We start from the raw sequence: 110658 nt of genomic DNA, 5'->3' as shown, positions 1-110658 counted from the left end.
GGCGAGCGCGACCCGGGTCGCGACGGCACCGACGAAGTCACGGTCGAAGGCGTCGTAGTGCGGGCTGCGCCGGTCGGTCAGGTTGGACAGGCCGAGGTACATCAGCCCGAGGACCTCACCGCGCACGCACAGCGGCGCCACGATGGCCGAGGTCATCCCGATCTCGGCGGCGAGGCGGGTGCTGGCCTCTCCGGGGCTGGGGTAGTTGGTCTGGGAGAAGTCCTCGACGAGGATCGTCTCCTGGCGCCGCAGCGCGATCTCGGCGTAGTGCCCTGTCGGGTAGTTGATGTCGGCGCCGATGGGGGCCCAGGTGTTGGGCGGCGGGCTCCAGCCCGGGACGTGGCTGGAGACCTTCCTGGTCAGCCTGCCGTTGTCCATGAGTTCGATGAAGCAGTGGTCGGCGAACTGCGGGACGAGCATCTCGGCGACGCGGTTGAGCGTCTCCTCGACGTACAGCGAGCCCGCGAGGCGCTCGCCGATCCGTTCGAGCAGGCCGTAGCGGTCCTTCTCGCGTTCGTTGCTGCGCATCGCCTCCCTGGCGGTGATGACGATGCCGGTGACCGAGCCCGACTGGTGCCGCAGCGGCACGGCCTGGGCCCGGACGTAGATGATCGTGCCGTCGCCGCGCTTGACGTCGAAGGTGCCCTCCCACACCCCGCCCTTGAGCACGTGCTTGGCGAGCTCGACGGCGAGGGGGTGGTCCTTCTCCATGATGCCCAGGGAACGTGACTGGTCGCGGGCCGCCGGGCCCGGCCTGCCGAACAGCCGTTCCGCGAAGGGGTTCCAGTAGACGACGTTGCTGAAGCGGTCGGTGACGACCACCGCCATCTCGGCATGGTCGAGGACCGAATGCGCCGAAAGGTGGTCGGCGGTGTCCTGTGAGAGATCCCCCCACCGTTTCATCCAGCGACCACCCCTTGGGGACGGCTTTGCGCAAAGCGAACCACGGTTGCTCCTGCTGCGGTCTCGGCAGGGGAGTGGAGGGTCTCCCGGGGGGATTTCAACCAAGCAGATGGATCTTGGTCATCGGGTGGAGACGAAGACATGCGCGGCGATGTCTCGCGGGAGGTCCGCCAGAGTATTCTCCGCCTTGTCGTCACCTGTCACCCGCACACCGTCGTCGCTTGCCGCGAGCGTTACCTCGCGTCCGGGTTGTATCCCAACTTGCTTGAGTTTAAGCATCACAGCCGGATCACTTTGCACTTGTTCGCTAATTCGGCGGACGACAACGGGTATATCCCTGGGTCCGGCCAGCGCCGCCATCGACGGCAGTGACTGCCAGGCCGCGCCGTCCTGGGCCGCGACGCCCAACTCCTCAAGGCCCGGGATGGGGTTGCCGTGCGGGTCCTCCTTCGGGTGGTTCAGCAGCGTGACCAGCCTGGCCTCGACGGACTCGGACATGACGTGCTCCCAGCGGCAGGCCTCGACGTGCACCTCCTCCCATGGCAGGCCGATCACCTGGGTGAGCAGGCACTCGGCGAGGCGGTGCTTGCGCATGACGCGCGTGGCGAGCGTGCGTCCCAGGTCGGTCATCGTCAGGTGCCGGTCTCCCTCAACCCTGACCAGGCCATCGCGCTCCATCCGGGCCACCGTCTGGCTGACGGTGGGACCGCTCTGCTGAAGCCGCTCGGCGATGCGCGCACGGAGAGGGGTGATTCCCTCCTCCTCCAACTCGAAGATCGTGCGGAGGTACATCTCCGTGGTGTCGATCAGGCCGTGTGCGGTCAAGGCTCCTCCCGTCCTTATCTCGTTCCAAGGCCGGTCGCGGCGTCCTCCCCTGGGGACAGCGACAGACCTGAAGTCCTCGGACTCTGACCCTATTGCGAGATCCGCCCACAGCGGCCAACGATGGCAACATCGGGGGCAGGTAAATCCTTCCCAACCTGCCCAAACACTCTGATCACTTGGACCCCGCGGCGGCGGAACGGTAACGCCTGAACGCCGGTACGGCCAGCCCGACCGCGAGCACCACCACGGCGCACGCGATCCCCCCGCCGACCCAGGAGGCCGTGGCGCCGAACCACACGGCCGTCGCGCCCGCCCTGAGGTCGCCGAGCCTGGGGCCTCCGGCGACCACGACCGTGAACACGCCCTGCATGCGCCCGCGCATGTCGTCGGGCGCGTGGGTCTGCAGGATCGTCTGCCGCCAGACGGCCGAGACCAGGTCGGCGGCGCCGCCCAGGGCCAGCAGGGCGATCATCAGCCACAGCTGGCCGACCAGTCCCGCCAGGGCGACGCTGACGCCCCAGGCGGCGATCACGAACGTCAGGGCGAGCCCCTGGCGGCTGATCCGGCCGACCCAGCCGGACAGCAGGCCGCCGAGGACCGCGCCGATCGAGATGCTCGCCGAGAGCCAGCCGAACGCGAGCGGGTCACCGCCGAAGCGTTCGGCGACGATCTCGGGGAACAGCGCCCTGGGCAGCGCGAACGCCATGGCGATGATGTCCACGACGAACGACATCATCACCACGGGGTGGCCGGAGATGTAGCGCAGGCCGTCCACGACGGAGCGCAGGCCGGGGCTGGTCACCGCGCCGACCGGTTCGAGGCGCGGCAGCCGTACGGCGGCGTAGAAGCCGGCGCCGAACAGCAGGGCGTCGATCAGGTAGGCGACGGCGACGCCGCTCTGGGCGAGCACGAAGCCCGCGATCAGCGGGCCGATCACGGTCCCGAGGTTGCCGACCAGGAAGTTGAGGGTGTTGGCGGCGGGGACGAGCTCGGTGGAGACGAGCCTGGGGATGATCGCCCCCCGGGTCGGGCCGGTGATGGCGAACCCGGTGGCGTGGACGGCGACGGTGGCCAGCAGCAGGCCGATGCTCGACACCTGCAGGAGCGCCTGGGCGAGCAGGGCCAGCGTCGCGCTCCAGGCGATCAGGGAGCCGACCAGCAGTAGTTTGCGCCGGTCGACGGCGTCGGCGACGGCCCCGCCCCACAGGCCGAAGGCGACCAGCGGGATCAGGTTGGTCGGGCCGAGCATGCCGACCCAGAAGGAGGAGCCGGTCATGCCGTAGATCTGGGCGCTGACCGCTACCGAGGTGAGCTGGAAGCCGATGAACGAGACGCCCTGACCCATCCAGAGCCGCCGGTAGGCCGGGACCCGCAGTGGACGGGTGTCCACCGCGAGTCTCCTGACGAGATTCCTGACCGCCACGTATCCCCCTCAGCCCTTAGGACATATGGGGATATATCAGTAATGGCCAGGTAACAAGTCACGGGGCCAGGCGTTCGACGGTCCACGAGGCGCCCGTACGGCGGTAGCGGAGACGGTCGTGCATGCGGTCGAGCTGACCCTGCCAGAACTCCACCTCCGACGGCACGACCCGGAAACCGCCCCAGAAGTCGGGCACCGGCGGGTCCTCCGGCCAGCGCTCGGCCAGCTCCGCGTAGCGCTCGTCGAGCTCCCGCCTGGACTGCACGACGGCCGACTGCCGCGAGGCCCACGCCCCGATGCGCGAGCCGTAGGGACGGGACCTGAAGTAGGCGGCCGACTCCTCCCGCGGCAGCCGTACCACGTGGCCCTCGATCCTCACCTGGCGGCGGATGGAGTGCCAGGGGAACAGCAGGCTGGCCCTGGGGTTCTCGGTGAGGTCGCGGCCCTTGCGTGACTCGTAGTTGGTGTAGAAGACGAATCCGTCCTCGTCGTAGCCCTTCAGCAGGACGGTCCTTGCCGTCGGCCTGCCGCCGGCCGAACTGGTCGCGACGACCATCGCGTTCGGCTCGGGAAGCTCGGCCGCCACGGCGTCGTCGAACCATCGGGCGAACTGGCTGACGGGGTCGGGGGCGAGATCTTCCTCAAGCAGAGGGAGACCTTCGTAGGTGCGGCGAAGCCCGGCAAGCGAAGGCGGGCGCGAGGTGGCATCCACGGGACGGTATTCTCCCGTGCTTGACGGAGAGCATGCGCACCGCCCCCACCTGGGACGATCGCGTTCCGGCGGGTCCGGCGGCACACCACCGCGCCCTAGGGGGTTGAATATGACCCGCCGGTATCTCGACATCAAGGCTTTGACTTCAAGAAAGGGAGGCGGCCGAGAATGTCCGACTTCAAACCCGGGCTCGAAGGCGTGGTGGCCTTCGAGACGGAGATCGCGGAACCGGACAAAGAAGGGGGCGCCCTTCGTTACCGGGGCGTCGACATCGAGGAGCTTGTCGGTCGCGTTTCCTTTGGACACGTGTGGGGCCTGCTCGTCGACAACACGTTCCAGCCGGGCCTCGCCCCGGCCGAGCCGTACCCCATCCCTGTCCACTCCGGTGACATCCGCGTCGACGTACAGAGCGCGCTGGCCATGCTGGCCCCCGCGTACGGCTTCAACCAGGTGCTCGACATCGACGCCGAGCAGGTACGCGCCGACCTGGCGCGCGCCAGTGTGACCGCCCTCAGCTTCGTCGCCCAGTCGGCGCGCGGCCTCGGCCTGCCGATGGTCCCGCAGAGCGAGGTCGACAAGGCCGAGAGCATCGTCGAGCGGTTCATGATCCGCTGGCGGGGCGAGGCCGACCCCAAGCACGTCAAGGCGATCGACGCCTACTGGACGTCCGCCGCCGAGCACGGCATGAACGCCTCCACCTTCACCGCCCGGGTGATCGCCTCGACCGGTGCCGACGTCGCGGCGGCGCTGAGCGGAGCGGTCGGCGCCATGTCCGGTCCGCTGCACGGGGGCGCCCCCGCCCGCGTGCTGCACATGATCGAGGGCGTCGAGAAGCTGGGCGACGCCAAGAAGTGGGTCCAGCAGGAGCTGGACAACGGCCAGCGGCTCATGGGCTTCGGTCACCGGGTCTACCGGGCCGAGGACCCCAGGGCCCGCGTGCTGCGCCGTACGGCCAAGGAGCTCAACGCGCCTCGCTACGAGGTCGCCGCGGCGCTTGAGCAGGCCGCCCTCGAAGAACTGCACGCCCGTAAGCCCGACCGGGTGCTCGCCACCAACGTCGAGTACTGGGCCGCGGTCATCCTGGACTTCGCCGAGGTCCCCGCCAACATGTTCACCTCCATGTTCACCTGCGCACGCACCGCGGGCTGGGCGGCTCACATCCTGGAGCAGAAGCGCACGGGCAGGCTGGTCCGCCCCAGCGCCAAGTACGTGGGCCCACCGCAGCGTTCGATCAACGACGTCCCCGGCGCCGCCGAGGTCCTCGCCTCCTTCTGACCCCCCGATCAGTCTCGTACGGCTGTCGCGCGACGCACTCTCGCGCGGCAGCCGTCTCGTGTTTATCGGGTGATTTCAGTCTCATTCCGGACACCACGCACGTCTCGAAATACGGACCCCGAGCGGGATCGCGCGGCGGGCTCAGTACGCTGTTCAGGTGGCTGACATCGTGATTCCCTCTGACATCAAGCCCGCCGACGGCCGTTTCGGCTGCGGGCCCTCGAAGGTACGACCTGAGCAGCTGGCGGCTCTGGCCGCCTCCGGTTCCACCCTGATGGGCACCTCCCACCGGCAGAAGCCCGTCAAGTCGCTCGTCGGGCGCGTGCGTGCGGGCCTGCGGGAGCTGTTCTCCCTCCCCGAGGGGTACGAGGTCGTCCTCGGCAACGGCGGCACCACCGCGTTCTGGGACATCGCCGCCTTCGGGCTCGTCCGTGAGAGGTCGCAGCACCTGCACTTCGGCGAGTTCTCCTCCAAGTTCGCCTCCGTCGTGGCGAAGGCCCCGTGGCTGGGCGACCCGACCGTGATCAAGTCCGAGGTGGGCAGCCACCCCGAGGCCCGTCTCGAAGAGGGCGTGGACGTCTACGCGCTCACCCACAACGAGACCTCGACCGGCGTCGCGATGCCGATCAAGCGGGTCGGCGAGGAGGGCTCGCTGGTCCTGGTCGACGCCACCTCCGGCGCGGGCGGCCTGCCCGTCGAGGCGAGCGAGTTCGACGTCTACTACTTCGCCCCGCAGAAGAGCTTCGCCTCCGACGGCGGTCTGTGGCTCGCCCTGATGTCCCCGGCCGCGCTGGCCAGGGTCGAGGAGATCTCCGGCAGCGGCCGGTACGTCCCCGAGTTCTTCAGCCTGCCGACGGCGATCGACAACTCCGTCAAGGACCAGACCTACAACACCCCGGCGGTGGCCACGCTGTTCCTGCTGGCCGACCAGCTTGAGTGGATGAACGGCAACGGCGGCCTGGCCTGGACCACCGCCCGCACCGCCGACTCGGCCCAGCGGCTCTACACGTGGGCGGAGAAGACCTCCTACACCTCGCCGTTCGCCGCTCCCGAGTTCCGCTCGAACGTGGTGGGCACCATCGACTTCTCCGCCGAGGTCGACGCCGCCGAGGTCGCCAAGGTCCTGCGCGCCAACGGCATCGTGGACACCGAGCCCTACCGCAAGCTCGGCCGCAACCAGCTGCGCATCGCGATGTTCCCGGCCATCGACCCCGACGACGTCGAGGCGCTGACCAAGTGCATCGACCACGTGGTCGAGCGGCTCTAGCCCTTCTCTGAGCCTGTCCGGTGAGGGAAGGGCGACGTCCTTCCCTCACCGGAGGCCCTGGTGACCACGCGGACACCCGTGGAGCCCGGAGGCCGGGCCCCTTTCGGGGCGCGCCGGGAAACGGGCTCCCAGCGCCCTCTCAGCTCCGTCCCGGGCCCTCAGGTTCCGGCGGCTCGGGAATCCTGTGAAAGGCGCGGCCGGAGGCCGGATCCGGCGGGCGACAGCGTCACGCTGACCTCCAGGCCTCCGCCTGAGCGGGCGCGGGCGACGACCACGCCGCGGTGGGCGGCGACGATGGAACGGACGATCGACAGCCCCAGACCGGCTCCCTCCCTGGGGCCGGACCTCGCCTCGCCGAACCGGACGAAAGGCTCGAACAGCTCGTTGACCTTGTCCGGGGGGATGTCCTGGCCGGTGTTGCCGACCGTCAGGTCGCCCGACGCCGTGACGCTCACCTCGACCACACCGCCGGGACGGTTGTAGCGGATCGCGTTCTGCACCAGGTTCATGAGGAGCTGCGTGATGAGGACCCGGTCGCCGGAGATCTCGACCGGCGCGGCCCTCAGCTCCGTGCGCACACCGGCCGCGGCGGCGACGTCGGTGTACTGGGCCAGGACCTCCCCCGCGACCTCGTGGAGCGGGATGGGCTCTCTGCGTGCCAGGCCCCGGTCGCTCTGCGCCATGAGCAGCAGTCCCTCGATCAGCCGCTCGCTGCGTTCGTTGATGGTCAGCAGTTCCCGTCTGGCCCGGACCACCTTCTCCGACATCGGCCCGGCCAGCCCCAGCTGGAGCACCGTGCGCTGGACGGCCAGCGGGGTCCTCAGCTCGTGGGAGGCGTTGGCGACGAAACGACGCTGACTGTCGGCGGCCTGTTCGATCCTGGCGAGCATGTCGTCGAAGGTGTCGGCGAGCCTCTTGAGCTCGTCGTCCGGTCCCCTGAGTTCGATGCGCTCGTGCAGGTTGTCCAGGCAGAGGCGCCGCGCGGTCTCCGCGATCTGGTTGAGCGGCCTGAGCATCCTGCCCGCCAGCCACCAGCCGATGAGCGCGGCCATGACGACCAGTACGGCCAGGCAGGCGGCGGACGTGGTGAACAGCTGGTGCAGCAGTTCGTGGCGGGCCTGCGCCAGCCGCCTGTCGACGGCCTCGGTCGTGTAGGACCTGGCCATGGAGACGATGACGTCCACCGACTCGCCCGGCGACCTCGCGGTCGGCTTGTTGGTGAAGGAGATCACCTTGACCTTGGAGTCGACGCTCCGTGCCAGCAGGAAGTAGACGACGAGGACGACGACCGTCCCCGCGGCGAGGATGAGCCCGCCCTGTACCGCGGCGAGCCTGACCCTGACCGGCAGGCCGCGCCACCGCGCGGGCGCCCGGCGCGAGGCCGCCACGGCTCAGATCCGGTATCCGATGCCCAGCACGGTCTCGATCACCGGCGGGTCTCCCAGCTTGGCCCTGAGCTTGGCCATCACGACGCGGACGGCGCTGGTGAAGGGGTCGGCGTTCTCGTCCCACGCCCGTTCGAGCAGCTCCTCGGCGCTGACGACCCGTCCCTGAGCCGACATCAGCACCTCCAGGACGGCGAACTCCTTGGGGGACAGCGCCAGCGGGACCCCGTCACGGGAGGCCCGCAGCCGTGAGGTGTCCAGCGTGAGACCGCCGCACCGCAGCACCGGGGGCAGCGCCGTACCGGTCCGCCTGCCGAGCGCCGACACCCTGGCGAGCAGCTCGGAGTAGTCGAACGGCTTGGGCAGGTAGTCGTCGGCGCCCAGGCTGAAACCCTGGAGCCGGTCGCGGACACCGCCCGCCGCGGTGAGCATCAGCACCCTGGTCCTGCCGCCCTCCCTGGTGAGCTCCTCGCACACCTGGTCACCGGAGACCCCCGGAAGGCCCCGGTCGAGGATCACCACGTCGTAGTCGGAACGGGCGAGCCTTCTCAGCGCGTCGGTCCCGTCGTAGGCGACGTCGACCGTCATGTTCTCTCCGCGCAGCCCGTCGGCGACGTAGTCGGCCAGCACACGCTCGTCCTCGACCATCAGCACGCGCATGGCACGCCTCTCCTCAGGTGGGTGTGTCGCCACAGTAGGGCGACGTGGATAAAGCCGATGTTTCCGATGACGGAAACGTCAGCCGAACACCCCCGTCTGTAGACCTGTGGAGCACGGCGCCGCCGTTCACGGCCGCGCCGTACCACGGAAGACGGAAGGTCGAAAAAGCCATGAGAACTCCCCGGCTCGGCGGAGCCGTGACGATCGCCGCCGCACTGGTCCTGACGGGCTGCGGCACCACAGACTCCGGCCGGAACGCGCAGACCGGTACGAGCACGCCGAACGCCCAGGACCAGGGGGTCGCCTACGCGCGATGCATGCGGGAGAACGGGGTGAAGATGCCCGACCCCGACCCCGACCGGCCCGGGGCCGTCATCATCCCCAAACCGGGGAACACCGCCGCCCTGCAGGCCGCGATGAAGGCGTGCCGGCAGTACCTGCCCGTCAAGGCACAGGAGAAGATGGGCGGTTCCGAGGACATGGACCGGATGGTCGCGATCGCCCGGTGCCTGCGGGGCAAGGGCGTCGACGCGCCGGATCCCCAGCCAGGTCAGGGGCTCACCATCCGCGACCGGCTCAACGACCCCGAGGTACAGCAGGCGCTGCTGGCCTGCCGGAAGTCGTCCTCCGGCGGCGCGGGATGAGGGACCCCTCCTCCGACGACTCCCCCGGCGACGGCACCGCGCCCGGACCCGCCGCGAAGCGGCACCCCCGGCGCCGTCGCCGCCTGCTGTGGGCCGCCGCCGGTCTCGCGGTCGCCGTGGCCGCGACCGTCGTGGTCGTGACGCGGCCGCCGTCCCCCACCCCGGCGCCACGGGAGGCGGCCGTGACCACCGCCCCGGTGGTCCGCACCGACCTCGCCGACCACGAGGAGATCGACGGGACGCTGGGCTACTCCGGCACCTACCTCGTCTCGGCCAGTGGAGGCACCCTCACCTGGCTGCCCCCCACCGGACGGACCGTACGCCGGGGGCAGCGGGTGTACGGCGTGAACGGGCACTCCGTGCCGCTCTTCTACGGGGCGACACCGCTGTGGCGCCCGCTGCGGCAGGGGATGCGCGACGGGCAGGACATCGCCGTCCTGGAGAGAAACCTGGTGGCGCTGGGCCACGGGCAGGACGTCACGGTCGACAGGCACTTCGGCTACGCCACCTGGCGTGCCGTCCGGCGCTGGCAGCGTCACCTCGGCGTCGAACAGACCGGGGTGGTCAACCCCGGCGACGCCGTCGTCGCCCCGGAGGCCCTGCGGATCGCCGCCGTGCCCGGCGTCTCGGGCGGCACCGCCGGCGGGGTCGTCGTCAGGGCCACCGGAACCCGGCAGGTCGTCAACGTCGATCTCCCGGTGAACCGGCGGCAGCTGGCCGTCAGGAACGCCAAGGTGAGCGTCGACCTGCCGGACGGGCGGACCGTGCCGGGACGCGTCCGGCGGGTGAGCGCGGTGGCCACCGCCCCGCCGGGCTCCGCCCAGGACCGACAGCCCGGTCAGGCCACTGGCGACGCGACCGTCCCCGTCGAGGTGGTCCTCACCGGGCGTAAGGCCACCGGCGGGCTGGACGGCGCCCCGGTGACCGTGAGCTTCACCAGCCGGGTGGACCGGAACGTGCTCGCCGTACCCGTGGCCGCGCTGCTCGCCCGGAGCAAGGACTCCTACGCGGTCCGCGTCGTCGACGCGTCCGGCGCCGGACACGACGTCCCGGTACGGCTCGGCTCCTTCGCCCTCGGGCTGGTCGAGGTCAGCGGCCCCGGGATCGCCGAGGGCGCGCGCGTCGAGGTGCCGTCGTCATGACCGCCGTGATCACCGCTGAGAGGGTGTCCAAAACCTACCCGGGCGGGGTGGCGGCGGTGCGTGAGGTGTCGCTGTCGGTGCGTCGCGGGGAGCTGCTGGCCGTCGTCGGCCCTTCGGGTTCCGGCAAGTCGAGCCTGCTGCACATCCTGGGGGCACTCGAACTGCCCGACAGCGGAACCGTCCGGATGTTCGGGCACGACCTGGCGACCCTCCGCGACCGGCAGATCTCCGCGGTCAGGGCGAGCTGGATCGGCTTCGTCTTCCAGCGGTTCTTCCTCACACCGCACCTCAGCGCGGTCGACAACGTGGCCACCGGACTGCTCTACCAGGGCGTGTCCGCCGGGACCCGCGCCCGGCGCGCCACCGCGGCCCTTGAGCGCGTCGGCCTGGGCCACCGGCTCGGCCACCGGCCGCACGAGCTGTCCGGCGGTGAACGGCAGCGGGTCGCGGTCGCCCGCGCCCTCGTCGCCGGTCCCGCGGTCGTCTTCGCCGACGAACCGACCGGCAACCTCGACTCCGCCTCGGGCGCGGGCGTGCTGAGCCTGCTCCGCGAACTGCACGCCGACGGCACCACGATCGTCATCGTCACCCACGACCTGGAGATCGCCCGCAGCCTGCCGCGCCGGGTGGAGATCCTCGACGGCCGGATCAACTACGACGGGAAGGGCTCATGAGCTCCGTACCGCTTCCTCCTTCGGCTCGGCTCTCCGCCGCCGTCGTCTTGCGGGTGTCGCTGGTGGGGTTGCGCGGACGGCCGTTGCGGGCGGCCCTCTCCGCGCTCGGCATCGCCATCGGCGTCGCCGCCATGGTCGCCGTGCTGGGCATCGGCGCGGCCAGCAGGCAGCAGTTGCTGGACCAGATCCGGACGCTGGGGACCGACATGCTCACCGTCCACCCCGGCCAGAGCCTGTTCGGGGAGAACGCCAGGCTGCCGGTGGAGTCGGTGGGCATGGTCGCCCGCGTCCCCTCGGTCCGGTCGGTCACCGCGGTCGGCGCCGTGGAGAACGGCACGGTGCGCCGTACCGACAAGATCCCGGAAGCCGACACCGGCGGGATCGCGGTGGCCGCGACCAGGCTCAACCTGCTCACCACGCTGGGGGGATCCGTACGTTCGGGAGTCTTCCTCAACTCCGCGACCGAGATGTATCCGGCCACGGTGCTGGGCTCGGTCGCCGCAGGCAGGCTCGGGGTAGGACAACCCGGCGCCCAGGTCTATCTCGCCGGGCACTGGTTCACCGTCATCGGCGTCCTGGACTCCCTGCCGCTCAACCCCGAGATCGACCGGTCGGCCCTGGTCGGCTGGCCGGTCGCCGAGGGACTCCTGGGGTTCGACGGCCACCCGACCACCCTGTACGAGCGCTCCGACGAGGAGGCCGTCACGGCGGTCAGGGAGGTGCTCGCCTCCGCGGTGAACCCGCGCGACCCCGAGGAGGTCCAGGTCAGCCGCCCCTCGGACGCCCTGACCGCCCAGCTCGCCGCCGCCTCGACCTTCAACTCGCTGTTTCTCGGCCTGGGCGCGGTCGCCCTGCTGGTCGGTGGCGTCGGGGTGGCCAACACCATGGTCATCTCCGTGCTCGAACGCCGTCAGGAGATCGGGCTCCGCCGCGCCCTCGGCGCCAACCGGGGTCAGATCCGGTTGCAGTTCCTGGCCGAGTCGGTCGTGCTGTCCCTCCTCGGCGGTCTGTCCGGCGTCCTGCTCGGCGTCCTCGTCACGCTGGGTTACGCGGCGTCCCGTGGCTGGCCGCTGGTCCTGCCCGTCCAGGCCCTGGCGGGCGGGGTCGTCGCCTCGACGCTGATCGGCGCGGTCGCGGGCCTCTATCCGGCGCGCAGGGCGGCCCGGCTCACCCCGACCCAGGCGCTCGCCACCGGATGACCCGGCTTGAGACCAGTGCCCGGGAAAGGGGCCCCGGTCAGAACTCGTCGGCGCCGGTGACCTGGGCGACGACGAAGACGTGCCGGGAGGCGGCGCAGATCGTCTCCAGCACGTGGACCGGGGTGTCGTCGTCTCCGTAGCTCGCGCGCAGCACCTGCACGATCCACTCGCCGGGGTCGAGTTCCAGGGTCACGGCCTCGAAGCCGCTCGGCGGGCGGGCCACCAGGTGCTCCTCCGCGTGGCCGAAGCGGTGGCCGAGGGCCTCGATGCCCGCCTGGAGCGTGGGCCGTACGAAGTCGGGGTCGCACAGCGGGGTGCCGCCGAACAGGTCGAGCCTGAAGTAGCTCGTGGCGATCCGCACCGGGACGTCACCGGCCAGCAGCAGCTTCCTGCGGGCCAGGACGTCGGTGCCCGGCTCGACGCGCAGCGCCGCCGCGACGTCACCGGAGGCCGGTTCCTCAGCGACGCCCAGCATGCGGCGACCCGGGGTGATCCCCTGCGCGGCGGCCTCGGTCATGAAGAGCGAGGCCGAGCCGCGTACGGCGGGCTGGGTCGGCAGCGAGCGCCGCACCACCACGCGGGGCGTCCTGTGGCCCGTGGCGCCGCTTTCCCGGCTCGGGTCCGCTGTCTCCTGAGATCCCACTGAAAGCTCCTCCACGGCGTTCCTGGCACCGGCTGAGGCCGTCCCCCGACCCTAGTGGAGTGTCAGTAGGCGGGCAGCGTCCGCCGTCTGCGGCGCAGTGCCCAGGCCGCCAGGACGCCGCCGACCAGCCCGAACAGGTGCCCCTGCCAGGAGATGCCCGCCTCCCCCGGCAGCACGCCCCAGATGATCGAGTAGTACGCCACGGCGACGCCGACCGCGATGACGATGTCGAGGACGCTCCGGTCGAACAGGCCCCTGGCCACCACGAAGCCGAAGTAGCCGAAGACGAGCCCGCTCGCCCCGACCGTGACCACGTACGGCGAGCTGGTGAACCAGACGCCGAGGCCGCTGACCACGATGATGATCAGGCTGGCGAGCAGGAACCTGCCGATCCCGCGCAGCGCGGCGAGGAAGCCGAGGATCAGCAGGGGCAGCGAGTTGGCCATGAGGTGGCCGAACCCCGCGTGCAGGAACGGCGCCAGGAGGATGCCGCCCAGTCCCTCGACGTCCCACGACCTGATGCCGTAGGCGTCGAACTCCCCGGGCAGGACGTAGTCGGCGACCTCGATCGCCCACATGCCGCCGACCAGGAGGATGACGAGGATCGCGGCTCCGGCCGCGCCCGCCGCCAGCTCACCCGCCCCGCGTCTGAGCCGCTCACCGGCCGGGCGTTCCGCCGGGGGAAATCGGTCGTCCATGCACTCTCCTGGCCTTCGGGAGCGGTCGCCACGCCCTTCCACCGTACGCACTCCAGGCGGGAAGTGCGCCGGGCGCGACGTACGGCCGTGCCCGGCGTCTCGAACGGGACTACTCGCCCTTCCAGACCGGGGCGCGCTTCTCGGCGAAGGCCGCCGCGCCCTCCTGCGCGTCCTTCGACGCGAACACCGGGTCGATGATCTCCGCCTGCCTGGCGAACATCTCCCCCGCGCTCCAGTCGGCGGACTCGACGATCACCCGCTTGGTCGCGGCGAGCGACAGCGGGGCGTTGGCCGCGATCCGCCCGGCCAGCTCGACCGCCCTGGTCAGCGCCTCGCCCTCGGGCGTGACGTGGTTGACCAGGCCGACCTCGCTCAGCCGTGCGGCGGGGAAGTGGTCGCCGGTCAGGGCGATCTCCATCGCGACGTGGTAGGGGATGCGCCGCGGCAGCCGCATCACGCCCCCGGCCGCCGCGACCAGGCCACGCTTGGGCTCGGGCAGGCCGAAGACGGCCTTCTCCGAGGCCACGATGATGTCGCAGGCCAGCGCGAGCTCGAAGCCTCCGGCCAGGGCGTAGCCCTCGACGGCGGCGACGATCGGCTTCCTCGGCGGCGCCTCGACGATGCCGCCGAAGCCCCTGCCCTCAAGGAAGGGCAGGTCTCCCTTGAGGAAGCCCTTCAGGTCCATGCCCGCGCAGAAGGTGCCGCCCGCCCCGGTCAGCACGTAGACCGAGACGTCCGCGCGTTCCTCGAACTCGTCGAGCACCGCGGCGATCCCCCTGGCGACCGCGCCGTTGATCGCGTTCCTGGCCTGGGGGCGGTTGATCGTGATGACCGCGACGCCGTCGCCGACCTCGGCGAGTACCTCATCAGACACCGGTTGACTCCTCTGGGCCGGGAACTACTTGGGCTGGAAACGGATGCCGCCGTCGAACCGGACGGTCTCGGCGTTCATGTAGTCGTTCTCGATCAGGGAGCGCACCAGGTGGGCGAACTCCTCCGGCCTGCCCATGCGCTTGGGGAAGACGACGGGGGCCACGAGCCTGGCCTTGAACTCCTCGGCGTTGTCGTTGAAGGCGTAGATCGGGGTGTCGATGATGCCGGGGCAGATCGTGTTGACGCGGATGCCGACGGGCGACAGGTCTCGCGCGGCGGGCAGGGTCATGCCGACGATGCCGCCCTTGGAGGCCGAGTAGGCCACCTGGCCCGTCTGGCCTTCGAGGGCCGCGACGGAGGCGGTGTTGACGATCACGCCGCGCTGGCCGTCCTCGTCGACCGGGTCGGTCTTGGCGATGGCGGCGGCGCCGATGCGCAGGAGGTTGAAGGTGCCGATCAGGTTGACCTCGATGACCTTGCGGTAGGAGGCCAGGTCGTGCGGTGAGCCGTCCCGGTTGACCGTACGGCCCGCCCAGCCGATGCCCGCGCTGTTGACCACGACGCGCAGCGGCCTGCCGGTCGCGACCGCCGCGTCGACCGCCGCCTGCACCTGCTGCTCGTCGGAGACGTCGGTCTTGACGAAGACTCCGCCGATCTCCTCGGCGGCGAGCTTGCCGCGCTCCTCGTTGAGGTCGGCGACGACCACGGTGGCGCCGTGCGCGGCGAGATGACGGGCCGTGGCCTCACCGAGGCCGCTGGCACCGCCTGAGATGACTGCTGCTGCTCCGTTCAGGTCCATGAGCGGACTCTAACGCGGATACCGAATGAAGTTCTATCAGGGGTGCCCGTTGGATCTCAGCCCTCGCCGACCGCGGTGACCACGTCGGGATAGACCTTGATGCGGCGGTCGAGGCCGGTGGTGCGCAGAATCCTGGCCACCGGCGCCTGCGGGGCCGCGAGGCTGACGCCGCCCCCCTCGCCCGTGGCCAGCCGCCAGGCCTCGATGAGCACGGACAGGCCGCTTGAGTCCATGAACGACAGCGCGGTGAGGTCGAGGATCAGCCGGGACCCGTCGAGCTTGATCGCATCGCGAACCTCGTCTCGCAGAAAGGGGGCGGTGAACAGATCGAGTTCGCCCTCGACGGCCACCACCACGGCGTCACCGACGGCGCGGCGAGCCAGCCGTAGCTTCATCAGTCCTCCTCGCCCATGAGGCAGACCCACTTTACTTCGCCATCACCGTATGTGAGGTCCCGCGACTCTATGATCATTCGCACCGGGCGGAGGAAGAACCGCAAACGCCACACATCACCCTCACCCCGTTCCGCTTCCCCGTCAATGGAGCCACGGCCCAGCCACGGCGCCCCCGCCGATTTATACCGGAAAAATCACGAATAACGTGGGACAAAGATCATATAAACCGCTATCACAGCGAATCGATACACATGTCGACGATCATGGAGAATGCTCCGCTCGCGGGAGGGCGAAGCCGTACGGCAGTTCGAGACGGTGGGCGGCGAGCAGGTCGGAGTCGGCGAGGATCTTCGCGGTCGGCCCGTCGGCGGCGATCACGCCGCCGGACAGGACGAGCGCCCGTTCACACAGCTCCAGGGCGTACGGCAGGTCGTGGGTGACCATCAGCACGGTCACGTCCAGCCCCCTGAGGATCTCGGCCAGCTCGCGCCTTGAGGCCGGGTCCAGGTTCGACGACGGCTCGTCCAGCACCAGGATCTCCGGCTCCATCGCGAGCACGGTCGCCACCGCGACCCGGCGGCGCTGACCGAAGGACAGGTGGTGCGGCGGCCTGTCGATCGCCTCCAGCATGCCGACGCGGTCGAGGGCCTCCTCGACCCGGCGCCGTAGCTCCGGCCCCCTGAGGCCGAGATTGGCCGGGCCGAAGGCGACGTCCTCCCGCACCGTCGGCATGAACAGCTGGTCGTCGGGGTCCTGGAAGACGAGCCCGACCCGCCTGCGGATCTCCTTGAGCGACTCCTTGCCGACCGGCAGCCCGGCGACCGTCACCGTGCCGTGCCCCGGGGTCAGGATGCCGTTGAGGTGCATCACCAGCGTGGTCTTGCCCGCGCCGTTCGGGCCGAGCAACGCGACCCGCTCCCCGCGCGCGATCTCGAAGTCGACGCCGAACAACGCCTGGGTGCCGTCCGGATAGGCGTACGCCAGGCGGCGCACCTCCAGCGAGGCGGTCATCACAGGCCTCCGTTCACGAGTGTCGTGCCGAGCAGCACCACGAGCGCCGCGCCCGGCAACATACCCGCCGTGAGCCACTGACGCGAGGAGGCGGACAGGTCCTGGATGACCGGCATCGAACCGGTGTAGCCCCGGCTGAGCATCGCCAGGTGCACCCGTTCCCCGCGCTCGTAGGAGCGGATGAACAGCGCCCCCGCCGATTTGGCGACCGCCGGGATGTGCCGGACGTCCCTGGCCGTGAAGCCCCGCGACTCCCTGGCCACCCGCATCCGGCGCATCTCGTCCACGATCACGTCCATGTAGCGGAGCATGAACATGGCGATCTGCACCAGCAGCGGCGGCAGCCGCAGCCGCTGGGCGCCGAGCAGCATCAGTCTCGGTTCGGTCGTCGCCGCCAGCAGCACGCTGGCGACCACCCCGAGCGTGGCCTTGGCCAGGATGTTCCAGGCCGCCCAGAGCCCCTCGACGCTGAGTGTGACCCCCAGGAACGGCACCCGTTCGCCGAACCCGATGAACGGCAGCGCCACCGCGAACACCACGAACGGCAGCTCGATCATCATCCGCCGCAGCACGAAGCCCGGCGGGACCCGGGCGGCGGACGCGACCACGCCGAGCAGGACCGCGTAGATCCCGAAGGCCCACAGCCACTCACGCGGGGTCGCCACGACCACCAGCGCGAAGGACGCGACCGCCGCCAGCTTGCACTGGGGTGGCAGCCGGTGGACGAGGGTGTCCCCCGGCCGGTAGAGCTGGTGGCTGTGGCCCGCCCCCACTACGCGGTGACCTCGTCCTTCGCCGAGTCGTCGCGGGTCTCGCCCTGGTTGCGGCGCCGTACCGCGAAGAACAGGCCGCCGCCGACGGCGAGGGTCACCCCGACGCCGACCAGGCCGGCGACGCCGACCGGGATGCCGCCGACCTCGCCGTAGTCGGCCAGCGGCTGGTCACCGAGGGCGTGGTCCCCGGCCTGGCCGCTGAAGCCCTTGTCCTCGGCGACCCGCTCAAGGCCGTCGGGCGAGGAGGAGGCGTAGAAGCTGACGATCCCCGCCAGCAGCGCCGCGACCAGGACGCCCGCGGGCAGGAACCAGCCGATGCGGCGCGGGGCCGCCGCCCTGGGGGCCGTGTCCACCGTGGTGGCCGCGCCGTCGGCGCCCCTGAGCACCAGGGGCGCGGCCAGCCCGCGCGCGCCGTGGACCAGGTCGGGCCTGACCGCGAGCACGGTGCTGACGGTGACCGCGGTGATCAGACCCTCGCCGATGCCGATGAGCACGTGCACGCCGCCCATGGCCATGGCGACCGTGCCGACCTCGATGGGCGCGGTGCCGCCGATCCAGAACAGCAGCGCGAAGGAGACCGCCGAGACCGGCACCGAGACCAGCGCCGCGACGAAGGCGCCCGCGACCACCGTGCCCTTCCCGCGCGCCCTGCTCGTGACCAGGCGGAAGACGGCCCAGCCCGCCAGGACGGCGACGATGCCCATGAGGGTGATGTTCACCCCGAGCGCGGTCAGGCCGCCGTCGGCGAAGAAGAAACCCTGTACCAGCAGGACGACGGCCACGCACAACACCGCCGTGTACGGCCCGACGAGTATCGCCGCGAGCGTGCCGCCGAGCAGGTGCCCGCTGGTGCCCGCCGCGACCGGGAAGTTGAGCATCTGGACGGCGAAGATGAAGGCGGCGACCAGACCCGCCATGGGCGCGGTCTTGTCGTCGAGCTCCTTACGGGCCCCCCGCAGACAGATCCCCACACCGGCGGCCGCGACGGCCCCGGCCGAAATCGACACGGCTGCGTTGAAGAAGCCATCGGGTACGTGCACGGCAAGCCTCCGGGGATGCGAAATCCTCCTTACTTTAAGCCATGGGCTTGCACTTGCAAGAGAGTGGCATTAGCGGAGGACGCGGCGGGCGAACGACCTCGGGGTGAACGTCCGCACGACCGCGCTCAGCCGCCCCTTGCCCGTGGTCGCGTAGGGCCTGACGCTGCGTCTGACCAGCCCGCGCCACCAGGTGCGCGGCGGCGCGACGATCTCGGCGGGCGCCTCGACCCTGAACCGCGCGGGCGGTCCGCCCAGGTCGAGTTCCAGGTAGGCGTCCCAGGTGCCGGGTCCCAGTCTGCCGAGTGCCTGCCGCATGGCGAACGTCCCCCCCTCCTCGACCTCGACCGGCTCGCGCCACTCCTTCCCCGACCACCGCTCCCGCCACACCAGGTGCCGTACGGCCCGCGTCCCCGGCGCCGCCGAGCCGACGCTGACCCGCCCGTCGAGCGCCAGCCGGTTCCCGGCCGTCCAGCGGGTCCCGGTCAGCCGGACGCGGCCCGGCACCCGCACCACGTGTCCGCCGACGTCGAGGCTGAGGTTGCCGTGCGACCTGGTGAAGTACGGCAGGGCGACGACACCGCCGATCATCCGGGGGGCGGGCCGGGTGACCGGCTCGTCCCGGTCGGCGCCGAGCCGTACCAGACGGGTGACGCCCTCGCACTCGACGTTCAGATAGACGTCCCAGACCCCGGAGGACAGCGTGGTGACGTCCACGACGGCGCTGAAGCCCTCGTGGTCGCCGCCGACCGGGAACACCCGCTCGACCGGACGCCCCCGGTCACCCTCCACCGCGCCGCCGCGCAGCCGCAGCACCAGGTCGAGGCCGCCCGCGACGAGGTCGGGGCCCCCGTCCCGTTCGAGGGCGTCCAGCGCGACCCGGCCCGTGACGACCAGCCCGTCCCGCGGGTCCCAGTCCAGGCCGGTCAGCCGCCTGCGAACCACGGCCGACTCGATGTGCGCGAGCCGTACCAGGCGGTCGACGTCCTGGAGGGCGGCGACGCGGCCCCGGTCGATGGGGTTGAGGCGTTCGCGGACGCCGTCGGTCAGCCACCGCTCGCACATGTCGGCGACCTCGGCGGCGATCTGCCTGCGCGTCTCCTCCCCGGCGTCGAGGAAGGGCCTGCCGAGGTTGCTCAGCGCGTCCATCCTGAAGTGCCGCCCGAGCAGGTGGTCGCGCAGCGCCCCGGGACGCACGTGGCCGACCATCAACTCGACCGACTTCTTGATCATCCGAATCCAGGCGACCGGGTCGCGGCTGCCCGGCTGCTGCATGATGCTGCTGCCGTCCGGCCTGGCGACCAGGTGGTAGCAGTCGTAGTCGGCGACGACGGAGATCACCTCCGCGTGGCAGTAGGCGTGGGTGGTGAAGAACACGTCCTCCCCGACCAGCAGCGTCTCGTCGAAGCGGATGCCGTACCGCTCGATCATCTCCCTGCGGAAGAGCTTGAAGCAGCTCAGGCTGTTGTAGACGCGGCTCTCCTCCAGCGTGACCCGCTCGGCGTTCTCCCGGAACATCGAGACGGGGGCCCTGCGGTCGTGCCCGACGATCTTTCCGAGCACCATGTCCGAGCCGTTGCGCTCGGCCATCGCGAGCATCCGTTCGAGCGCCTCGGGGCCGAGGTAGTCGTCGGCGTCGCAGAAGAACACGTACTTGCCCCTGGCCAGGGCCAGGCCGACGTTGCGGGGACGGCCCGCGCCGCCGGAGCGCTCCACGCGGACGACCCGCACGACCCCCCGGTGGTGGGCGGCGTAGAGGTCGAGCAGTTCGGCGCCGCCGTCGGTCGAGCCGTCGTCGACGACGATGATCTCCCTGTTGACCCGCTGCACCAGCAGCGAGGTCAGGCACCTGTCGAGATAGGGGCGGCAGTTGTGGACCGGGACGATGACGCTGACGTCGATGTCGGGGTGCTGCGTCTCCTCCCGCGCGGCCCAGCGCCCGGGCCCCGCGGCCTCGTCTCCGGCCGCCCGCTCACCGCTTCCCGCACGGACCGCTCGAATGATCGTCCCCGTCACCGCTGTGCCCCCCGTCGGTTACTCAACGTCACGCAGCGTTCCAGTATGTGACGATGGGCCGCGCGTGTGGGGCGGATCCGGTTTCTTGGCCCTCTCCGCCTTCGCCCGGCCTCGCCGTGCCTGGTGAAAACCCCCTTTTTCTTACGGCTTCGCACGGCTTGGCGTTTCGCGCGTCTTGTCGTCTTGTCGCCCTTTGGTACCTCCGGCCCGTCACCCTGTGTCGTCGCGCCGGAGCCTCCCGAGTTCCTCGACCGCCGCCAGCGCCGTCCGCCACGGCTTGGAACCGTTCCAGGCCTCGTTCGCCGGGTCGAGGAGCACGCGCACCCCCTCGGCGCGCAGCGTCTCGACACCGCGCAGGAACGGCAGGCGGGAGGCGAGGGCCGCGTTGACGAAGGGCACGACGACCACCGGGACGCCCAGGCCGGGGGCCTCGGCGAGCAGGCCGAGCGCGTAGGTGTCGGCGATCCCCTGGGCGAACTTGTTGACGGTGTTGTAGGTGGCCGGGGCCACGACGATCGCGTCGGCCCTGGGCGGCTTGGGCTCGTCCGGCCTGCGGTAGCGACTTTTGACGGGACGCCCGGTCAGCTCCTCGAAGGCGGCGACGTCGAAGAAGCCCAGCGCCGAGGGGGTGGCGACGACCTGGACCTCCCATCCCTCATCGAGGGCCGCCGCGACCAGGTCCTGTGCCGTGGGGGCCGCTCCGGCCGCGCAGACGATCACGTAGAGGACGCCCTTGGGCGCCGGGGGACGGTTCATGGAACAAGTCTCGGACACCCGGAAACAGCCTTGGAGCCGGGACGGCTATCGACATCTCACCCAAAATCACGAAAAATCCGTATGTTTCCGTGTGACTTGCCCGGGAATTTCCATGCCGTTCCGTTATGAGAAGAAACCCGTGTGACCCGTGGGACGTCTTTTCCAACAGGAGGGCACATGGCAGCACTCGACGATCTTGTGGACGCGGACCTCCTTCTGGAGCTGCTCCTCGTCGAGGCGTTGCACGTCGAGGCCGAGCGCCTCGCGGCCGGCCGAAGGACCGGCCCCGACTCCGGCGAGGGGAGCCGGGGCCTCGGGTCCACGCCGCGCCGCCCGCGGGGTCAGTGAAGGTGGATCATCCCCCGGGCGGCCATCTCCTCGATGTACCTCGCCCAGTCACGTGTGATCTTGTTCTCGAAGTCGGCGTGCACCGCCTCACGCTCCCGCGCGGTCAGGTGCTCCCGCTCTCCTCCGGGGTAGGTCACCGTCGCCCCCTCCGGTGAGCCGTCCAGCAGGAACAGGTAGCCGCGCCTGCTGACCTCCAGGAACATGCCGAACGTCGGCAGCTCCTGGATCTCGCGCAGCGCCGCCTCCCAGTCCACCTCGACCCCCTGCCAGCTGTTGTCCCGTTCGGCCAGCCACCGGGTGAGGTCGCTGAACCAGACACCTCTGCGGCCGGGGTTCTCCTTGACGTGGAAGTGGGCCACCGCGAAGACCCCTTCCGCGTTCTCCGAGACCTGGCTCCTGGGGACGAGCGGCGGCGCGACGACGTAGGCGGCCTCCGCGGTCGCGGCGTCCTGCCGGGAGTCGGGCCAGGGCAACGCGAAGATGAGCCAGTACGCGGGTTCCTGGAGCTTTCTCAGTTCCTGCGAGGTTGGAGAGGTCATATGCGGTTTCTCCTTTGGGGGCTGAGATCACCGTACTGATCGAACCCTCAGTAACCCGGAGAACCACCAAAAAACCACCGTGTTAACGGGTGAGGGCCGCCAATTCCCTCAGGACAACCGGCCAAGCCTCGCTTTCCGGGTCAATAACCACAAAATGCCCGGCGCCGGGAATCCGTACCAGCGAGGCCTCGGGGTGGACGGCGATGTAGGACTCGGAGACCTCGACGGGCACGCGCTCGTCGTCGGTGCCGTGCACGAGCGTCACCCGCCCGGCGCCGGGGCGCAGCCGTACCGGATCGAGGTCGGGGCGCTCGTCCGGCGGACGGCCGAGGAAGTCGGCGACCGCGCCCTCGTCGAGGTCGAGCCGGTGCGCGAGCCGCAGGTCGGCCACCGGGGCCAGGGCGAGGACCGCGGCCTCCCCCGGGCTCGCGAGCAGGGCCAGGTGGCCGCCTGCCGAGTGACCGGCGACCACCATGGGACCGGACGCGGGACCGAGCGCGGCGAGCGCGGCACGGACGTCCTCGACCGCCGCGTCCGGACGGCCCGGCTCGCGGCGGTACTCGACCGCGGCGACGTTCCAGCCCGCCTCGCGCAGCGCGTTCGCCATCGGACGCAGGTGGACCCGGTCGTACTCGGGACGCCAGAACCCGCCGTGGACCAGCACGACCGTCGGCCCCGGCCCGTGCCACAGGTCGCTCACCTGGTCGGGGGCCGGGCCGTACGCGACGGTCTCGTCAGGACCGGGCGCGTGCCTCCCGAAGACCGACCTGTCCTCGCTCACGACGACCTCACGACGGCCTCATGACGGCCTCACGACCTGCGCCTGAGCCCGGCCAGGCCCGCGACGACCGCCCCGGCCAGTACGGCCGCCGCCCCGGCGAGCAGCCGCTGCTGGGCGCGCACCCGGCGCCTGACCTGGGCGTAGGGCACCGTGGAGAAGGAGACCAGCTCGTACCGGGACACGTAGCGGCCGGGCAGCGCCCGCTCCAGCCGGTGCTCGACCCCCTTGACCAGCCGGAACACCGGAGAGGCGACCTTGTCGCGCATCTCGATGAAGTTGTCCAGGGCCATCTCGGCGATCGCGTCGGCGTTCTCCTTGCGCCGCCGCTCGAACAGCGGCAGGGCACTGGACCAGGAACCGCCGGTCTCGTCGAGACACTGGTCGAGCACGACCACGTCCTCGAAGCCGCAGTTGGCTCCCTGGCCGTAGAACGGCACGATCGCGTGCGCCGCGTCACCGATCAGGCCGACCCTGCCGTCCGACTGCCAGGGCGCGCAGCGGACCGTGCCGAGCAGGCCGACCGGGTTGTGCGTGTAGTCGTCGACCAGGGTCGGCGCCAGCGGCACCACGTCCGGGTAGTTGGCGCGGAAGTGACGTTCGACGGCCGCCGGGCTGCTCAGCGAGGCGAAGCTCCCGGTGCCGCCGGTCGGCCAGAACATCGTGCAGGTGAAGGACCGGTCGGGGTTGGGCAGCGCGATCATCATGGACGTGCCGCGCGGCCAGATGTGCAGCGCGCCCGGGTCCAGCGCGAACTCCCCGTCGACCGCGGGGATCGTCAGCTCCTTGTAGCCGTAGTCGAGGAAGTCCAGGCTCTCCTCGATGTCCCGGTGCGCGAGCAGCTGCCCCCGTACGGCGGAGCCCGCCCCGTCCGCGCCGAGCACGACGTCGGCGACCGTCTCGACCGGCCCGTCGGCCGTCTCGAAGGTCATCGCCCCGGTCGCCGGGTCGAGCCCGGTCAGCCGGTGGCCGAAGAAGACCTTCACCCCGGGGGCGGCCTCCGCGGCGTCCAGCAGCGTGTTGTTGAGCGCTCCCCGGCTGATCGAGTTGATCGCCATCTCGCCGTCGTGGCTGTAGGGCTGGAAGTCGAGCGGGCCGCTCACCGGGTGGATCATCCGGCCGCGCATCGGCAGCGCGTCGGCCATGACCCGCTCCTCAAGGCCGATCCTGCGCAGGGCGTCCCGGCCGCGCTCGGAGATGGCCAGGTTGATCGACCGGCCGCGCTCCGGCTTACCGGTACGCGGGTCGGGGCGGCGCTCGTAGACGGTCACGTCGAGGCCGCGACGGGCCAGATAACAGGCGAGCAGGCAGCCGGTGAGTCCGGCGCCGACGACGGCAACGGTCACGACTCCTCCTGGACACAGTCGGCCAGCGCGACGGCGGCGCGCCAGCAGTCGTGGTAGGTCGAGTAGAGCGGGGTCGGCGCCATCCGGACGATGTCCGGCTCACGGGCGTCGGTGACGACCCCGTGCTCCCGGCGCAGCCGCCAGGCCAGCTCCGCGGCGCTGCCGCTCCCGATCCGCAGGGAGAGCTGGCAGCCCCGGCGCCCCGGCTCGCGCGGGGTGACCACGCTGAGCGGCCGGGAGGGGACGACCACGTCGAGCAGGCTCTCCAGGTATCCGGTGAGCCGCACGCTCCGGGCCCGCAGCTCGGCCATCCCGACCTGGTCGAACAGTTCGAGCGAGGTGCGCACCGGGCCCATGGCGTAGATCGGCGGGTTGGAGATCTGCCAGGCGTCGGCGGTCGCGGGCGGCCGGGAGACCGGGGCCATCTGGAATCGGGTCTCCTGCTCGGTGCTCCACCAGCCCTCGAAGCGCGGCAGCGTGGGGTCGCCCAGGTGCCGCTGGTGGACGAAGACGCCGCCGAGGGCGCCGGGCCCGGAGTTGAGGTACTTGTAGGAGCACCAGGCGGCGAAGTCCGGCCCCCACTCGTGCAGGCTCAGCGGAACGTTCCCTGCGGCGTGCGCCAGGTCCCAGCCCACGACCGCCCCGGCCGCGTGCCCGGCCGCGGTGATCGCGGGGATGTCCATCAGCTCGCCGGTCAGGTAGTTCACCCCGCCGAGCATCACCAGCGCGACCGTCTCGCCCTCCCTGGCCAGGAAGTCGAGGACCTGCCGCCCGTCGCGGAGCCGTACCACCGTGGTCTCCGGGTCGAGGCCGTGGAAACGGGCCTGGCTGCGCACCGCGTAACTGTCCGAGGGGAAGGCCGTGTCCTCGATGACGATCTTGGTGCGTCGCCCCCCGGGCCGGTAGAACGACACCATCAGCAGGTGCAGGTTGACCGTCAGCGAGTTCATCACCACGGTCTCCTCGGGCAGCGCGCCGACCAGACGGGCGGCGGGCTCGGTGAGCAGCTCGTGGTAGGGCAGCCAGGGGCGCTCGGCCTCCATGTGACCCTCGACGCCGAGTCTCGCCCAGGCCTCCAGGTCGGCGAGCAGCTCCGTCCTGGTCGCCCTCGGCTGCAGGCCGAGTGAGTTGCCCGCCAGGTAGGCGCTCTCCGGGTAGTCCCCGCCCTCCGCCGGCGGGACGAGGAAGAGGTCCCGGTTGCCGGGATCCTCCGCGTCGCGCCGCAGCGCCTCCTCCTGCATCTCCTGGATCGACAGGCCGGTTCTCAACGAGTGGGTCATACGTCTCTCTCTTCACACGTGGGCTGCGAACCGGCCGCGGCGAGGTGCGGGCCGCTGGTTCCCCCATGATGACGGCGTACAGCGGGGCAAAGGAATGCCATATCAACGGGTGTATCTGGATATAGGTGCTGATTGGTGCTTACATTGCGGCTTTCACCTTCCGAATGGAAGGGCACCGTACGAGATGGCATCCTGATGCGGTGATCCGCCCAAGGCCGTCCCTCCCTCCGCCCCCTCCCACGGCCTCCTCCGGGATCACCCCCGCGACCGTCTCCGGAACCGATCTCCCGACGGCCTCCGGGGTCTCGCCCGTGGCTCCCTCGCCCCTCACCGAGCTGTGCGACCCCCGCCTCGCCGGGGCCGGTGTACGGCTGCTCCTCAAACGTGATGATCTAATCCACCCCGATCTTCCGGGCAACAAGTGGCGCAAGCTCCGATACAACCTGACACGGGCCGCCGAACTGGGGCACGACACGCTGCTGACCTTCGGGGGCGCCTACTCCAACCACCTGCGGGCCGTCGCCGCGGCCGGTGCCCGCTTCGGGTTCCGGACCGTCGGGGTCGTGCGCGGGGAGGAGCACCTGCCGCTCAACGAGGTCCTGGCCTTCGCCGTCGGGCGCGGGATGCGGCTGACCTACCTCGACCGCACCACCTACCGGGTCAAGCACACCGCCCCCGTCGTCGAGGCGTTGCGGGAACGGTTCGGCCGGTTCTACCTGCTGCCCGAGGGCGGCAGCAACGCGCAGGCCGTACACGGCTGTGCCGAACTGCCCGGGGAGATCGCCGTGCCGTACGACGTCGTCTGCTGCCCGGTCGGCACCGGCGGCACGCTCGCGGGCATCGCCGCAGGCCTGGAGCCCGGACGGCGGGCGCTCGGCGTCTCGGTGCTGCGCGGCGGAGGGTTCCTCACCGAGGAGGTCACCCGCCTGCAGACCGAGGCGTACGGCCATGCCTCCGGCAACTGGTCGATCGCCCTCGACTTCCACTCGGGCGGCTACGCCAGGAGCGACGCCGCCCTCGACGCGTTCGTCACCGACTTCACCGCCCGGCACGGCCTGCGCCTGGACCGGATATACGTGGCCAAGATGATGCGGGCGATCTTCACGATGACCGAGGACGGCGTCTTCCCGCCCGGCACGGTGCTCGTCGCCGTCATCACCGGCCCCATGACCCCTCCCCCCGGCTGACCCGGCTCAGCTCCGGGCGGCGCGTTCGATCGCCACCCCCACCCCGTCGAGCAGGTGGTCCAGGCCGGCGCGGAAGTCGTCGTCAGGACCGGCCCCCGGGTTGGGGGCGAACACCCCGGCTCGCACGGCGCCGGCCAGCGCGGGGAACCGGACGGGGTCGACCAGCTCGGTGAGCAGGGCGGCGTACGCCTCGTCGGCCCCCTCCCCCGGTTCTGCGGCCATGGACGTCAGGAGCTGGGCCGCGCCACGCACGTAGTGCGTCACCAGCATGACCACCGAGATCCGGGTCCGCAGGTCCAGCGGTGTGCCGCCGAGGGTGCGCAGTGCGGCGTCCAGCCAGGCGAGCTGGCCGGGATCGGCAGGCGGGGAGTTCACCAGCTGGACGATCCACGGATGCCGCGCGTAGACGCCGAACAGCTCGACGGCCCACCGGGTGAGTGAGCCGCGCCAGTCGGCCGGTGCCGTTTCGAACTCCGGCGGCGGGCCGGGGGCGGCGTCCAGCATGAACAGCCGCAGGTCGTCCTTGCCCGCCACATGCCGGTACAGCGACATGGGCGCGCAGCCGAGCCGTTCGGCGAGCCGGGCCATGGACAGCGCGGCCAGCCCCTCCTCGTCGGCGAGGGCGACGGCCGCCGCCACGATCCGCTCCAGGCTGAGCGCGGGCGCGCGTCCCCGCCCCTTCGGCTTGGCCCGCCCCCACAACACGTTCAGCGCGTGCGGCAGCTCGTTTCCGGTGTCGTCCCGCATTCCAGGAGCCTATCAGTTTGCGTATGACATACGCCTTGCGTAGGTCATACTCCTTGCGTATAAGGTACGCAATGAGCGTATGTCATACGCATCCCACTCAACCCCTTGGAGTCGTCATGCACACGACGATCGACAGCCCCCAACCGGCACCGGCCCGCCGCCGTCCGTGGTGGAGACGCCCCTGGACGGCGCCCCTCGGTCTGGTCATGGCCGGGTTCCTCGCGTTCTCACTGCCGCCGTACCTGACCGGCGACCCGTCGCAGTCCCGGGTGCCGCAGCCGGAGGGGTTCGGCCTGCACTACCCGCTGCTCGTGGCGCACGTGCTGTTCGCCACGATCGCCATGGTCACCGCGTTCTTCCAGGTGTGGCCGTGGTTTCGCAGGCGACACCCGGTGTGGCACCGGCGCGCCGGACGGGCCTACGTGTTCGCCGGAGTGTTACCGGCCGGGCTGACCGGCCTGGTCATCGGGGCGCGCTCCCCGTTCGGGCTGTTCCTCGCGGTCAGCGACGTGATCCTCGCCCTGCTGTGGCTCGCCTTCACCGTGGCGGGCTGGCGCGCCGCCCGCGCCCGCCGGTACGCCGGTCACCGGCGCTGGATGCTGCGCAGCACCGTGCTGACCTACTCCATCATCACCAACCGGGTGTGGACCGCGATTCTGATCATCGTCCTGCCCCCGCTTCAGGACACCGTCTTCCACGGCGACCCCGACCTGATGGCGTGGACGATCTCCGGCCTGTCCGGCTGGCTCGGCTGGACGGTCCCGCTGCTGATCGTGGAGTGGTATCTGGAGCGCGAGGTGGCCCGCCGTGGCCGCCGCACCGCACTCGCGACCTGACCCCGAACCCCGGAACCACCGCAGCCGGTTCCGGGGCGTTCGCCTCACGACTACCCCGAACCCCAAAACCGCATATTTCCCGCTATTCGCGGGCATGCCATCCGGCGTCGAGTACGCCTCCATCCGACCACGACACGAGGACGACGGACATGCGGCTCACCCTCGCCACCGACCCCGCCTCCCCGGACCGCCCCAACGAGGACTTCGTCGGGGTCACCTCCGGCGCGGTGGTTCTCCTGGACGGGGCGGGCGTCCCGAGCGGCATGGAGTCCGGCTGCTCACACGGGGTCGCCTGGTACGCCCGCACGCTCGGCTCCACCCTGCTGGCCGAGGTGACCCAGAGCGCCGCTCCCCTGGCCGAACTGCTCACCAGGTCGATCAAGACCGTCGTCTCGCTGCACGACTTCACCTGCGATCTGTCCCACCCCGGCACCCCCTCGGCCACGGTCGCGATGCTGCGCCGTACGGACGACACCCTGGAATGGCTGGTGCTGGCCGACTCCGTGATCATCATCGACACCGGTACGGCGGAGCCGACCGTGCTCAGCGACGACCGGCTCGAACGGACCGGCGTGCTCCACCGGACCGAACTGGACGCCCTGACGAACGGAACCCCCGAACACTCCGAGGCGCTACGCCGCTACATCGAGATCATGCGCGGCCACCGCAACCGTGAGGGCGGCTTCTGGGTCGCCTCGGCCGACCCCCTCGCCGCCGCACGCTCCCTGACCGGATCCGTCCCCGCCGAACGGGTACGGTCCGCGGCCCTGCTCAGCGACGGCGCCTCCCGCCTGACCGACCTCTTCGGCCTGGCCACCTGGCGGCAGCTCCTCGACCTCCTCACCCGCGACGGCCCGCAAGGACTGATCGCCCAGGTCCGCGCCGCCGAACACGACGACCCGTACGGCTCGCACCGGCCCCGCCACAAAACCCACGACGACGCCACCGCCGCCCTCTGGACGTTCCGGTGAGCCCTCCCCTTCGGCCGGATCGCGGCTCGATCGGGACGTCCCGGTGTCCTCGGCCCTTCGCCCACGACGGCCCGCGGCCGCGCCGTTCCGACACGGTGGCGGTGACCCCATGTCCGTGCGAAGTGCCTGCCCGACCGGGGACACTGGAACGGTGTCTGAGACCTCCCGTCCCGCGCCGCCCGTGACCAACGTCTCGATCGTGGTCCTGACGTTGGCGCACCAGGTCGAGGCGGAGCTGAACAGGGCTCTGGCGCCGTTGGATCTGACGGTGAGCAGGCTGGGGCTGCTGGCGCACATCAAGGCCGTGCCCGGGGTGTCGTTCAGCGACCTGGCACGCATGTCGGGGATCACCGTGCAGAGCGTGCACACGGCGGTGAAGACGCTGGAACGAGCGGGACTGGTGCGCGACAGCAGTGCCCGTGCCGGCTCCGCGTCGGTCATCGAGGTGACAGCCGAGGGCGCGCGCCTGCTACGAGCGGCACAGGAAGCGGCAGACCAGGTGGACGAGCACCTGTTCGGCCCGGACTCCGACCCGACGCGCCGACGGGTGGGCGAGACCATCCGGGCCGCCTTCCGTACCGCCGGCTGATCCCTCCTCGGCGGCCTGACCGCCGTACGTCTGCGAACCTCATCTTTCAGGCTGGCTGAAGCATGGTCTAGGCTTCAGTTAACCTGAAGGCTGAAGGGAGACATCCGTGCTGGAAGACGTCCTGCTGGTGGTACATGTCCTGGCCGCCATCGTGTTCGTCGGCGGCTCCGCCGTCGCGACGAGCCTGTTCCCCCGCTACGCGCCTCTCGCCGCGGCCGTTCCCCCAGACGCCCCATCCGACCAGGGAGAACGCAGTCCCGCTGTCGCGACCGCGATGCACCGCATCACCCGGGGCTACGCCGTGGCCGCTCTCGCCGTTCCCGTGGCCGGTCTCGTCCTCGCGGCCGTGCAGGGCCGGACGGGAGAGATCTGGATCACCCTGTCGATGGTCCTCACCGCAGGAGCGGCGGGCCTGCTGGTCACCCAGATCGTCCCGCGCCAACGTGCGGCACTCGACACCCCCGGCCCGGCAGCACCACTGCGCAGACTGTCCATGCTCGCCGGGCTGTACAACCTGATCTGGGCGGTCGTCGTGATCATGATGATCGTCCGCCCCGGATCCGAAGCATGAGCCGTGCGTCTCTCGGCATCCCGCGTCGGGCAGGAAGGAGCGATCCTGACGAGTCCCTCCCCAGGCCAGGCGTGACCGGAGCCTCCGCCCCCGAGCCGAAGGCTCCGGAAGTGGAACCGGTGTGGTTCCCGCCGACCGGGCCTGGCCGTCCCGCACGCTGACCGAACGGCGGCTACGGCACGCGTCACCGACTCCCGGCTACTGGATGGAGACGCTGCCGATGAACTCCCACGTGTTGCGCTGCTCGGGCCCGAGAGCGCCCAGTATCCGGCTGTTGCACCTGTCTCCTCTGTAGAGGATGGCCGCCGTGTTGGTCCGGTTGGTCGCCGAGAGCCGCCCCATGACGGTGTAGCAGCCGCTGGGGTTGTGGTGGCGACGGCCGTTGATCCACAGCGTGCCCTTCGCCGCCCAGGCCGAGCCGGACGGAACCACGACCACGGCCGTGGCGGCGACGACGGTGACCAGGGCGGTGGTGAACAGAGGGCGGGTCAGGCGCACGAGATGGTCCTTCCGTGAGGTGGATGACCTCACGGAACATAACCAGCCATGATCAAAAGTAGTCGATCGATCGCCCAGTGTTTCGGTAAGGGCACCGCCACCTCCGCCCACACGATCCTTCAGGCCACCCCCGCCTCCTCCACTCGGCCCGGTCCACAACCGGTGTGGGCGGGCCCCTTCATCGGCGCGGACGAGTAACCCCGCGCATCCCCATCACGACGGTTTCGGGAAAAAGAAAGAGCCTCGGATACCTGGGGGCCTACAAGGGAACCGAACCCTGACTGAGGTTACAAAGTCTTGGTACGCGGCCTGCCGAGGTCACGTATGACCCCGGCTTGGGTAGCGTGATCATTACAAGGCAGGTTCTCTGTCGGAGACAGAAAAGGCTGAACATGCAGGGCGGGCAGGCACCCTTATGGCGGGTAGGCCTTCGTGGCCTCTTGCAAGGAGCCGTGGGAGGTTTCCTCGCAAGCCTCCTCGCTCTTTGGTTCCACAACCACGACCTTTGGCCCCTGGACACGGTCTTCAACTGGCAGAGCGTCATCGGCTACACGGTGCTGTTGGGTTGGATCAGCGGCTTCGGCGCGGTCCTCACCGAGCGCAGACGTCGAAAGGCCGTGGCCAAGGAGACAGGCGAAGCAGCAACTAAGTCAAACACGTGACACGGCGGTGAAGGACGAGCCGATCCACAGAATCCGTACCAGGTCAAAGGCGCCGGACACTCCGGAACGACAGGTGGTCCCCTCGCCAAGACCGTCGGGATCCTGGACCATGTTCACGATCCTCCTGTATTGGACCGGTCGTCGCATGGGCGCTTCCCTCCGGCTTCGGAGCTCGCCGAGCCGTACGAGAACAGGTGAGACGGAAAACGAAGATCGAGAGCTAGGGGCACGTAGGTGACACACGGCCGAGGGAAGAACCAGAAATGACAAAGGCCCAGGTCAGGGACATGTCCCTGACCTGGGCCTTTGCTTCACGAGCCGACGAGGGGAATCGAACCCCTGACCTACAGTTTACAAGACTGTTGCTCTGCCGATTGAGCTACGTCGGCATGGTCAACTGATGAGTGTAGTCGGCCCGCACCGTGGACGTCACCGACGGAGCCCCCGAAACGCCGATTTCCGTACAGCCGGGCCGCCGCGAGACTGCGACGGCCAAGAGACAGCCGGAGCGGTACAGGACGGGCGGACGCCACCCCCGCCGGGAAAGGTCAGCGGCGGCGGTGGCGGGCCACCTCGTACAGGGCGATGCCCGCGGCGACACCCGCGTTGAGCGACTCGGCGGCGGCGTGCATGGGGATGCGCACCACCAGGTCGCAGGACTCGGCGACCAGGCGGGACAGGCCCTTGCCCTCCGAGCCGACCACGACGACCAGGGGACCGTCGAGGAGGTTGGCCTTCTCCAGGTCAACGCTGCCCTCGCCGTCGAGGCCGACGACGAACAGGCCCGCCTCGCGGTACTCCCGCAGGGCGGAGGTCAGGTTGGAGGCCCGGGCGACGGTCAGGGTGGCCAGCGTGCCCGCCGAGGTCTTCCAGGCCCCTCCGGTGACCCCGGCCGAGCGGCGGGAGGGAACCAGCAGGCCGTGGGCGCCGAAGGCGGTGGCCGAACGGGCGATGGCGCCGAGGTTACGCGGGTCGGTGACACCGTCGAGCGCGACGATCAGCGGCACCTCCCCGGCCTCCTGGGCGATGCGCACGAGGTCGTCGGGGTGGGCGTACTCGTACGGCGGGATCTGCAGGGCGACGCCCTGGTGGATGCCGCCTTCGGTGAGCCGGTCCAGCTTCTCCCTGCCGACCTCAAGCAGCGCGATGCCCCGCTCGGCGGCGAGCCGTACGGCCTCCTTGACGCGGTCGTCGTTGTCGATGCGCAGGGCGACATACATGGCGGAGGCGGGCACACCAGCGCGTAGCGCCTCCAGGACGGGGTTGCGCCCGCCGATGTACTCGGGGGCGTCCTCGCTGCGCCTGGCACGCGTCTGCGGGCGCTGGGAGGTGGTCCTGCCGGTGCGCTCCTCCCGCTCGACCCGCTCGGCCCTGGCCTTGTCCTTGTGCCAGTGCCTCATGTGCGCCGGCGGGGTCGCCCCCTTGCCCTCAAGGCTTCGGCGCTTGTTACCGCCCGTGCCCTTGGTCGGACTCTTCTTCTTCGCGGGTCGTCCGGACCCTCTACCGCCAGCAGCCATGGTGTCTAGGGTATGGCCTGCGCCTACCGGGAAAGTTCCCAGCGCGGTCCCTGGGGGGTGTCCTCGACGAGGATGCCCGCCTGGGCCAACTGGTCACGGATGCCGTCGGCCGCCACGAAGTCCTTACGGGCCCTGGCCGCCTGACGCTGCTCAAGAGCCACCCTGACCAGCGCGTCCACGGTCGTACGCAGGCCGGAGTCGTCGCCGGAGGAGCGCCACTGCTCGGAGCGCGGGTCGAGACCGAGCACGTCGAGCATGTTCTGCGTCTCGGCCAGGAGCCTGGCCACCTGCTCCTTGTTGCCCTGGGCCAGGGCGACGTTGCCCTCCTTGACCACCTCGTGCACGACCGCCAGCGCCTGCGGGGTGCCCAGGTCGTCGTCGAGCGCGTCAGCGAACGCCTGGGGCAGCGGCGCGTGGGCGTCCACGTCGTGGATCACCTCGGCCGCCCTGGTGACGAACCCCTCGATGCGCTGGTAGGCGGCGGCGGCCTCGGCCAGCGCCTCCTCGGAGTATTCGATCGCGGAGCGGTAGTGCGGGGCGGCCAGGTAGTAACGCAGCTCGACCGGGCGGACCTTCTTGGTCACCTCGGGGATCAGCAGGGAGTTGCCGAGCGACTTGCTCATCTTCTCCGCGCCGATCTTGAGCATCCCGTTGTGCATCCAGTAGCGGGCGAAGCCGTCCCCGGCCGCCTGCGACTGGGTCAGCTCGTTCTCGTGGTGCGGGAAGATCAGGTCGACGCCGCCGCCGTGGATGTCGAAGGTCGGGCCGAGATACTTGGTCGCCATGGCGGAGCACTCCAGGTGCCAGCCGGGACGGCCGCGCCCCCAGGGGGTCGGCCAGGTCGGCTCGCCGGGCTTCTCGCCCTTCCACAGCGCGAAGTCGCGCGGGTCGCGCTTGGCGGAGTCGGTGTCGGTGTCACCGGCCGCCCACATGTTCTCCAGGCGCTGGTTGGACAGCGAGCCGTACCGGTCGGCGTAGGAGACGACGTCGAAGTAGACGTCTCCGTTCGAGGCGTAGGCGTGGCCGGCGGCGATGAGCCGCTCCATCAGCTCGATCATCTCGGGCACGTGGCCGGTCGCCCTGGGCTCGACGGTCGGCGGCAGGCAGCCGAGCACCTGGTAGGCCCAGGTGAAGGCGCGCTGGTTGCGCTCGGCGACGACGAACCACGGCACGCCCTCGGCCGCCGCGACTCTGATGATCTTGTCATCGATGTCGGTGACGTTGCGGCAGAACGTGACGTCGTATCCCGACCGGATCATCCACCGGCGCAGCACGTCGAAGTTGACGCCGGAGCGGATGTGCCCGATGTGCGGAGGAGCCTGCACGGTGGCACCACACAGGTAGATCGACGCCCGGCCGGATTCGACCGGAACGAACTCGCGGACCGTACGTGCGCTGGTGTCGTATAGGTGCAGGCTCACGGAGGAAAGGCTAACGCCTTACCTCACCTCACAAGCCGTGTTACGAGACGTTGGGGCTTAGCGACGGCACTTTTTATGGCAACGAGGGCGAATGTCGCCCCAGGCATTCCCCGGTCACCCGTGCAGATGCACCTTTTCCGGGATCACTCGGACGATCAGCCGCTGCGTGTCAGGACGAGATTCCTCCCAGGCCTTGCCGGTGTATTTGTGCGCCAACTCCTGGATGAGAGAGCCCGTCGGGTCCTCCGTCACCGTGACCCTCCCGCGCACCTCCGCGTAGCGGTAGGGGTTGGCGTGGTCGATCACCACGACGGCGGTCCTGGGGTCGCGGGCGAAGTTACGGTCCTTGCGCCGCCCCCTGACCGTGGAGAACACGATGTCGTCACCGTCGGTCTTCACCCAGATCACGCTGGCCTGCGGGCTGCCGTCCTCGTTCAGACTCGTCACGGTGGCGAAGTTCGCCGCGTCGAAGAGCGCCCGCACGCCATCGGATAGTTCGGACAACTTTCCTCCTTGTCGTGCTTCGATGCACAGATCATGCCAGGTGTCGATTCTGTAGGCTCGGAGCGCCATGGACGTGAAATCCCCCGCGGCGGCAGGCCCCGCCTCCCGCCCGTCCTCGATCCCGCCCGCCCAGCCGAGCAGGACCGCCGTCGCGCTGCGCCGTACCGGGATCGCCCTGGTCGGTGTCGGTGTCGCCGCGCTCGCCGCGGCGGCGTGTGTGCTCTCCTTCGAGGACCTGCGGGCCCTCGCGATCACCGGTGAGGCCCCCGCGGACCTCGCCTACCTCTATCCCGCCGCCTTCGACGCGCTGCTGGCCGTCGCGCTGATCGCCCTGCCCCTGCTGCGGGGCGCGCGCTGGCCGATCCGGCTGCAGGCGGGCGCGGTCCTGGTCCTGCTCTTCGCGGGCGCGGTTGCGGCCGAGACGGCCACCGCCGTACGGGCCACGGTCGACGTACGGCGTGCCGCGGTGGTCGTGGCCGTCTTCCCCTGGGTGGCGCTGTTGCTCGCCCTGTGGCTCTGGCTGCTGCTGATCAACCACGCGGCGGCCAGACGGGCGGCGGCGAACGCCGTGGACACGACGCCGGAGAGCGGTGCCGGCGACATCGTGCCCTTCCCCGACGGAGACCTGCCGACCGCCGAGTACCCCGTCCCACTCGCCCGGCCGGAGCATCGGGACCACCCGGGGTGGCACGAGGAGCCGGTGCACCACCGGCCCTCCGAGGTGGTGCTCGACCCGCAGGCCGCTCCCCCTCTTGATCCGGCGCCGCACCACGCCCCGTCCGCCGCGCCTCCCGCCTCCGACCCGGTCGTCGGCCCGACGGCCGCCCCGGAGACTCCCGAGGTCCCCACCATGCCGGAGACCCCCGATCCGGTCCCCGCCCCCCGCGCGGAGGCCGACCCGGACAGGCCGCTCCGCTGGGGCGATCTGGTACGGCCTCACCCCGGCGACCAGCTCGTCCACCCGCCGCGCTCCGCCGTACAGGAGGAGCCCGGAGGGCGGGTCAGCGAGCGGGTCGAGACCTGGGAGGCCGAGCACCCCGGCCAGGCCCCGGAGAAGGCCTCCGAGAAGTCTCCGGAGGAGACCACGGGGAAGGCCACAGAGGAGGACGAGCGGCCCGGCGACGAGGATCCGGGCGAGGACACCCAGCCGATGGCCGCGGCGACCGACGAACCGGATGAGCCCGGCGGTGCCAGGAGGCGGCGTGCGACCGTCGTCGATGACGACGACCTGGACACCACGATGCCCGACCTGGAGGTCGTGCCCGGCGAGGAGAGCGCCGCGCCGCCCTCCGGGCGGATGCGCAGCACTCCCGTCCCGCCGCAGGAATAGCTTCGGGAACAGGCGAATCGGGCCGGCTCCGGGGCCTTGGAGGAGCCGGCCCGGTCTGGGGGCCGCGTTGACGCGGACGGTGTCGTCCCCGCGCGGGTCAGACCCTGGATCGCCTCATGCTCGCGACCAGGCCGACGCCTACGGCGGCGAGGACGACCTGCATGACGAGTTCGATCCAGTCGATCCCGTTCGTGGTCGCCACCCCGAGCACCTGGGCGATGGCTGTGCCGATCAGCGCGGCGACGATGCCGACCACGACGGTCAGGACCCATCCGATCGGCTGTCTACCGGGAAGCAGGAGACGACCCAGGGCGCCGACGACGGCGCCGATGACGATGGCCCCGAGAATGGATGCGATGGTCATATCGTGAACCTCCCAGTGAGGTGACCTTCACGCTCACGGGAGATCGGCTACCCCCTACGTCACGGATATTCCTGGGAACGGCAAAATTCCGGCTCAGTGCGTCTTCCTCGCCTGCATCTGAACCACCAGCAGCACTCCGATCACCGCGAGCGCGAGCTGGATGATGTGCTCCCACCAGTTGATGCCCCTGGTGTGGGTCAGTCCGAGCGCCGCCGCGATGGCGGTGCCGATGAGTGCCGCGACGATACCCACGATGAGCGTCAGACCTATCGACAGGTTCTGCCGCCCGGGAACTATCAGACGGGCGAGGGCACCGATGATGGCACCAATGACGATCGCGGCGATGATCGAGCCAATCATGTCCGGCTCCCCCCGATGACGAGACATGGTTAATAAGGGGTTACCCAGGACATTCGCCGATCATTCCGGAAAAGAAGGTGGCCCGTACCGCGCCAGTAAACGGGCCACCTCGAATGCGGCGACGGGTCTTCACGCGCCACCCGCCGGAACGCTTTCGCGCTCCGTATCAGGAGACGCCCGGCTCCGGAGAGTGGTTGACCACTATCGCGGTCGCGATGGCCGCGACGCCCTCGCCACGCCCCGTCAGCCCGAGACCGTCGGTGGTGGTGGCGCTGACGCTCACCGGTGCCCCCACGGCGGCGCTGAGCGCCCTCTCAGCCTCCGTACGGCGTGGCGCCAGCTTGGGACGGTTCCCCACGATCTGGACGGCCACGTTGCCGATCTCGAAGCCCGCCGCGCGCACCTGCCTCGCGGTCTCCTGAAGGAGGACGACGCCGGAGGCGCCCGCCCAGCGAGGATCCGCGGTGCCGAAGAGACCGCCGATGTCGCCCAGGCCCGCGGCCGACAGCAACGCGTCGCAGGCTGCGTGAGCCGCGGCGTCGCCGTCCGAGTGCCCGGCCAGACCGGTTTCGCCCGGCCAGTGAAGTCCCGCGAGGTGCAACTCGCGGCCCGATGCGAACGGGTGGACGTCGACCCCGACGCCCACCCGTGGAAATGTTGTGTTCAGGAGTTGAGAACCTCGTCGAGCAGGGCCTCGGCCTTGTCTTCGTTGGTCTTCTCGGCGAGCGCGAGCTCGCTTACCAGGATCTGCCTCGCCTTGGCGAGCATACGCTTCTCTCCTGCGGAGAGCCCGCGCTCCTTGTCACGCCGCCACAGGTCGCGAACGACCTCGGCCACCTTGTTGACGTCACCGGACGCCAACTTCTCCAGGTTGGCCTTGTAGCGGCGGGACCAGTTGGTGGGCTCTTCGGTGTGAGGCATGCGAAGCACGTCGAAGACGCGCTCAAGGCCCTCCTGGCCGACGACATCGCGAACACCGACGAGTTCGGCGTTGTCAGCCGGCACCTGGACGGTAAGGTCGCCCTTGTCGACCTTGAGAACCAGGTAGGTCCTTTCCTCACCCTTGATGGTTCGGGTCGTGATGGCCTCGATCCGAGCAGCCCCGTGGTGGGGGTAGACGACAGTGTCGCCGACCTGGAAAGTCATGTGACAAGTACCCCTTCCGCTGTACTCAAGAGTACCACGTATCCACAGCCTCCCGGAACAGTGAAATCACCATAACTGCAGGTCAAAGCCGCATATTAAGGCTTGACAAGTGTTCGACTCTGTGAATCAGCGCTGTGAAAGGCCTCCGCGACCTGCGGACCACACCTCCCCACGATGGGGCGGGTCGGCGGAAAACCTGGCGAAGTCCACGGATAGGGTTGGCTCTGCCATAGCCTCGTGTTTGACAAGGAGTACCCGCACCGTGACCCGCAACAGCCGTCACTGGGCGATCGCCGCCGCCGCGTTCCTCGCTGCCGCCCCGGTCCTGGCCGGCTGCGGTGCCGGGTCGGACGCGATCACCAGCATGCCCTACACCCCGACCGAGGCCCTCAGCGTCCAGGTCAAGGGCATCGCCGTCTCCCAGGCGTTCTTCCTGGGCCCCGACTCCGGCTCGAAGCTGGCCGAGGGCGGCGCCACGCCGCTCTACCTGTCGCTGCTGAACACCACCAAGGAGGCCGACCAGCTCATGGGCCTCGGCGTCGACCCCGCCTTCGGCACCGCCAAGGTCGTCTCCCCGGTGAACCTGCCCGTCCAGCAGCGCGTCAACGTCGGCAAGCCGACCCCGACGATCATGATCGAGGGCCTCAAGAAGCCGCTCAGCGGCGGCGAGAGCATCCCGGTGCAGCTGCAGTTCGCCAGAGCGGGCGTCATCACCCTGACGGTCCCGGTCATCACCCGCAGCCGCGAGTTCGCCGACCTGCCGCAGGCGCCCGCCTCGACCGCCGGCGCGAGCCCCTCAGCCAGTGCGAGCCCCTCGCCGAGCACGAGTCCCTCGGCCGGCGCGACCGACGCCGCGCCCGCGGACCCCAGCGATCCTGCCGAGCCTACGGCTCCGGCCACCAGCGCTCCCTGACTCTTTGCGACGCCTTCGGCGTCGCGGGGCTGTGTCTCTTTGCGCCGCCTTCGGCGTCGCGGGTTCGGGCGCTTCGAGCCAACGCTTTCCCTCGTCACTCCGTCGCTGCGCTCCTGCGTTCCTCAGTCCAAGCGTCGGCGCGCCCGAACCTGTCTCTTTGCTCCGCCTGACGGCGTCGTGGGCTTGGGCGCCTCGGGTCGGTGCTTTCCCTCGCCGCTGCGCTCCTGCGTTCCTCAGTCCAAGCGTCGGCGCGCCCGAACCGTGTCTCTTCGCGCTGCCTTCGGCGTCGTGGGCTTGGGCGCCTCGGGTCGGTGCTTTCCCTCGTCGCTGCGCTCCTGCGTTCCTCAGTCCAAGCGTCGGCGCGCCCGAACCGGGTTTCCCTGCTCCGCCTTCGGCGTCGCGTGCTTGGGCGCCGTCGGCGCCCAAGCTGAAACTTCTCACGCTGAGGGCCGGTAAAGCACAAGAGTGAAACTCTTCTGTTTGGCGCCGGTAAAGCACGGGGTGGAAAACGCTCAGCGTTCGAGGCCTGGGAATATAACGATAAATCCGGAAAGGGGCACAACCCGTTTGGGTTGTGCCCCTTTCCGGATTTTTGGTTAATCCTCGGCGGGGTCGAACTTGTAGCCGAGGCCCCGTACGGTGAGGATGCAGCGGGGGTTGGAGGGGTCGGCCTCCACCTTGGCGCGCAGGCGCTTCACGTGTACGTCCAGGGTCTTGGTGTCACCGACGTAGTCGGCGCCCCAGACGCGGTCGATGAGCTGACCTCTGGTGAGCACCCGGCCCGCGTTGCGCAGCAGGACCTCCAGCAGTTCGAACTCCTTCAGCGGGAGCTGCACCTGGTCGCCGCGGACGGCGACGATGTGGCGGTCCACGTCCATCCTGACGGGACCGGCCGACAGGACGGCCGATTCGAGCTCCTCGACGTCGCCCTGGCGGCGCAGTACCGCGCGGATGCGGGCGACCAGCTCCCTTGAGGAGAACGGCTTGGTCACGTAGTCGTCGGCGCCGAGTTCCAGCCCGACGACCTTGTCGATCTCACTGTCCTTGGCGGTGAGCATGATCACCGGGACGTTGGAACGCTGACGGAGGGAACGGCAGACCTCCGTACCGGGCAGTCCCGGCAGCATCAGGTCGAGCAGCACCAGGTCCGCGCCGTTGCGGTCGAAGGTGTCCAGCGCCTCGGGGCCCGTGGCCGCGACCGCGACCTCGAAGCCCTCCTTGCGCAGCATGTACGACAGGGCGTCCGAGAAGGACTCCTCGTCCTCGACAACAAGCACGCGAGTCACTGCGCGGCCTCCAAGGGGATGGTGGTGTTACCGGGTACGGCAGCCGCCGCGCCGCCGAAGGCGGGCAGGCGAAGTGTGAAGGTGGAGCCCGACCCTTCCTTGCTCCACACCGTCACCGTGCCGTTGTGGGCGGCGGCGACGTGTTTGACGATGGCCAGGCCCAGGCCCGTGCCTCCGGTCGCGCGTGAACGGGCGGCGTCCACGCGGAAGAACCGCTCGAAGATCCGCTCCTGGGCGCTCTCCGGGATGCCGATGCCCTGGTCGCTGACGCTTATCTCGATCGAGTCGCTGTGCGGCCCGGCGGTCCGCGCGCTGACCACGACGCGGGTGTGCTCGGGGCTGTAGGCGACGGCGTTGTCGATGAGGTTGCGCAGCGCGGTGACGAGGAGGTCGTCGTCGCCCCATATGCGCAGCCCCTCCGCGCCTCCCGCGACGAGGGTGATGTCCTTGGCCGCGGCCGTGGTGTTGCAGCGGTCGATGGCCTCGTGCACGACCTCGTCCACGGGGACGGGGCCCGGGGTGGGGATGGGTTCGGCCCCCTGGATGCGGGACAGGGTAATGAGGTCCTGGACGAGGTAGGTGAGCCGGGCGGCCTCGTGCTGCATGCGCCCGGCGAACCGGGTGACGGCCTCGGGGTCGTCCGCGGCGTCCTGGATGGTCTCCGCGAGCAGCGAGAGCGCGCCGACCGGCGTCTTGAGCTCGTGGCTGACGTTGGCGACGAAGTCACGCCGTACGGCCTCGACCCTGCGGTGCTCGGTCTGGTCCTCGGCCAGCACCAGCACCTGCCCGTGCGACCCGAGCGGGGCCACCCGTACGGCGAAGCTCGTCGAGTCCTGGCCGAACTTGTGGCCGGCGACCTCGATCTCGCTCTCGCGGATCTCGCCGTCCCTGCGCACCTGCCTGGCCAGCGCGAGCAGTTCGGCCGCCATCAGGTTCTCGCCCCTCACCAGGCCGAACGCCCGCGCGGCGGAACTGGCCCGCAGCACCCGGTCCTCCTTGTCGAGCACGACCGCCGACGACGGCAGGACAGCCAGCACCGAGGCGACGCCCTGCGGCAGCGTGGCGGGCTCGGGTGAGTCCGACGCCGTGGGAGCTCCCCGTCCCACGTTCTGACGGACGACCATCACGGCCAGCGCCCCCACGACGAACCCGGCCAGGGCGGCCAGACTCGCCATCAGTTCACTCACATGCTCCTCCTGTCCGCTTCAACGTCCTTGATGGTAGGCGGGGCTTTCCCCATTGGGGCAGCTCATGGGGGCATGACCAAGGCCTTTCCCGCAAAGTTCACTTTACGGTCGAGGTTCGTTCACTGTTACACACATACGGTGAGGGCCATGCGCGACGCCTACCATGATGAGCTCGACGCCCTCACGGGCCGGCTGGTGGAGATGACCCGACTCGTGAGGTCGGCGATCTCCCGGGCCACCACCGCACTCCTGGACTCCGATCTTCAACTCGCCGAGAGCGTGATCTCCCAAGACGAGGAGGTCGACCGGATCTTCTCCGAGATCGAGGCCTCGATCTTCGGCCTGATGGCCACCCAGCAACCGGTGGCCGTCGACCTGCGGGTGGTCATCGCGGCGCTGCGTATGGGTACCGACCTCGAACGGATGGGCGACCTGGCCGAGCACGTGGCCAAGGTGGCGCGGCTGCGGCACCCCGAGTCGGCGATCCCGGCGGAGGTTCGCGCCACGATCGTTGAGATGGGCCAGATCGCCGAGCGCCTGGTCACCAAGGCCGGCAGCTGCATCGCCTCCCGCGATGTGGACGCCGCCCTTGAGCTTGAGGACGACGACGACGCGATGGACAAACTGCACCGCAGGCTGTTCAAGGTCCTGATGGCCCCCGACTGGAAGCACGGCGTCGAGCCCGCCATCGACGTGACGTTGATCGGGCGTTACTACGAGCGTTACGCCGACCACGCGGTGCGCGTCGCCCGCGACGTGGTGTACCTGGTGACCGGCACCCGCTCGCCCGACGCCGCCGACCTCGCAGACCTCGCCTAGACCCCGTTCAGGCCCGTCCAAGGCCGCAGGCAACGCGAAAGGGGCCCGCCGACCGGCGGGCCCCTTCGACGTGTCCGAGGTTGTCCGGGGGTTACCTGCCCTGGTTGGCCACGGCCTCGATCGCCGCCTTCGCGGCATCGGGGTCGAGGTAGCGGCCTCCCCTGGTCACCGGGGTGAAGTTCTCGTCCAGGTCGTAGACGAGCGGGATGCCGGTGGGGATGTTGAGTCCCGCGATCTCGTCGTCGCCGATCTTGTCCAGGTGCTTGACCAGCGCCCTGAGCGAGTTGCCGTGCGCCACGACGAGGACGGTCCTTCCCGAGGCCAGGTCGGGCACGATCGCGTCGTACCAGTACGGCAGCATGCGCTCGACGACGTCCTTGAGGCACTCGGTCTTCGGCAGCAGTTCACCGGGAAGCAGCGCGTACCGGTCGTCGCCCGCCTGGGAGAACTCGTCGTCGTCGGCGATCGGGGGCGGCGGGGTGTCGTAGGAGCGGCGCCAGAGCATGAACTGCTCGTCGCCGAACTCGGCGCGGGTCTGCGCCTTGTCCTTGCCCTGCAGCGCGCCGTAGTGACGCTCGTTGAGCCGCCAGGACCTGACGACCGGCAGCCACAGCAGGTCGGCGGCGCCGAGCGCGAAGTTGGCCGTCTGGATCGCGCGGGTCAGCACCGAGGTGTGGACCACGTCCGGCCGCACTCCCGCGTCGTTCAGCAGCCGCCCGCCGCGCCGTGCCTCCTCCTCGCCCTTGGCGGAGAGCCCGGCGTCCACCCATCCGGTGAACAGGCCCTTAGCGTTCCACTCACTCTCACCATGCCGAAGCAGCACCAATGTCGCCATGCGGCCAAGCTTAGTGGGGCCCCTCGGCGCCTCCCCGGGGACGCTCAACAGGCGAGACACCCGGCACGGCCCGGTACGGCGGGTCAGCGGGCGGGGTCGGCGAACCTGGCGAAGGCCTGGAGGTTGGCGAGCGACTCGCCGCGTTTGGCCCGCCACTCCCACTCCCTGCGGATGGAGGAGGCGAAGCCGAGTTCGAGCGCCCGGTCGAAGCCCTCGTCGGCGTAGGTGAGCACGCAGCCGAGCACCCGGTCGATCTCCTCGTCGGAGACCGCGGCCAGCGGGACGCGGCCGACGAGGTAGACGTCGCCGACCGGGTCCAGGGCGAAGTGCACGCCGTACGTCGAGCCGTTCTTGGTCAGCAGCCAGCGGTAGAACTCGGCGTGGTTCTCGTCGGGCTGACGGCAGAAGAACGCCTCCACGTGCAGGACGTGGTCGCCGACGATGAGCCAGGTCATGGTCGCGAGTTTGTGCTGGCCTGGGAGCCGTACCAGGAAGGCGCCCGGCCTGGGCTCCTCGAAGGACGCCTCGGCGGCCCGCAGCGCCGCCTCGATCACCTCACGCATGCGCCCACCCTACGAGCCCGCCGCGACCGGCACCTCGCTCAGGTGCGTCATGGCCCGCGCGTAGACGTCGGCGAGCCTTGAGGCGGTCGCCGACCAGCCGAAGGAGGCCGCCTGGGTCACCGCCCCCGCGGCCAGGGCGTCGCGCCAGGCGGGCTGGTGCACGAACCGGCTGAGCACCCTGGCCCAGTCGTGCGGGTCGTGCCCCTCGACGAGCACCCCGGAGACCCCGTCCCGTACGGCGGTGCGCAACCCGCCGACCGAGGCGGCGGCGACCGGTGTCCCGCACGCCTGGGACTCCAGGGCGACGAGCCCGAAGGACTCGCTGTGCGAGGGGACCACGGTCACGTCGGCGGCGCGGTACCAGTCGGCCAGTTCGTGCTGCGGAGCGGGCGGCACGATCCTGACCACGTCGGAGATGCCCAGCGAGGCGGCCACCTCGGTCAGGTAGGACGGCCGGGCGAGCCCGTTGCCGCTGGGACCGCCGACGCAGGCGACGACCAGCCGCGACCTGAGAGCCGGGTCCTCGGCGAGCATCAGGGCGGCGGCGCGCAGCAGCACGTCGGGGGCCTTGAGCGGCTGCACCCTGCCGACGAAGAGCAGCACGTGCGCGTCGTCCGGCAGCCCGAGGCGGTGCCTGGCCGCGCTCTGGGAGGCGGGCTGGAAGACGGTGAGGTTCACCCCGGGGCTGACGACCTCGACGCGGCCGGGGGCGGCGCCGTACAGCTCGACCAGTTCCCTGGCCTCGGTGGGGGTGTTGGCGACCAGGCGGTCGGCGATGTCCACGACCTGCTGCTCACCGGCGACCCGGATCTGGGGTTCCGGGTTGTCGTCGTCGGCGAGCAGGAGGTTCTTCACCTTGGCCATGGTGTGCATGGTGTGCACCAGGGGGACGCCCCAGCGCTCCTTGGCCAGCCAGCCCACCTGCCCGGACAGCCAGTAGTGGGAGTGGATGACGTCGTAACGGCCCGGCTCGTACATCGCCTCGGTGCGCAGCACGCCGGACAGGAAGCCGCAGAGCTGGCCGGGCAGGTCGCCCTTGTCCAGTTCCTCGTACGGCCCCGCCGTGATGTGACGGACCGATACCCCCGGGACGATCTCGGCGACCGGAGGCAGGTCACGCGCGGTCTGCCTGGTGAAGATCTCCACTTCGACGCCCAGTCCCGCCAGGCGTTTGGCCACTTCGACGACGTAGACGTTCATGCCGCCCGCGTCCCCGGTCCCCGGCTGGTCAAGCGGGGACGTGTGCATGCTGATCGTCGCGACCCGGCTGACCCGTCGTCTACCCCGCCGCATCACCGGCACCACCTCCGAGAGGGATATAACCACCCAATAGTTCGCGTCATTCCCGCCCCCCGGGGGCTTGGGAGGCGGTGCCGTCGTGGCCCGGTGTCCTGGCAGGATGGGGGGTCATGGACAGGACAGCAGTGGTTACGGGCGCCAGCAGCGGGATCGGCGAGGCGACCGCCCGCCGGCTGGCCGCCGAGGGATTCGACGTGGTGGCCGCGGCGCGGCGCCGGGACCGGCTCGACAAACTGGCCGCCGAGGTGCCCGGCGTCCGCGCCGTGACCCTCGACGTCACCTCCCAGGAGTCGGTAGACGCCCTGGCGGCCTCGTTGGAGCGCTGTGACGTGCTGGTCAACAACGCGGGCGGGGCGATCGGCCTTGAGACCGTGGCGAACGGCGACGTGGCCGACTGGCAGCGGATGTACGACACGAACGTGCTCGGCTCGCTGCGGCTCACCAAGGCCCTGCTGCCCCGGCTGGTCGCCTCTGGCGACGGCGTGCTGGTCATGTTGACCTCGGTCGCCGGGCTGGTCTCCTACGAGGGCGGTGGCGGCTACAACGCGGCCAAGCACGCGCAGACCGCGATGACCGAGGTGCTCAGGCTCGAACTGTGCGGCGAACCGGTCAGGGTCGTCGAGGTCGCCCCCGGCATGGTGCACACCGAGGAGTTCTCCCTCAACCGCTTCCGCGGTGACTCCGCCGCGGCGGACCGCGTCTACCAGGGCGTTCCCGACCCGCTGACGGCCGACGACGTGGCCGACGCCATCGCCTGGTGCGTGACCAGGCCCGCGCACGTGAACGTGGACCGCCTGGTCATCCGTCCCCGCGCGCAGGCCGCCCAGCACAAGATCCACCGCGTCTGAGCCGTGCCGAAGCCGATCGGGGAGATCACCAGGGGCACGACGGGCCACAACCGGCTCAGGCGGGCCGACCGCTGGGTGGTCGCCGTGCACGGCCGCCTGCTGCGCTCGGTGGAACGTCCCCTGGTGGTCGACCTGGGCTACGGCGCCTCGCACACCACGACCCTCGAACTGTTCTCGCGGCTGCGGAGGGTCTGTCCCTCGGTCGAGGTCGTCGGCGTCGAGATCGACCCGGCCAGGGTCGCGGCGGCCAGGCCGTACGGGCGGGAGGGGTTGTCCTTCGTGCTCGGCGGCTTCGAGCTGCCTGTGGGCAGGCCGCCGACCCTGGTCAGGGCCTTCAACGTGCTCAGACAGTACGGCGAGGCCGAGGCGTGGGAGTACTGGGCGATGCTCCGCCGACGGATCGCCCCCGACGGGGTGATCGTCGAGGGCACCTGCTCGGAGGTCGGCCACCGGGCCGTGTGGGCCGGTCTCGACGCCACGGGCCCCAGGACGCTGACCTTCTCGGCCCGGTTCGGCGGGTTCGAACGCCCCTCCGACCTGGCCGAGCGGCTGCCCAAGACGCTGATCCACCGCAACGTCCCCGGCGAGCCGATCCACGCCTTCCTGCGTGATTTCGACCACGCCTGGGCGGTCAACGCCCCCCTGGGGGCCTACGGCTTCCGCCAGCGGTGGATCGCCACGGCACGGACGCTGGCGCGGACCTGGCCGGTCGCGACGCGCCCTCCGCTGGGCGGCCGGGCCCGCTGGCGGCTCGGCGAACTCACTCTCCCCTGGTCCGCCGTGGACCGCTGACCCCGCGCGCCCGGGGCCCCGAAGCGGCGGTTAGGGTCGTCGGCATGTCCCCTCGTTTCGTGACAGATCCCGAACTGACCGGGGAACTCGTCGACGAACTGATCGAGTGCTGGACCGAGGTGAGCAACGCGGGCGGGGCGGTCGGCTTCGTGCCGCCGGTCACCGCCGCCGAGGTCCGCGAGCTGGCCCTGCCGACCTTCGCCCGCTGCGGCGCGGACGGCCCCGACCATCTTCTCGCCGGTTTCGACGAGGACGGGCGGTTGGCGTGCTGGCTGGTCCTGGCCGACGCCGGATCCCGGCTGCGCGCGCACTGGCGCTGGGTGCTGCGCGTGATGGTCCACCCCAAGCACCAGGGCCGCGGGTACGGCGCGCTGCTCATGCGCGCGGCCGAGGAGGCGGCCCGTGGTCTGGAGGCCGAGGCGCTGCACCTGACGGTGCGCGGCGGCACCGGGACCGAGTCCTTCTACGCGCGGTTCGGCTACACGGAGGTCGGCCGGGTCCCCGGCGCCATCCGGCTGTCCGACGGGGACGACCGCGACGAGATCTACATGGTTCTTCAGCTGTGACGGAAATCACTCGACAACCCGTAGTACTACCCCTCGTGGTGCGGGAGTTAGGCTTGGTTGTGTGAAGGGTCTGGGCGAGCTTGAACGCAGCATCATGGACATCATCTGGGCGCAGTCATCCCCCGTGACGGCGCGGGAGGTAGGGCGTCTGATCGCCGATCGCGACCTCGCGCCGACCACGGTGATGACCGTGCTCGACCGGCTGACCCGCAAAGGGTTCCTGCAGCGGACCCGGGACGGGCGGGCCTGGCGCTACGAACCGGCCGAGAGCCGTGACGCGTACGTCGCTGAGCTTATGCTTGAGGCGTTGGACCTGACCGGAGACCGGTCCGCCGCCCTCACCCGGTTCGCCCAGGCCGTCTCGGGCAGCGAGGCCGAGATCCTGCTCAAAGCGTTGACGGAGCTGGAGGACGAGTGATCACCGCGGCAGCCCTGGCGACCCTCGCCCTGGTCTGCGCGGTCGGAGCCTGGCGGTTCACGCGGGCACGGTGGACCTACCGCGCCCCGCACGTGGCCATCGTCCTGTGGCAGGCACTCGGGGTCACCTGGGGTCTGGCCGGGACGGGAGCGCTTCTCTCCTACGCCCTCGAACCCTACGGGCAGGGCGTGCTCCAGGGGCTGGGCGCCTTCGTCGTCTCGGCGACGAACGGGGGCTACGGCCCCGCCGAGTCCTTCACGCTGCCGAGAATCCTCGCCCTCATCGCCGGTCTGACCGCGTTGACCATCCTGGTCGTCGTGCTGCTCACCGCGGGCGCGCAGACGCTCCGCGCCCGGCGCAGGCACCGCACGCTGCTGGCCCTGGTCGCCCGTGAGGACCCCGAGGTCCCCGGGGTCAGGGTCGTCGACCACCCGGGCCCGGCCGCCTACTGCGTCCCCGGACTGCGCTCCGAGGTCGTGGTCAGCGAGGGGACACTCAGGCTGCTGTCCCCCGCCGAGCTGACCGCGGTGCTCGCCCACGAGGCCGCGCACGTCCGCGAGCGCCACGACCTGGTGCTGCTGCCGTTCGCCGCGCTGCACAGGGCGCTGCCCTGGTCACGGGTCGTCGGCAGGGTGCAGAGCGAGGTCGGCCTGCTGGTCGAGATGGCCGCCGACGACGTCGCCCGCCGCTACTGCTCGCCACGCCGCCTGGCCACCGCCCTGCTCCGTTTCGGTACGGCGGGCGCCGCCCCGACCCCGCAGGGCGCCCTCGGCGTCTCGGAGACGGCGGGATCCGCGGTGATGGCCCGGGTCGAACGCCTGGTCAGCCCCGGCCCCGACCTTCCCAGGCAGATCCGTTACGCCATCGTCGCCTTCTCCGTCACCCTGACGGCCTCGGCTCCGTTGCTCTGGCTGATCCCCCACTGACGCTTGCAACTGTTAGCCACCGCGTTTGCAATTGCAAGCATCGGGGGTAGACTGCCGGCATGGCACTACCGAAGGTCGGCTCGATCGGCGAGTACATCCGGGAGCAGCGCACCCACGCGAAGATCTCGCTGCGCCAGCTCGCGGCGGCGGCGGGGGTCTCCAACCCCTATCTCAGCCAGATCGAGCGAGGACTGCGCAAACCGAGTGCGGAGATCCTCAACCAGATCGCCAAGGGACTGCACATCTCCTCGCAGGCCCTGTACGTCCAGGCCGGTCTCATCGAGGAGCGCGAGCCGGACAGCGACGTGCTTGCCGCGATCAGGGCAGACCATCTCATCACCGAACGTCAGCGCCAGGTGCTGATCGACATCTACGAGTCGTTCCGCCGGGAGAACCGGGTCGGGGCCCCGGATGAGGAAGCGCAGACCTCCCAGAACGCGCCTTCCGCACCGGAGCCCCAAGGGGGCGACGCGCATCCGCTGCCCGAGGGGTATCTCGCCGCGTTGAAGCCCTACGCGGCCCCCGTGGACAGCCAGAACGTCACACCGGAATCCAAGGAAGGTTAACATCCATGACTCTTGCCACCGAAGTGAAGAAACTGGCCGAGACCAAGCCGTTCTACGCCGTCGCGGGCGCGGGCGACTACGCGGTCGAGAAGCTCCGCGAACTGCCCGAGCACCTGCAGCGCATCCAGGGCCGCCAGGAGGACATCCGCGAGGCCGCCAGGGAGGCCGCCAAGGACCTGCCGGAGAAGGCGAGGGAGCTGGCCGACAGGGCCGAGGTCTACGCCAGGGAGTTCCCCGGCCGGGCCCGCGGCTACGCCGACCAGGTCAGCGACAGGGCCGCCAGGCTGTACGAGGAGTTCGCCTCCCGTGGCCGCAAGGTCGTCTCCAAGGCGAGCGGCGAGGCCTCCCGCGAGCTTGAGCAGGTCTCCACGGCCGCCAAGCCCGCCAGGAAGAGCAGGAACGGCTCGTCGGCGAAGTCCTGACCTCGGGGTCTTCCCTGGAACCCCACGAGGGGCCGCCCCGGCGCACCGGGGCGGCCCCTCGGTTCCGGTGCGGGGTCCTCGGTGCGGGGTCTCTCGGTGCGGGCCTGCGGGTGCGAGGCCGTACGAAAAGGCCCCGGGCCGTTTCCGGCTGCGGGGCCGTACGAGGTTTCCGGGTGTGCGGGGCCGTGCGAAAAGGCCTCGGCCGGTTCGCCCGGAAGGAGGCCCGCCGCGGGAAGACTTCCGGCATTAGGGTGGTTGCTGTCAGCAGGGCGAGCACGGTGGAGTGACGACGATGATTTCCGTAGGGCTGGACCTCATCTTCTGGGTTCTCAGCATCATCGCCTTCGGCATGTCCGCCTGGGCGCTGTTCCACGCGACGCGCACCCCCGTCCGCGCGTTCGCCGTGACCGGCAAGCAGTCCAAGAGGTTCTGGCTGATCGTCCTGGGGCTGGCGGCGCTGTTCTCCTTCGCCTCCGCCGTCGGTTACTTCGGGATCGGCCTCGGACAGCTCAACATCTTCGCCATCGCGTCGGTCGTCGCCTCCGGGATCTACCTGGCCGACGTGAAGCCCGCGGTGAGCGAGATCGGCAAGGGCGGCAACCAGGGCCCCTACGGCCCCTGGTGAAACCTGTTGCCCCCGGTCGTACGGACCGGGTAGACAACCTCGGGTGACGTTGTTCGCGAGGAAACCCACCCTGTACGGCAGCCGCGTGACCCTCAGGCCGGTCGGCCCCGAGCACGCCGACGGCCTCTGGGGGTTGGTCAACGACCCGGAGACCACCCGCCTCACCGGTTCGCACGGCGTCATGGACCGCGCGGCGATCGACCTGTGGTGCCGCACGCGCGCGGACCAGGACGACCGTCTCGACCTGGCGATCTGCGCCGTGGACGACGACGCCTACGTGGGCGAGGTCGTGCTCAACGACCTGGACACGCACAACCTCTCGTGCAACCTGCGCATCGCCCTGTCCGGCCCCCGGGTGTACGGCAGGGGCTACGGCACCGAGGCGATCCGGCTGGTGCTCGACCACGCCTTCGCCACCACCGACCTGCACCGGATCGAGCTTGAGGTCTTCGCCTTCAACGATCGCGCCGCCCACGTCTACCGCAAGGTCGGCTTCGTCGAGGAGGGCGTGCGCCGTGACGCCCTTCTGTGGGACGGCCGCTGGCACGACGCCGTCGTGATGTCCGTCCTGGCCCTCGAGCGGCCCGCCACCGGGATGTGACCCGGCCAGGCGGGTAGGGGGTGAGAGTGCCCGGTCTGATGCGGGGGGCATCGGCCGGGCACCCAGGAAGACCACTTCCTCCAGACCCACACGGATCGGGTGAGAATCAGGGAGACGTCGTGGGCTGTTCTGGAGGTTTGGGTTGGGTGACATCGAGCGGCTTTCCAGCACCGTGGTGCACGAGACGCGTTACATGCGGTTGCGTCATGACGAGATCCGGCGTGCCGACGGGTCTCTGGGGGTGTACTCCTACGTCGACAAGCCGGACTTCGCACTGGTCATCCCGATGGAGAACGACGGCTTCCACCTGGTGGAGCAGTACCGCTATCCGATCGGGCGGAGGTCGTGGGAGTTCCCGCAGGGCACGATGCCCGACCTGGCGACCGCCGACCCCGAGCACCTCGCCCGGGAGGAACTGCGCCAGGAGACGGGCCTGACGGCGGCCTCCATGCGCCACCTCGGGCATCTGCACTGCGCGCCCGGGATGACCGTCCAGGGCTACGACGTGTTCGTGGCGACCGGGTTGCGGCAGGGGCAGGCCGAGCGGGAGGTCGAGGAGCAGGACCTGCGGCAGCGGTGGTTCCCCCGGCGGGAGGTGGAGAGCATGATCCGTGAGGGAGTGATCGTGGAGAGTTGCAGCCTCGCCGCCTACAGCCTGCTGCTGCTCAACCAGGGCTGAGGGTCACAAACCAGGCGAGATTGGATCTCCCATCTTCCATCGGAGGGTGATGGATCCTATTCTGACCGTTATCGGGGTTCGTGAAGCCTTCTGTCGCCTCTCATGGCCCCTGGCGTGTTCCGTCCGCGCCCCGGCACCACCTCCGCAAGGCGACCCGGCCTTCCGGCGGCCCCGGGGCCGTCGGCGACTCCCCCATCGAGGTAGGTCATGAGAACACGACGCGCGAGGCTCGCCACGCTCCTGCCGGTCTTCCTGGTGCTGGTCACCCTTCCCGCGACGCCCGCGCGCGCCGCCGCCTCCACGGCCTCCCCGGCTCCCACGGCCGCCTCCGCCCTGCCGTACCGATGAGTCCGGGACCTTCGGCCCTGGCGGCAGGTGGTTAGCAGTTGCTAACTTCGTGGTGTGACAGGGGTCGAGGTGTTCCTGGTGGACGACCGGGATCCGCCGTCGAAGCGGCGGATGCTGGTCGAGGCGTTGCGGTTGTTCGTCGAGCGGGGCGTGGACGGCACGACCGTGCGCGACATCGCCGCGGCCAGCGGTTACAGCAATCCCGCGCTGTTCAAGTTCTTCGCCTCGAAGGAGGAACTCGCACTGCACCTGTTCGCCAGGTGCTACACCCGGCTCGGTGAGCGGGCCGCGTCGGCCACCGCGCCGGGGCGGCCGTTCGGTGAGCGGCTCGACGCGCTGATGCGGGCCTTCGGCGAACTCCTCGACGAGGAGCCCGAGGTCCTGCTCTTCACACAGGACAACCTCCGGCTCTACCTGCCCAGGTTCTCCGCCGAGGAACGCGGGCCGTCCCTGCTCGGTCTACTGCGCGGGCTGATCGGCGACGGGGTCGCCTCGGGCGAGGTCACCGCGGAGATCCCGGTCGATCTGCTGGTGGCCGCACTCTCCGGCACCGTGGCGCAGTACGCCAGGATGCGTCACTTCGACGAACTGCCCAGGGGGGCGGCGCTGGCCGCCCTGCGTCCCCTGGTCACCCGCATGGTCACCCCGTAGAACCCGGCCCCGGCTCCCGGGGCCTTTTTCACACCCATTGAGTTAGCAAATGCTAACCAGATCATTCCTGGAGGGATCATGAAACTGCTCGTTCTCGGCGCCGGAGGCTTCATCGGGCGCACCGCGGTCCGCGAGGCCGTCGTCGCAGGCTGGGATGTCGTCGGCCTGGTCAGGAACGACGAGGCCGCCCAGCGCGTACGGCGGGCGGGCGGCACACCCCGCCACTTCTCCGTCGGTGACCCCGCCACCTGGGCCGAGACCGCCAAGGGGGCGCACGCCGTCCTCGACCTCATCCAGCCGAGCCTGCCGGGGCGGCTGACGAGGCGGGCCATCGACCGGATCGCCGCCGTCCGCAGGGAGACCACCGAGGGGGTGCTGCGGACTCTGCTCTCCCTGCCCGCCGAGGAACGGCCCCTGCTGGTCTCGGTCAGCGGGATGGACGACCTCGCCCCCGGGCCCGGCCGTACGGTCTCGCACCTGTCGCCTCCGCGTTCCGTCCCGGTGGGGTTCGCCCACGTGGGGCTGCCGGTGCGGCGGATGGTCGAGGCGTCGGGAACGCCCGCCGTACACGTCTGCCTGGGGAACATGGTGTACGGCCCCGGCAAGGGGTTCGGCGACATGATCGTGCCCGGCCTGGCCAGGGGCCGGATGCCGGTTCCCGGGACGGGGCGCAACCGGCTGCCGATCATCCACGTGGAGGACGCGGCTCGGGCGCTGGTGCACGTGGCGGGGCTGCCCGGCGTCGCGGGACGGAGCTTCGTGGCGACCGACGGCACGGTCACGACGCTGGGCGAGCTGTTCGACGAGACGGCCGGGATGCTCGGCGCGGCCAGGCCCCGCAGGCTGCCCAGGTGGCTGACGGCGGCGTTCGCGGGCGGGGTCGCCGTGCGGACGCTCACGCTCGACGTCGTCGCCGACGTCTCGGCGCTGACGGAGACGGGCTTCGAGCCGCGTTACCCGTCCTACCGGGAGGGGGTGGCCGCGACGCTGGCCGAACTCAGCCGTCCGGCTCGGCGCCGTGCTCGCGCAGTGCCGTGACCAGCCAGTTCGCCAGCCTCCTGTGCCCCAGGAAGGTGGGATGGACACCGTCGGGCAGGATCGCCCCCCGCCCCCAGGGGTGATCGAGCGGGTCGAGGAAGACGGTCGCCTCCTCGTCGGCGGCGACCGCGATCGCGTCCCTGACCGCGGGGACCCAGCGGGGCTCCCGGCCCATCCAGATGGGGCCGATCACCACGACCCTGGTCCGTGGCCAGCGGGTCCTGGCCGTCACGAGCAGGCGTCTGGCGGCGCCGTACACCCTGCCGGGGGTGGTGTGGTCGTTGTGCCCACCGGAGAGAATCAGCAGGTCGGGGGCGGGACGCCAGGAGAGTTCCGCGTCGAAGGACTGCTGGAACGTCCTGCGCACCCGGCCGGGGTTGACGAAGCCCGTCCCCGCGGCGCCCGCCGTGACGAGCTGCCAGCCGAGCGTACGGGCGGCCCGCGCCGCGTAGCTCTCCCAGCGGGGGACCGGTCCCGACCCGGCGGTGAAGCTGTCGCCGAGCACCATGACCACCGGGGCCCTGACCGGGCTGTCCTGCTGCGGGTTCTCCTGCGCGGTGGGTGGGTTGAGGACCGGGATCGGCCCGGCCGCGTCCCCGCTGGCACATCCCGAAATAAGACAGAAAATCACCACAGAAGCTGCGAGCACGGATGCTCGGGAACGTCGGCGCACAGGCCCGCGCATGCCACTCCGGGGAGATTCGGACTGCCGATATGAGAGTCGATCCCCCAGACGAGCACGGCGAAATCACCGTCCGGGGAGATCGTCTTGAGCAGGTCGGCATTCTATCCGTGTGGGAAGGGACGACCCGGAGATCGTCCCAAGCCCCCGGCGTCGGCTCACGGTCAGCTCACGTAGGAGGCGGGCACGCTCCAGGTGTTGCAGTAGGCGAGCCTGGAGTACTTCCAGCCCTGGTTGAGCCAGCCCGCGTAGTGGTCGCCGTTGCCGTGGTCACGCTTGCCCAGGCCGTTCTGGTCGTCGCCCCGGCCGTAGTCCGTACGCAGCAGCGACTGCCAGCGGTCGGCGGTGACGGCCAGGGGAGTCCGGACGGCGCGGACGAAGATCCCGGACAGGCACTGGGCCTGGAGCTCCGCGCGGCGGGAGTGCGCGTCCTGGGCGCTCTTCGAGCGGTTGGCGACCTCCCACCACCAGGCTCCGCCGATGCCCGCCATGGACTGCACGTGATGACCGTATTCGTGGGCGAGAACGGCCAGGTAGGGGACGTGGTTCTCCGCCGGGTCGACGTCGCCGCTCTGCCTGATGACGTGGGTCAGGCCGATGTACATGCCGCGGTTGGACGGGCAGTAGTAGGCGGCGGCCCCGGACGACGGGTAGGTGCCGCACGGCCCCCGCCCCGGACGGCTCCAGTAGACCCGGCGCGGGGCCAGGAAGGTCGCCCGGGCCTGGGCGAACTTGCCCGCCCACGCCCGGTCCAGGCAGCCGGTGACGGCGTTGAGATAGCTGTACATGGCGGCGGGCTGGGTCGAGGGCCGCGGAGCGCGGCAGGCGACCGATCCCATGACGCCGGCACCGTACAGGGGGTTGCGCTTGAGCCTGGCGGTGGTGTCCGAACGCCGCATGTTACGCAGGTCGAAGCTCGTGCCCGACTGGGCGGAGGCCAGGGTGATCGCGGTGCCGCCCGCGCCGTTCTCGTCGCCGAGCTTGATCGGCGACGGAGGCTTCACCTCGGGCGGGGCCACCTCGGTACCGCCGGACGGCATGGACCTGCCGCCTCCGGTCGCCACGGGACCCGTCTCCGGCCCGGCCGGAACCCCTGTTTCGTTCCCCTTGACCAGACCGGCGATCACGACGACCACCGCGAAGGTCAGGGCGAGGACCCCGAAAACGCCAAAGGCCAGAGGGCTTGACCTCCGCGGACGCATGCGACCACCTCTCCGAACTGCTGATCTCCGGGCGGCAATCTAGCGGATTTCGGCACATAAACGTGATTGTCCGAAAAACCTGAAAGGGTCGCTGCAGTCATGTGTGGGTGGTTATCGGTAGGCTCCCGGGCCATGTCGGCATCCCTATTGCACCGAACGGCCGCGAACGTGTGCCGGGCGGTCGGAAGCGTGGCCACGATCGCCACCTGCGCGTTGGCCCTCAGCGCCTCCCCCGCCCTCGCGGCCGGTACGGCGCACACGTCACCGGGTAAGGCCGCCACTTCGGCAGGCAAGATCAAGAGTGACGCGCTCGAAATCGAACTGCGACAGGACGGCGTACTGCACGTCAAGGAGACGGTCACGTTCGACGGCACCGCGCCGACGAGGAAGCTGGTCGACCGGACGCGCTACGACGACGGCAACGACCGGCTCTACCAGGTCGTCAACCTCAAGGGCGACGCCACCCTGACCGGTTCCACGATCACGTTGAAGGGCTCGGGAACCGCCAAGTTCGAATACGACGTCAAGGGGACCATCACCCCGCTCGGCGACGTCCAGGAGCTGCGCTGGTACGCCGCGGGCGGCTGGTCGGCGCCCGTCGAGCTGGCCAAGGCCAAGGTGACCGGCCCCGCGCAGCTGCAGAGCCTGTCCTGCTTCGCCGGGGCGCTGACCTCGGCGATCGGCTGCACCACCGCCTCGCCGGACCACACCGGGGTCGAGGCCGAGTTCGAGCAGCAGGGCCTGGGGGTCGACGAGGTCCTCACGGTGGTCATCGGCTACCCGAGCGGCGTGACCAAGGGCGAGCCCATCCTGGAGCGCCGCTTCGAGCTGTCCAACGCCTTCACCCTGAACACGGTCACCGGCGGCGCCCTGGCCGGCCTGCTGGTCCTGCTGCTGGGCGGCGTCGGCCTGCTGTACTGGACCCGGGGTCGTGACGCCCGGGTGGTCGGCCACGAGTCGGGCGCGGTCAGCGGGGTCAGCAACGGCCACTTCTCCCCGCCCGACGGCGTACGGCCCGGCCAGATCGGCACGCTCATCGACGAGCAGGCCGACGTGATCGACGTGACCGCCACGATCGTCGACCTCGCGGTGCGGGGCTACCTCAGGATCGACGAGCAGCCCAGGCAGACCTACGACACACCCGACTGGGTCCTGGTGCGGATGCCCAACGCCGACCTCAAGGCGCTGCAGTCCTACGAGCGCGCCCTCTACGACGCGATCTTCGACGGCCGCGACGCGATCCCGCTCTCGCACCTGAAGGGCTCCTTCACCTCCAAGCTCAGCAAGGTCCGCGACGCCCTCTACCGGGACGTGGTCGCGCAGGGCTGGTTCGCCCGGCGCCCGGACACCGTGCGAACCCGCTGGACGACCCTCGGCGTGCTCCTCACCGTCGCCGGCGTCATCGGCACCGTCGCGCTGGCCTGGTTCACCACGTACGGCCTGCTCGGCCTGGCCGTGATCATCGCCGGGGCCGCACTGGCCGTCGGCGGACAGTACATGCCCGCCAAGACCGCGAAGGGCGCCGCGGCCCTGGCCCACACGCTGGGCTTCCGTGAGTATCTGGCCTCCGGCGACGCCGGTGGCGACATCCCTCCCGCCCAGCGGGTCGAGCTGTTCTCCCGTTATCTGCCCTATGCCGTGATCTTCGACAGCGTGGACCGCTGGGCCCGTGTCGTCTCCTCGATCACCGGCAACGGCAGGCAGGCCGACCACCTGTACTGGTACCAGGGCCCCGCCGAGTGGGACCTGTCGAAGTTCGCCGACTCGATGCGGACCTTCACCATGACGACGTCGGGAGCCATCTCCTCGACCCGGCAGTTCCGCTCCCTGTAGACACCTCGCGCGCTTCCCGTCTCCCCTGCTCCGGGGAGGCGGGAAAACCGTTTGTGCCGCTCACCCGGGCTCTCCTAGGGTGAGCCGCATGTGTCGTATTCCTTCGTACTACATCCGTATGCGCCGCGGCCCGATCCAGGGCCGCTAGAGAATCTCACTTCTCCGCGCGTGCCCCGGATCTTCCGAGACCACTTCATCTCGGACCCGAAGGGGCAAGACTGTGGCGCGTTCTTTCGCACACGGAGATCATTCACACACCCAGAAGAAGGTCGCGAACAGGGGCGGCAGGACCGCCCGCGACCAGGCCAGGCGCACCCTCTCGCAGAACCTCATGGTGGACCGCCAGGCCGTACGGCTCGTCGCCGAGGCGGCGGGGGCGCACGGGCTGGTCGTCGAGCCGGGGGCGGGCGAGGGCGTCCTGACCCTGGCGCTGGCCGAGACCTGCGACCAGGTCGTCGCCTACGAGATCGACCCGCTGCTGGCGGGCAGGCTGACCGTCCGCACCCGCGACGACGCCCGCGTCCGGGTCGTCAGGGGGGACTTCCTGACCGCCCGCGCGCCGCGTGAGCCGTTCGCGGTCGTCGGGAACATCCCGTACTCGATCACCTCGAAGATCGTCGACTGGTGCCTGGAGGCACCCGGGCTGACCTCGGCGACGCTCGTCGCCCAGCTTGAGTACGTCCGCAAGCGCACCGGCGACTTCGGCCGCTGGAGCGCGCTGACCGTGCGGACCTGGCCGTGGTTCCGCTGGGAGATGCTCGGGCACATCGGCCGGGAGGCGTTCCGGCCGGTACCCTCGGTCGACTCGGCGATCCTGCGGATCGAACGCCGGGCCGAGACGCCCGACCTGCCGGGTTACGAGGCCTTCGTCGACTACGGCTTCACCGGCCTGGGCGGTTCCCTGGACGCGACCATGCGGCTGAGGCACCCGGCCACCCTGGTCGGGGCCGCCTTCGCCGCCGCGGGCGTCCCGGAGGGGACGGTCGTCGCGCACGTCCACCCCGACCGGTGGCGTGTCCTGTACGACCGTCTCGGTCGCCTCTGAGACACCGGTCCGGCCGGGATCCCCTGCGACGGGGTCCCGGCCGGAGAGGGACTACCGGCTGCACAGCACCCGGTCGACGACCTCGCCCGCGACCTTCTCCTGGCGCTCGGAACGTTCGTCGCCGAACTGCGTGGTCAGCGAGATCGTGACGCTGCGCCTGCCGTCCGCGCTGACGCCCGTCCTCGTCTTGTACCCGTAGTCGTCGCCGCCGTGATGCCAGTAGACCCCGCCGCAGGACAGCGGACGGGAGCTGAGGCCCAGGCCGTAGCGGGCCCCCGGCCAGGTCTGCTGCCACAGCGGGGCCACGACGGTCTTCCGCATCTGCGCGAGCTGCTCGGCGGGCAGCAGCCTGCCGCCGAGCAGCGCCATGAAGAAGCGGTTGACGTCCCTGGTCGTGGACAGCAGGCCACCGGCGGCGTCCCCGTCGAAGTGCCGGGTGGCGTCGACCGGCTTGCGGGGCGGCAGCACCAGGTAGCCCTTGGCGTGCGGGTTCGGCACGTCGAGGGAACGGCCCGACCACAGCGTACGGCTGAGCCCCAGCGGCCTGCTGATGCGCCGGTCGACCTCCTCGTGCCAGGGACGCCCGGTCACCTTCTCGATGATCATGCTGATCAGCACGTATCCGGTGTTGGAGTACATCCACTTCTTGCCCGGCTCGAAGTTCGGCGCGTGCTTGACGGCCTCTGCCACGATCTGCTCGCTGGTGAACGGCTCGTCGCGGTGCTTGAGGAACTCCTCGACGGAGGTGTGGGCCGGGTAGCCCTCGTGGATGCCGCTGGTGTGCTGCAGGAGCTGCCTGACCGTGATCTTGTTGCCGTCGTTGCCGTTGCCCTTGACCACGCCGGGCAGTCTGCTCTCCACGGTGTCGTCCAGGGAGAGCTTGCCCTCCGCGACGAGCTGGAGGGCCACCGTGGCCACGAACGACTTGGTGGTGCTGGCGATCCTGACGTAGCCGTTCGCCGGGACCGGGCGCCTGCTCCCGAGTGCGGCGACCCCGCTCGTCGCGACCAGCTGACGGCCGTCGGAGGTGGTCACGCGCGCCTGGACGCCGCTGGTGCCGATCGCGCGCAGGGCGTCCACGTCACGTTGCAGGTCGGCCTTGCCGTACGTCGAGACCCGCGCCGGAGCGTCCGCAGGGCTCGCCGCGGCGGCAGGGGAGGCCACAGTCGTGGTGGCCAGGGCCGCGACCACGGCCAGCAGCGCCGCACGTCGTACAGGGGCACCGAAGGGACGCATAAATCCTCCTAAAAGGTGACAGACCGGGATGTTCCGGCGCACATTTCAACCCTAGAAATCGGAGCCCGCCGGGACATCGGCCATTGGCCCGGCTCCGCGATGCCCCCTGGGGAGGAATCCGCCCCGGACGGCGCAACTTTGGTTGTCTCCGGCTCCGTGCAGGTCACGGCCGCGCCTACCCTTGGGCGGAGGAGACGGGGGCGGTGCGACGGTGCGGGATCACATCGACGGGATGAGACGGTGGCTCGCCGCCAGGCCCCGGATCGCCGACGTCCTGTTCGCCCTGGCGCTGACGGTCGCGGCGCTGATGCTCAGGCTGAGCGAGGGTGTTCCCGACGACCCGGCGACCGCCGTCCTGGTGACGGCCCTGCTGCTCACGCAGGCCGTACCGCTGGCCTGGCGCAGGACGCACCCGTGGCCGGTCATGGTGGCGGTGAGCGTCACCTACGTGGTCTACGAGCTGGTCGACCCCATGGTCGCGCTCAGGGACGGCCTGTACGTCATGTTCGCCGCCTACGCCGTGGCCCGCTACGCCCGGCCACCGGCGAGCGTCGTGGCCGTCGTCGTGGCCGGGGTGACGGTGGTGGCCCCCGACCTGCTGCGTTCGCCACTCGGCCTGCCGTTCCCCGCCGAGTTCCGGCCCACCCTCTTCGAGATGATCATGATCGCCGGTCTGTCGCTGGCGCCGTGGCTGCTGGGCGTCTCCCAGCGGCACATCCACGCCGACGCCGCCCGGCTGCGTGACCTGACCGCCCGGCTGCGCGCCGAGCAGGAGGTCAGCGCCCGGCGGGCGGTCACGGCCGAGCGGGCCAGGATCGCCCGTGACCTGCACGACCTGGTCGCCCACCACGTCAGCGCGATCGCCATGCAGGCGCGGGCGACCGCGGAGGTGATGGCGGAGGACCCACATCTGGCCCGGCGGGGGGTGACCGGGATCGGCACGGCCGCCGACGCCGCCCTGGTCGAGATGCGCCGGCTGCTCGGGCTGCTCGCCGACGACGCCCCAGCCGGTCCCGGCGACCCGGAGCCGTCACTGCGCCATCTCGACCGGCTCGCCACGACCGCCCGCGCCGCCGGGTGCCGGGTCGAGGTCAGCACGGGACCGGGCCCCGAGGTCCCGGCGGCGGTACAGGTCTCCGCCTACCGGGTCGTCCAGGAGGCGCTCACCAACGTCCTGCGGCACGCGGGCGCGACCGACGTCAGGATCGCCGTACGGCGGGCCGCCGAGCGGCTCGTCGTCACGGTGGAGAACGGCCCTGCCGCGCCGGGCCACCGGCCCCTCGCCGGCTCCGGGCTCGGGCTGGTCGGCATGCGTGAGCGGGCCGCGCTGTTCGGCGGCAGCCTGCGGGCCGGTCCCCGCGACCAGGACGGCGGCTGGCTGGTCGAGGCCGTCTTCCGCTACGGGGAGGCCGGGTGAACCCCGTCCGCGTGCTGATCGCCGACGACCAGGAGCTGGTGCGCGCCGCGCTGCGGATCATGCTCGACCGGCGCGCCGACCTGCTTGTCGTCGGGGAGGCCGCGGACGGCGAGGAGGCCGTCGCCCTCGCCCTCGACCTGCGCCCGGACGTGGTGCTGATGGACGTGCGCATGCCCGGTATGACCGGCGTCGAGGCGACCCGGCACATCGTCGGGCGGTGGCCGCACGAACAGCCGCACCCCCGGGTGCTGGTGCTGACCACCTTCGACCTCGACGAGTACGTGCACGCCTGCCTGCGGGCCGGGGCCGCCGGGTTCATCCTGAAGAACGTCTCCCCCGACCAGCTCGCCGACGCCATCCGGGTGGTCTCCTCGGGAGAGGCCATGCTCGCGCCGAGCGTGACCAGCCGTCTCATCGGCGCCTTCACCGCGCTGCCGCCCGCGCTGGTCGAACCGTCCCCCTCCCTCCGCGCCGGGGCGCTCGGTGAGCTGACCCGGCGTGAGCTCGAAGTGCTCGTGCTGGTCGCCAGGGGCCTGTCGAACGCCAGGATCGCCCGTGACCTCGGGCTCTCCGAGGCGGGGGTGAAGAGCCGCGTCAACCGCATCCTCACCCGGCTCGGCCTGGAGAACCGGGTACAGGCGGCGATCGCCGCCCGCGAGGCGGGCCTGCTCGGCGAGTGACCAGGCCTGGGACCTGGGAGGACGTGAGGTTGCAGTGACGCGCAAGTCATCTCTCAGTGCGGATGGAGAACATGTCCCCCTTTGATCATCCGTGTAGGAGAGGGGTGCGCGTTGAGAAGACCCATGTCTCTGCTGGGCTTCTGCATGGCCACCGTCATGACGGCGGGGCTGCTCGCCGGGCCCGCCCAGGCGGCGCCCGCCGCGGCCACCAAGGCCACCGCGACCGCCAAGACCACCGCGTCCACCAAGGCCACCGCAGCCGCCAAGGCGTCGGGAACGGCGGTCAAGACGGCCGTCGGCAAGGTGCGGGCGAATCCGGCCCGGTACTCCGGCGCGTGTCCCACGACGGTCGGGTTCTCGGCCACCGTCGCCGCCCGCGGCAAGGGCGTGGTCCGCTACCGCTGGGTTCGGGGGGACGGCAGCAAGAGCGCCGTCAGGAGCATCGTGGTCCGCGGTGCCAGGAAGGTCGTCGTGCGCGACCGCCAGTCGTTCGACTGGGAGGTCCGGGGCTGGCAGGCCGTGGAGATCATCGGCAGGAAGGGCCTGTCGCCGAAGGCCCGCTTCTCGGTCGTGTGCTCCGGCAAGGAGCCCATCGTCTACGACCGGACGCACCCGCTGCCGCCCGCGCCGGACGGCCCCGGCAAGCCAGGTGACCCCGGCAAGCCCGGCGGCCCGGGAAACCCCGGCACCCCCGGCCAGCCCGGTGACCCCGGGCAGCCCCAGGAGCCGACCCGCGCCGCCGCCTCGGTCACCGTGACCCCGGAGAACTACAAGGGCGCCTGTCCCACGGCGGGCCAGCCGCTGACCTTCACCGGGCTCATCCAGGTCTCCCGGGTCCCGGCCAGGGTCGCCTACCGCTGGATCGACAGCGCCACCGGTGAGGGTGAGCAGCGCTACCTGGACTTCCCCGCGAACGGCGAGCGAAGCCGTACGGTGACCCTCACCCACCTGGTGAAGGCCACCTCGGCCGGGTGGAAGTCCATCCAGATCGTCAGCCCCGGCGGCGTCGGCTCGCTGCGCGCGAACTACACCGTCACCTGTGACACCCCCGAGCCGGAGCTCGTGGTGACACCGGCCGCCACGGTCGACGCCCCGGACTACTCCGGCAGGTGCCCCATGACCCTGACGTTCACCGGGAAGGTCTCCGTCAGCCGGGTGCCCACCGAGGTGAAGTACGAGTGGACCGACAACGACGGCGGCAGGAGCCAGGTCGGCACGCTCACCTTCACCGGCCAGCCCGGCACGAAGGACGTCACCCCCTACACCGTGCCGATCAGCGGCAACGGCGACGCCGTCACCGTCAAGGGCTGGGGTGCCCTGCGGATCATCTCCCCCAAGGCGACGCCGGAGAGCGCCAAGGCCGACTTCACGGTGAAGTGCGACGCCACCCCGCCCGCCGACCCGGTCGTCTCGGTGACCGCCGCCGTCACGCCTCCGTCCTACGAGGGCTCGTGCGCCACGGCGCCGACCTTCGACGCCGTCGGGAAGATCACCGCGGACAGGGCAGGGGACGTCAGGTACCGCTGGCGGATCAACGGCAAGGCCCCGGACACCTGGCAGACGCTCAAGGTCGAACCGCAGGTGACGGCGGAGGTCTCCGCCGGTAAGTGGCAGGACGGCAAGACCAGGACGGACGGCGAGGTGATCCTGGAGATCGGGAACCACAACCGCCCCCAGGCCCGCGCCACCTACAAGGTCACGTGCTCGCCGCCCGAGGCGGTCGCCTCCGAGATGAAGATCACGCCCACCTCCTACGCGGGTCCCTGCGCCAAGCCGTACGGCGTCCGGCACTCCATCTCCGCGAAGATCACCGTGACCAGGCCGATGACCGTCCAGTACCACTGGATCGACGAGGGGGGACGGCCCTGGCCCTCGCCGGATCCGTTCTCGGTGAAGTTCGACCAGGCGGGCAGCAAGGTCGTCGGCAACGCCTTCGGCGTCTCGACGTCCGCCAAGGGCTCGATGCGACTCAGGATCGTCAGCCCCGGGGACGGCGGTGAGACCCAGAACGTCTCCTACGACGCCGTCTGCGCCGACGCCACGGTCACCGAAGTGGCCCAGCGGCGCACCGACGACAACGAGGAGTGCGGGATCACCAGGCCCGCCCAGTTCGGGCTGACCGGGAAGATCGTGGTGACCGACGGCCCCGTCACCGTCCGCTACCGCTGGTCTCGCAAGAGCGACGCGACCCGCAACCAGTGGCTGACGGTCAGCGACTGGAAGTCCGTCACGTTCACCGGCACCGGGAGGCAGGAGCAGACGGTGACCGGCGCGTACAGCACCCGCAGCAAGGAGGCGGGTCACTTCAAGCTGCAACTCGACTCTCCCTACACGTCGTGGAAGCAGGTCGAGTTCGGGGCGGACTGCCGTCCGCCGAAGGGCGAGCGCTGATCCCGGTGAGATGAGCCGAGGGGCCCGTCCACGGGGTCCCTCGGCGGGTCACAGGGGGATCGGGTAGTGTTACCGGCCCCAGTGGTGAACGCGTCGAGGAGGTGAGTCCGATTCCCACACCAGGTCGGGCGCTCTCCCTCGCGACCGCTCGGTCCATCTGACGCAGGTGGCCCAGGGAGCGCCCGTCGGCATCCCGAAAGGCTCCTAGTGTCTCCTGCTGCCTCCCTTTCCACCGTCGCCGCCACCCTGCGGGCGGCGGGCTGTGTCTTCGCCGAGGACGAGGCCGAACTCCTCGTCTCGGCCGCGCGCGCCCCTGAGGAACTGGCCCTCATGGTCGAACGACGCGCCCACGGGCTGCCTCTCGAACACGTCCTCGGCTGGGCCGAGTTCTGCGGCCTGCGGATAGACGTCGATCCCGGGGTCTTCGTCCCGCGGCGCCGTACCGAGTTCCTTGTCCGGCAGGCGATCGGCCTGGCCCGGGGCGGACCGGCCGTCGTGGTCGACCTGTGCTGCGGCTCGGGCGCGCTGGGCGCCGCACTGGCCACCGCGCTGGGCACTGCGCCGACCACTGTGTCGGGCACTGTGTCGGGTACGGCCCTCGGCGTGGCCGTGGAACTGCACGCGGTGGACATCGACCCCGCCGCGGTGCGGTGCGCCCGCCGCAACCTCGCCGCCGTCGGCGGGCGGGTCCACGAGGGCGATCTGTACGACCCGCTGCCGGCCGGGCTCCGGGGCAGGGTCGGCCTGCTGGTGGCCAGCCCGCCGTACGTGCCGACCGAGGCGATCAGGCTGTTGCCCGCCGAGGCCCGTGTCCACGAGCCGATGGTGGCGCTCGACGGCGGCGTGGACGGCCTCGACGTGGTGCGGCGGGTGGCGCGGACGGCGCCCCGGTGGCTGGCGCCCGGCGGCCACCTCCTGGTGGAGACGAGCCTGCGGCAGGCTCCCGGGACCGTCGAGACCATGGAACGGGCGGGATTGGCGGCGAGAGTGGCCGACTGCGAGGAACTGGGGGCGAACGTCGTCATCGGTACGATGCCCGGCGCACCGGTCGCGGGGCCTAAAGTCTGAGTCGGCACGGCGGAAGGGATGTTCGATCATGCTTGAGGGACTCTCCCAGCACTGCGCGCAGGCGCTCGCCACCCATGGCTGCGCCTCGGTCTCCGTCGCGGTCGCCCATCGCGACCGCGTGGTCTTCGCCGAGGCGTACGGCCTGGCGGATGTGGCGCGCGGGGTGGCGGCCACCCCGGAGACCGTCTACTCGATCGCCTCGGTGACCAAGCCGATCACGGCGACCGCGGTCTGCGTCGCCGCCGACCGGGGGCTGCTGAACCTCGACGACCCGGTCGAGAAGTACCTCTCCGGCTTCCGCCTGCCCAGATACCGCGACTACAGCGAGCCGACCCTGCGCCAGGTCCTCCAGCACCGGGCCGGGTTCGGCGGGCACTACGACTTCGCCTACGCCGGGCTGCCCGCGATCCGGCACGGCGTCGAGCACTACTCGACGCTGTACCGCGAGCCCGGGTCCCGGTTCGAGTACTCCAACCTCGGATACGGCGTCCTCGACGCGGTCCTGGAGAAGGCGACCGGCCGTAGCGCCGCCGACTTCACCGCCGAGCAGGTCTTCGCCCCGCTCGGGCTGAACGCCTGCCAGATCGGCCTCTCCTACGAGGGCGAACGGCCTCGGGCGCTGCGTTACTCGGCCGACGGCAGGCCGTACCCCGACTACGACACCACCCACCACGGCGCCTCCCTCGGCTGGGCGAGCGCCTCCGACCTGGCGATGTTCGGACTGCTGCAGGCGGGCGGCCCCGGGGTGCTGAAGCCGGAGACGGCCGCGGCCACCCGCACCGCGCTGCCGATCACCGCGGAGCAGGGTTACGGCCTTGGCTGGTTCGTCTCACGCGGCGGGCCGCACCAGGTGGTCGCGCACAGCGGCGGCATGGGCGGTGTCTCGGCGATGCTCGCGGTCGTGCCCGAGCTCGAACTCTCGATCTGCGTGCTCGCCAACCAGACCGGGGGCGAGGTCCGCACCTCGGTCGTCAACCGCGTCATGGCGGAACTGGTGCCGGACCACCCGTCCGCGTCCCTGCCACCGAGCTTCCTGCCCGAACGGGCGGTCGCGGTCCCGCAGGGACTCTGGGAGGGGCACGTGCGCACCGAGGAGGAGTCCGTGCCGCTGCTGCTGCGGGTGCTGCCCGACTCCGGCGCCGAGGTCGGGCTCGACGGCGGGCCGATGGTCCCGGCGGACGTGGTCGCGGCCTCCGACGACTGGGACCTGCGGGTCAGCGCGCCGCTGCAGCTGCCGACGGAGGACGCGCGGGTGAACAGCCCCCGGCTTGTCCTCGAACTCAACGCGCGCCACGGCCATCTCGTCGGCGCGGCGCGGGCGATGAAGAACGGCGAGGGCGACGGCTGGCTCGGCAACTGCCTCAGCCACTGGTGTGAGGCCACCGAGGCCTGAGCCCGGCCGGTTCCCGGACCTGGCCCCGGCCCGGGTCAAGGACCGTCAAGAAAGAACCACGTCCCGGGTGAAGCGGACAAACAACGGGAAGGAGCATGATTCCCGGACCATTCAACCCTTGTGAGCACTTATGAGGATCTTGGCTCGCCCGCACCAGCTCCCCGTACGGCTCGCCACCGGCGCCTACGTCCTGAACGCCGGGCTGTCCATGGCCGCCGGGGACGAGGGCAGCGCCGCCGCCGTCCACGGGATGGCCGCCAACGCCTACCCGTTCCTGAAGAAGATGAGCCCCAGGACGTTCGTCTGGCTGCTGTCGAAGACCGAGATCGCCGTGGGCGCGGCCCTGCTGGTCCCGGTGGTGCCCTCACTGGTCGCGGGCGCGGCGCTGACCGCCTTCGCCGGCGGGCTGGTCGGCCTCTACCTGCGCACCCCGAGCCTGCGCCAGGAGGGCAGCCTGCGCCCCTCCCAGGAGGGCATCGGCGTCGCCAAGGACGTCTGGCTGCTGGGCATCGGGACGAGCCTGGTCGCCGAGGAGCTCTGCCGTCCCTGACCGTACGGCTTCGCCGGCCCTCAGCCGCGTCCTCAAGCTCCCGTCAGGCCCCGTCCCCCGCTCCCGCGCGCCCCGCTCCACGTGCGCGACCCTCGGTCCGCGCGGGTCTCAGCGGCGCAGCCGTACCTCGCCGACCGGGCGGCCACCGCCGAGCAGCACGCCGACGGCCAGTTCCTCAAGCACCTCGGCCTCGAAACCCAGCGCCCGAAGGGCCTCGACGGTGGCGGGCATCCTGGCCCGGTAGCCACCGTCCTCGATCTTGACGGCCCCGGCCCTGCCGTCCGCGAAGGCGAAGGCGTCGAACGCCTCGGCGCCCGACTTGAGCATCAGCCCGGGAAGCGCCCGCATCAGCCGGGCCTCTGGCTTGGTCGTGCCCGAGGTCCACTCGGGGTGCGCGCGGAAGGCGTCGGCGATCCGGCGCTCGGGCGTGCCCTCCTCGGCCAGTACGAGGGAGCGGAAGGCCCTGGTCACACCGACCATCGACACGAAGAACAGCGGCGCGCCGCAGCCGTCGACCCCGGTGGCCGCGACCCGCTCCCCGGTGAGTTCCTCGACCGTGTCACGCAGCGCCTTCTGCAGCGGGTGCGCCGGGCTCAGGTAGGTCTCCAGCGGCCAGTCGTTGGCCGCGCAGGTGGCGAGCATCGCCGAGTGCTTGCCCGAGCAGTTCATGTAGAGCGGTGAGGGAGCGCCTCCGGAACGCAGCACCCGCTCGCGGGAGGCGGCGTCCTCCGGCAGGTCCGCCGGGCAGCGCAGCGCGCTCTCGTCGAGTCCCGCCCCGGCCAGGACGCGGCGGGCCCCCTCGACGTGGAAGGGCTCCCCCGTGTGGCTGGCGCACGCCAGGGCGAGCAGTTCGCCGTCGAGCCCGAGCCCGGCGCGCACCATGCCGAGCCCCTGCAGCGGCTTCAGCGAGGAACGCGGGGAAACCAGGACGTCGACGGCCCCGTGCACCCGCACCGGCGAACCGGCCGCGTCGACGGCCAGCATGCGGGCCCGGTGGGTGGACTCCACGAACCCGGAACGGACGACCTCCACGACCAGCGACTCAGCAGACACCTCAGCTCCCTTCGCGTGGATTCTACGGAGGGCGGAAACACCGGTTTCCGGCGCGGTCGCAACAACCGGGATGATGGACGCATGCGTGCGGTGGTGCAGCGGGTGAGTTCCGCGTCGGTGACGGTTGACGGCGAGACGGTCGGCGCGATCGACGAGCCCGGACTGCTGGTGCTGGTCGGGGTGACCCACGACGACACCCGGCAGCAGGCGGCCAAACTCGCCGCCAAGCTCTGGGGCCTGCGCGTCCTGTCGGGCGAGAAGTCCTGCTCCGACGTCGGCGCCCCGCTGCTGGTGATCAGCCAGTTCACCCTGTACGGCGACGCCCGCAAGGGCCGCCGTCCGACCTGGCACGCGGCGGCCCCGGGACCGGTGGCGGAACCCCTGGTCGAGGCCGTCTGCGCCGAGCTCCGCGCGTTGGGCGCGCACGTCGAGACGGGCGTCTTCGGCGCCGACATGAAGGTCTCCCTGACCAACGACGGCCCGATCACCCTGATCCTGGAGGTCTGATTCCCGGACCGATACCACGATCACCGACCGCGATGATCCGCTAGGGTAACCGCTTGTCCGCGATGAATCCGTTCATCCGTGATGAAACACCCGAAAAGTCGCACCCTTGGGGAGGGTCATGCGCATCTTCGCGTCCATCGCCGTCGCGTCCGTCGCCACCGCCGCCCTGGTCACCACCGCCGGATCGGCGGCCAACGCCCAGGTCAGCACCCAGACCGGCGCCCAGGCCACGCCCGCGTTCAGCGCCTACCACGGCGTCACCGGCCAGCAGCAGACCGAACGCTTCAACACGCTGCGCGGCCAGGGCTACCGGCCGATCACCTTCACGGTCGACGACGCGTCCGCACCGCGTTACGGCGCCGTCTGGGTCAAGCGGTCCGGCCCGGCCTGGGCGATGATCCAGGGCATGTCGGCGAGCGGTTACCAGAAGAGGTTCGACAGCTACCTCTCCCAGGGGTACCGCCCGACCTCGGTGAGCGCCACCGGCTCGGGGAACGACGCCGTCTTCGCCGCGATCTTCGAGAAGGTCCCGGGCAAGTTCTTCGCCAAGCACAACCTCACCACCGGCCAGTTCACGGCCGCCAACGCCGACGCCGCCAAGCGGGGCTACGTGCTCACCGCGGCCAACGCCTACGGCACCGCCGACGACCCGCGCTACGCCGCCGTCTGGACGCAGGGCTCGCAGTCCTGGTCCGTCACCGTCGGCAAGTCCTTCGACGAGCACCACGCGGAGTTCCTCGCCAGGACCAAGAAGGGCGAACGGCCCTCGCTGGTCACCGTCGGCCCCGACGAGTCCTACACGAGCGTCTGGGTCAAGGACTCCGGCTCCGCCTGGTACGAGTACACGGGCATGACCCCCAGCGGTTACCAGAAGCGCTTCGACGAGCTGAAGGGCAAGGGCTTCCTGCCCACTCTGCTCGACACCGAGGGCGGCGCCTACACCGCCATCTGGACCAAGGGCTGATTCCCGCCGGGCCCGCGCGCCGTACCCCGTCGAGGGCACGGCGCGCGGGTCCGCTCAGCGGATGCGGCGGCGCAGCGCCGGGTCGATCTGGACGTTGCGGCCCGCGTCGGGCGGCACGACGACCTCCTGGGAGGCCGCGACCCCGCCCGCCTCAAGGGGGACCTCGACCGGGACGGTCCGCTTGACCACGGCCAGCGCGATCGGGCCGAGCTCGTGGTGACGGGCCGAACTGCCCACGAAGCCGACCTCCTCGCCCCCGTTGAGAACGGGAGTGCCGTGCCCGGGCAGGATGTCGGCGCTGCCGTCGAGGTGCAGGAAGACCAGACGGCGGGGCGGGTGCCCGAGGTTGTGGACCCGGGCGACGGTCTCCTGACCCTTGTAGCAGCCCTTGCTCAGGTGCAGGGCCGTACCGATCCAGCCGACCTCGTGCGGGATGGTCTTGTGGTCGGTCTCGAAGCCGAGCCGGGGGCTGTGCTCCTCGATGCGCAGCGCCTCGTAGGCCCACAGCCCGGCCGGGCGCATGCCGCCGAGGCGCTCGGCCAGCAGGTCACGCGGCAGGAGCAGGTCGTCGCCGATGACGATCGTCCCCTCCGGCGGGGTGACGCGGCTGGCGTCGGCGACGGAGACCACGGCGTATTCGGCCGTGACGTCGGCCACCTCGACCCTGAGCATGAAGCGCATCTTGTCGAGGAAGGCGACGAGGTCGGCCCCGGTGCCCGGCTCGACGTGCCCCCACACGGCCTCGCCGTCGTCGACGAGCGTGAGGTGGTGCTCGACCCTGCCCTGGGCGTCCAGGAACAGCGTCTGGGTCGGTTGACCGGGTTTGAGGTCGTCGAGTTTCTGCGAGCTCAGGCTGTTGAGCCAGCTCAGCCTGTCGGGGCCGGAGATCCGGACGACCTCACGGTTGCTCCGGTCGACCATCGCCTCTCCGGCGAGGAGGGCGCGCTGCTCGGCGAACGGGTCGCCGTAGTGTCCGGCAACGCCGGCGTCGGGGGCCTCGGCCGCGACCGCGCCCGGGGTGTCCAGCAGAGGGCTTCGCATGGCTCCAAGCCTACGAGGCCTCAGCGGCACTTCCTGCAGCGGCCGAAGACCGTGAGATGGTGCACGTTGACGGCGAAGCCGAACTCCTCGTCCAGCTTGGTCACGAAGTCGTCGACCAGCTCGGGGCGGATCTCGTTGAGCTCCCCGCAGTCGTGGCAGACCAGGTGGACGTGGTCGGCGTCCTCGGCCAGGTGGTAGGTCGGCGCGCCGTGCCCGAGATGGTTGTGGGTGACCATGCCGAGCTCTTCGAGGAGTTCAAGCGTGCGGTAGACGGTTGAGATGTTGACCCCGCGGGCGGTCTCCCGCACCTTGCCGCAGATCTCCTCCGGGGTGGCGTGCTCAAGGGCCTTGACCGCCTCAAGCACCAGCTGGCGCTGCGGGGTGATCCGGTAACCGTGCGCCCGCAGTTGCTCATGCCATGACGTCTCGGCCATGCACAGAGTCTACGAGCAGACCAGCCCTACTGGGGTCGCCACAAACACCAACAAATCGCCCACTACGCACGGTTTCCCGCAGGTTAGGCTGCCCCGGTCCCCTCCCCCGAGGACCTGGTCCCCGGCACCCGCTGGAGCACCCCGGCCCACTGGGCGCTGCTCGACTGCCCCGACACCGTACGGCTCGACCGTCCGACGGCCGGGAACCGGCCCCGGAACCGGATCGACGAGGCGACGGAGGACGCGACCCAGGCCCGCGCGCTCGTCCCGACGGCCTTCGACGGCGGTGCGGATCCCTCAGCCCTGACGGAGCGCGTCCTCGGCTGGACGCGGAGGGACGGCCGCTGAGGAGCCCCTCACCAGGCGCCTGCCCAGCCGCTGCGCGGGCGCCTCGACGAAACGCCAGGTCAGCGCACTGATCCCGAGCAGCACCCCGACCAGGCCGACCAGCGCGACCAGCCGAGCCCCGAGCGGTACGGCCAGTGGCTCCGGCCAGGTCATCTGGACCACCTTCAACAGCAGCGGATGGAGCAGATAGACCGAGTAGCTGACCAGCCCGAGCCAGGGCAGCACCCGGGGCAGCTCACGGTCGCGCAGCGCCATCCCCACGGCGAAGGTCAGCCAGGCCGCGACCAGCGCCAGCCACAGGCCGGGCGTGTCCCTCGTCAGCCAGATCCCGGTCGCCGGAACCAGGAGCACCCACCCGGCCCGCGCCCAGGTGATCTCGCCCTGTTCCGCCCGGTACAGCACGGTGCCGGAGAACATCGTGGCCAGGATCAGCAGCCCCTGCCAGGTGCCGGGATACTCCTGGTTGACCGCCAGCAGCACCAGCACGGTGCCCCCGGCCGCGACGGCGCCCGCCCGCCGCACCGCGAGGGGCCCCATGAGCGTCATGGCCGTTCCGACCACCACCAGCGCGACCACCGTCAGTGTGACCGTCAGCATCCGCGTCCCGTCGCCGTACGAGAGCAGCTTGGTCGGCAGCACGCCCGCCCCCAGCACGGCCGCCACGGCGAACCCGAGCGCGGCCGTACGGCTCGCCCGGTTCACCCCGAGGGTGAACATCGAGCTCAGCAGCAGGTAGAAGGCCATCTCGTAGGAGAGCGTCCACATCACGTTGACCGTGTTCGGCATGTACAGCAGGTCCTGCAGCATCGTCAGATGGCCCAGCGTCAGCGACAGGGGACGGCTCCCCCACCAGGGGTGCAGGCCGTCCCATCCCGCGGCGATCAGCAGCGCCACCCCCACCGCGCAGACGCCCAGCATCGGGTAGAGCCGGAAGACCCGGGAGATCCAGAAGGCCCGCAGGTCACCCCGCCGCTCCAGCGAAGCCGGCACGATGTAGCCGCTCACCAGGAAGAACACCATGACCCCGTACCACCCGGGCTCGAAGGTCTCCTTGAAAGGAAAGCGGATCTCGGGCAGCAGCGGCGACAGCACGTGTTCGAAGACCACCGCCAGCGCCGCGAATCCTCGTATGGCGTCAAGCCAGGCCAGCCGGCCCCGCCGTCCTGCTTGATCGGTAATCACCTGGTTCATGCTAACGACCGGCCGACGGACGTCCGGTTGGACGGGCAACCGCCACCGCCCCGGAGGGGACCGGGCTCACGGCACGGGAGAGACCTGGCGGGACCCCGGCCCCCGGGTCCGGGCCCACGGGCTCCGAGGTCCCGTGAACACCAGGGGCCGCCGCCCCACGGACGGCGGCCCTTCGAACATGTCCGGTGGTGGTCGCCCCTACCGCCGGACGATCAGGAGGCCGAGGGAGACGAGCTCGGCGACGCGGCGGTCCTCGGGGTCCTTCCCGGCGCCCTGGTGACCTTGCAGTCGTAGGCGGCGATCGTGTAGCCGTCCAGCAGCGTGCAGGTCGTCCAGACGGGACCGACCTTGTAGGCGTAGACCTCGGGCAGGCCGCCGCCCTGACCGGCGGGGCCCTGCGGTCCGGCCGGACCCTCGGGGCCCTGAGGCCCGGTCGAGCCCTCGGGACCCTGGGGTCCGGTCTTGCCCGTCTCGCCTCGCGGCCCCTGCTGACCTGCGGCGCCTCGCTCGCCCTGGGGGCCCCGCTGACCGGCGACTCCCCGCTCGCCCTGGGGACCCTGCGGGCCGGCGACTCCCCGCTCACCCTGGGGGCCCTGCGGGCCACGCGGGCCGGCCGGTCCCTGGGAGGCGATGCCCTGCTGGGCCTCCTGGAGGGTCAGCACCCGCTCGGTCTTCGGGTTGCACCTCGTGAGCGCGCGGACGACCTTCGTGGTCTTGTTGACGCAGAAGGTCGTCGGAGCGGCGGCCGAGGTGGCCGCCGAGGCGGTGGTGACGCTCGACAGACCCACCAGAAGGACAACGGCGCCCAAGAGCGCGGCAGGCGTCTTCGATCGCATGAGTGGAGACTCCATAGAAAGAGGGGGATGGACACGAAGATCGTGAGGCGGCGCGACCAGAGTGCCAGGAAGGACCGTTCCAAGCGGGATAAATCAGGCCATGTGACGAAAAAGAGATCTATTTGCGGTCAGGGTGCGGGAGGGCGTGCCCGCCCGTGGGCCGCCCCCGGACACCGAAGCCCTCCCCGGCGCCTCCGTCCCACCGGACCCACCCCACCCGGTACGGAGACCGTTCGCGGCACGCCGCCTTCGAGGCCCTTCCTCCGAGGTCAGGGCGTGTCCGAGGGGGCGGGGACAACCGGGCGAAAATAATCGTTTGCCCTGGCTGCGGAGATTTCATAACGTACAAGCACGCTGAAAGGAGGTGGTCCGAACAATGGTTGATCATAGGGCTAGCGAGGTGGCTGTCCGCTAGGACGCCCCAGCTTCCGGACTCCGTCCGGACGTCTGGTGACGTTCGGCGAATTCACGGCAATCACCGGAACCCCGGGTCCGCCAGGGTGGTGGGAGTGCTCTCCCGCCTTTGGTCCCCTTGGCCCTCCCACCCACGGGAGGAACAGACCCGGGGTTCTTCCCTTTTCCGGCCCGGTTCCTTCGGCCCCCGCTTCCGAAGCCCGGCGCCTCTCAATGCCTTCGAGCCTTTCCCGGTCTCCCCGCGTCTCCCAAGGAGCCCCCGGGACGTTCCCGAAGAGCGTCCCCGCGCTTCCCAGGGCCCGTCCGAGGAGCGGCTCCGACTCCCCGCGTCTCAGTGCTCGCCGCGGGCCGGGACTCCGAGGGCGGCGCACGCCTCCCGGTACAGCCTGACGACCTCCGTGCGGACCTGGGCACGCTCGGTCAGCGTCGTGCTCCACGGCACCCTGACCGTGACCTCCCGCCCCTCGACCGTCGCGAGGAACTCGATCGCCTCGGCGTCCACCCCCGACGTGACCGCGCTGGTCGCCTCGGGCCGGCCGCCCAGGGCCCGGCAGATCAGCAGCGAGTCGTCGGCGTGGTCGTCGTTCATGTGGCGCTTGATCGCCTCGACCACATCAGGGGTGAAAGGAGTGCTCATGCCCGTGATGGTATTCCCCCGACCCTCCCGCAGGACCGCACCACAGCCCCAACTCGCCCCTCCCAGGACCGCACCACCGCCCCCCAACTCGCCCTCCCGCAGGACCGCGCCACAGACTCCCGCCGCGTCGGCCGCCCTCGGCTCGCCCTGCCCGGACGTCGGCACCGCTTCACTCCGGCCAGGGAAGCCGGGCCCCCAGACGCCAGCCTCCCGACGTCGTGGGACCGTACTCCAGGCGTCCCTCGACCAGCGCGACCCGCTCCGCCAGGCCGATCAGCCCCCGCCCCGGCCGGGCTCCAGAAAATCCGGCGGCCCCGGCCGGTCCGGCGTCGTTGACGATCTCGACGACCAGCTCCGCCCCCGGCGCCCCCGCGATCGACACCCGCACCGGCGCCCCCCGCGCGTGCCTGCGCACGTTGGTCAGCGCCTCCTGCACGATCCGATAGGTGGTACGGCCGAGCCGGTCGGGCACGGTCCCGGTGTGCTCCTCGACCATGGTCACCCGCATCCCGGCCCGGTCGGACTCGGCGACCAGCTGCCTGAGGTCGGCGTAGGTCGGCTGGGGCAGTTCCCCGACCGGAGCGCGCAGCACCCCGATGACCTCACGCAGGTCCTGCAACGCCTGGTGGGCGCTCTCCCTGATCACCCTGGCCGCGTGGGCGATCTCCTCGCTCGGGGCGTCGGGATGGTATTCGAGGGCCCCGGCGTGCACGCTCAGCAGCGAGAGACGGTGCCCGAGAACGTCGTGGATCTCCCTGGCGATCGCCGTACGGGCCTCCTGACCGGCCTGTTCCGCCCGCAGACGCGCCTCGGTCTCCATCCGGGCCGCCCGTTCCCGCATCGCGGCGGCGAGTTTGCGCCGGTGGTGGACGTACAGACCCCAGCCGACCACGGCCCCCTGGATCGCGCCTCCCATGACCCACAGCGCCAGCCGGGGCATGTCCGGCTCGGGCCGCAGCAGCACGTAGACGACGCCCGCGACCAGGCCCGCCACGGAGACGATCATCGTGGTCCTCGGCGGGCGGTGCACCGCGACCGTGAACAGCGCGATCAGCACCGCCCCCGTGATCAGCTCGGAGAACGTCGAGAGCACGATCAGCACGACGGCCAGCTCCGTCGGCCGGCCACGGCGCAGCCACAGCGCGGCGCAGCCGACCACGGCGGTCACCTGGTCGAGGTCGAACAGCCACTTGGGCGGTCTCGGGGAGGTGTCGAGGCGCAGCCCGGCCAGGATCAGCCCGGAGAGCACCGCCACCAGGAACAGGCAGGCGTCGACCAGCCAGTCGTGCGGTCCACGCCTCGGCGCGGTCGTCGATTCGTCCATCCCCAACGAGCCTAGGGTCGCCCGTCCCCGCCCCGGCCCCCCGCGATACCAAAGTCGCCGGGACGAACACCTTCGTAGCGCGCCGGGCCCGACCGGGGAGACGTCCGTCGGCGTGGAGCATCCCGACGACCGATCCGCGAGGTGGCCCGGGATTCCTAGCGTTCAGACATGCGCGAACTCACCAGAATCCTGGGGCTGTTCTTCCTCCTGGAAGGGGTCAGCGGGGCCATCGACCGGGTGGCCGTCCAGCCCTTCATGAACTTCTTCCTCAACTTCTTCGACCGGGTGATCGTCGGACGTCTGGACTTCCTGACCGGCTACGAACTGTTCGCGAACCTCGCCCTGGCCGCCCTGGGCGGCCTGATGCTCGCCGCCACGCGAAGCGGGGCCCAGACGTGACGCGGGATTCCCACGTGACACGGCAAGGCGCGCCTCGGACACGAGAGGGCGTGACACGACGGCTGGCACCCGCCGCCGGACTGTTCCTCCTGGCACCGCTGGTCGCCGAATACCTGCTCGGCAACGTCCCGGTGGCCGACATCGGCGGCCTGCTCGTGCTCGCCCCGATGTACGGCGGCGGCGCCCTCCTGATCAGGGAGGCCGCCCGCCGTACCGGACGTGGCTGGCCCACGATGCTCCTCCTGGCGGCAGCGTACGGCGTGCTTGAGGCGTGCCTGATCGACCAGTCGCTGTTCAACCCGTCGTTCGAGGGACACGACTTCCAGAGCGTCACGCCGATCCCGTGGCTGGGCGTCAGCGCCCACTACGCGCTGAGCTTCGTCGGCGGTCACGTGATCTGGAGCATCGGTGTGCCGATCGCTCTCGCCGAGGCCCTGACACCCCGCCGGAGCACCGTCCCCTGGCTCGGCCTGCCCGGCCTGGCCGTCACCGGTGTCCTGTTCGTCCTCGGCTCGCTCGTCGTCTTCCAGAGCATGCTCGCCGAGGACGGGTTCGTCGCCCCCGCCCCACGGCGGATCGGCGCCGCCGTCGTGGTCGTCCTCCTGGCCGGTACGGCCTTCGCCCTCGGCCGCCGTCCGCGTCCCCCGGTTCCCGGCGCCGCTCCCCGCCCATGGCTGGTCGGTCTCGCGGCCTTCGCCGCCTCCGGCCTGTTCTTCGTCGGGACGGAGGACTGGCCGGGGGTCGCTCTGGCGTCCGGTCTGCCGGCCGTCTCCGCCGTCACGGTCTCCCGCTGGTCACGCCGTACGGGATGGGGCCCGGCACACCGGCTCCACCTGGCCGGTGGCGCGCTGCTGACCTACGTCTGGGGCGGCTTCGTCCTGCTGTCCCTGGAAGGCGACACGACCCCCCTGAACCTGACCGGCCAATCCCTCCTGGCCCTAAGCGCCATAGTCCTCCTCCTACTCACCCGAACCCGGCTTCAGGAGTGAGGAGTTTCGGCTTGGGCGCGTCGGTGCTTGGACTGAGGAACGCAGGAGCGCAGCGACGGAGAGACGAGGGAAAGCACCGACGCGCCCAAGCCCGCGACGCCGCAGGCGGAGCAAAGAGACACAGCCCCGCGACGCCGAAGGCGCCGCAAAGCACCACAACTACACCTTCTTCAGCTCCGCCGACAGGTGGGACTGGAGGGGTTCGCCCATGGCGGCCATGTCGTAGGCCCACATCAGGTTGCCGTTGACCAGGCCGTAGAGGCGGTGGCCCGCGGTGTACTCCTTGGCGGTCGCGGTGCGGGCGACCACGTCGGTCTGCAACTCGATCTTGTGGAAGACGACCTCGCCGACGTAGATCTCCACGATGCCGGTCGGGTGCGACAGGCACACCTCAAGTCTGCGCTCGGGCAGGGCACGCCAGAAGCCGGTCTCCGTGCCCAGCGGCCGTACCTTGTTGCCTTCCTTGTCCAACAGCCACGTCCGGCTCTCATAGGTCAGGAACGGCTTGCCGTTGTGACCGAAGACGATCTCCTGGCCGAAGTTGAAGCTCTCGATCGTCGGATATCCACCAACCCCGGCACCTTCCCACCGGCCCAGGAGAAAGGCGATCGGCTCAAGGGCGGAGTGCAGTTCGGGAACGTCCATGCATCCGAGCCTAGAGCCGCCCCGGTACGGCTCGCGCCCGCGACACCGGCCTCATAGGCTTCGGGGTATGGCACGATCACTGGTGATCAAGGTGACCGCCGGCGCGGACGCGCCCGAGCGATGCAACCAGGCGTTCACAGTCGCGGCGGCGGCACTGGCGAGCGGGGTCCCGGTCTCGCTCTGGCTGACGGGGGAGGCCTCGTGGTTCGCCCTCCCCGGACGCGCCAAGGAGTTCGCCCTTCCGCACGCCGCCCAGCTCGGCGACCTGGTCGACGTGGTCCTGGCGAGCGGCCGGATGACGCTGTGCACGCAGTGCGCGGCCAGGCGGAACATCACGGTCGACGACGTGATCGAGGGCGTGCGCATCGCGGGCGCCTCGACCTTCGTCGAGGAGGTGCTCGGCGAGGGGGTCCAGGCCCTCGTCTACTGACGGTCCTCACGCGTACGGCCCCGCCGCGAGGACGGGGCCGTACGTCACGTGCCGTTCAGCCGGGCAGTACGGCCGTCAGCCGCTCCCTGCGGAGCTGGTCGAACCAGGTGTCGTCGAGCGGCGGGAGCTGGAATCCGACGGCCCAGGTCAGCAGCAGGTCGGCCAGGCCGGGGTTGCGGGCCAGCGCGGGGCCGTGCAGGTAGGTTCCCACGACCTTGCCGACGTGACAGCCCTCGGTTCCGTCGCCGTTTCCCGTGCCGACGGTCGTGCGGGCCAGTGGCCGTACGCCGGGGCCGAGGCGGGTGACGCCCATGTGGTTCTCGAAGCCGGTCAGCGTCGGGATGCCGAGCACGGAGTCGGCCTCGCCCGCCAGTTCGCCGACGGCGCGGGCGGTGCCGCGTCCGCTGGAGATGTCGATCAGGCCGAGGCCGTCGACCGGCTGTCCCTCCTCGCCGCCGAACGTGGTGCCCATGATCTGGTAGCCGGCGCAGACGGCCAGCAGGCAGGCTCCGCGGGCGATGGCGCGGTGCAGCCCGCCGTCCCTGCGCAGCCGTTCGGCGGCCAGGATCTGCGGGCGGTCCTCGCCGCCGCCGATGAGGTAGATGTCGCCGCCCTCGGGCACCGGGTCGGCCGAGCGCACGTGGTAGGTCTCGACCGGGATGCCACGGCGCTGGGCGCGCTGTTCGAGGACCAGCACGTTGCCCTGGTCACCGTAGGTGCTCAGCAGGTCCGGGTAGATCCAGACGATTCGCAGGATGCTGTCAGACGGCACGACCGAACTCCGATCGGATCTGCTGGAAGGCGGTGTAGTTGGCGATCACGTCTACCTTGCCGGGCGGCTGGAGGGCCAGCGCCTCCTCGAAGGAGTTCGTCAGCTGGAACGGCACGCCCGCGATGTCCAGCCTGAGGGCCAGGTCGAGTCTGCGTTCCCCGGTGACGTAGACAGGGCCGCCGCGCAGCACGCGGTAGTCCACGTCCCACAGCCAGGAGGTGTCGCGGCCGTCGGGGCCCTGGGCGTTCACCGAGAGGATCACCGGCAGGGAGCGGTCCAGGACGTCGAACGCCTCAAGCCAGCCCGCCGGGTTCTTGGCCAGCAGCAGCCGGGCGTGCCTGCCGTCGCGCTGGACGACCGTGTAGCGGCCCGCGACGGAGGTGACCTCGCGCAGCCGGGGCAGCGCCCGCTGGATCGGCAGGCCGAAGGCCTCCGCGGTGGCCAGGGCGATCACGGCGTTGGCCCGGTTCGCCCGGCCGGGAAGCTGGATGTCCAGCACCCAGCGCTGCCCGCGCGGGTCGATCACCGCGTCGTCGTCGAGGAACCAGCTCGGCTGGGGGCGCCGGAAGGCGCACTCGCGGCAGGCCCAGTCGTTCTCGGCGGCGCGGGAGACGATCCCGCCGTGGGCGGCGGCCGGGACGGGGCCGGGGGCCGCGCTGCCCGGCGGGACGTAGTCCATGCCCTTGCGGTCGAGCGGGCCGCCGCACTCGGGGCAGCACCAGGAGTCTTCCTTCCACGGCTGCCCCGCGGAGACCCAGGTCACGCCGGGAACGGTCGAGGCGCCCCAGGTCACCAGGGGGTCGTCGGCGTTGGCGATCACGTGGACCGGCCTGTTCGCCAGCGCCCGCCGCCACTTCTGGGCGAGCAGCCAGATCTCACCCGCCCGGTCCATCTGGTCGCGGCTGAGGTTCATCAGGACGACCACTCCGGCGCCGGTGGTGTCGATCACCTCGGGGAGGTACTTCTCGTCGACCTCCAGGACGCCGTAGGGGGCGTGCTTGGCCGAGGACAGCGCCGAGACGTGCCCGGCGGGCATGTTGGCGCCGAAGGCGTTGGTCGCGACCTCGCCGAGCTCCTGCAGCGCCGAGGTGATCAGCCGGGTGGTCGTCGTCTTGCCGTTGGTCGCGCTGACCAGCGCGAGCTTGCGGTCCTGCGCGAGCTTGCGCAGCAGGTCGGGTTCCAGCGCCAGGCCGATCCGGCCGCCGATCACTGATCCGTCGCCTCTGCCCGTCGCCCTGGACAGGGTCGCGGCCGTCCGGCCGAGAGCGCTCGCGAGCTGCGCCCGCAGCGGAAGCTGAGTCATGCCGTCTCCTCGCGTAGCGACCCGTCGCAGGACGATCCGGCAGCCGGAAAGCCCGGGATAGCCGAATCGTTCATGCCGCCGATCCTAGCCGTGGTTGGGTGGCGGCACCGTCGTATCCCTATTCGAAGCAGGTGGTCGCCACCTGTCCGATATTACGGATTGACCTGGGGAAACCACCCTGGAGGCACCCCTGGAAACCTCCCGGGGAACGCGTTCCCCGTCACGGGCCGCCTCACTCGCTGAAGGCCAGTTCCGCGCTCTCCGCCGAGGCCGCGTCGAAGGGCAGCACGAAGCGCCGTGGCCACGACAGCACACTCTCCAACCACCCCGCCCCCATGGTCTGCGCCACATGGCGTAGCCGTTCGGCGGGGTCGATACCGATCGTCACGGTGAGGATGTCCCGTTCGACCCCTTCGTGCTCGTCGTCGCCGAGGATGACCCGCCAGGCCAGTGCCCTGTTGCGCTCGACCTCCATGGACAGCGGGTGGTGGCGCAGTGCCTTGGCCCGGTGGCCGAGCAGTTCGGTGCCGTTGTGCTGACGACTGAACAGGGCGTACTCCATGACCGGGGCGGCGCCGCGCGGGTTGGGGGCGGGCCGGCCGTACGGGAAGAGTTTGTCCACCTCGTGCAACCAGCGGACCTGCGGGATGACCCACGCGGGTCCGGGGCGTTCGCCGGGCTCCCTGCCGGGGCCGAGCAGCCGGGTGGCCGCCACCGCGACCTGCTCGGTCAGTTTCGCCGGGTCACCGATGGTCCGCAGCGACCAGGCCCTGCGCCCGACGCTGCGTTCGACGGCCGTGGCCAGCATGCACTCGCGTCTCCTGGGCGGTGGTTCGTCCCACATGTCGGCCAGGGCCCTGGGCACCCCGGGCGCGGGACGGTTGGCGCAGAAGGCCAGCACCAGCGTGTCGGTCCAGATCCGCAGCCAGGCCCATTCCGGGGCGTCTGCGAGCAGGTCGGCCTCGCGCAGTTCGACGAGGGTGCAGGCGCGTCCCGTCCTGCACTCCCTGCCGCAGGCGGCCGAGCGGCGCCCGCAGATCGGAGGCGTGACGTCGGGCAGCTGCCGTTCGCGGTCCTCCCCCAGCGGCACCTGCACGCGCAACGGCCGGTCCATCCCGTCAGCGAAGATCGCGGCGACGCCCGGCTGGAGTGAGACGACCTGCCTGGACTGTTCCTCGCTGAGGTTCATCGCGGCCCCGACGAGCTGGCGGTCGTCCTCGGCGGGCAGGCGGTGCACCACCTTCAGCGCGGTGTTCTTCACCACGTCGGAGACGAGTTTGGTGGGGATCTGCTCGGCGACCACGATGCCCTCGCCGTAGGCGCGGATCTCGGCGAGCATGCCCGCGAGCAGTTCGACGGCGTGGGTGCTGGCCCGCCCGGCGCCCCGGTCGCGCAGCAGCCGGTGCGCCTCCTCGATCACGATGACGTGCCGCAAACCGCCGCCGCGCTCCTTCCTGGCCCGCATCCGCAGGTGTTCGACGATCCGGATGATCAGCGTGCCCATCAGGAACGCCTTGTCCTCGTCGTTGGCCACGTCCTCGATGGCCAGCACCACGTTGCGCCGCAGCAGGTCGCCGATGTCGGCCGGATGACCGCCCTCGAAGAAGCGCCCTGCCGAGCCGACCCGCAACGACCGCAGCCGCAGGGAGATGAAGCCCTCGACGTCGGCCTGGACCTCCCTGCCGTAGCCGATCTCCTGGATCACGTCCATGGCGTGCTGCTGCAACTGCTCAAGGGTCGGTACGGCGGGCCGCACGGCCGCGCCGGGGGCCGCCCACCCGGTGACCACGTCCCAGCCGTTGGTCTCGTAGACCCGCTGCAACGCCAGCGACATGATCTGCGGGAACGGCTCCTCGGCGTCGAAGGCGGCCATGAACAGCGCACGGACCATGTCGATGTGCGCCTGCACGGGGTAGCCGGGTTCGGGGGCGAGCGGGTTGACGCTGAAGGGCACGCTGTCGGGCGCCGAGGGGTTGATCACGGTGACCGGGGCGAGGTGTTCGACCCGGCCGCCCATCGCGGCGTACTCGGACTTGGCGGGTTCGATGGCCAGCCAGGGGATGCCCTCCTCGGTGAGCTGTTCGAGCAGGTGCCTGACGGTCTGCGACTTGCCGGAACCGGTGGCGCCGGTGACGAAGGCGTGCCGGTTCAGGGTGGTCAGCGGCACCCTGAACGAGCCGACCGCCCTGTCCTGGCCGTCCAGGATCGCCCCGAGTCCGACGGTCGGCGCGCCGGGGGAGATGTCCGCCTCGCTGGTCACGTCGAAGAAACCCGCGTCGAGCACCCTGACCCCCGGCACCTCCCTGCGCGGCAGCCCCGCCAGGGCGGCCAGCGCTCCCGCGGTGGCCGCGAACGGCGCCGCGGTGCCGTCGGCCGGGTCCTGCAGGGTGACCGAGAGCGCCTCGGCGAAGCCGTGCACGGGGCCGTCCAGGGCGCTGCGCAGCCGGTAGGGGTGGTGGCTCATCTCGGCGGACCCGACCAGCACCGGGGCGATCTGGCGCAGTTCCTCGGGTCCGGAGGCCCCGGCGAGCACCCGCACGCTCCACAGCCCGGCCTCGCGGAAGGCGTCCAGCTCCTGCATGCGCCGTTCGGCGCGTTCTGCGTCGTAGCGGGAGCGTTCCGAGGCGTCGCCGTACTGCCTGAGCACGTTGAGCTGGGTGCGCAGGTGGGCCACCTCGGTGTCCAGCAGGTCGGTCCGCTCGGCGACGACCAGCCAGGCGAAGGGCCGGGACATGAGCGTGACCAGCGTCGACTCGAAGAGCGTGGGCCGTTTGACCTCGTCGGCGTCCGGTTCGCGGCGTCCGCCGAGCGGTGGGGCCTGGCGGCCGGGACAGACGGTCCAGGCCAGGTCCGACAGGTCGCTCAGCCACTCGTCGCCGATGCGCACTCCTCGCGCGCCGCTGGGGAACAGCAGCGGCTCCGGGCCCGCCGGGGCCTGGTCGGGCTCGGTGACGGCCCTGCGGGGCGATCTGGGCGGGTTGAGCGGCCCCGCGTTGGTGATGAGTTCGAGCGGGGCGCCCGCTCCCCGGGAGAGCCACCCGACCACGAAGGGCCGGTTGCGCTGCGCCGCCGACAGTACGGCGGGCAGCACGGTGACGAAGTCCCACTCCGCCGACGAACTACGGGAGGGGGCCGTGATGGCCTGGATCCGGTACCAGGGACCGGCCAGCTGGCTGGGAGGACGGGACACACTCGGTTGCATTTGTTCTCCACCCGGGGGACCCGGCCTCAGGCCGGAGGGGTCGGCGCTTCACGGATCGCTCCGCCGTACGGCACGGCGAACCCGGGGCCGGGGGCACCCCGGCAACCAAGGTCGGCCCTCCCCGGGTGATCACACCTCCGCATTGACCAGGTCGTTACCGCGAGGGGACGGTTCATTGCCGCCTACGCCAGTCGAGCCTCGCCGGAGGCGGCCCGAGGTTGGGTGGGGCGCTCTCGAAGGGGGTCGGCTCGTGGCGCCGTGTCTCCTCGGCGCGCTCCAGCACCGCCTCCTTGATCTCGTCGAACTCCCCGAGGGTGGTCTTGGGGAAGGTGAGGATGGCCGGGTTGGCGTCGGCGAGACGGACCCTGCGGCCATGGGCGGTGGCGTCGGTGACGATGACCGACGTGGTGGGAAGCTGCTGGAGCTGGTGGGGTTCGACGAGGAACTCCCGCGAGCGGTGCAGGACCCGTTCGGTCTCCCCCATGGCCTTGCTCGCCTGACGGCCCCACTCCGTCGAGGAGGTTATGTCCTCCTTGAGATCGGTGCCTCTGACGTCGCGGTCGTCCTCGCCCGCGTCGGGGTGGCCGACGGTCGAGACGTAACCGCCGTCGAGCCCGGCGCCCGCGGCGCTGATCGTCTCGGTGAGCTGGGCGATTTCGAGGCGGTGCTCGGTGCCGACGTGCTCGCTGGCGATCCTGGCGTCCTCGGCGTTGCCCAGGCGCATGAACGCCACCGCGGCGTGGCCCCGCCCGAGGCGCTCCCGCACGGTCGGGGTGAGCGCGCGGTAGGTGAGCACCAGGCCGGTCCGCGAGGTCTCGCAGGCGTCCATCAGCCGGTCGAGCACGTCACCGCGGAGCTTGTCCGCCCCGGCGACGATGATCGTGTGGTACCACGGCCGTTCCGAGGCGGGTGACTGGCGCAGGATGTGGGTGAGCGCGGTGGCGACGTAGGTGCCCAGGACCCGGTTGCCGAGCACCCCGGCCTGCCGGTCCATGGAGACCACCCGCAACCGCGCGGGCGGCAGCCGTACGGCCTCCGAGCCGAGTGTCTCCAGCTTGCGCAGCTGTGATTCGAGGGCCCAGGCGCGCTCGATCACCACCCGGTCGCTGACGCCGCGGCCGAACAGCGTGCCGATGCGTTCGAGCTGGGTCGCGGTGATCAGGCCGGACAGGAGGTCCTCACGCGGGTCGCCGACCTGGGCCAGGGCGCGCAGGGCCGCGGTGACCTGGTTGATCGTGGCGTTCTCGCCGAGGACCTCAAGGACGCGCTCCAGGATCGCGTTGTCGAACGACAGGTCCCTCGGGTGCTCCTCGCTGACGCTCACCACGTGGGCGAGCACGTCGGCGAAGGCCTCTGGCGGCAGCGTCGCGCCCAGGTCGAGCCGGGGCAGGTCGCCGGGCAGCACCCACACCAGCGGGTCGTCGCCGCCCCTGCGCGCCAGCTCTATCAGGTCCTTGGCGATCGCGCCCTCGGACAGGTCGAGCACGGTCAGGTGGCCGCCGCTGTACAGGCGGGTCGCCCCGAGCAGGGTGATCAGCGCCGACCAGCCGGGCAGCGTGCCGCCCGCGACGTCGATGCGGTCGATCTCGTCGGGCACGGTCACGGCGTACCAGGTGAGCTGGCGGTCGTGGAGTTCCTTGCGCTCGGCCCACTCCCGGTAGCGCACGGCGTGCTCCTCCTGGGCCTGGAACAGCTCCCTGTCACGTTCCTCGCGCTGCCGGTCGCCGACCGCCTGACGCTCGCGGATCCGGTGTTTGACCGCCCGGTTCCCCTGGCGGATCGCGTAGCTGCAGAAGACCGCGATCCCGCCGGAGGCCACCAGCCCGGCCGCCGCGAAGGACCAGCGCAGCAACTCGGTGACGCCCAGGACGAGGATCAGCACCGCGAGCGCGGTCATGAACACCCTGAAGACCTTCATCGGGCGGGTCATCAGGGCCTCGTTGAGGCGCTCCCTGCGCATCCACTCGGCGTCGGCCCTGTCGTTGGTCACGGGCCCGCCGTCCGCCGGGGAGGGCCGCCTGGGAGCCGGACCCGGATCAGGGTGCAGCAGGGCGTACTGCCAGCCCAGGTAGATCCGGTCCGCCTGGAGCTGCGCATGCTCGGGATGCACGTCCGCCACGGAACCTCCGCCATAGGGCTCTCGCCGCCTCGGAGACAGCGTAAGAGTTGGACCTCCGATTCGGGCAGCGTTCCCGTCAATCTGCTGCATTTTCCCCATGTTCATCGCCGCTTAAGGGATGAATGAGTCGGATGGGGTGAAGGTAAGCGATTACCATCCTTTGTCATGACGTCTCCCTCCGGTGGCGAAAGCACGCGACGGCGCCCGGTCGCGGTCCCGGTAGCCGCTCTGGTGGTGGCCACCGGTCTGGGAGTCACCGCGGCCTTCGGTGGACTCGCCGAGGCTCCCAAAGAGCCTCCCAAACAGCTCGGCCCCGGCGCGACCGTCGACCAGGGTGAGTTCACGACCACCTTCGTCGAATCGCGCACCGCCTTCCAACCCGACGAGTACGGCGGGGAGGGCAAGCGCTTCCTTGAAGTCGTGATGAAGGTCACCAACAAGGGCGAGAAGACCACCACGGTCGGCTCCCCCTGGTCCGGCACCCAGCGGGGCCTGCTGTTCGGCGCGGGCCTGCTCAAGGTGACCCCCGAACTCAAGACCCCGTACGGCCCGCTGACCTCCGTCGCCGCCGAGGGCGTCCCGAGCCAGCAGCTCCACCCGGGCGTCCCCTCGACCGTGGTGATCAAGTACCAGCTGACCGACGGTCAGCGTGCCCCCCAGCAGGTGAAACTGGACGTGGGCACCTTCGAGTTCAACGAGGGCTTCAGCCACGAGCTCGGCTGGGTGCTCGTCAGCGAGGACCCCAAAGGACCGCCGACCGTCGCCGCGCAGGTCACCCTCCCGGTCCAGCGTAAGGAAGGCGTCTGATGGGGACCGTCGCCCCCGAACGCGTGGGCGCGCCCACCCGTGGACGCCGCCGTGCCCCCTCCCAGCCGAACAGGTGGCACAGGCCGGTCGGGCTGCTCGTCGGGGTCGCCTTCGCCGCGGCGGCGGTGTGGGCGCAGACCTTCGCCTACACGCGCGACGACCGTGGCGGCCCGCTCACATGGACCGGCGGCGTCGGTGACGAGGTACGGGCCTCACGTGTCTGGGTCCAGGCCAGGGCGGTGCACGCGGCCAAGACGATCGAGGCGCCGGGACTGGGCGGCAAGACGGCAATCGCGAAGACCACCGGGATCTTCCTCGTGGTCGACCTGGCGGCCCAGGCGACCAGGGAGCCTCAGAAGATCGTCTCGCTGGAGATCCTCACGGCGGACGGCAAGCGTTACACCTCGACCGACCGGGTGCCCGAGACCCAGACCATCAAGCAGTTCTTCGTCCAGCCCGGCTGGTGGGCCACCGGACCCGCCGTCTTCGAGCTGCCCGTCTCCGAACTGGCCGGAGCCCGTATCGTGGTCAGCTCCGTGCGCGGGTTCATCGTCGAGCCGTCCCTGCCCGAGGTGGAGATCGACCTCGGCCTGGACGAGGCGGGCGCGGCCCGGCTGGTATCCGAAGCCAAGGACGTCTATTCGTTGGGGAACAAGAAGTGACGGGCACGCCGCATCCCGGAGACGAAACCACGCCCGGTTGGTCCTCTCCTGTGGAGCCCGGCCGGCCCGCTCCGGAGGAGGAGCCCCACGCCCTCCCCCCGTACGGCCTGCCCACCCCGCCCCCGGCCTCCCCGCGGGACGCCCCCGGGCAGGACTTCTTCCGCCCCGGCGCCCCCCACCAGAACCTCCCCAGGCCTGATGCCTCCCACCAGGGCTTCCCAGGACCGGACGCCTCCCACCAAGGCCTTCCCGGACCGGAGACCGTCCACCAGGGCTTCCCGGGACCGGACGTCTCCCGTCAGGACTTCCCCAGACCAGGCGTCTCCGGGCAAGACCTTCCCAGGCCGGACCAGGGCTTCCCAGGACCGGACGTCTCCCGTCAGAATTTCCCCGGGCCAGGCGTCTCCGGACAGGGCCTTCCCGGGCAGGAGGCCGCCCACCAGGGCTTCCCCAGGCCCGACTCCCCTCATCCGATCCCCCCAAGGCCGGATATATCCGAACGGGACTCCTTCTTCCAGGACGCCCCTTGGCAGGACTCTCCCCGCCAGGACGCCTCTCCGCAGGACGCCCCCCGTCAGGGCTCTCCCTGGCAGGGCGTTTCCCCGCAGAACCCTCCGGCCCCCCCATCGGGCGCCCCGTGGCCTTCCCAGGGAGCCCAGGGAACCTGGCCCCAGCCGCCCAACGCCCCCGGCGTGCCCTCTCCGGCCATGCCCTCCACCCCGGCGCCTTCCTCCTCGGCCGTGCCCGCCTCTCCGCAGGCCCAGCCCACCCCGGTCCATCCAGGCGCGGCTCACCCAACCCCGCCCCAGGCCTTCCCGCCCCACCCCGGCCCGACCCAGCCCATGTCGGCCCACCCCGGCCCTGGGCAGCCCGGCTCTGGGCAGCCCGGCCCGTCCCACTCCGATCCTCGGCCCGGCTCGCACCGCGGGCCCCAGCCCGAGTCACCCCAGCCCGGCCCACACCCCGGCCCCCAGCCCGGCCCGCCCCTCCCCGGCCCGGCTCACCCCGGCCCTCAGGCAGGCCCGTCCCACCTCGGTCCTCAGGCCAGTCCGCCTCAGTCCGGTCCTCAGGCAGGTCCGCCTCAGTCCGGCCCAGCTCACCCCGGTCCTCACCCTGGCCCGCGCTCCGGTTCCCAGGCCGGTCCGGCCCAGCCCGGCCCGCCTCACCCCGGTCAGGCGCCGGCCGCCCCGGCGCAGCCCGTACGGGCTCCCCAGGCACAGCCCCCGGTGGGCCCCTCCTGGTTCGCCTCCGACCGTGGCGCCTTTCCCGACCAGCAGGTCTGGCCCCCGACGGTCCGTGAGGAGCACGCCGGGATCTCGACGCAGCCCTTCCCCGCCGTCCCCGCCGCCCCGCTGCCGCCCAGGCAGCCCGTACCCGCCATGCAGCCCCTGGGGATGACCCAGGAGTCCCCTGCTCCCACTGCCGGTGTCCCCGCGGCCGCCCCGGTCGCCGACGACGCCGAGCCCGACGGGGCCGCCGGACCCGCCGACCCGGCACCGGCCAGGCCGGGCCGTACGGCGTTGCGGGCGGTCGGCGCGGTGCTGGCCCTGGCGGTCGCCATCGCCGTTCCCACCATGGACGGTTACACGACCTACCGTGAGGCACGTCCCCCGGACAAGATCCACACCTTCGCCGCCGGTCAGACCGCGTCGTTCAAGCATGTGTCCTGGCAGGTGAACGTGGAGGTCGTCGACAGCATCCCCAACACCCGCCCGACCCCGCCCGACCGTCAGTGGCTGAAGATCAGGATCACCCGGATCGCCCTGGACCAGGAGGGGATCATCCGCCGGGTTCCCCCCGAGGTCGAGGTACGGGCCGCCGACGGGCGTGTCTGGAAGGTGGAGCCCCTCGACGACGACCTGCCCCTGGATGCCAAGGACTACAGGGTCGGCGCGCCGTACCACTACAACATGGTCGGTGTGGTGCCCAGGGCTCTCTCCTCCCAGGTGGAGGTCTACCTGCGTCCCAGCCCGGCGCGGATCATCGAGAACGAGTCCGTGGAGGACATGTTCAAACGGTCCGCGAAGGAGGAGGAGCTGAAGGACAACGTGCTGCGCTTCAGGCGCTGATCACCTCTCCGGCCTCGCGGCTACGCGTGGCGGCGATGTCGAACGTGGCCGCCAGCAGGCAGATGGTCAGCACCTTGACGAGGAGTTCCCTGATCACCCCGGCGGGGTTGCCGAAGAGCACCCAGCTGAAGGGCTCCTCGTTGCCGATCAGCATCCGTATCCCCTGGTCGGCGTAGTCGGTTCCCACCCGGATCAGCACGTAGCACAGGCAGAACAGCCCGAACAGGGCCGCCCCTCCCCGTACGGCCAGCCGGAAGGCGTTGGCGGGTGGGACCCAGCGCTCCTGGAACCCGGTCGTGGCCCGGGTCATGGTCGAGCGGGTGAGCGTGTGGGTCTGCTCCATCCGGTCGGCCACGGTGTCCAGCCTGGTCCCCCGTACGACCGCGCGGGTGTCCTCGGCGAACGCGCCGTAGACGAGCGAGGCGACCGTCAGCCAGGTCAGGGGTTCGACCAGCGCGGAGACCACGTACGGCCAGGCCTCCCCGATGGCGCCGGTCACCTCCTTCCACCCGGGGATGTCGCTCCGGGCCTGTTCGGCCCAGCCGTTCAGGGTGGCCACCGCGACCCGGCCGGACAACCAGTCGGAACGCGCGGAGACGAGGGTGAACATCGCGTTGATGCTGTAGAAGGCGAAGGCCAGCTCGAAGAAGGCGGCCATGATGCCGCTGCCCCTGACCTTGTCGTTGGCGTGCCACCAGCCGAAGAGCGCCTTGAGCCCGTAGGCCACGACCGCGATGCCGAGCGAGATCCGGACGTCCAGGCCGACCAGGCCGGTGCCCGTGGTGATGGTCTCACCGGCGAAGCTCCGCGCCAGGTCCTCCCCGACGTTGTGGGTGATGTCGAGGGCGACGAAGTCCCTGGCGTCCTCGACGTGGAAGCTCCAGGCCATGTAGATGGTGGCGAAGACCAGCGTGGCCCGGTTGAGCGCGCCGAACAGGTTCTCCTCGGCCTCCTCCCCCGCCCGCCGTACCTGGATCTCCCTGAGGGCGCCACGCACGGAGTAGAGCATGCCGACGGTGATGACGAGCTCGTTCATCACGATCAACGTGAAGATCAGCATCGTGACGACGAGCCGGACCTGCCGGTAGTCGCCGTGCGACAGCTCGGTGCCCGCCCACAGCAGGCCCGCGCGGATCGCCCGTCCTGCGGAGAACCAGAGCACCAGTGAGATCCCGCATGCGCCCAGGATTCTCAGGGTGTGCAGGGGCAGGGAGTACGCCGTGAGCGCGCTCGGCCCGCGGCCCGCGGCTCTCGATGGCGGTAGCGGCGGGGACATAGCAGGCGTTCCGGACACCCCAGGATCCTAGCGGCCCGCACGGACGGGAACGCGAGAACGCCCCTCCCAGGGAAAGCCCTCCCGGGAATCACGGATCGGCGGCTCGAATTTCCCCTCGGACCCGACAGGCGCCCCGCAGGGCGGTCAATCCGTCGGCCGTCCCATCGCCGCCGACGAGCGGATCGGCGAACCCAGGACCGTCAGGACTTTCCTTTCCCGCATTCGGGGCTCATACCCTGAGAACGGCCTCGGCGGAGATTCCCCCTGCCGGTGAGCCCAACGACCTGCCAGGCAGGACACCGTTCACCGGCGATCCGCGAAAACACGTCGCGCGCATCGGAGTTCGAGCGAACCCTTGATCCGTTCGACAGAACCCTTTCGAAACAATCATGCGATTCCGGCGCCGTACAGGCCTTCCTGAGGCCGTTGAATAAACCGCGGGGCCCGTTTGTTTGAGCGGCTATGAAGCGCATCGAAGTCTGGGCGGACATGGTCTGCACCTGGGCCCACGTCGGCAGGCAGCGCCTGGTGAGTGCGGGGTTCGGCGAGGACGTCGAGGTCGTCTGGCGTCCCTACCAGCTCGACCCGACGGCCCCGGGGCCCCAGGCCGAGGCTCCGCGCGACCCGGCCGTCCCCACGGGAGAAGCCCCGAAGGGCCCGATCTGGGGCGCCGTCCCGCAGCCCAACACCTTCGACGCCCACCGGGTGATCGCCGTCGCCTACGAACGCGGCGGCTCCGCCCTGCAGGGCGCCGTCGTCGAGCGGATTCTGCGCGCCCACTTCACCGACGGTTCGGACATCGGCGACCGCGCCGTCCTGGCCGATCTGGCCGCCGAGGCGGGTCTGGACGGCGTGGCCGAGGCGCTCGCCGCCGGAGAGGGCACCGAGCAGGTCCGCTACCAGCTCCTGCGCGGCAAGGCCATCGGCATCGGCACCTCACCGACCTTCGTGGTCGGCGACCAGGCCGTCGCGGGCGCCCAGTCGCCGGAGGTCCTGCGCGACCTGGTACGGCACGCCGCCCCCGGCCGTGATCTCCCTGAGGAGGTCACGCGCCTGCGTCACGCGGAGTCCCTGCTCGACGTCCGTGACCCGCTCGGCGCGCTGGAGATGCTGCGTCCGCTGCTCGAAGACCACGGCGACGACCCGGCGGTCGGGCTGCTGGCCGCCCGCGCCTACTTCGGCTCGGCGCAACTCGGCCGGGCGCTGCGGACGCTTGAGCCGCTGGTCGAGCGCGCTCCCGGCGACCACTACGCCAGGTTCCTGCTCGGCCGGACCCTCGAACGGTCCAACCGCCCCGACGAGGCCCTGCCCCACCTGCGCCTGGCCGCGGCCATGTCCTCCGACCCCGCCTACGCCGACGCGGTCCGCAGGGTCGAACGACGCGGAGCCGCGTAGAACGCGAGAAGCCGGCGCCCCTGGTGGGGCACCGGCTTCTCGGCGATCAGGTCTGGTCAGACAGCCACGGCGAGCTGCGTGACCTCACCCAGGCGGGCCTGGGCGGGGATGTCCTTGGTGACGCCACCACCCGCGATGATGCGGACGGTCCACTCACCGGGGGCGGCGAAGAAGCGGAAGATGCCCTCTTCGGACACCACAACCTCACCGGTGAACTCGCCGGAGTGGTCGAGCAGGCGGGCGTAGGCCGTGCCCGTACCCGAGACCACTCCCTGGATGACGGCCTGGGTCGAAAGGTCGATCCCGGCCGGAAGGGCGATCGTCTGTTCCGGAGCAGCGCATCCCTGAGTCATTATCGAGCCTCTCCCAGTTCGATCGGCACGCCCACGAGCGAGCCGTACTCTGTCCACGAACCGTCGTAGTTCTTGACGCTGGCCTGACCGAGCAGCTCGTGCAGGACGAACCAGGTGTGGGCCGAGCGCTCGCCGATACGGCAGTAGGCGATGGTGTCCTTGGCGAAGTCGACGCCCTCGGCCTCGTAGAGGGCCTTCAGCTCCTCGTCGGACTTGAAGGTGCCGTCGTCGTTGGCCGCCTTGGACCACGGGATGTTGCGGGCGGTCGGCACGTGGCCGGCGCGCTGGGCCTGCTCCTGCGGAAGGTGCGCGGGGGCGAGCAGCTTGCCGGTGAACTCGTCGGGCGAGCGCACGTCGACCAGGTTGAGCTTGCCGATCGCGGCGACGACGTCGTCACGGAAGGCGCGGATGGTCAGGTCCTGCTCCGTGGCCTGGTAGTTCGTGGCCGGACGGTTGGGGACGTCCTTGACCAGCTCGCGGGAGTCGAGCTCCCACTTCTTACGGCCGCCGTCGAGCAGCTTGACGTTCTCGTGGCCGTAGAGCTTGAAGTACCAGTAGGCGTAGGACGCGAACCAGTTGTTGTTGCCACCGTAGAGGACCACGGTGTCGTCGTTGGCGATGCCCCGGGAGGAGAGCAGCGCCTGGAAGCCCTCGCGGTCCACGAAGTCGCGGCGGACGGGGTCCTGAAGGTCCTGCCTCCAGTCGACCTTCACGGCGCCACGGATGTGGCCCTTGTCATAGGCGCTGGCGTCTTCGTCGACCTCGACGAGGACGACGCCCTCGGTGTCGAGGTTGGCCTCGACCCAGTCAGCGTCCACCAGGACGGCGGAGCGGCTCATCGGAATCCTCCGGGATTAATTTGCGGCGGGAAATATACGGCGAATGATCAGGAACATCTCGCAGCCAAGGCAGAAACCGAAGGCGGCGTTGAGAAAGGCGGCGAAGAGAGCCGCGGCGGTGGCGCCGAGGGCCAGCGGCGTGATCTGCGTGACGTAGCCGACCAGACCCACCAGGGCGAAGACCAGACCCACTCCCTGCGCGAAGCGCGGGGGGGTCGCGTCCTCCAACTCCGGCGGAGGGCTTTTCACGATCCCTTTGAAAATCATCCCGTACGGCGAGGCACCGAGGAGGCCGAGCGCGAACACCACGGTCTGGGCTCCCAGCAACCAGACGCTGCCCGTCACGAGGACGAGAGCGAGGACGACGGTCGTCAGAGCCGCGGAGAAGCGAAGGGCACGGGGATCAACCTGCATCGCTCGATGCTCCTGAAGGGGTGTACAGATCGGTGCGGCATGGGACCGCTTGAGATCGCCCTTTAGGAAGCGCGACAGAGCGCGGTGGCGACGCGGCAGAAATCTACCGCGCGCCGCTTAGTCAGCAGCTCTGTCGAGGGGTTCATGCCGAAGACACTACCTCGACGCTCCATCGTCTGTCACATCCCTGCCCACAATGTGAGACAAATTTGCCCAATGAATGATATTTGCCTGTTCATTCGCCGACGGCGAGGCCGAGCGCCCCGATCACGTCGGCCTTACGTGGCTGCCCGGAGGCACGTTTCACAACACGTCCTGACGCGTCAAGGATCAGTACGGTCGGGGTTCGCAGGACGTTCAGCGAACGGACGAGATCGAGGCGGGACTCGGCGTCGATCTCCACGTGCGCCACCCCGGCCACCATCGCCGTCACCTCGGACAACACCCTGCGGGTCGCCCGGCAGGGCTGGCAGAAGGCGCTGGAGAACTGCACCAGCGTCGCCCGCTCTCCCAGGGGGACTCCGAGATCACCGGACGTCAGCCGCTCCACGTCGCCCCCAACCTCACGCGGCACGCCGTCGCGCCGCCGTACGATCACGCCGACCAGCGTGGCCAGGGCCAGCGTGACGAGTACCACTGCCAATCCGGTCACGGAGCACGACAACACGCGCCCGCGACCGGCCATTCCCCGCGGCCGGCCCGAACCCGGGCCGGAGCGGCGGAATCCGGTCAGGGAACGGCCACGCCGACCAGCACGCGGCCCTGTGCCGTGGTGACCTCGACCCTGGTGACGGTCCCGAACGGGATCGTGGTGCTTCCCTGGAAGGGGCCGGAGCGGTCGTAGGCGGCCTTGTTGACCACCCAGTTGGCCGCCGTCTGCCGCCGGCCGTCCGCACCGACCACGTCGAGCCTGCACGGGGTGCCCTTGGCGATCCCGGAGACGACGACCTTGACGGTCGTGGTGCCCTCCCCCTCGGCCATGCTCACCGTGACGTGGACGGGGCCGTTGTCCCCCTTGACCGTCCGGCGCCTCTCCGGGACGTCCGAGAAGATCCGGGCGTCCTGGGAGTTCTCGTTCGAGGGCGCCTCCGAGGGCACGGTGGCGTACCCCTGCCCCCCGTCGTCCTTCATCGCCTTGGACAGCTGCCCGCTCTCACCGCCCGCCGAGGCCGAGACCGCCGCGGGCAGCGCCTCCGAGGAGGCACCGTCCTGAGCCGGGCGCATGGCCGACCACATGGTCCCGCCCAGGCCGACGACCAGCACGGAGGCCGCCAGCGAAAGCAGCACCCTGCTCAGCCTGCGCCGTCTGACCCGCGCGCTCAGCAGCCGGTCGAGTACGGCGTGCGGCGGGCTGACCGCCTGCGCCGCGTCCTCCTGGGACACCTTCTCCAGGAAGGCCGCGACCCCCGTCAGCTCCTCGAACTCCGCGCGGCAGCCCTCGCACTCGGCCAGGTGCGCCTCGACGAGCACGCACTCCTCCGGTTCGAGCGCCCCGAGCACGTACACCCCGAGCGACATCCGCACGTCGTCACAGGTCATCATCATGGCGCGAGCCCCCGCTCCTCCAGCGCCAGCTTGAGCGCCCGAAGCGCGTAATACGTGCGCGACTTCACCGTTCCGGCGGGGATACCGAGCGCCTCGGCGGCTTCCTTTACCGACTTCCCCTGGTAGTAGACCTCGGCGAGCACCTCGCGGTGCTCCGGCCTCAACGTGGCCAGCGCCTCGGCGACCGCCCACGACTCGACGGCCCGTTCGAGCTCGTCGTCGGCGGGCACGACGGCCAGCGCCTCGTCCCCCATCTCCGGCGGACGCGCCTTGCGCGCCCGGTGCTGGTCGACGACGAGGTTGCGGGCCACCGTGAACAGCCACGCGCGGATGGGCTTCCCGCTGAGCGCGTCAGGGTGCCGCCACGCCCGCAGCAGCGTCTCCTGCACGACATCCTCCGCTCTCCCCGGGTCACCCGTCAGCCGCAGAACGTAACCGTAGAGTGGGCCGCCATGCTCGTCGAAGAGCGCTCTGACGAGCTGCTCGTCGGCGGTTCCGGCTTGGCTCACACCCTCACGACGTACGGCGCGGCGCTTCGGTTCAGTCATACGTCGCCCACCCGGGAGAGCGCGTCCTCAGCCGTGCAGGGGAACGTCGGTCGCCTCACCGGAGACCCGTATCCCCTGGGGCACGACGCGCACGCCAGTGATCTTCACGCCGAACGGCAGGTTCTTGACCGGGATGCGGTAGTCGATGAACCGCTCCGGGTTGGGCACCGGGATGCCGCCGCCGACCGTGACCTTCTCCGGGGTGAACCGGATCTCCCCCGCGGAGACGCCGATCTTCAGGTCGGCCTTGACCGGGACCTTCTGGCCGAGCACCGTGACCTCCCCGTTGACCGTCAGGGTGTCGCCGTCGACCGCGACCTTGATCCCGCGCGGCGCCCTCTGGTTCAGGACCTGCAGCGGGACCTCCACGGTCCCCTCGACCCGTCCGGCGCGGATGTCGGCCCGCTCCGAGTTGAACAGCAGGTCCGACAGCGGGGCGGTGACGTCGTGGAGGGTGAAGTCGACACTGGACAGGCGCAGCCCGTTCAGGACCATCGGGCCCGCCGCGACCTCGACCTCGTCGTAGCGCCCGGCGACCGCCTGCGTGAGGAACGGGATGCCGAGGATGCTCACCTCCGGCGATCTGTCCAGGTCGTATCTCGCGGTCGCCTGCCGGGCGATCTCCCGCTGCGCCCCGGCCACGGCCACCCGGTCCAGGATCGCGAACAGAACGAGCAGCAAAACCAGGAAAGCGACCAGCCTGCGCATCTGACTCCCCGTTCGGTGCCTCGACCCGGTGTCTCGACTCAGGGCCTCTCAGTGCCTCGGTTCAGTGCCCCGGTCCGGCCAGAGTGCCATCGCAGCACATCCCCCGGCAATTCTTCGCAAAACACCTCACCAACCGCCGGATCCGATCACCCACCGGCGAACGGCGGCAGCACCTCGACCGTCACACCGTCGGCGAGGACGACCGTCTCGTGCGCCCGCCTGCCGACCGGATGGCCGTCGACCAGGAAGGACGAACGCCCGACCACCCTGGCCAGCTCCGCGCGTCCCCGGGTGACCTCCGCGAGCAGTTCGGCCAGTGTCCCGGCCTCGAAGGGCTCCTCCGCGACCCCCGAGGCCTCCTTCGCCGCCGCCCAGTAGCGAATCGTTCCTCTCGCCATGGTCCGACCAACCCCTCCCATACACACTGGGTCATCATCCTGTTACCGTGAATCCACGAGGTGAACCGTGTTCATCAGCTGGACACTCCATGGACGCCTCAGCCACGTCGGCTATCCTCACCTACACGGGACCTGGGCGACGTAGCCCCCGGGTCCTTACGTGTTTGTACGGCCAGCAGCCGGCACGACGCGGGAAGGAGGCACCGTGAGCAATCTCCTGCTGCTCACCAACGCCCTTGAGCCCTCCTCAGAGGTGCTCCCGGCGCTGGGACTGCTCCTGCACTCGGTGCGGGTCGCCCCCGCGGAGGCCTCGGCGCTGATCGACATCCCGCCCGCCGACGCCGTACTCGTCGACGCGCGCCGTGAGCTGGCCCACGCCAAGGGACTGTGCAGGCTGCTGCGGACCACGGGCATCACCTGCCCGTTGCTGGTCATCGTCACCGAGGGCGGCCTGGCCGCCATGACCGCCGAGTGGGGCGTCGACGACGTCCTGCTGGACGGCGCGGGCCCCGCCGAGGTCGAGGCCCGGCTGCGGATGGCCGTCGGCAGGCTCGACCTGTCCGCCGCCGAGGAGGTCCCCGACGAGATCCGCAGCGGTGACCTGGCGATCGACGAGGCCACCTACACCGCGCGGCTGCGCGGCCGGGCGCTGGACCTGACGTTCAAGGAGTTCGAGCTGCTGAAGTACCTCGCGCAGCACCCCGGCCGGGTCTTCACCCGCGCCCAGCTGCTGCAGGAGGTCTGGGGCTACGACTACTTCGGCGGCACCAGGACCGTCGACGTGCACGTCAGGAGGCTGCGCGCCAAGCTCGGCGCCGAGTACGAGTCGCTGATCGGCACCGTGCGCAACGTCGGCTACCGTTTCGTCCCCGAGCGCGGCGGCGAGTCCGCCGACGAGCGCGAACCCGCCCACCACTGACGGACGCCACGCGGGACCACGACGGATCCCGCGCGACGCCCCGGGCCGTCAGGGAACGACGGTGATGTGGGTGGGAGCCGGGGGTGTGATCGTCGGGTTCGCCGCGAAGTAGGCGGCGAAGGAGTCGATGTCGAGCGGCCCGCTCCACACGTCCGTGCCCTTGGTGAACTCCGCGAAGGCGTCACCGCCGCCGACGAGGAAGTTGTTGACGGCGACCCGGATGCTCTGGGTGTCCGTCACGGCCACGCCGTCGATCTTGAGGTCGGAGACCTTCGAGCCCCACGCGGCACCCGTGCTGTAGGTGTAGGTGAGGTTCGAGGACGGCTGCAGGATCTTGGTGAACGGCTGCGCGTTGGGGCCGCCGGGGAACTGCTGCTCCAGGACGGTCTTCAGCTGGGCACCGGTGAGGGTGATCACCTGCACGAGGTTGTTGAACGGCTGCACCGTGAACGCCTCGCCGTAGGTCACCACGCCGTCGCCCTCCCCCGCCGGGGAACCCGTATAGGTGAGGCTCGCCCGTACTCCGCCCGGGTTCATCAGGGCGATCCGCGCGTCGCCCCCGCTCCTGGACGCGGCGAGCTGGCCGTCGGCGATGAGGTTGCCCAGGGACGACTCTCCCGAGGGGGCCGCGGCGTTGGTGACGTCGGCGGTGATCCTGCCGATCGGCTTGTTGGCCACCGGCGCGACGCGCTCCTTCCAGGTCTGCACGAACGCGGCGATCTCCGGGTCCGGGGTGACCGTACGGGTCACCACCTGGTTGTCGGCCACGACCGAGGAGCGCACCACGTCACGGGTACGGACGTCCACCCGGAAGTCGACCTTGGTGATCACGCGGCCGAAGGAGCCGCCCTGGCTGAACAGGCGGGTGCCGCCCGCCGGGTCGGTCACCTGGCACAGGTAGGCCTGGTGGGAGTGGCCGCTGAGGATCATGTCGATCTCGGGGTCGACCTGGGTGGCGATCCTGGTGCCCGCGCCCGGCTGCGCGCTGCAGGCGTCCGGGGACCTGCCGGGGGTGACCTGGTCTCCCTCGTGCACCAGCACGACCTGGGCCCTGACGCCGACCAGCTTCAGCAGCTTCGAGGCGACGTTGGCGGCCTTGACCTCGTCGACGAACCGCAGGTCCTTGATGCCCTCGGAGGTGACGATGCCCGGGGTGGACTGGGTCACCAGGCCGATGAAGCCGACCGGCACGCCGTTGACCCAGCGGACGGCCACCGGCGGCAGAGCCGGGATGCCGTACCCCTCCAGCAGGTCGCGCAGGGACCCGCTGTCCTTCCCGCCGAGCGCGGCCAGCGCCTCCCGTTCCGCTCCGCCGCCCGGGTTCTTGAAGAGCACGTTGGCGCCCAGGTAGCTGTAGCGCGCGCCCTTCCAGGGTCCGGCGGGCGAGCAGCCGTCCGTCGGGTGGCAGCCGCCGTACATGACGCGCCGCAGTTCGGAGTAGCCCTCGTCGAACTCGTGGTTGCCCACGGCGGAGGCGGTGACGCCGATCTTGCCGAGGAACTCGACGGACGGCTCGTCGTGGTAGGCGGCCGACAGCAGCGGGCTGGCCCCGATCAGGTCTCCCTGGGCGACCTTCAGGGTGTTCCCGTCGGTCAGCTGCTTGAGGTGGGTGGCCACGTAGGCGGCGCCGCCGGCCTCGACGGTCGCTCCGGTCTCGTCGACCATGCGGCCCGAGGAGCCGGTCGGCGGTTCGAGGTTGCCGTGGAAGTCGTTGAGGGAGAGCAGGCGGACGGGGACGGTCCTGGAAGCCTTGTGCGCGTTGTGCGCGCTTCCCTGGGCCGCCGCGGTCGCCGGGCCCATCGCGAGCATGAGGCCCGCTCCGGCGAGAGCCCCGGCCATGGCCAGGCGCTGGAAGGTACGAGACGTCATGAACCACGACATTAAAGTGACGATCTATGCAAGGAATGTCCTAGAGGTAACGATTAACCGTCCCTAATGGTGGCGGCTTTTGCCGCTCCCCGACCACCGGTTGAAATGCCACTGCGCATAAAGTCCAGAACATGAACGTGCGCGTGGAACACAGGGAACGACTCTCCGATTCTCAGGTGGCCGCCGTCCTGGCGATGGCCGAGGCCGCGACGGAGGCGGACGGCGTGGGACCGCTCAACGAACAGGCGCTGCTGCAGCTGCGCCACGGCGGTGAGAGGACGCGTTCCGTGCTGCTGTACGCCGGGGACGACCTGGCCGGTTACGCGCACGTGGACCTGACCGACTCGACCGCCCCGGGTGGGGAGCTCGTCGTCCACCCCGCCTTCCGGCGGCGAGGTCACGGGCGTCGCCTGCTGCTGGCCGTACTGGAGGAGACGGAAGGGCGCCTGCGCGTGTGGGCGCACGGGGGGCATCCCGGGGCCGAGGCCCTGGCCGCCGTCGCGGGCTTCACCAGGGTCAGGTCGCTGTGGCGGATGCGCCGCCCGCTGACCGTCGAACTCCCCGCCTTCGAACTCCCCGAAGGCGTACGGCTGCGCGCCTTCGAACCCGGCTCCGCCGACGAGGAGGCCTGGGTCGCGCTCAACGCCAGGGCCTTCGCCGACCACCCCGAGCAGGGCGCCTGGACCCTGGAGGACCTCAGACTGCGCGAGAGGGAGCCGTGGTTCGACCCGGCGGGCTTCTTCCTCGCCGAACGGCGCGACCCCGCGGAGGGTACGGCACGCCTGGCGGGGTTCCACTGGACCAAGGTGCACGACGGCCCCGAGCCGATCGGCGAGGTCTACGTGGTGGGCGTCGACCCCGCCGAACAGGGCGGCGGCCTGGGCAGGGCGCTCACCCTGGCGGGCCTGGCGCACCTGCGCTCCCTGGGGCTGGCCCAGGTGATGCTGTACGTCGACGAGAGCAACACCGCGGCGGTCCGCCTCTACGAGAGGCTGGGCTTCACCCGCTGGGATGTGGACGTCATGTACCAGCGTCTCTGACGGGGTCGCGGGGCGCCGAAGGGCGCCCCGCGCCTACTCCACCATCCAGTGCAGCGCGTAGTAGGACAGCGCCGCGACCAGTGCCGCCGCCGGGATCGTGAGAACCCAGGCGGTCACGATGTTGCCCGCCACCCCCCAGCGCACGGCCGACAGGCGCTTGGTTGCGCCCACGCCCATGATCGCGCTGGTGATCGTGTGGGTGGTCGAGACGGGAGCGCCGAAGCCCAGAGCCGCGACGTAGAGCACCGCGGCCGCCGCCGACTCGGCGGCGAACCCCTGCGGCGGGGTGAGGGCGATGATCCGGCGGCCGAGCGTCCGCATGATCCGCCAGCCACCGGCGTAGGTGCCCAGCGAGATGGCCGTCGCGGCCGAGAGGATGACCCACTGCGGGATCGGGTCCCCGTCGTGCTGGAACCCGCCGACCACCAGGGCCAGGAAGATCACACCCATGGTCTTCTGCGCGTCCTGCAGGCCGTGGCCGAGGGCCATGGCCGCGGCAGAGAGCGTCTGGGCGTGCCGGAAGCCCCGGTTCGTCTTGGCGGGCTGGGAGCGCCGGAAACCCCATAGGATGGCGATCATGATGATCGCCGCGAGGAAGAACCCGAGCACCGGCGACAGGATCATCGGAATGACGACCTTGTCCACGACGCCGTCCCAGTGGACGACACTCGACGAGGCGATCGCCGAGCCGACCAGGCCCCCGATGAGGGCGTGGCTGCTCGACGAGGGAAGACCGAAGTACCACGTGATGAGGTTCCAGGCGATCGCGCCGATCAGACCGGAACCCACGATCACCAGACCGTGGGTGCCCTTCGGGGCGTCGATGATGCCCTTGCCGACGGTCGCCGCCACCTGTGTGCCGAGATGGGCGCCCAGGAAGTTCATCGCGGCGGCCATGAAGAGGGCCGCCCTCGGCGTCAGCGCACGCGTCGAGACCGAGGTCGCGATCGCGTTCGCCGCGTCGTGGAAACCGTTGGTGTAGTCGAACGCCAACGCCACGACCACCACGCCGATGACGAGTGCGAGCGTGAGGTCCACTTAGCTTTCCTTGACCGCGATCGACTCGATCGTGTTGGCCACGTGCTCGAAGGCGTCGGCGGCCATCTCAAGCTGATCGATGACCTCCTTCATCTTCAGGACGGTCAACGCGTCGTACTCGCCGCCGAAGAGTTTGGCGAGCAGGCGGCGGTAGACCTGGTCTCCCTGGTTCTCCAGCCGGTTGATCTCGATCCAGTACTCGTTCAGGTTTCGCATCGAACGCAACCGGGGCATGGCTTCCGCCGTGAGCTCCGCGGCACGTTCCAGGACCTCGACCTGACGGACGACCTCCTTGGGGAGGTGGTCGATCTGGTAGAGGACGATGAGGTCGGCCGCGGCCTCCATGTAGTCCATCACGTCGTCGAGGTTCGAGGCGAGGCGGTAGATGTCCTCACGGTCGAAGGGAGTGATGAAGCTCTCGTTGAGCCGGTTCATGATCGCGTGAGTACGCTCGTCACCGGCGTGCTCACAAGCGCGCATTTTCTCGGCCAGGGCTTCCCTGTCCGACCCGTCGCTGATGATCTCTACCAGCAGTCGGGACGCTGTGACGAGGTTGTTCGCCGAGTCGGCGAACAAGTCGTAGTAGCTGTCCTCACTAGGCGTGAGACGCAGGCGCACGTCGTTCTCCAGATGTGCGGGGATGGTCCGCAGAGAAGGGTACGGGTTACCAGCGGAAATGCGAACTTCACCCGCTAGACGCCTACTCTTCCAGCTGTCGCTACCCGGCGTATACCTGGCAACACGCGGGTTGAGTGAGCCTTGGGTGCATCTTTCCGATGACCGTTATGCTGGTTTTGACCCATATTACGTGGAAACTGGTCATCTATGGAGCCGCCCGAGGAGACGGTGATCGGTGCGTTACCGCCCCGACGCCCCAGGTGTCGGCCTTGTAGCCGTCAGGTGATTTCCATCACCCCTGAGATGGGGGCCGTCCTCGGACGACGGTTCGCCCTTGAACGGGGGGCTCACCTTCGGACGCCTTCGGGCTGCGGGCCGTCTTCGGACGTCTTCAGGCGGGTCCGTCTTCAGACAGGAGCTCGCCTTCGGGCGGGAAGTCGCCTTCAGAGGGGGCTCCGTCTTCAGGCAGGAGATTCACCTTCGGGCGGAGGTTCGCCTTCAGACAGGCGTTCGGTGGAAGTTCAAATACGAACGGCTTGGCGTCGGCCCCCGCTGCCCCTGGTAGCGCGAGCCGTACTTCTCCGAGCCGTAGGGGTGCTCGGCCGGCGAGCTGAGCCGGAACATGCACAGCTGGCCGATCTTCATGCCGGGCCAGAGCTTGATCGGCAACGTGGCGACGTTGGAGAGCTCAAGCGTGACATGCCCACTGAACCCAGGGTCGATGAACCCCGCGGTCGAGTGGGTGAGCAGCCCCAGCCTGCCCAGCGAGCTCTTGCCCTCAAGGCGGGAGGCGATGTCGTCCGGCAGGGTGACGACCTCGTAGGTGCTCGCCAGCACGAACTCCCCCGGATGGAGGATGAAGGGCTCGTCCCCCTCGGGCTCGACCATCCGCGTCAGGTCGGGCTGCTCGACCGCCGGGTCGATGTGCGGATACCTGTGGTTCTCGAAGACCCTGAAGTAACGGTCCAGCCGTACGTCGATGCTCGACGGCTGGACCATCTCCGGCTGGAAGGGGTCAAGCCTGACCCTGCCGGAGTCGATCTCGGTGAGGATGTCACGATCGGAAAGCAGCACGTGAGGCAACCTACCAACCACATGCCCACCGAAAGCAGGCCCACAGGTGAGCGGACACCCTGAAGTTTCCGCTACAGTAGGGGACGCGGTTCGCCGCTTGCGGGTGTAGTTCAATGGCAGAACATCAGCTTCCCAAGCTGACAGCGCGGGTTCGATTCCCGTCACCCGCTCCACTCATAAAGGCCCGGGTCAGGGATGGATTTCCGATCTGGGCCTTCGTTGTTTCCTGAGACGTTGGTTGCGTCCGGCGGCGCCCCGGGCCGTAACCGCACCGCGCGCTCGCCGTACCCAACGCACTCTCCGACTCCAGCGGCACGCCGCCGCCCGCACCTCAAGCCCAGGCAAGACACCTCAGCGGCAGACCAGCGTTATCGACCCCGCGCCCGTTGTACCGCAGGCCCGAGGCCCATCCGAGCAGGAACTCCGTCATGCTCTCGTAGACCGGCCCCAACTCCAGATCAAGGCGGTAGAGCACGAGCACCGGCCATTCCTCCGGCTCGCCCACGGTCAGCCACCCGAACGTCTCACCGTCGATCGTGCTGCCCCAGGCGACGAAGCCACCGGGCTCCGGCCACATCGCCAGCGGGTAATCCTCGGGCGAGTCATCACGCAAGTCACGGTACTCCTCCCCCCACAAGGCCAGATCCCACTCGCCTTCCTTGGACGGTTCTCTGGGGTCGTAGATCGCCATCCACCGGGCGAACTCGCAACGGCCGTAGCGTTCGATGAAGGCCATGTAGTCGGCGGGAAACCTGACCCCCGTGTCAGCGGTCAGCTCTTCCCAGCTTCCGGTGCCGAAGACCGGCTCAGCGGGCGGGGGAACCAGAGCGATAAGACGGTCAAGCGCACTCTGATCGTCACTCATGACCCGACTGTAGTGATGCGCTGTGACGATCAGCCTCCGGCGGGGGCACTCAGCTCCGGGATGATCGCCAGAACGGACCGGAAGACCGTAGGTGGCTGGGGTGGGCCTGATCGTCCCGTCCGCGCGGGGCTCTCCGGCTGTGCCCGTTGCGTGCCCGTCAGAAGGGTGATCAAGGGGGACTCACGGGGAACCACGGTCACTCACCCCACTCCCCCACAGGACAGCATCCTCCCAGCTCAGCGGCCAGGCGCGATAGAGACCTCCCAAGCTGACAACGCCGTTTCCGTCTCCCGTTGGATTCCACTAAGGTGACAATCTTCGGACGGTGTGACCTTCCGGAGTCTTTGAAGGCGAACGCCCGCGATGAACTTTGACCAGACATCCGCACGATTCCGTCTCGACGTCGCGTTGAATCGTATGGCCGTCACCTTCCGTGGCATGACCGCCCGCCGCAACGAGCACAACTGCGAGTGCCACTGGGGCAGCGCGGAGGAACTCGCACGGTTGAAGGAGCCGGACACGGAGCTGGACCTTGATCTCCTGCATCGCACTTGGCAGGCCGCCGATTGGGACGATCACGCGTCGGTGCTGCGCCGCATTCTGCCTCAGCTGTCGAGAGCCCTCGTCGGCGGCCTCGTCGAGCCTCTCTTCGGCATGGAGGAGGTCGGGCGTTCATTCGCTCGTGGAGAGTGGCAGCAGTGGCCGGCCGATCAGACAGCAGCGGTGCGGGAATTTCTGAACGCCTGGTGGGCCCACACTCTCATCGACTCGGATCCCGCCGTGCCCGCCCACCAAGTCCTCGCCCTGTGTGCCGAGGCCTCCGCCGCAATCAGCCCATGGCTGCACGCCTGGGAGGCGCAGACGCGCGCCGTGGCCGACCGCCACCTGGTCGAAGCGGTGACGTACTGGGAGTACGACCTGCTGGGAGACCAGCTCCCGTGGCAGAGCTGGAGCAACGAGGAAGAGATGCGTACCGAGTTGACGGCCTGGCTGATCCGTCACGCCCCTGCCCGGCTCCAGGCCGCGAACGCTCCCGCGGAGTTGCTCCACCGGATACGACTGCTCGGACTTACCGACCTCGCCCGCTGGACGGATCCTCACTGGCCTGACGACCGCTACTGAATCAGCACCCACCACAGACCGGCCCCCTCCTGGCCGTCATACAGAGCAAGATCCGGAGCATACACGGAATGACCTCGCCGCAGTCGAAGGAGATTTAGTGATCACATGCGGGTCAACGCGTCCTTGACCCATGAAAGGGCCATCCACTTTTAATCCGCAGCATCATGATTCGAAGGACGTCGCGTTCAAGGGGCCTTGCCTCAAAGGGCTCTCATAATCGTGCGCCCGGCAAGCAAGTATGTACAGGTTGCAGCTCACCCTGCACCAGCTCGTTCTAGGAAGACTGAGGAGTCGTTGGTCCAGGTAAGTAGACGTGCTAGTGGGCCAGGGTGCACATCACATACCGAGGTCAGCCAACGAGACCCGCGACAGAGTAAACGAATTAATATCTACACATGCAGCACAAGAAAAATCAAGTGCAGAATTTTGAATACAGGATGGGTGACGTGCGGGAAAAGGCGGTTAAGGCGGCCGGGCGGGGAAGTCTAATTACTTTCTTATCTCTGCTCGTCGTCGTAGTCGTTGCCGCTTCTGGACCGTTGCCTGCTTGGGTGCCAGTGGCTCGTCTCCGAACGTTGCTGGGCATTTGATCTGACGGGGTGAGCCCGGAAGCCTGGTCCCGGAGTCGTTCTGGGAGGTGGTCGTGGCGCGTAAGCCCGAGGTGTTCGTCCGTGCGTTGACGATGGAGGAGGGACGGCGCCTGCAAAGGATCACCCACTCGGCCAAGGATCCGGTGAAATTGCGGCGGGCGATCGTGGTGCTGATGTCCGCGCAAGGGCAATCCGCTTCCGCCATCAAGGCATTGATGCAGGTCAGCGACGACTACGTGCGCCAGGTGGTGCACGCGTTCAACGAGCGGGAGTTTGATGCCCTGGACCCAAAATGGAAAGGGGGCCGTCCACGGAGGATCAGTGAGTGGGTGCGCGAGCGCATCTGCCTGATCGCCCGGACGACCCCCGCCGAGTGGGGCATCACCGCCTTCTCCACCTGGAGCGCGCCGCTCACCTGGTCGAGGTACGGCTGGTGACCTCGATCAGCCGCCAGCACGTGGCGCGGATCCTCAAGGCCGGCAAGGTGTCATGGCAGAGCACCACGACGTGGAAGAGCAGCAACGATGCGGACTTCGTCGCCAAGGTGCAGCGTGTCCTGGCCCTCTACGATGCCCCGCCCAAGGACGGGCGGGTGATCTGCGTGGATGAGTTCGGCCCCTTGAATCTGCAGCCCCGCAAGGGCAAGGCCTGGCGGCCGGGCAAGGATCCCCGCCGCCTGCGGGCCACCTACAACCGCTACGGCGGGGTCATGCACCTGCTCCGCGCCCTGGACCTGGCCACCGGGAAGCTCTACTACCGGATCCGTAAGCGCAAGCGCTGGCGGGAGTTCCTGTCGTTCTGCACGTCCCTGCGCGAGCACTGGCCCGGCGGCACCCTCTATCTGATCGTGGACAACTACTCGCCGCACAAGCATCCCCAGGTCAAAGCCTGGGCCGCCGCCAACGACGCCGAGCTGGTGTTTCTGCCGACCTACAGTACGACCGCGGCGTGGTCTTCCGCCTGTACCTGCTGACCCTCACCGGCACAAATGAGAGCCTTCGGCAGTTTCGCCGCGTCATGCCGCGTGTTAGACCCGCCGCTCGGAATCGCTTCAAAAGGCTACGGTGATAAATCACAGACTCGCCGGGGCCCTGGGGGAGGCTTCATTTCGCGCCTGCGAAGGTCACGCGGATGGAGTAGAGATCTCCGGCCGAGTTGGTGATGAACAGGTTGTTTCGCTTGATTCCGCCAAAGGTCAGGTTGCTGGCTGCCTCGGGCAGCGGCAGCTTGCCGATCAACGTGCCGTCCGGGTCGTAACAGTGCAGCCCGTCGAGGGCCGCGGCCCAGATCCGGCCGTAGCAGTCGAGCCGTATGCCGTCGAACCATGCCTCCGCGAACACCCGGCCACCCTTCAGACTGTCGCCGGTGACGTCGAACACCCGCAGGTGCCGCTTGCGGGTGTCGACGACGTAGAGCTGTGACTCGTCGAGGGAGAAGGCCAGGCCGTTGGGGCGGACGAAGTCGTCGGCGACGACGGTCAGTTCCCCGGTGTCGGGGTCGAGACGATAGAGGTGGTCCGCGCCGATCTCACTCTCGGCAGGTGTGCCCTCGTAGTAGCCGGTGATTCCATACCGGGGATCGGTGAACCAGATGGAGCCGTCCGACTTGACCACGATGTCGTTGGGGCTGTTGAGCTTCTTGCCCCGGTAGTTGTCGGCCAGGACGGTGATGGCGCCGTTGTGCTCGGTCCGTGTGACCCGGCGGGCGCCCTGCTCGCAGGTGATCAGCCGCCCTTCACGATCGACGGTGTTGCCGTTGGCGTTGCCTGACGGCTGGCGGAAGACCCCGACCGCGCCGGTGGTCTCGTCCCAGCGCAGTAGGCGGTCATTGGGGATGTCGCTCCACAGCAGGTAGCGGCCGGCCGGGAAGTAGGCAGGTCCTTCGGTCTTCCTGCTTCCGCCGTGGAGCACCTCGACATGAGTGTCTCCGTCGTAACCCGCGAACCGCTCGTCGAGCGTCAGGAATTCCGCCTTGAATCGACTCGTCATCAAATTTCCTTCAGTCATAGCGTACTATCACTGAACAGTATCAAGCTATGCCGAGACCGGAGTGAACATGGATCAAAACGATCATGTGCTGATCGCACAGTTGCAGCGAGACGCGACACAGTCCTACGCCGCGCTGGGGCAGAGTGTCGGCCTGTCCGCGGGCGCCGTTCACGAGCGAGTGCGGAAGTTGCGCGAGCGGGGAGCGATCCGCGCCACGACCGTGGATGTGGATCCAAAAGCCCTGGGCCTGGAGGTTCTGTCCTACGTCATGGTCAACTCGAACGCCTGGATGGGCGATACGGCAGCGGCCTTCGCCGCCCTGCCTGAGGTACAAGAAGCGCACGTCATCGCCGGTGCCGCCTCGGTTTTGCTTAAGGTCCGTACCCCGACAACTGAGCAGTTGCAGGACGTACTCCGGCGGATCTACGACATTCCCGGCGTCTCCAGTACGCAGGCGATCGTCGTACTGGAGACATTTTTCGAGCGTCCGATTACGATCGGCTGATCGCCAAACAGAAGGTAGGGCTGGGACCGGATTGGCGGGCCATTGGTAGGGGTGACGAGGGGGCAACCGCGGTTACTCATGACCTACCCTCCACCCAGCTCGGCGCCCCAACGACTCATGATCGACGCAGTTCCCAAACTGACAGCGCGGGTTCGATTCCCGTCACCCGCTCCACTTCTCCACCGAGCCTGACCAGGCGATCCCTTGATCACCGGTCAGGCTTTTGATCTTTATGGGCTCACCATGGGCTCACACCCGCCGAACGATCTTCTGAATTTCCTTTGGCATGCCCTATGACCAGCTGAAACTGGCCCCATGGCACGCGTAGAGACCCGCGTCCGCAAGGACAGGAAAACCAAGACCTACCGAGTTCACTGGCGACTTGGCGGCGCCAGAACCGGCACCTGGCAATCGGAGTCCTTCGACCAGAAGGCAGCCGCCCTCACCTTCAAACTGGCTGTGGAAGCATGCGGGCACCACTGGCCCGAGAACTGGATCCGCGGCTTCGGCTGGGCACCCCCACCCGAGGAGCAGCCCGTCAAGGCCGACCCCGTTCTCTTCGCCGAATACACCCAGCGGTTCGTGGTGAATCTATCCGGCATAGAAGAACGCACCCGCCACGACTACGAGCGTGACCTCAAAAACCACATCGTGCCGACCTTCGGCGGCCTGGACCTGCGCGACGAAAGCCCGGCCTTCGACCGGACGACCGCGTCCGCCTGGGTGAACGACCTCCACCGAGGCATCCCCGACCCGGGCAACCCCCGCGCGTGGCTGCGACGGCCGCTGGCGCCCAAGACGATCCAGAACCTGCACGGCCTGCTGTACGCCATCCTGCAGGGAGCGGTCGAGGCCACCCCGCCCATCCGTGTCTCCAACCCCGCCGCCCGTACCCGCCTGCCCCGGCTGGACGACGGTGAGGGCGACGAGATGATTTTTCTCACTGAGCAGGAGCTCGCCCTGCTGCGCGCCTGCGCCAAACCGAATGTCCGCGACATGCTCACCGTCTTCGCCGGAAGAAGTGGGACCGTACTTGCTCAGCCGACTCCAGGAGGCCCCCATCCTCACCTCCAGTGGCTGTAGGCGAGCGAGGCGCCCTCGGCGAAGAGCGCCCGGAACGCCTCTCGATCGATGCCGGTGACGTGGTCGCTGACCAGGGTGATGTTGCGCGTCGGAACTCCAGCTTCGGGTCCGAGTCCTCCGTTGGGAACGCCTTCGACAGTGGTGGCCGATGGGCCGGGGAGTGTGTCCACCAAGATGATCGGCTCCTCGACGCCTTCGTCTCGCAGGAGGAGCGCGGTGTGAACCGGCGCCCACGATGGTGATCGGTGCGCCGGTCATCACTGGTCCTCCGGCAGTTCGACGGTGATGTCGTGTGCGGGAGCGGGGAGCTGGCAGCTGAGCCGGCTCGTTGTGCGCCGTTCCGCCTTGGTGCAGGTGAGCATCTCATCCTCGTCGGCGCTCATCGGCGGGAAAACGTCGACGTCGGACGCCCCGACGTAGACGTGACAGGTAGCGCACATCACGTTTCCGCCGCACTCGCCGATGATGCCGTCGACGTCGCCGTCGATTGCGGCTTGCATCAGCCGGGTGCCGGGGGGAACGTCGATGGTGGTTTCCCCATCCGGCCCGCGGTAAGTCACCAAAGGCAAGGTGAGTTCCTTTCTGAGCGTGGTGTCTCAGACCGCGGCAACGGTGGCGTCGTGGGTGCGCGTGTGTCCGAGTCCGTCGATGGTCGCTTCGACGATGTCGCCGTCGGTGAGGTAGCTGGGCGGGTCCAGCTGGAAGCCGCGCCCCGGGGGCGTGCCGGTCAGCTGGATGTCCCCCGGCCGCGGTGCGATCGATGCGCTGACCGAGGAGATGAGTCCGGCGACATCGGCCACCATGCCGACAGTGGTGCTGTCCTGTCGAAGCTCGCCGTTGGCCCGGAGCCGAAGGCGGGCATCGCTCGGGTCGAACTCGTCCGGGGTGACGAGCCGGGGACCCGTAGGGCAGAACGTGGCGGAGCTCTTGGAGCGAGCGATCTGCACGAGCAGGGGGTGCTCGCGGCAAGCCGACGTGCCTGCGTATTCGCACCTGAGCGCCTGCTCACCACGGCTCTTCACCTTCTCCCTGCGGGCGCGACCAGGTGCGCATCAGCGACCCTGCGGAGCGACGGTGAGCCGGGTGATGGTCGGGAAGATCAGGTCCGGGAACCGGGGCGGGTTCTCCTCCAGCACCTCAAGGTTCGGGAGGCGCTTCGGAAGCTCGCGCAGAAGAATGTCGCCTTCGAGCCGGGAGAGCGGTGCTCCGATGCAGTAGTGGCTGCCGGCCGTGAACGAGAGGTGGCGGTTGTCGGGGCGTGAAAGGTCGAAGACGTCAGGGTTGTCGAAGCGGCGCGGGTCACGGTTCGCCGCGGCCAGGCCGAGCAGCAGGTGCGACCCCT

At 70.2% G+C, this 110658-nt stretch carries 123 protein-coding genes and 2 tRNA genes (2 of these 125 cut by a window edge); 55 read left to right on the top strand and 70 right to left on the bottom strand.

Annotated elements, in window-relative coordinates; all coding sequences use genetic code 11:
• From ABZ470_RS28600 to pdxH, 4 genes are all read right to left on the bottom strand, one after another.
• A protein-coding gene (locus tag ABZ470_RS28600) for a SpoIIE family protein phosphatase (protein WP_352014713.1) crosses the window boundary here: on the bottom strand, positions 1–903 show its beginning. The gene continues 1326 nt to the left of window position 1, outside the view; 903 of the gene's 2229 nt are visible here — the first part of the coding sequence; its start codon is at positions 901–903; the stop codon falls past the left edge of the window.
• A gap of 120 nt (positions 904–1023) precedes the next feature.
• Positions 1024–1728: a metal-dependent transcriptional regulator gene (locus ABZ470_RS28595; RefSeq protein WP_352014712.1), complete on the bottom strand. Its 705-nt coding sequence runs from the start codon at positions 1726–1728 to the stop codon at positions 1024–1026.
• Between the two features lie 172 nt (positions 1729–1900).
• A complete protein-coding gene (locus tag ABZ470_RS28590; RefSeq protein WP_352014711.1) occupies positions 1901–3118 on the bottom strand; it encodes an MFS transporter in 1218 nt (405 codons plus the stop codon).
• 91 nt (positions 3119–3209) lie between these two features.
• Positions 3210–3863, bottom strand: coding sequence for a pyridoxamine 5'-phosphate oxidase (gene pdxH / locus ABZ470_RS28585; RefSeq protein WP_352014710.1), 654 nt, complete (start codon positions 3861–3863; stop codon positions 3210–3212).
• 168 nt (positions 3864–4031) lie between these two features.
• Here pdxH and ABZ470_RS28580 point away from each other — a divergent pair, with 168 nt between their 5' ends.
• Positions 4032–5138 carry a citrate synthase 2 gene (locus tag ABZ470_RS28580; RefSeq protein ID WP_352014709.1) on the top strand — a complete coding sequence of 369 codons (1107 nt, stop codon included), beginning with the start codon at positions 4032–4034 and terminating at the stop codon, positions 5136–5138.
• A gap of 157 nt (positions 5139–5295) precedes the next feature.
• Complete coding sequence (gene serC / locus ABZ470_RS28575) at positions 5296–6405, top strand: phosphoserine transaminase (protein ID WP_362915210.1); 1110 nt, start codon at positions 5296–5298, stop codon at positions 6403–6405.
• A 158-nt stretch (positions 6406–6563) separates the two neighbouring features.
• Here the strand turns inward: serC and ABZ470_RS28570 are convergent, their stop codons facing one another.
• Both ABZ470_RS28570 and ABZ470_RS28565 read right to left on the bottom strand, forming a co-directional pair.
• A complete protein-coding gene (locus tag ABZ470_RS28570; protein ID WP_362915208.1) occupies positions 6564–7793 on the bottom strand; it encodes a HAMP domain-containing sensor histidine kinase in 1230 nt (409 codons plus the stop codon).
• Between the two features lie 3 nt (positions 7794–7796).
• On the bottom strand, positions 7797–8450 hold the full coding sequence (locus tag ABZ470_RS28565; RefSeq protein WP_362915206.1) for a response regulator transcription factor: 654 nt from the start codon (positions 8448–8450) through the stop codon (positions 7797–7799).
• A 170-nt stretch (positions 8451–8620) separates the two neighbouring features.
• Here ABZ470_RS28565 and ABZ470_RS28560 point away from each other — a divergent pair, with 170 nt between their 5' ends.
• The 4 genes from ABZ470_RS28560 to ABZ470_RS28545 are packed head-to-tail and all read left to right on the top strand — an operon-like array spanning position 8621 to position 12109.
• Complete coding sequence (locus ABZ470_RS28560) at positions 8621–9094, top strand: hypothetical protein (protein ID WP_362915204.1); 474 nt, start codon at positions 8621–8623, stop codon at positions 9092–9094.
• Positions 9091–10236, top strand: coding sequence for a peptidoglycan-binding protein (locus tag ABZ470_RS28555; RefSeq protein ID WP_362915202.1), 1146 nt, complete (start codon positions 9091–9093; stop codon positions 10234–10236). The genes ABZ470_RS28560 and ABZ470_RS28555 overlap by 4 nt, the downstream gene beginning before the upstream one ends.
• On the top strand, positions 10233–10910 hold the full coding sequence (locus ABZ470_RS28550; protein WP_362915200.1) for an ABC transporter ATP-binding protein: 678 nt from the start codon (positions 10233–10235) through the stop codon (positions 10908–10910). Before ABZ470_RS28555 ends, ABZ470_RS28550 begins: the two co-directional genes overlap by 4 nt.
• Positions 10907–12109, top strand: a complete 1203-nt coding sequence (locus ABZ470_RS28545) for an ABC transporter permease (RefSeq protein WP_362915198.1) — start codon at positions 10907–10909, stop codon at positions 12107–12109. The genes ABZ470_RS28550 and ABZ470_RS28545 overlap by 4 nt, the downstream gene beginning before the upstream one ends.
• A gap of 37 nt (positions 12110–12146) precedes the next feature.
• Here ABZ470_RS28545 and ABZ470_RS28540 read toward each other — a convergent pair whose 3' ends face one another.
• The 10 genes from ABZ470_RS28540 to ABZ470_RS28495 form a co-directional block, all read right to left on the bottom strand.
• A complete protein-coding gene (locus ABZ470_RS28540; protein WP_362915196.1) occupies positions 12147–12752 on the bottom strand; it encodes a UTRA domain-containing protein in 606 nt (201 codons plus the stop codon).
• Between the two features lie 62 nt (positions 12753–12814).
• The gene (locus tag ABZ470_RS28535; protein ID WP_352014700.1) at positions 12815–13450 is read right to left on the bottom strand and encodes a rhomboid family intramembrane serine protease; all 636 of its coding nucleotides are present in this window, start codon (positions 13448–13450) and stop codon (positions 12815–12817) included.
• Between the two features lie 109 nt (positions 13451–13559).
• Positions 13560–14324: a crotonase/enoyl-CoA hydratase family protein gene (locus tag ABZ470_RS28530; RefSeq protein ID WP_352014699.1), complete on the bottom strand. Its 765-nt coding sequence runs from the start codon at positions 14322–14324 to the stop codon at positions 13560–13562.
• Positions 14325–14348: 24 nt separating this feature from the next.
• Positions 14349–15122, bottom strand: coding sequence for an SDR family NAD(P)-dependent oxidoreductase (locus ABZ470_RS28525; protein ID WP_362915194.1), 774 nt, complete (start codon positions 15120–15122; stop codon positions 14349–14351).
• Positions 15123–15178: 56 nt separating this feature from the next.
• Positions 15179–15517 carry an STAS domain-containing protein gene (locus ABZ470_RS28520; RefSeq protein WP_352014697.1) on the bottom strand — a complete coding sequence of 113 codons (339 nt, stop codon included), beginning with the start codon at positions 15515–15517 and terminating at the stop codon, positions 15179–15181.
• 261 nt (positions 15518–15778) lie between these two features.
• On the bottom strand, positions 15779–16528 hold the full coding sequence (locus tag ABZ470_RS28515; protein WP_352014696.1) for an ABC transporter ATP-binding protein: 750 nt from the start codon (positions 16526–16528) through the stop codon (positions 15779–15781).
• Positions 16528–17301 carry a cobalt ECF transporter T component CbiQ gene (cbiQ, locus tag ABZ470_RS28510; RefSeq protein WP_362915192.1) on the bottom strand — a complete coding sequence of 258 codons (774 nt, stop codon included), beginning with the start codon at positions 17299–17301 and terminating at the stop codon, positions 16528–16530. Before cbiQ ends, ABZ470_RS28515 begins: the two co-directional genes overlap by 1 nt.
• The gene (locus tag ABZ470_RS28505; protein WP_362915190.1) at positions 17301–18341 is read right to left on the bottom strand and encodes an energy-coupling factor ABC transporter permease; all 1041 of its coding nucleotides are present in this window, start codon (positions 18339–18341) and stop codon (positions 17301–17303) included. The genes cbiQ and ABZ470_RS28505 overlap by 1 nt, the downstream gene beginning before the upstream one ends.
• A gap of 69 nt (positions 18342–18410) precedes the next feature.
• Positions 18411–20354 (bottom strand): glycosyltransferase family A protein, encoded by a 1944-nt coding sequence (locus ABZ470_RS28500; protein WP_352014693.1) that lies wholly within the window; start codon positions 20352–20354, stop codon positions 18411–18413.
• A gap of 210 nt (positions 20355–20564) precedes the next feature.
• Positions 20565–21110, bottom strand: a complete 546-nt coding sequence (locus tag ABZ470_RS28495) for a flavoprotein (protein ID WP_362915188.1) — start codon at positions 21108–21110, stop codon at positions 20565–20567.
• Between the two features lie 177 nt (positions 21111–21287).
• Between ABZ470_RS28495 and ABZ470_RS28490 the strand changes: the two genes are divergently transcribed.
• Positions 21288–21458, top strand: coding sequence for a hypothetical protein (locus ABZ470_RS28490; RefSeq protein ID WP_362915186.1), 171 nt, complete (start codon positions 21288–21290; stop codon positions 21456–21458).
• Here ABZ470_RS28490 and ABZ470_RS28485 read toward each other — a convergent pair.
• From ABZ470_RS28485 to kynU, 4 genes are all read right to left on the bottom strand, one after another.
• Positions 21452–21997 carry a hypothetical protein gene (locus tag ABZ470_RS28485; RefSeq protein ID WP_362915184.1) on the bottom strand — a complete coding sequence of 182 codons (546 nt, stop codon included), beginning with the start codon at positions 21995–21997 and terminating at the stop codon, positions 21452–21454. The genes ABZ470_RS28490 and ABZ470_RS28485 overlap by 7 nt on opposite strands.
• A gap of 82 nt (positions 21998–22079) precedes the next feature.
• A complete protein-coding gene (locus tag ABZ470_RS28480; RefSeq protein WP_362915182.1) occupies positions 22080–22778 on the bottom strand; it encodes an alpha/beta hydrolase in 699 nt (232 codons plus the stop codon).
• A 29-nt stretch (positions 22779–22807) separates the two neighbouring features.
• Entirely contained in the window at positions 22808–24121 is a 1314-nt protein-coding gene (locus ABZ470_RS28475; RefSeq protein ID WP_352014688.1) for an NAD(P)/FAD-dependent oxidoreductase, read from the bottom strand.
• The gene (gene kynU / locus ABZ470_RS28470) at positions 24118–25401 is read right to left on the bottom strand and encodes a kynureninase (RefSeq protein ID WP_352014687.1); all 1284 of its coding nucleotides are present in this window, start codon (positions 25399–25401) and stop codon (positions 24118–24120) included. The genes ABZ470_RS28475 and kynU overlap by 4 nt, the downstream gene beginning before the upstream one ends.
• Positions 25402–25712: 311 nt before the next feature.
• Here kynU and ABZ470_RS28465 point away from each other — a divergent pair, with 311 nt between their 5' ends.
• Entirely contained in the window at positions 25713–26588 is an 876-nt protein-coding gene (locus tag ABZ470_RS28465) for a pyridoxal-phosphate dependent enzyme (RefSeq protein ID WP_362915180.1), read from the top strand.
• A 6-nt stretch (positions 26589–26594) separates the two neighbouring features.
• Here ABZ470_RS28465 and ABZ470_RS28460 read toward each other — a convergent pair whose 3' ends face one another.
• Entirely contained in the window at positions 26595–27335 is a 741-nt protein-coding gene (locus tag ABZ470_RS28460; RefSeq protein WP_362915178.1) for a TetR/AcrR family transcriptional regulator, read from the bottom strand.
• A 116-nt stretch (positions 27336–27451) separates the two neighbouring features.
• Between ABZ470_RS28460 and ABZ470_RS28455 the strand changes: the two genes are divergently transcribed.
• The 4 genes from ABZ470_RS28455 to ABZ470_RS28440 all read left to right on the top strand — a co-directional run bounded on the left by ABZ470_RS28455 (position 27452) and on the right by ABZ470_RS28440 (position 30302).
• Complete coding sequence (locus ABZ470_RS28455; protein WP_362915176.1) at positions 27452–28171, top strand: DUF2306 domain-containing protein; 720 nt, start codon at positions 27452–27454, stop codon at positions 28169–28171.
• Between the two features lie 149 nt (positions 28172–28320).
• Positions 28321–29142, top strand: coding sequence for a protein phosphatase 2C domain-containing protein (locus ABZ470_RS28450; RefSeq protein ID WP_352014683.1), 822 nt, complete (start codon positions 28321–28323; stop codon positions 29140–29142).
• 151 nt (positions 29143–29293) lie between these two features.
• Complete coding sequence (locus ABZ470_RS28445; protein WP_362915173.1) at positions 29294–29731, top strand: MarR family winged helix-turn-helix transcriptional regulator; 438 nt, start codon at positions 29294–29296, stop codon at positions 29729–29731.
• A gap of 106 nt (positions 29732–29837) precedes the next feature.
• A complete protein-coding gene (locus ABZ470_RS28440; RefSeq protein WP_362915171.1) occupies positions 29838–30302 on the top strand; it encodes a hypothetical protein in 465 nt (154 codons plus the stop codon).
• 198 nt (positions 30303–30500) lie between these two features.
• Here the strand turns inward: ABZ470_RS28440 and ABZ470_RS28435 are convergent, their stop codons facing one another.
• Complete coding sequence (locus tag ABZ470_RS28435) at positions 30501–30800, bottom strand: hypothetical protein (RefSeq protein ID WP_362915169.1); 300 nt, start codon at positions 30798–30800, stop codon at positions 30501–30503.
• 452 nt (positions 30801–31252) lie between these two features.
• Between ABZ470_RS28435 and ABZ470_RS28430 the strand changes: the two genes are divergently transcribed.
• Positions 31253–31462 (top strand): hypothetical protein, encoded by a 210-nt coding sequence (locus ABZ470_RS28430; protein WP_362915167.1) that lies wholly within the window; start codon positions 31253–31255, stop codon positions 31460–31462.
• A gap of 316 nt (positions 31463–31778) precedes the next feature.
• Here ABZ470_RS28430 and ABZ470_RS28425 read toward each other — a convergent pair.
• From ABZ470_RS28425 to ABZ470_RS28410, 4 genes are all read right to left on the bottom strand, one after another.
• Positions 31779–31851 (bottom strand) — tRNA-Thr (locus ABZ470_RS28425).
• Between the two features lie 159 nt (positions 31852–32010).
• On the bottom strand, positions 32011–32979 hold the full coding sequence (rlmB, locus tag ABZ470_RS28420) for a 23S rRNA (guanosine(2251)-2'-O)-methyltransferase RlmB (protein WP_352014679.1): 969 nt from the start codon (positions 32977–32979) through the stop codon (positions 32011–32013).
• Positions 32980–33002: 23 nt separating this feature from the next.
• Positions 33003–34400, bottom strand: a complete 1398-nt coding sequence (gene cysS, locus ABZ470_RS28415; RefSeq protein WP_362781224.1) for a cysteine--tRNA ligase — start codon at positions 34398–34400, stop codon at positions 33003–33005.
• 114 nt (positions 34401–34514) lie between these two features.
• The gene (locus tag ABZ470_RS28410) at positions 34515–34904 is read right to left on the bottom strand and encodes a PPOX class F420-dependent oxidoreductase (RefSeq protein ID WP_352014677.1); all 390 of its coding nucleotides are present in this window, start codon (positions 34902–34904) and stop codon (positions 34515–34517) included.
• A 67-nt stretch (positions 34905–34971) separates the two neighbouring features.
• Here ABZ470_RS28410 and ABZ470_RS28405 point away from each other — a divergent pair, with 67 nt between their 5' ends.
• Positions 34972–36234: a DUF2637 domain-containing protein gene (locus tag ABZ470_RS28405; protein WP_362915165.1), complete on the top strand. Its 1263-nt coding sequence runs from the start codon at positions 34972–34974 to the stop codon at positions 36232–36234.
• A gap of 97 nt (positions 36235–36331) precedes the next feature.
• Here ABZ470_RS28405 and ABZ470_RS28400 read toward each other — a convergent pair whose 3' ends face one another.
• The 4 genes from ABZ470_RS28400 to ABZ470_RS28385 all read right to left on the bottom strand — a co-directional run bounded on the left by ABZ470_RS28400 (position 36332) and on the right by ABZ470_RS28385 (position 38104).
• Complete coding sequence (locus ABZ470_RS28400) at positions 36332–36598, bottom strand: GlsB/YeaQ/YmgE family stress response membrane protein (RefSeq protein ID WP_352014675.1); 267 nt, start codon at positions 36596–36598, stop codon at positions 36332–36334.
• A gap of 93 nt (positions 36599–36691) precedes the next feature.
• Positions 36692–36958 (bottom strand): GlsB/YeaQ/YmgE family stress response membrane protein, encoded by a 267-nt coding sequence (locus ABZ470_RS28395; protein ID WP_352014674.1) that lies wholly within the window; start codon positions 36956–36958, stop codon positions 36692–36694.
• A 166-nt stretch (positions 36959–37124) separates the two neighbouring features.
• Positions 37125–37604: a 2-C-methyl-D-erythritol 2,4-cyclodiphosphate synthase gene (gene ispF / locus ABZ470_RS28390; protein ID WP_362915163.1), complete on the bottom strand. Its 480-nt coding sequence runs from the start codon at positions 37602–37604 to the stop codon at positions 37125–37127.
• 17 nt (positions 37605–37621) lie between these two features.
• Positions 37622–38104, bottom strand: coding sequence for a CarD family transcriptional regulator (locus ABZ470_RS28385; protein ID WP_012887713.1), 483 nt, complete (start codon positions 38102–38104; stop codon positions 37622–37624).
• A 262-nt stretch (positions 38105–38366) separates the two neighbouring features.
• Here ABZ470_RS28385 and ABZ470_RS28380 point away from each other — a divergent pair, with 262 nt between their 5' ends.
• Positions 38367–39017: a copper chaperone PCu(A)C gene (locus ABZ470_RS28380; RefSeq protein WP_352014672.1), complete on the top strand. Its 651-nt coding sequence runs from the start codon at positions 38367–38369 to the stop codon at positions 39015–39017.
• Positions 39018–39613: 596 nt separating this feature from the next.
• Here the strand turns inward: ABZ470_RS28380 and ABZ470_RS28375 are convergent.
• Positions 39614–40303: a response regulator transcription factor gene (locus ABZ470_RS28375; protein ID WP_352014671.1), complete on the bottom strand. Its 690-nt coding sequence runs from the start codon at positions 40301–40303 to the stop codon at positions 39614–39616.
• Positions 40300–41478: an ATP-binding protein gene (locus ABZ470_RS28370; protein ID WP_362915252.1), complete on the bottom strand. Its 1179-nt coding sequence runs from the start codon at positions 41476–41478 to the stop codon at positions 40300–40302. The genes ABZ470_RS28375 and ABZ470_RS28370 overlap by 4 nt, the downstream gene beginning before the upstream one ends.
• Before the next feature lie 159 nt (positions 41479–41637).
• Here ABZ470_RS28370 and phoU point away from each other — a divergent pair, with 159 nt between their 5' ends.
• Positions 41638–42309 carry a phosphate signaling complex protein PhoU gene (phoU, locus tag ABZ470_RS28365; protein WP_352014670.1) on the top strand — a complete coding sequence of 224 codons (672 nt, stop codon included), beginning with the start codon at positions 41638–41640 and terminating at the stop codon, positions 42307–42309.
• A gap of 91 nt (positions 42310–42400) precedes the next feature.
• On the opposite strand, the gene ABZ470_RS28360 is transcribed toward phoU, so the two are convergent.
• The 3 genes from ABZ470_RS28360 to mshA all read right to left on the bottom strand — a co-directional run bounded on the left by ABZ470_RS28360 (position 42401) and on the right by mshA (position 45000).
• Complete coding sequence (locus ABZ470_RS28360; RefSeq protein ID WP_362915161.1) at positions 42401–43144, bottom strand: phosphoglyceromutase; 744 nt, start codon at positions 43142–43144, stop codon at positions 42401–42403.
• An 83-nt stretch (positions 43145–43227) separates the two neighbouring features.
• The gene (locus ABZ470_RS28355; protein WP_352014668.1) at positions 43228–43707 is read right to left on the bottom strand and encodes a YbjN domain-containing protein; all 480 of its coding nucleotides are present in this window, start codon (positions 43705–43707) and stop codon (positions 43228–43230) included.
• A gap of 9 nt (positions 43708–43716) precedes the next feature.
• On the bottom strand, positions 43717–45000 hold the full coding sequence (gene mshA / locus ABZ470_RS28350; protein WP_352014751.1) for a D-inositol-3-phosphate glycosyltransferase: 1284 nt from the start codon (positions 44998–45000) through the stop codon (positions 43717–43719).
• A 116-nt stretch (positions 45001–45116) separates the two neighbouring features.
• Here mshA and ABZ470_RS28345 point away from each other — a divergent pair, with 116 nt between their 5' ends.
• The 13 genes from ABZ470_RS28345 (at position 45117) to ABZ470_RS28285 (ending at position 53486) form a co-directional block, all read left to right on the top strand.
• Complete coding sequence (locus ABZ470_RS28345) at positions 45117–45854, top strand: SDR family NAD(P)-dependent oxidoreductase (RefSeq protein ID WP_352014667.1); 738 nt, start codon at positions 45117–45119, stop codon at positions 45852–45854.
• Positions 45855–45857: 3 nt separating this feature from the next.
• Positions 45858–46646, top strand: a complete 789-nt coding sequence (locus ABZ470_RS28340) for a class I SAM-dependent methyltransferase (RefSeq protein WP_362915159.1) — start codon at positions 45858–45860, stop codon at positions 46644–46646.
• 44 nt (positions 46647–46690) lie between these two features.
• Entirely contained in the window at positions 46691–47212 is a 522-nt protein-coding gene (locus tag ABZ470_RS28335) for a GNAT family N-acetyltransferase (protein ID WP_362781211.1), read from the top strand.
• A gap of 61 nt (positions 47213–47273) precedes the next feature.
• Entirely contained in the window at positions 47274–47630 is a 357-nt protein-coding gene (locus tag ABZ470_RS28330) for a BlaI/MecI/CopY family transcriptional regulator (protein ID WP_184712514.1), read from the top strand.
• Entirely contained in the window at positions 47627–48556 is a 930-nt protein-coding gene (locus tag ABZ470_RS28325; protein ID WP_352014664.1) for a M56 family metallopeptidase, read from the top strand. Before ABZ470_RS28330 ends, ABZ470_RS28325 begins: the two co-directional genes overlap by 4 nt.
• 59 nt (positions 48557–48615) lie before the next feature.
• Positions 48616–49122 (top strand): helix-turn-helix transcriptional regulator, encoded by a 507-nt coding sequence (locus ABZ470_RS28320; RefSeq protein ID WP_352014663.1) that lies wholly within the window; start codon positions 48616–48618, stop codon positions 49120–49122.
• A 5-nt stretch (positions 49123–49127) separates the two neighbouring features.
• On the top strand, positions 49128–49544 hold the full coding sequence (locus ABZ470_RS28315) for a hypothetical protein (RefSeq protein ID WP_352014662.1): 417 nt from the start codon (positions 49128–49130) through the stop codon (positions 49542–49544).
• A 292-nt stretch (positions 49545–49836) separates the two neighbouring features.
• Positions 49837–50169: a DUF2516 family protein gene (locus ABZ470_RS28310; protein ID WP_352014661.1), complete on the top strand. Its 333-nt coding sequence runs from the start codon at positions 49837–49839 to the stop codon at positions 50167–50169.
• Positions 50170–50212: 43 nt separating this feature from the next.
• Positions 50213–50770, top strand: a complete 558-nt coding sequence (locus ABZ470_RS28305; RefSeq protein ID WP_362915156.1) for a GNAT family protein — start codon at positions 50213–50215, stop codon at positions 50768–50770.
• A gap of 142 nt (positions 50771–50912) precedes the next feature.
• On the top strand, positions 50913–51449 hold the full coding sequence (locus ABZ470_RS28300) for an NUDIX hydrolase (protein ID WP_352014659.1): 537 nt from the start codon (positions 50913–50915) through the stop codon (positions 51447–51449).
• Positions 51450–51656: 207 nt separating this feature from the next.
• Positions 51657–51797: a hypothetical protein gene (locus ABZ470_RS28295; protein WP_362915154.1), complete on the top strand. Its 141-nt coding sequence runs from the start codon at positions 51657–51659 to the stop codon at positions 51795–51797.
• A 54-nt stretch (positions 51798–51851) separates the two neighbouring features.
• Entirely contained in the window at positions 51852–52448 is a 597-nt protein-coding gene (locus tag ABZ470_RS28290; RefSeq protein WP_362915152.1) for a helix-turn-helix domain-containing protein, read from the top strand.
• A 78-nt stretch (positions 52449–52526) separates the two neighbouring features.
• A complete protein-coding gene (locus tag ABZ470_RS28285) occupies positions 52527–53486 on the top strand; it encodes an NAD-dependent epimerase/dehydratase family protein (protein ID WP_362915150.1) in 960 nt (319 codons plus the stop codon).
• Here ABZ470_RS28285 and ABZ470_RS28280 read toward each other — a convergent pair.
• Positions 53446–54135 (bottom strand): SGNH/GDSL hydrolase family protein, encoded by a 690-nt coding sequence (locus ABZ470_RS28280; RefSeq protein ID WP_362915148.1) that lies wholly within the window; start codon positions 54133–54135, stop codon positions 53446–53448. The genes ABZ470_RS28285 and ABZ470_RS28280 overlap by 41 nt on opposite strands.
• 197 nt (positions 54136–54332) lie before the next feature.
• Positions 54333–55370 carry a neutral zinc metallopeptidase gene (locus tag ABZ470_RS28275; protein ID WP_362915146.1) on the bottom strand — a complete coding sequence of 346 codons (1038 nt, stop codon included), beginning with the start codon at positions 55368–55370 and terminating at the stop codon, positions 54333–54335.
• Positions 55371–55559: 189 nt separating this feature from the next.
• On the opposite strand from ABZ470_RS28275, the gene ABZ470_RS28270 reads away from it, so the two are divergent.
• Complete coding sequence (locus ABZ470_RS28270; protein ID WP_362915144.1) at positions 55560–57203, top strand: DUF2207 domain-containing protein; 1644 nt, start codon at positions 55560–55562, stop codon at positions 57201–57203.
• 220 nt (positions 57204–57423) lie between these two features.
• On the top strand, positions 57424–58248 hold the full coding sequence (gene erm / locus ABZ470_RS28265) for a 23S ribosomal RNA methyltransferase Erm (protein ID WP_362915142.1): 825 nt from the start codon (positions 57424–57426) through the stop codon (positions 58246–58248).
• A gap of 51 nt (positions 58249–58299) precedes the next feature.
• Here erm and ABZ470_RS28260 read toward each other — a convergent pair whose 3' ends face one another.
• Entirely contained in the window at positions 58300–59484 is a 1185-nt protein-coding gene (locus tag ABZ470_RS28260; protein ID WP_362915140.1) for a serine hydrolase domain-containing protein, read from the bottom strand.
• 232 nt (positions 59485–59716) lie between these two features.
• Between ABZ470_RS28260 and ABZ470_RS28255 the strand changes: the two genes are divergently transcribed.
• From ABZ470_RS28255 to ABZ470_RS28230, 6 genes are all read left to right on the top strand, one after another.
• Complete coding sequence (locus tag ABZ470_RS28255; RefSeq protein ID WP_362915137.1) at positions 59717–60901, top strand: histidine kinase; 1185 nt, start codon at positions 59717–59719, stop codon at positions 60899–60901.
• Complete coding sequence (locus ABZ470_RS28250; protein ID WP_362915135.1) at positions 60898–61581, top strand: response regulator transcription factor; 684 nt, start codon at positions 60898–60900, stop codon at positions 61579–61581. The genes ABZ470_RS28255 and ABZ470_RS28250 overlap by 4 nt, the downstream gene beginning before the upstream one ends.
• 123 nt (positions 61582–61704) lie before the next feature.
• Positions 61705–63972, top strand: coding sequence for a hypothetical protein (locus ABZ470_RS28245; RefSeq protein ID WP_362915133.1), 2268 nt, complete (start codon positions 61705–61707; stop codon positions 63970–63972).
• A gap of 207 nt (positions 63973–64179) precedes the next feature.
• The gene (locus tag ABZ470_RS28240) at positions 64180–65040 is read left to right on the top strand and encodes a putative protein N(5)-glutamine methyltransferase (RefSeq protein WP_362915131.1); all 861 of its coding nucleotides are present in this window, start codon (positions 64180–64182) and stop codon (positions 65038–65040) included.
• A 28-nt stretch (positions 65041–65068) separates the two neighbouring features.
• Positions 65069–66433: a serine hydrolase domain-containing protein gene (locus ABZ470_RS28235; RefSeq protein ID WP_362915129.1), complete on the top strand. Its 1365-nt coding sequence runs from the start codon at positions 65069–65071 to the stop codon at positions 66431–66433.
• A 130-nt stretch (positions 66434–66563) separates the two neighbouring features.
• Positions 66564–66983: a hypothetical protein gene (locus ABZ470_RS28230; protein ID WP_352014644.1), complete on the top strand. Its 420-nt coding sequence runs from the start codon at positions 66564–66566 to the stop codon at positions 66981–66983.
• 108 nt (positions 66984–67091) lie between these two features.
• On the opposite strand, the gene ABZ470_RS28225 is transcribed toward ABZ470_RS28230, so the two are convergent.
• Positions 67092–68036 (bottom strand): asparaginase, encoded by a 945-nt coding sequence (locus ABZ470_RS28225; RefSeq protein ID WP_362915127.1) that lies wholly within the window; start codon positions 68034–68036, stop codon positions 67092–67094.
• Between the two features lie 81 nt (positions 68037–68117).
• On the opposite strand from ABZ470_RS28225, the gene dtd reads away from it, so the two are divergent.
• Both dtd and ABZ470_RS28215 read left to right on the top strand, forming a co-directional pair.
• The gene (gene dtd, locus ABZ470_RS28220) at positions 68118–68543 is read left to right on the top strand and encodes a D-aminoacyl-tRNA deacylase (protein WP_362915125.1); all 426 of its coding nucleotides are present in this window, start codon (positions 68118–68120) and stop codon (positions 68541–68543) included.
• A gap of 118 nt (positions 68544–68661) precedes the next feature.
• Positions 68662–69507 (top strand): hypothetical protein, encoded by an 846-nt coding sequence (locus ABZ470_RS28215; RefSeq protein WP_362915123.1) that lies wholly within the window; start codon positions 68662–68664, stop codon positions 69505–69507.
• A gap of 54 nt (positions 69508–69561) precedes the next feature.
• Here the strand turns inward: ABZ470_RS28215 and ABZ470_RS28210 are convergent, their stop codons facing one another.
• The 6 genes from ABZ470_RS28210 to ABZ470_RS28185 all read right to left on the bottom strand — a co-directional run bounded on the left by ABZ470_RS28210 (position 69562) and on the right by ABZ470_RS28185 (position 75732).
• Positions 69562–70548 carry a glycine cleavage T C-terminal barrel domain-containing protein gene (locus tag ABZ470_RS28210; protein WP_352014640.1) on the bottom strand — a complete coding sequence of 329 codons (987 nt, stop codon included), beginning with the start codon at positions 70546–70548 and terminating at the stop codon, positions 69562–69564.
• Positions 70549–70568: 20 nt separating this feature from the next.
• Positions 70569–70982, bottom strand: a complete 414-nt coding sequence (locus tag ABZ470_RS28205) for a Fur family transcriptional regulator (protein ID WP_352014639.1) — start codon at positions 70980–70982, stop codon at positions 70569–70571.
• A gap of 297 nt (positions 70983–71279) precedes the next feature.
• The gene (locus ABZ470_RS28200) at positions 71280–72512 is read right to left on the bottom strand and encodes an acyltransferase (RefSeq protein WP_362915121.1); all 1233 of its coding nucleotides are present in this window, start codon (positions 72510–72512) and stop codon (positions 71280–71282) included.
• A 221-nt stretch (positions 72513–72733) separates the two neighbouring features.
• Positions 72734–73357: a hypothetical protein gene (locus ABZ470_RS28195; RefSeq protein ID WP_362915119.1), complete on the bottom strand. Its 624-nt coding sequence runs from the start codon at positions 73355–73357 to the stop codon at positions 72734–72736.
• Between the two features lie 745 nt (positions 73358–74102).
• Positions 74103–74408 carry a DUF2470 domain-containing protein gene (locus tag ABZ470_RS28190; protein ID WP_352014635.1) on the bottom strand — a complete coding sequence of 102 codons (306 nt, stop codon included), beginning with the start codon at positions 74406–74408 and terminating at the stop codon, positions 74103–74105.
• Positions 74409–74577: 169 nt separating this feature from the next.
• On the bottom strand, positions 74578–75732 hold the full coding sequence (locus ABZ470_RS28185) for a histidine kinase (protein ID WP_362915117.1): 1155 nt from the start codon (positions 75730–75732) through the stop codon (positions 74578–74580).
• A gap of 168 nt (positions 75733–75900) precedes the next feature.
• Here ABZ470_RS28185 and ABZ470_RS28180 point away from each other — a divergent pair, with 168 nt between their 5' ends.
• Both ABZ470_RS28180 and ABZ470_RS28175 read left to right on the top strand, forming a co-directional pair.
• Positions 75901–76131, top strand: coding sequence for a hypothetical protein (locus ABZ470_RS28180; protein WP_352014633.1), 231 nt, complete (start codon positions 75901–75903; stop codon positions 76129–76131).
• 50 nt (positions 76132–76181) lie between these two features.
• Positions 76182–77120 carry a hypothetical protein gene (locus ABZ470_RS28175; RefSeq protein WP_362915115.1) on the top strand — a complete coding sequence of 313 codons (939 nt, stop codon included), beginning with the start codon at positions 76182–76184 and terminating at the stop codon, positions 77118–77120.
• Positions 77121–77279: 159 nt separating this feature from the next.
• On the opposite strand, the gene ABZ470_RS28170 is transcribed toward ABZ470_RS28175, so the two are convergent.
• The gene (locus tag ABZ470_RS28170; protein WP_352014631.1) at positions 77280–77765 is read right to left on the bottom strand and encodes an FABP family protein; all 486 of its coding nucleotides are present in this window, start codon (positions 77763–77765) and stop codon (positions 77280–77282) included.
• Between the two features lie 67 nt (positions 77766–77832).
• On the opposite strand from ABZ470_RS28170, the gene ABZ470_RS28165 reads away from it, so the two are divergent.
• Positions 77833–78195 carry a DsrE family protein gene (locus tag ABZ470_RS28165; protein WP_352014630.1) on the top strand — a complete coding sequence of 121 codons (363 nt, stop codon included), beginning with the start codon at positions 77833–77835 and terminating at the stop codon, positions 78193–78195.
• Positions 78196–78250: 55 nt separating this feature from the next.
• On the opposite strand, the gene ABZ470_RS28160 is transcribed toward ABZ470_RS28165, so the two are convergent.
• The 4 genes from ABZ470_RS28160 to ABZ470_RS28145 form a co-directional block, all read right to left on the bottom strand.
• Positions 78251–78967, bottom strand: a complete 717-nt coding sequence (locus ABZ470_RS28160) for a glutamine amidotransferase (protein ID WP_352014629.1) — start codon at positions 78965–78967, stop codon at positions 78251–78253.
• The gene (locus ABZ470_RS28155) at positions 78957–80270 is read right to left on the bottom strand and encodes a MurT ligase domain-containing protein (protein WP_362781162.1); all 1314 of its coding nucleotides are present in this window, start codon (positions 80268–80270) and stop codon (positions 78957–78959) included. The genes ABZ470_RS28160 and ABZ470_RS28155 overlap by 11 nt, the downstream gene beginning before the upstream one ends.
• Positions 80271–80502: 232 nt before the next feature.
• Positions 80503–83472: an ATP-binding protein gene (locus tag ABZ470_RS28150; protein ID WP_362915113.1), complete on the bottom strand. Its 2970-nt coding sequence runs from the start codon at positions 83470–83472 to the stop codon at positions 80503–80505.
• Between the two features lie 172 nt (positions 83473–83644).
• Entirely contained in the window at positions 83645–85591 is a 1947-nt protein-coding gene (locus ABZ470_RS28145) for a hypothetical protein (RefSeq protein WP_362915111.1), read from the bottom strand.
• A gap of 165 nt (positions 85592–85756) precedes the next feature.
• Between ABZ470_RS28145 and ABZ470_RS28140 the strand changes: the two genes are divergently transcribed.
• The 3 genes from ABZ470_RS28140 to ABZ470_RS28130 all read left to right on the top strand — a co-directional run bounded on the left by ABZ470_RS28140 (position 85757) and on the right by ABZ470_RS28130 (position 89129).
• Positions 85757–86398: a hypothetical protein gene (locus tag ABZ470_RS28140; RefSeq protein WP_352014625.1), complete on the top strand. Its 642-nt coding sequence runs from the start codon at positions 85757–85759 to the stop codon at positions 86396–86398.
• Positions 86398–87060: a hypothetical protein gene (locus tag ABZ470_RS28135; protein ID WP_362915109.1), complete on the top strand. Its 663-nt coding sequence runs from the start codon at positions 86398–86400 to the stop codon at positions 87058–87060. Before ABZ470_RS28140 ends, ABZ470_RS28135 begins: the two co-directional genes overlap by 1 nt.
• A gap of 1226 nt (positions 87061–88286) precedes the next feature.
• Positions 88287–89129, top strand: a complete 843-nt coding sequence (locus ABZ470_RS28130; protein WP_362915107.1) for a hypothetical protein — start codon at positions 88287–88289, stop codon at positions 89127–89129.
• On the opposite strand, the gene ABZ470_RS28125 is transcribed toward ABZ470_RS28130, so the two are convergent.
• Positions 89119–90291 carry a hypothetical protein gene (locus ABZ470_RS28125; protein WP_352014622.1) on the bottom strand — a complete coding sequence of 391 codons (1173 nt, stop codon included), beginning with the start codon at positions 90289–90291 and terminating at the stop codon, positions 89119–89121. The two genes, ABZ470_RS28130 and ABZ470_RS28125, sit on opposite strands and share 11 nt — an antisense overlap.
• 576 nt (positions 90292–90867) lie before the next feature.
• On the opposite strand from ABZ470_RS28125, the gene ABZ470_RS28120 reads away from it, so the two are divergent.
• Positions 90868–91800, top strand: coding sequence for a DsbA family protein (locus tag ABZ470_RS28120; RefSeq protein WP_362915105.1), 933 nt, complete (start codon positions 90868–90870; stop codon positions 91798–91800).
• Positions 91801–91856: 56 nt separating this feature from the next.
• Here ABZ470_RS28120 and ABZ470_RS28115 read toward each other — a convergent pair whose 3' ends face one another.
• The 9 genes from ABZ470_RS28115 to ABZ470_RS28075 all read right to left on the bottom strand — a co-directional run bounded on the left by ABZ470_RS28115 (position 91857) and on the right by ABZ470_RS28075 (position 96605).
• Entirely contained in the window at positions 91857–92153 is a 297-nt protein-coding gene (locus tag ABZ470_RS28115; protein ID WP_352014620.1) for a DUF1416 domain-containing protein, read from the bottom strand.
• Complete coding sequence (locus ABZ470_RS28110; protein WP_352014619.1) at positions 92153–92992, bottom strand: sulfurtransferase; 840 nt, start codon at positions 92990–92992, stop codon at positions 92153–92155. Before ABZ470_RS28110 ends, ABZ470_RS28115 begins: the two co-directional genes overlap by 1 nt.
• A gap of 15 nt (positions 92993–93007) precedes the next feature.
• A complete protein-coding gene (locus ABZ470_RS28105; protein ID WP_352014618.1) occupies positions 93008–93406 on the bottom strand; it encodes a DUF4395 domain-containing protein in 399 nt (132 codons plus the stop codon).
• 62 nt (positions 93407–93468) lie between these two features.
• The gene (locus tag ABZ470_RS28100) at positions 93469–93552 is read right to left on the bottom strand and encodes a putative leader peptide (RefSeq protein ID WP_352014750.1); all 84 of its coding nucleotides are present in this window, start codon (positions 93550–93552) and stop codon (positions 93469–93471) included.
• Positions 93553–93641: 89 nt separating this feature from the next.
• On the bottom strand, positions 93642–93980 hold the full coding sequence (locus tag ABZ470_RS28095; protein WP_352014749.1) for a thioredoxin family protein: 339 nt from the start codon (positions 93978–93980) through the stop codon (positions 93642–93644).
• Between the two features lie 155 nt (positions 93981–94135).
• Positions 94136–94951 (bottom strand): zf-HC2 domain-containing protein, encoded by an 816-nt coding sequence (locus tag ABZ470_RS28090; protein ID WP_362915103.1) that lies wholly within the window; start codon positions 94949–94951, stop codon positions 94136–94138.
• Positions 94948–95499, bottom strand: a complete 552-nt coding sequence (locus ABZ470_RS28085) for a sigma-70 family RNA polymerase sigma factor (protein WP_184712468.1) — start codon at positions 95497–95499, stop codon at positions 94948–94950. The genes ABZ470_RS28090 and ABZ470_RS28085 overlap by 4 nt, the downstream gene beginning before the upstream one ends.
• 27 nt (positions 95500–95526) lie before the next feature.
• Positions 95527–96207 (bottom strand): DUF2993 domain-containing protein, encoded by a 681-nt coding sequence (locus ABZ470_RS28080; RefSeq protein ID WP_352014616.1) that lies wholly within the window; start codon positions 96205–96207, stop codon positions 95527–95529.
• A 146-nt stretch (positions 96208–96353) separates the two neighbouring features.
• A complete protein-coding gene (locus ABZ470_RS28075; protein ID WP_352014615.1) occupies positions 96354–96605 on the bottom strand; it encodes a MoaD/ThiS family protein in 252 nt (83 codons plus the stop codon).
• Positions 96606–96810: 205 nt separating this feature from the next.
• Between ABZ470_RS28075 and ABZ470_RS28070 the strand changes: the two genes are divergently transcribed.
• Positions 96811–97524 carry a response regulator transcription factor gene (locus ABZ470_RS28070; protein WP_352014614.1) on the top strand — a complete coding sequence of 238 codons (714 nt, stop codon included), beginning with the start codon at positions 96811–96813 and terminating at the stop codon, positions 97522–97524.
• Between the two features lie 48 nt (positions 97525–97572).
• On the opposite strand, the gene ABZ470_RS28065 is transcribed toward ABZ470_RS28070, so the two are convergent.
• Positions 97573–99393 (bottom strand): bifunctional metallophosphatase/5'-nucleotidase, encoded by a 1821-nt coding sequence (locus ABZ470_RS28065; RefSeq protein ID WP_362915100.1) that lies wholly within the window; start codon positions 99391–99393, stop codon positions 97573–97575.
• A gap of 131 nt (positions 99394–99524) precedes the next feature.
• Here ABZ470_RS28065 and mshD point away from each other — a divergent pair, with 131 nt between their 5' ends.
• On the top strand, positions 99525–100433 hold the full coding sequence (gene mshD, locus ABZ470_RS28060; RefSeq protein ID WP_362915098.1) for a mycothiol synthase: 909 nt from the start codon (positions 99525–99527) through the stop codon (positions 100431–100433).
• 33 nt (positions 100434–100466) lie between these two features.
• Here mshD and ABZ470_RS28055 read toward each other — a convergent pair whose 3' ends face one another.
• The 3 genes from ABZ470_RS28055 to dcd all read right to left on the bottom strand — a co-directional run bounded on the left by ABZ470_RS28055 (position 100467) and on the right by dcd (position 103163).
• The gene (locus ABZ470_RS28055) at positions 100467–101471 is read right to left on the bottom strand and encodes an inorganic phosphate transporter (RefSeq protein WP_352014611.1); all 1005 of its coding nucleotides are present in this window, start codon (positions 101469–101471) and stop codon (positions 100467–100469) included.
• Entirely contained in the window at positions 101472–102089 is a 618-nt protein-coding gene (locus ABZ470_RS28050) for a DUF47 family protein (RefSeq protein WP_352014610.1), read from the bottom strand.
• Positions 102090–102587: 498 nt separating this feature from the next.
• Positions 102588–103163, bottom strand: a complete 576-nt coding sequence (gene dcd / locus ABZ470_RS28045; RefSeq protein WP_362915096.1) for a dCTP deaminase — start codon at positions 103161–103163, stop codon at positions 102588–102590.
• Between the two features lie 99 nt (positions 103164–103262).
• On the opposite strand from dcd, the gene ABZ470_RS28040 reads away from it, so the two are divergent.
• Positions 103263–103336: transfer RNA gene (locus ABZ470_RS28040), tRNA-Gly, on the top strand.
• A 158-nt stretch (positions 103337–103494) separates the two neighbouring features.
• Here ABZ470_RS28040 and ABZ470_RS28035 read toward each other — a convergent pair.
• Positions 103495–104028, bottom strand: coding sequence for an SMI1/KNR4 family protein (locus ABZ470_RS28035; RefSeq protein WP_362915094.1), 534 nt, complete (start codon positions 104026–104028; stop codon positions 103495–103497).
• Between the two features lie 363 nt (positions 104029–104391).
• On the opposite strand from ABZ470_RS28035, the gene ABZ470_RS28030 reads away from it, so the two are divergent.
• The 4 genes from ABZ470_RS28030 to ABZ470_RS28015 all read left to right on the top strand — a co-directional run bounded on the left by ABZ470_RS28030 (position 104392) and on the right by ABZ470_RS28015 (position 106713).
• Positions 104392–105150, top strand: a complete 759-nt coding sequence (locus ABZ470_RS28030) for a hypothetical protein (protein WP_362915092.1) — start codon at positions 104392–104394, stop codon at positions 105148–105150.
• A 395-nt stretch (positions 105151–105545) separates the two neighbouring features.
• The gene (locus ABZ470_RS28025) at positions 105546–105740 is read left to right on the top strand and encodes a hypothetical protein (protein ID WP_362915090.1); all 195 of its coding nucleotides are present in this window, start codon (positions 105546–105548) and stop codon (positions 105738–105740) included.
• Positions 105741–105793: 53 nt separating this feature from the next.
• On the top strand, positions 105794–106177 hold the full coding sequence (locus tag ABZ470_RS28020) for a helix-turn-helix domain-containing protein (protein WP_362915088.1): 384 nt from the start codon (positions 105794–105796) through the stop codon (positions 106175–106177).
• A complete protein-coding gene (locus ABZ470_RS28015; RefSeq protein WP_362915086.1) occupies positions 106114–106713 on the top strand; it encodes an IS630 family transposase in 600 nt (199 codons plus the stop codon). The genes ABZ470_RS28020 and ABZ470_RS28015 overlap by 64 nt, the downstream gene beginning before the upstream one ends.
• Before the next feature lie 130 nt (positions 106714–106843).
• On the opposite strand, the gene ABZ470_RS28010 is transcribed toward ABZ470_RS28015, so the two are convergent.
• Positions 106844–107728, bottom strand: coding sequence for an SMP-30/gluconolactonase/LRE family protein (locus tag ABZ470_RS28010; RefSeq protein ID WP_362915084.1), 885 nt, complete (start codon positions 107726–107728; stop codon positions 106844–106846).
• Between the two features lie 67 nt (positions 107729–107795).
• Between ABZ470_RS28010 and ABZ470_RS28005 the strand changes: the two genes are divergently transcribed.
• A complete protein-coding gene (locus ABZ470_RS28005; protein WP_352014748.1) occupies positions 107796–108233 on the top strand; it encodes an Lrp/AsnC family transcriptional regulator in 438 nt (145 codons plus the stop codon).
• A 315-nt stretch (positions 108234–108548) separates the two neighbouring features.
• Positions 108549–109316, top strand: a complete 768-nt coding sequence (locus ABZ470_RS28000) for a hypothetical protein (RefSeq protein ID WP_362915081.1) — start codon at positions 108549–108551, stop codon at positions 109314–109316.
• On the opposite strand, the gene ABZ470_RS27995 is transcribed toward ABZ470_RS28000, so the two are convergent.
• The 4 genes from ABZ470_RS27995 to ABZ470_RS27980 form a co-directional block, all read right to left on the bottom strand.
• Positions 109298–109489, bottom strand: a complete 192-nt coding sequence (locus ABZ470_RS27995; RefSeq protein WP_362915079.1) for a hypothetical protein — start codon at positions 109487–109489, stop codon at positions 109298–109300. The genes ABZ470_RS28000 and ABZ470_RS27995 overlap by 19 nt on opposite strands.
• An 84-nt stretch (positions 109490–109573) precedes the next feature.
• Positions 109574–109876 carry a 2Fe-2S iron-sulfur cluster-binding protein gene (locus tag ABZ470_RS27990; RefSeq protein WP_362915077.1) on the bottom strand — a complete coding sequence of 101 codons (303 nt, stop codon included), beginning with the start codon at positions 109874–109876 and terminating at the stop codon, positions 109574–109576.
• Positions 109877–109912: 36 nt separating this feature from the next.
• Complete coding sequence (locus tag ABZ470_RS27985) at positions 109913–110338, bottom strand: fumarylacetoacetate hydrolase family protein (protein WP_362915075.1); 426 nt, start codon at positions 110336–110338, stop codon at positions 109913–109915.
• A 30-nt stretch (positions 110339–110368) separates the two neighbouring features.
• Positions 110369–110658, bottom strand: partial view of a cytochrome P450 gene (locus ABZ470_RS27980; protein WP_362915072.1) — the 3' end only. Its footprint extends 799 nt past the window's final position; only the last 290 of its 1089 coding nucleotides appear in the window; its start codon lies off the right edge, out of view; the stop codon is at positions 110369–110371.

Source organism: Streptosporangium sp. NPDC020072, from assembly GCF_040631445.1.
Taxonomy (GTDB): Bacteria; Actinomycetota; Actinomycetes; order Streptosporangiales; family Streptosporangiaceae; genus Streptosporangium.
Note: the sequence above shows the minus strand (reverse complement) of the source record. Positions and strands in the feature narration are given on the sequence as shown.

Coding starts and splice junctions, on each gene's coding strand:
- ABZ470_RS28580 (WP_352014709.1), top strand. CDS start 4,032: ATGTCCGACTTCAAACCCGGGCTCGAAGGCGTGGTGGCCTTCGAGACG.
- ABZ470_RS28565 (WP_362915206.1), bottom strand. CDS start 8,450: ATGCGCGTGCTGATGGTCGAGGACGAGCGTGTGCTGGCCGACTACGTC.
- ABZ470_RS28560 (WP_362915204.1), top strand. CDS start 8,621: ATGAGAACTCCCCGGCTCGGCGGAGCCGTGACGATCGCCGCCGCACTG.
- ABZ470_RS28555 (WP_362915202.1), top strand. CDS start 9,091: ATGAGGGACCCCTCCTCCGACGACTCCCCCGGCGACGGCACCGCGCCC.
- ABZ470_RS28550 (WP_362915200.1), top strand. CDS start 10,233: ATGACCGCCGTGATCACCGCTGAGAGGGTGTCCAAAACCTACCCGGGC.
- ABZ470_RS28545 (WP_362915198.1), top strand. CDS start 10,907: ATGAGCTCCGTACCGCTTCCTCCTTCGGCTCGGCTCTCCGCCGCCGTC.
- ABZ470_RS28535 (WP_352014700.1), bottom strand. CDS start 13,450: ATGGACGACCGATTTCCCCCGGCGGAACGCCCGGCCGGTGAGCGGCTC.
- ABZ470_RS28525 (WP_362915194.1), bottom strand. CDS start 15,122: ATGGACCTGAACGGAGCAGCAGCAGTCATCTCAGGCGGTGCCAGCGGC.
- ABZ470_RS28520 (WP_352014697.1), bottom strand. CDS start 15,517: ATGAAGCTACGGCTGGCTCGCCGCGCCGTCGGTGACGCCGTGGTGGTG.
- ABZ470_RS28515 (WP_352014696.1), bottom strand. CDS start 16,528: ATGACCGCCTCGCTGGAGGTGCGCCGCCTGGCGTACGCCTATCCGGAC.
- ABZ470_RS28495 (WP_362915188.1), bottom strand. CDS start 21,110: ATGAACCGTCCCCCGGCGCCCAAGGGCGTCCTCTACGTGATCGTCTGC.
- ABZ470_RS28490 (WP_362915186.1), top strand. CDS start 21,288: ATGGCAGCACTCGACGATCTTGTGGACGCGGACCTCCTTCTGGAGCTG.
- ABZ470_RS28485 (WP_362915184.1), bottom strand. CDS start 21,997: ATGACCTCTCCAACCTCGCAGGAACTGAGAAAGCTCCAGGAACCCGCG.
- kynU (WP_352014687.1), bottom strand. CDS start 25,401: ATGACCCACTCGTTGAGAACCGGCCTGTCGATCCAGGAGATGCAGGAG.
- ABZ470_RS28460 (WP_362915178.1), bottom strand. CDS start 27,335: ATGCGGGACGACACCGGAAACGAGCTGCCGCACGCGCTGAACGTGTTG.
- ABZ470_RS28455 (WP_362915176.1), top strand. CDS start 27,452: ATGCACACGACGATCGACAGCCCCCAACCGGCACCGGCCCGCCGCCGT.
- ABZ470_RS28450 (WP_352014683.1), top strand. CDS start 28,321: ATGCGGCTCACCCTCGCCACCGACCCCGCCTCCCCGGACCGCCCCAAC.
- rlmB (WP_352014679.1), bottom strand. CDS start 32,979: ATGGCTGCTGGCGGTAGAGGGTCCGGACGACCCGCGAAGAAGAAGAGT.
- ABZ470_RS28405 (WP_362915165.1), top strand. CDS start 34,972: ATGGACGTGAAATCCCCCGCGGCGGCAGGCCCCGCCTCCCGCCCGTCC.
- ABZ470_RS28400 (WP_352014675.1), bottom strand. CDS start 36,598: ATGACCATCGCATCCATTCTCGGGGCCATCGTCATCGGCGCCGTCGTC.
- ABZ470_RS28395 (WP_352014674.1), bottom strand. CDS start 36,958: ATGATTGGCTCGATCATCGCCGCGATCGTCATTGGTGCCATCATCGGT.
- ABZ470_RS28385 (WP_012887713.1), bottom strand. CDS start 38,104: ATGACTTTCCAGGTCGGCGACACTGTCGTCTACCCCCACCACGGGGCT.
- ABZ470_RS28370 (WP_362915252.1), bottom strand. CDS start 41,478: ATGGCGAGTCTGGCCGCCCTGGCCGGGTTCGTCGTGGGGGCGCTGGCC.
- phoU (WP_352014670.1), top strand. CDS start 41,638: ATGCGCGACGCCTACCATGATGAGCTCGACGCCCTCACGGGCCGGCTG.
- ABZ470_RS28360 (WP_362915161.1), bottom strand. CDS start 43,144: ATGGCGACATTGGTGCTGCTTCGGCATGGTGAGAGTGAGTGGAACGCT.
- ABZ470_RS28355 (WP_352014668.1), bottom strand. CDS start 43,707: ATGCGTGAGGTGATCGAGGCGGCGCTGCGGGCCGCCGAGGCGTCCTTC.
- mshA (WP_352014751.1), bottom strand. CDS start 45,000: ATGCGGCGGGGTAGACGACGGGTCAGCCGGGTCGCGACGATCAGCATG.
- ABZ470_RS28345 (WP_352014667.1), top strand. CDS start 45,117: ATGGACAGGACAGCAGTGGTTACGGGCGCCAGCAGCGGGATCGGCGAG.
- ABZ470_RS28335 (WP_362781211.1), top strand. CDS start 46,691: ATGTCCCCTCGTTTCGTGACAGATCCCGAACTGACCGGGGAACTCGTC.
- ABZ470_RS28320 (WP_352014663.1), top strand. CDS start 48,616: ATGGCACTACCGAAGGTCGGCTCGATCGGCGAGTACATCCGGGAGCAG.
- ABZ470_RS28315 (WP_352014662.1), top strand. CDS start 49,128: ATGACTCTTGCCACCGAAGTGAAGAAACTGGCCGAGACCAAGCCGTTC.
- ABZ470_RS28310 (WP_352014661.1), top strand. CDS start 49,837: ATGATTTCCGTAGGGCTGGACCTCATCTTCTGGGTTCTCAGCATCATC.
- ABZ470_RS28295 (WP_362915154.1), top strand. CDS start 51,657: ATGAGAACACGACGCGCGAGGCTCGCCACGCTCCTGCCGGTCTTCCTG.
- ABZ470_RS28285 (WP_362915150.1), top strand. CDS start 52,527: ATGAAACTGCTCGTTCTCGGCGCCGGAGGCTTCATCGGGCGCACCGCG.
- ABZ470_RS28275 (WP_362915146.1), bottom strand. CDS start 55,370: ATGCGTCCGCGGAGGTCAAGCCCTCTGGCCTTTGGCGTTTTCGGGGTC.
- ABZ470_RS28260 (WP_362915140.1), bottom strand. CDS start 59,484: ATGCGTCCCTTCGGTGCCCCTGTACGACGTGCGGCGCTGCTGGCCGTG.
- ABZ470_RS28255 (WP_362915137.1), top strand. CDS start 59,717: ATGAGACGGTGGCTCGCCGCCAGGCCCCGGATCGCCGACGTCCTGTTC.
- ABZ470_RS28245 (WP_362915133.1), top strand. CDS start 61,705: ATGTCTCTGCTGGGCTTCTGCATGGCCACCGTCATGACGGCGGGGCTG.
- ABZ470_RS28235 (WP_362915129.1), top strand. CDS start 65,069: ATGCTTGAGGGACTCTCCCAGCACTGCGCGCAGGCGCTCGCCACCCAT.
- ABZ470_RS28230 (WP_352014644.1), top strand. CDS start 66,564: ATGAGGATCTTGGCTCGCCCGCACCAGCTCCCCGTACGGCTCGCCACC.
- dtd (WP_362915125.1), top strand. CDS start 68,118: ATGCGTGCGGTGGTGCAGCGGGTGAGTTCCGCGTCGGTGACGGTTGAC.
- ABZ470_RS28215 (WP_362915123.1), top strand. CDS start 68,662: ATGCGCATCTTCGCGTCCATCGCCGTCGCGTCCGTCGCCACCGCCGCC.
- ABZ470_RS28210 (WP_352014640.1), bottom strand. CDS start 70,548: ATGCGAAGCCCTCTGCTGGACACCCCGGGCGCGGTCGCGGCCGAGGCC.
- ABZ470_RS28205 (WP_352014639.1), bottom strand. CDS start 70,982: ATGGCCGAGACGTCATGGCATGAGCAACTGCGGGCGCACGGTTACCGG.
- ABZ470_RS28195 (WP_362915119.1), bottom strand. CDS start 73,357: ATGCGATCGAAGACGCCTGCCGCGCTCTTGGGCGCCGTTGTCCTTCTG.
- ABZ470_RS28190 (WP_352014635.1), bottom strand. CDS start 74,408: ATGAGCACTCCTTTCACCCCTGATGTGGTCGAGGCGATCAAGCGCCAC.
- ABZ470_RS28185 (WP_362915117.1), bottom strand. CDS start 75,732: ATGGACGAATCGACGACCGCGCCGAGGCGTGGACCGCACGACTGGCTG.
- ABZ470_RS28180 (WP_352014633.1), top strand. CDS start 75,901: ATGCGCGAACTCACCAGAATCCTGGGGCTGTTCTTCCTCCTGGAAGGG.
- ABZ470_RS28170 (WP_352014631.1), bottom strand. CDS start 77,765: ATGGACGTTCCCGAACTGCACTCCGCCCTTGAGCCGATCGCCTTTCTC.
- ABZ470_RS28165 (WP_352014630.1), top strand. CDS start 77,833: ATGGCACGATCACTGGTGATCAAGGTGACCGCCGGCGCGGACGCGCCC.
- ABZ470_RS28155 (WP_362781162.1), bottom strand. CDS start 80,270: ATGACTCAGCTTCCGCTGCGGGCGCAGCTCGCGAGCGCTCTCGGCCGG.
- ABZ470_RS28150 (WP_362915113.1), bottom strand. CDS start 83,472: ATGCAACCGAGTGTGTCCCGTCCTCCCAGCCAGCTGGCCGGTCCCTGG.
- ABZ470_RS28140 (WP_352014625.1), top strand. CDS start 85,757: ATGACGTCTCCCTCCGGTGGCGAAAGCACGCGACGGCGCCCGGTCGCG.
- ABZ470_RS28135 (WP_362915109.1), top strand. CDS start 86,398: ATGGGGACCGTCGCCCCCGAACGCGTGGGCGCGCCCACCCGTGGACGC.
- ABZ470_RS28120 (WP_362915105.1), top strand. CDS start 90,868: ATGAAGCGCATCGAAGTCTGGGCGGACATGGTCTGCACCTGGGCCCAC.
- ABZ470_RS28115 (WP_352014620.1), bottom strand. CDS start 92,153: ATGACTCAGGGATGCGCTGCTCCGGAACAGACGATCGCCCTTCCGGCC.
- ABZ470_RS28110 (WP_352014619.1), bottom strand. CDS start 92,992: ATGAGCCGCTCCGCCGTCCTGGTGGACGCTGACTGGGTCGAGGCCAAC.
- ABZ470_RS28105 (WP_352014618.1), bottom strand. CDS start 93,406: ATGCAGGTTGATCCCCGTGCCCTTCGCTTCTCCGCGGCTCTGACGACC.
- ABZ470_RS28100 (WP_352014750.1), bottom strand. CDS start 93,552: ATGAACCCCTCGACAGAGCTGCTGACTAAGCGGCGCGCGGTAGATTTC.
- ABZ470_RS28090 (WP_362915103.1), bottom strand. CDS start 94,951: ATGATGATGACCTGTGACGACGTGCGGATGTCGCTCGGGGTGTACGTG.
- ABZ470_RS28085 (WP_184712468.1), bottom strand. CDS start 95,499: ATGACTGAACCGAAGCGCCGCGCCGTACGTCGTGAGGGTGTGAGCCAA.
- ABZ470_RS28080 (WP_352014616.1), bottom strand. CDS start 96,207: ATGCGCAGGCTGGTCGCTTTCCTGGTTTTGCTGCTCGTTCTGTTCGCG.
- ABZ470_RS28075 (WP_352014615.1), bottom strand. CDS start 96,605: ATGGCGAGAGGAACGATTCGCTACTGGGCGGCGGCGAAGGAGGCCTCG.
- ABZ470_RS28065 (WP_362915100.1), bottom strand. CDS start 99,393: ATGACGTCTCGTACCTTCCAGCGCCTGGCCATGGCCGGGGCTCTCGCC.
- mshD (WP_362915098.1), top strand. CDS start 99,525: ATGAACGTGCGCGTGGAACACAGGGAACGACTCTCCGATTCTCAGGTG.
- ABZ470_RS28035 (WP_362915094.1), bottom strand. CDS start 104,028: ATGAGTGACGATCAGAGTGCGCTTGACCGTCTTATCGCTCTGGTTCCC.
- ABZ470_RS28030 (WP_362915092.1), top strand. CDS start 104,392: ATGAACTTTGACCAGACATCCGCACGATTCCGTCTCGACGTCGCGTTG.
- ABZ470_RS28025 (WP_362915090.1), top strand. CDS start 105,546: ATGCAGCACAAGAAAAATCAAGTGCAGAATTTTGAATACAGGATGGGT.
- ABZ470_RS28010 (WP_362915084.1), bottom strand. CDS start 107,728: ATGACGAGTCGATTCAAGGCGGAATTCCTGACGCTCGACGAGCGGTTC.
- ABZ470_RS28005 (WP_352014748.1), top strand. CDS start 107,796: ATGGATCAAAACGATCATGTGCTGATCGCACAGTTGCAGCGAGACGCG.
- ABZ470_RS28000 (WP_362915081.1), top strand. CDS start 108,549: ATGGCACGCGTAGAGACCCGCGTCCGCAAGGACAGGAAAACCAAGACC.